Genomic DNA, 114935 nt, shown 5'->3' with positions numbered 1-114935 from the left:
GTCATAAGAATGGCAATAACAGATGCTATGAGAGTAGCTGAACGCATAACAAATCCATGATTTTTATTAAACTGTATGCTGAATTGTGAGTGATAACGTGTATTACGTTTATAGTGTAATGTAAGCCAGTTTCTTGTTTTTATCCAGTATAACCGTATTAAATATATCATCAATAAGGCAGGTTTCGGTGCTTTTCTTAAGTTTACGCAAGTTTACTTTGTTCATTTTTCTATTGATTTCAATTTTTGCATTTAGCGGTTGCTCCTTGCTGAGCGGGACACCCGAGGCTCCGGTCAAGGTCCAGACCAAGGGTTATTATAAAGTCGACAGTGTTCAGGTTGCAGGGCTTATCAATCGTTTACAGAATCAATCCGGTGCTGATTTTTCATGGCTTGATCTGCAAAAGGGAATTGAACGCAACATTAAATATCTTTCCCGCAGACCTGAGAACAGCGTGGCTGCCAAGTACGGACGTATGCAGATAACATGGGGAATGCTCAAGCGAACCAATGAGGAAATGCTTGAACTGCTGCCCCGGCTTGCGTCTTCACCGGAACTGCTGAATGAAAAATTCGTCTGGCATTCCATGGTTCCGCGTACCTTGCTGACCGGGTACTATGAGCCGTACCTTGAAGCATCGCTTACCCCGCATCCGGATTACCCTTATCCGCTGTACAGTATTCCGTCCGATCTCAAGACCCTTGATCTCGGTAAATTCCATCATCGCTGGAAAGGGCAGCAGTTGATTTACCGTCAGGATGGAGAAGACGTCCTTCCCTATCATGACCGTGAAGATATTGATTTTGAAGGGGCGTTGCAGGGCAGGGGATTTGAGATTGCATGGGTTAAGGATCTGGTGGATGTGTTCATCCTGCAGATTCAGGGGTCCGGACGTCTTGTCCTGCCTGATGGTAATGTCAAACACGTCCTTTATGCCGGGAAAAACGGGCTGAAGTATGTTTCTCTTGGTAAAGTGCTCATTCAGCGCGGTCTGCTGCCCAAAGAGGGCATGAGCATGCAGAAGATCAAGGCTTTTCTGGCCGCCAATCCGCAGCTGGTGGAAGAGTTGCTGACCACCAACCCCAGCTATGTTTTTTTCAGGCTGGATGATGAAGGGCCGTTCGGTTCCATGGGGGCACCGCTGACTCCCATGGCCAGTGTTGCGGTAGACAGCAAGGTTCTGCCCCTCGGTTCTCTTGCTCTTTTGACCACCCGCCTTCCGCAGCAGGGTAAGAAGCAAAAGGCTCCTTTTGCCAGAATGGTTATGGCACAGGACCGCGGCGGAGCTATCAAGGGCACCAGAGTGGACCTGTTTTGCGGTTCCGGGCCTGATGCTGAGTATCTGGCCGGGCATCTTACCTCATGGTCCCACATTTATCTCCCCATCAGCCGTGCTTTGCTGGAAGAAATGGAAGACGCGAAAACTGAACAATAGTATGCAGGTCCGTTTAGTCCATATTTTTCACAATTGCTTTGTGCTTGAAGCCGGAGATACCAGCTATGTTTTTGATATCCCGGCAGAACGGTTCAGGAGCAAAAAGGTGCTGGCCGCCTTACAGGAAGCTGTCGCAGGTCGCAATGTTGTTGTCTTCTTTTCGCACAGCCATACAGATCATTTCGCACCTGATTACCGGGAGGTCTGTTCCGCTGCGAATTCTTTGCAGGCAGTAATTTCGGATGATATTGAGGAAATGCATCCCGATCTTGATTTCGGGAATGCGCTTATTGTGGAGCCGGATGAGAAGTACGAACTTAACGGCCTTTCAATCGAAACCCTGATGTCCAATGATCTTGGTGTCGCTTTTCTTTTCCGTACAGTAGAAGGCTTGAAAGTCTATAACGGCGGTGATCTGGCCTGCTGGGACTGGGAAACGGCTTCACAACCGGAATTGGATTTTACCCGTTCATTTTTCCGGGAAGCTGTGGCAAGGGTGAAGGGTTACGGTCCGCATGTCGTATTTTCAAATGTGGACAGGAGGCTGGAAAGTCTGGCTGGGGGGCCGCAACTGGCGCAGGCCGTCAACCCGCAGGTATTCGTTCCGACCCATGTTTTCGGGCGCGCCCAATGGCTGAAAGTAATTCACGAAACACTGGGGATTGTCGAGGAAAATTGTTTTACCTACCGCCGCACTGGTGATTCAGAGAATTATGATATTTTGATCTAAACGGCAGACATAAAAGAAACCCGGAAGTATAAGCCTCCGGGTTTTTTAGTAGAGAAATATTTACGGTTGCTTTAACCGCAGCCGTTGCAGCCTTTGCACGGCTCTTTGTAACCGCCCATTCCTTTGGGGATGCCGTTGGGGCGTACATTGCCCATGGATAGCAGTTTTTCGCAATCTTTCTGGCCGCATTCTGGGCAATCCGCTTTAGCGTCTTTTCCGGGCATAACCAGTTCATCAAATTCTTTATTGCATTTGGGGCATTTAAATTCGTAAATGGGCATTTTGCTGACTCCTTATATATGTACGGGGAGCATGGCTCCGTTCAGAGTTGTTCCTGAAGTCAGGGGTAAGAGAAAAAGTCGTATTTTTCAAGTGAAATCTAAATGCTCCGTGAGAGCAGGGTTCCGCCGCCCATCATGCCCAGCTGTGAGAAAAAGCCGCCCAGCTGACCGTGTACCTGACCGGCCTGCTTGTCCTGCTGTTCTTGAATTGCGGCTGCTTTATCCAGCAGGGCGTTGATGTTCTTGGTTATTTTAGCCAGATCATCCTGTTCACTATCAGTCAGAGTAGTTGTCTTGGCTTTGTCTTTTAGGGCATCGGCCTGTTCATCAAGTTTGTAATAAAGATTTTTTTCGGCACTGCTTAAGCCGTGGGTAACGATGCTGCCTGCAATCTTTTCCATTTCGGTGATAAGTGCGTCAGCACGTTTGGTCTCTTCTTCAGTGAGTTCCTTTTTGGTGGTGCCCATGATTTCATCTATCTGCTTGTTCAGTTCATCGGCTTTGGCCTGCTCTTCTTTGCTCAAAGTTTTGGGGCCGGTTATGCCGAAAAGTTCCTTAAGCTCTTTCTGAATGGATGCTTCTTTTTTCTTCTCCGCAGCACTCAGGACCCTGCCTTCTGGATAGTACATTTTCTTCAGTTCCCACTTCAGGCTTTCGGCCCTCTGCAGGTCTGCGCCTTCAGGTTCTTTGGTGGGCACGATTTCGTACAGCTCATCCAGTTTGGTCTGGAGTTCGTCTACCTGTTTCTTTTCTTCTGCAGTGAGCTTTTTGGCTTCACCGTCAAGTCCGTAGAGTTTGTCCAGTTCCGCCTTCAGTTCTTTGAATCTCTTTTCCTGATCTTCAAGGACTGACGAATCATTGACACCATAAATATTGTTAAGCTGGGAGTAGTATCCGTTGACCTGCTGCTGCTCATCGGAGGAGAGTCCGAAGCTCATGGTGGCAAACTGCATCTGCAGCTGTCTGCGAATCTGGTTTGGGCTTAGACTGCTGGAAATATTAGGAGTTTTCGCGCTCTGGGTGTTGTTTGCGATGTTGGAGAAATAGCTCCCGGCTGTGCTTGATCCGCTTAAAACTGAGCTGGTGTACATGTCAGGCTCCTGAGAATATTATTAGGAAAAGTTTTCCTTTAGATTTAGTTTTCTTAAGAGAAGCAAATATTATGCCTGAATATGATTTTACGGATCAGAGCGAGTCAGTAAGTGGCTGGGTAAAGACGTTTTTTTGCTCTGCTGAAATTAAAGTTCATGTTTTTGATTCAACACGGTTGCACAAGCTGGATATTTGTGAGAATCACGGAGTGTTTACAGGGAGGATGGATCAAAAAAATTTTTAAAAATGTTTAAATTCTTGATTTGAAATCGTCCTTGAAGTATAGTCCTTTTTCGTTATAAACACGATCATTTAGGAGGAAAAAAATGAGCGCAGCAACTGAAAAAGTGCATCAGATGGAAGATTACCAGCAGAACGAAGATGTGCTGGCTGAGGACGTCACAGCAGGCGTCACCGAAACTGCACAGAAAGACATGGGTAAAGTAGCAATTATCATCTCTTTCATGGCAGTAGTTCTTCTTGTTGTATTTTTCTACGGCCTGAATCAGAATCTGACCAGCCTTACCGCTGAAGTTAAAGATCTGCAGACCGTACGCGGTGAAGTGGAAGCCCTGAATACTCAGATGACCGTTGTAGACGGCAGACTGGTAGAACTCGAAAAGCTCCCCACTAAAACCAGACATATTATTATGGACGGCATTATTGAAGAAATGAACCAGAAAGCAGCTTACGTTGGCGCACAGCTCAGCGAAGAAGAGCAGGCAAAACTTGCCAAGGTTCAGGAGCTCCTCAAGGACGTACAGTCCGGCCTCCAGAAATAATAGCTTTGAGCGATCAAAGTTTTCGGGCGCAGCGGGTATTACCTGCTGCGCCTTTCTGTTTTAACTGTCTGATTTTTTAAAAGTAGATTTTCATTTTCCGGATTATCGCAGCCAGTCTGTGCTCATAGGTATGCTCCGCCAGAACTCTCTTTAATCCCGCGCGGGCTGTTTCTTTTCGTCCTTCACTATTCTCCAGCCATTCAGAAACTCTTTCTTTTATTTCTCCGAGTCCCTGATAACAGGCGACTTCTTTCTCCGGCTCGAAAAGTTCTTCCAGTTCCGGGCAGTATCGGGTCAGGAGAAAAGAACCGCAGGCGGGGACATCGAAAACTCGCTGGTTCATGGCTGCAGAGGATTGCAGGCTGGGGGAATTGAAATTAACGGCTGAGTCGCGGTAGAAAGCCGGTAGTTCCTGCTCATAGTCCAATCGACTCCACCATGAAAATTTTTTGTTTTTACCTGTTAATACCTGCTTCCAATATGAATCGCCGACAATGACCGGGCTGAAATCCAGAAGCTCTGAAACCGATTGGATTCTTTGTTGTCTTGTTCCTTCCAGCTGAATCAAACGGTAGAACATATTTTGGCTGTGGACGGGGAGTTCGGCATGGATTTGACGTGTTTCAGCATTCATTTCTTCGCAGAGATGCTTTCTAGCTACGTCCGGTGTTGTTGCGTATATTTTCCCAAGTTTACGGTATTCCCGCAGCAGGGGGGCCGGGAATCGCGCTGCCCGGAGCAGGTCCGCTATTTTATTTGCCCATGATGAGCCAACAAAGGAAACCGCATGTTTTGGAGTTGCGGCCGGGGGCTGGGGGCGAAAGATTGTAGGGTCGGTAGCGAGAGGCAGGTAATGCGCTTCACGAATTCCTTTGGCCTTGAAAAAAGGAATTGATTGTGGATCCCAGCAGAAGACGGAAAGCAGTGCATCCGGGGCAACATCATTTTGCATGAACATTTCTGGACGGTCCACAAACCAGCTGGCGAAAGGGACTCCGCAACGCCCCAGCAGGGCCAGCACCTGTCCGTCCCCGTCAAGGCCGCTGTGGTTGATGCTGAGGATGAAATGGGGTCTGAATGCTGCAATTTGATCAAATAAATTTTTCAGGAATTCGGTATTCTGTGCGAACTCTACGGTGCAGAAATCAACCCTGCATTTCTGCATGGCCCGCAGCAGTTCCGGAATGATGAAATAATCCTGACTGATCAGCAATATGCGCGGCATGCTTCCTTTGATGAATGGAATCTTGAACATAGTCAGCTGATTATCCCTAAGCGGAGCTGATGTCCACTATTTCACTTTTTCCCCTACCCGTGTAGTGAACACGTTTTCCAGCGGAACATCCCGGTCATAGCAGGTCAGTCCGCAACGCAGGCAGCGTGAAGTTTCATAACGAAGCTCTTCTTCACTGAGGCAACCTTCCACTTCTTTGAAGGTGGTTGTGCGGTCTTTTCCGGTGCAGTTATGGGGCATTTCAGTGCGCCCTTTCTTTTTACAGCCGTCCACATCTTTGAACAGGGTGTAAGGGATAGGTTCACGCAGTAGATTGTCTGCCAGCGGGATATCGCCTGTGGTCAGCAGGTAATGGATTGAGCGCGCTGCGCGTCGTCCTGCTCCCACAGCAGAGATGACAAGATCAGGACCGGATACTGCATCGCCCCCGGCAAATACTTTGGGGATGGAGGTCTGCAATGTGTTCGGGCTGGCCTCAATTGTACGCCAGCGGGTGAAACCGATGCTGCATTGCTCTTCGCCATCGGTATAGAAGCAGGAAAGCTGGGGCTTCTGTCCGATGGCGGAAATGACTGTATCCACAGGGTAGCGGATTTCTGAACCTTCTATCGGTTCAGGGCGGCGGCGACCTGATTCATCCGGATCGCCGAGCTCCATTTTTATGCATTCCAGATGGGTGGCACAGCCCTGATCATCAAGAATGACTTTGGTGGGGGCAGCCAGAAATACAAATTTGATGCCTTCATCAGCTGCAGCTTCAATTTCTTCGGTGTTGGCAGGCATTTCAGTGCGGGTTCGGCGATAGAGCAAAGTAACGTCACAGCCGAGTCGAACGCAGGTACGGGAGGCATCGATGGCAGTGTTGCCTCCGCCGACAACAATGACTTTCTGTCCGATTTGCGGAATTTGCCCCAGTCCGACTGCTGTGAGGAATTCCGTACCCGCAATAACTTCCTGTGCGTCTTCTCCGTCAATGTGCAAAGTGCCGCTGGCCCAAGCCCCGATACCCATAAAAAATGCTTCGAAACCTTCTTCTTCAAGGTCATTTATGGTGAAATCCGGTCCGAGCTTCTGTTCGGTGCGAACTTCCACGCCAAGATCAAGTATGCTTTGTATTTCCCAGGCAAGATCTTTTTTGGGAAGTCTGTATTCAGGAATTCCGTAACGCAGTTGTCCGCCAAGTTCGGGCATGGCTTCAATGATAGTCGGGCTGTGGCCGAGACGGCGCAGGTAGCAGGCGCAGGAAAGACCGGACGGACCTCCGCCGATGACTGCCACTTTGCGTCCTGTGTCTTTGGCGCAGGGGATGGGCAGTCGCAGGTTGTTTTTCATTTCCCAGTCGGCCACAAAACGTTTGATCATGTTGATGCCCACCGGTTCATCCACATGGGTGCGGCGGCAGATTGTTTCGCAGGGACGCGGGCAGACCCGGCCGCAGACCAGCAAAAGCGGGTTGCGTTCACGGATGATGTTTACCGCCCCGGCGTAATCGCCGTTGTTGGCGGCTTCGATGTAGCGGGGAATGTTAATATTGGCCGGGCATTTCTGCTGACAGGGAGCAAGGCAGTCGTTGGTTTCTTCCATGTGCAGCAATTTGGCAGTCATGGAAACAATGGAAAGCACCCCGCGCGGGCAGGCTTCCACACATTTACGGCAGGCCCGGCAGGCCAGCGGGTCCACCACGGGCAAACCTTCCGGTCCCATGTGGATAGCATCAAAGGGACAGACAGCAACACAGGTTCCAAGGCCGAGGCAGCCTTCAGGGCAGGTTTTGGCTCCGTTGTAGAGCAGGGCCTGAGCGCGGCAGTTGTTGGCTCCTTCATAATTGAAAAGTTCTTCGGCCCGTTCGCCTCCGGTACAGTCCCGGAAGGCCAGTTCCGGTTCCATGTCCAGTACTTCCAGCCCCATGACCGCACCTACAGCCTTGGCGGTTTCAATGCCGCCGATAACACAGACATTGGCCCCTGATTTGCCATCTACCACCGCATTGGCCGCGCCGTTACATCCGGCATAGCCGCAGCCGCCGCAGTTTACGCCGGGCAGCACGTCTTCAACCTGCGCAATACGCGGGTCTTCCTTTACGTGCAGGATTCTGGATGCCACAGCGAGTATGGTCGCAGCCGTGAATCCTAATCCCATTAATACGAGAAGCGAATTTAGGATCATAATTAAATCATCCCCTTAAATGCAAAAAATGCCAGTGACATTAAACCCGCCATGACCAGCGCGATGGGTGTTCCTTTCATTGAATTAGGCGTCCGCGACACTTCGATGCGTTCACGTATGGCTGAGAGAACGATCAGGGCCAGCATGAATCCCATGCCGGAAGCGAAGGAAAAGGCCACGGTTTTGATGAAGGTGAATTCCTCCCGCTGGCAGATGATGGCGATACCCATGACCGCGCAGTTGGTGGTAATCAGCGGCAGGAAGATGCCCAGACTTTTATAGAGCGGCGGCACGGCCTTTTTGAGGAACATCTCCACAAACTGGACCAGCGAGGCAATGACGAGGATGAATGTGAGGGTCTGCAGATATTGCAAGCCCAGCGGATCAAGCAGGTATTCCTGCACAGCCCATGTGATTGAGGCGGCCATGGTGGCAACGAAAACCACCGCGCTGCCCATGCCGATGGCCACGGAAATTTTTTTGGAAGTGCCGATGAACGGACAGTTGCCGAGATATTGGGCCAGCACAATGTTGTTGACGAATATGGCCGAGATGAAGAGCAGGAAGTATTCTTTCATGACTTACCCCTAGCGGCTGCAAATGCCGCAGGACCTGCATTCGTGGCTGGGGTTGTCAAGTACGGCCTGTCCTTTTCGTCGTGCCTGCCAGCTGGTGAAAATATTCATGGCCGAGAGCATGAGTCCGAGACAGACAAAGGCTCCGGGGGCTTCGATCATAAAGGTGAAGGGCTTGTAGTTTGCGGGCATGATCTGGCTGCCGAAGAGAGTGCCGTAACCGAGCAGTTCGCGCAGTCCGCCGAGCAGGGTCAGTGAAACGGTGAAGCCGATACCCATGCCCAGACCGTCCGCAGCTGCAAGCAGGACAGGATTTTTTGAGGCGAAAGCTTCAGCCCGACCGAGAATGATGCAGTTTACAACAATGAGCGGCACGAAGATGCCGAGCTGCTGGTAAAGGGGGTAGGCAAAGGCTTGCATGAGCAGTTCCACAGAGACAACCAGCGAGGCGGCGATGACAATGAAACAGGCGATACGCACCTTGGGCGGGATGATCTTGCGGAAGATGGAAACAAGGATGTTGGACATGGTCAGCACAAAAATGACCGCCATGCCCATGCCCAGTCCGTTGTCAGCGGTTTTGGTTACCGCCAGCACCGGGCAGAGGCCGAGCACCACCTTGAAAGGCGGCAGGTCCTTCCAGAGTCCTTTAGAAAATTCATTCCATAATCTGCTCATCTTATGCCCCTGTTATGAATCGTTTTATGAGCCGTCTTTTGAACTGCCCGGCCATGCTTCTGCGATCTGCGGTTTCAGCTTTTGGAAAATGGAAACAGCCTGTTTTACCGCTTCAACTGAAGCTGTGGATGAAACGGTCGCCCCGGCAATGCCGTCGATATCGCCGCCCTTGGAATTCAGCTCCACTGCGGCGGCGAGATGATTTTCAAACTGACTGGTGAATCCGTGTCCGGCTACCTTCGAACCCACGCCGGGGGTTTCCTTCATGGTGGTGATGCCGATACCGGAAAGTTTTTTTCCATTTATATTGAATCCTACCATAACTCCCACGTCTCCGCCGTAACCTTTAGCAAAAGTTTCAAGGGCTACTCCGAAAACTTTTCCGTCCTTCATGGCCGGGAAGATTGTTACCTGCGTTTCAGTGCCGGGGAGGGTTAATTTTTTGCGGTCCTTTACCGGGGAATTATCAAATCCTTTGAGTACCTGATTAATTGCCGGACCCTGCACGTAGGTCAGCACCTGTTCTTCAATGCGCGATTCAGTCGCTTCCTTCAGGCTGGCGAGGGTCACGCTGAACATTCCGCAGATCAGGGTCAGCACGATGATCATTTTTATGGATTCTTTCATGACCGGGTCCTTAGGTGAATGCTGGTTGTGCCTCCGAAAGGTGCAGGGCGGATTTTATCGATGAGCGGGGTCATCAGGTTGGCCAGCAGAATGGCAAAGGGAACTCCGTCCGGATAGATTCCGTAGGTCCGGATGATGATGACCATTACTCCGGCTGTTAAGCCGTAAATGAGCATGGGGATGTGTCCCGCAGGGGATGAAGGGCCGTCCGTTGCCAGAAAGAAAGCCCCGAAAAGAGTGGAACCGCAGAGCAGATGATACTGCGGTGCTGCGTATTCAAGGGGATCGATGAAATAGTAGACTGCTGCTGTTGCTGCCGCCCCGGCAATGAAAGCCAGCGGAATGTCCGGCCTGATGACTCTACGGGCAAGCAGGTAGATTCCGCCCAGCAGGACTGCTCCGGTCTGTGCTGCGCCGCATCCGCCGAGCTGGAAACCGAGCAGCAGGGATTTGAGCGAATATTCATCCAGAGTTTCCGGGCCGAAATTTTTAAGCTGACTTAAGGGATAGGTCAGTTCCGAAGCGAGCATGGTCATATCAAAATTCATGAGGTCCGGCCACGAAACAGCGAGGATGGCCCAGCCCACCAGCGGCACGCAGAGCTGGTTTGCGCCCAGTCCTCCAAAAATTATGCGGCCCATGAAAATTGAAATTGCGCTGCCTGCCGCCACCAGCCACCATGGGGAGGCCGGAGGAATCAGGAGGCCGAAAAGCAGCCCGTAAAGCAGGGCAGTGTAGTTGTCCGCTTCGATCTCCCGTTTCATTAAATACAGGCAGATGGTTTCGGTGATCACGGCAGTAAAGCAGGAAAGGGCCAGCACCCGCACCGCCAGCATCTGGTAATGATAGACCGCAAAAGCCGCAGCCGGAAGCAGGGCAATGATTGTTTCCAGTGCGTCCTGTTTGAAGGTACGTCCGCAATGGGCATGGGGCGGAATGGAGACGGTCAGGATTGGTGATCCGTTTAATGGCTTCATTTCTGCTCCCGAAGATCTTCAATTATCGGTTGGGCGGCCAGCTCCTTTTTCGCCAGCCGGATGTATTGCAGCAGGGGCCGCCGGGCTTTACACCAATAGCCGCAAAGTCCGCATTCAAAACAGGAGGCAATGTTGTATGCCAGACAGTTTTCATAGAGTCCGAACTCCGCATGACGTGAGATCATGTTCGGCATCAGCCGGGCAGGGCAGCGGATAACGCATTCACCGCAGCCCACGCAGGGATTGTCTGTAAAAGTCGGATTGCTGCTTGAATTAATAACCGTAACGGCCTGCGTGTCCGGGCGTACTCCGTGTTTCAGGTTGTAGACGGCTTCTCCGGTCAGCGGACCGCCGAGAATTACCCGGTCATGCTCTGCAGGGCGGAAACCGGCCAGTTTCAAAAGTACTCCTGCCGGAGTTCCCACCGGGGTGAGAAAGGGGGTGTTGCCCACTTTTACAATAACAAGGGTAACCGGCTGGCGTCCATGCACAGTCCTGCCGATGCGGTAGAGGGTGGTTGCATCAATGATCGTTACTTCGGGTGGTAATTCCTTGCCTGTTACCGCTTTGGTGACCAGTTCAGGCAGACTGTTGGGGTAGACCGGATCAATCTCATGCCCGGTGCATCCGGGGATGGTCCAGTCCATCCCTGCCGGAACTGTAAGGGCGCAGGCTTTGGGTGAGAGGGCTTTTTTCAGGTAATTAAGCCCGGTCACCATGATATCGGTAAATTCTTCAATCAGGAAGCGGTGTCCGTCCATTCCCGCTTCGTGGGGCACGGCGTTAATTATCAGGGTGCAGCCCGGCTTGTAGCCGCGGATGTCTATGCCGTTCAGGCGTAAATTATCCAACATGGCAACGGGATTTGTTGCGGAAAAATCAGCGGGCAGGGCCACCCGGGTTCCTTCCTCCCTGATGGTGATGAAATCTTTTTTCAAGTCAATGACTGTACCGGAAACAGAACTGTGCAGGTCCGGTTTTCTGCCCGCAGGATCAGACGCTACAGGCTGGGCCTTGCTTACCTGATAATTGATCTGCACCAGAGGAACGAGGCCGGTGATTTCAAGGGAAATCTCCAGCGCGCTGCCCAGCTCCTGCTCCCATGTGTTTACTATGGGGCCGCGTTCTGAAGGGATAAGTGAAAAAAGAGGATTCATAATCGGGCTTCCCATTTTATTTTAAATGACATCTGCTGCATTCGCTTTCCTTGTATGGGCCGCGTTTCAGTTCTTTGTGGCAGTCCATGCACTGGTCATGGAAAGCACTGCTGCGGTTGAGCACCAAATCTTTGTCATTTTCCTGATGGCACTGGCCGCAGGCGGTGAAATCACCGGAATAATCTTTCATGTTCTGCATTTTATGGCAGGGAGTACATCCTTTCAACCCTTCCTCGAACATTTCATCGTGACAGCTGATACAGCGGTCATGGGCTGCATCGCGCACGCTGGGTACATCTGCTGTTCCCGCGTTGGTATGGCAGTTGCCGCATTTTTGCGGTTCTTTTTCAATGTCACTGTCATGATGGCAGGTCTGGCAATCTTCATCTGCATATTCTTCATGGGCAGCGTGGTCGAAGTTGAGTTTTCCCAGCTCGGCATGGTGGCATTGTGCGCAATAGCTGGTGTCCGGGAAGGACCGGATGTGATCGCGCACGTAATCCTTGTCAAACGCTTCAGGGTGGCAGGAACCGCAGGGCAGGGGTTCCTGATCGCTGTTTTCGCGCTCATGGTGGCATTTATCGCAGGGGATTTCGTAGTCCCGGTGGTGACGGATGTGGGTGAATATTACTTTACCGCCGCTGTTTTTGAATAAAATACGGACCGGTATTTTTTCTTTTTTTTCGGGAGAAAAATATCCGGCAACAGCCAGCCCGAAAAGAATGACAAGTACTATAATGATGGGAAGAAATTTTTTGCTCACCGGGGTAGTCCTTGTTTTGTTAAATAATTTAACTGTATATTATATACTGAACAAGGGTGGAATTGTCCAGTCCTAAAAAAGGACTGGTTTAAACATGGGTTTTCATAAACTCCTTAAATCTGTGACATAATAGACACATGTGCCTGATAAGTATCGCCCTTGAAACGGGTTCGTTATTCCCGTTTTGATGAAAAATAAATTATCAGGAGAAAGTGATGAGATTTTCCAACAAACTCAGAGTATTGGTGGCCCTTATGGTCTGTGCCATGGTTATGGCTGCAGCACCTGCATTCGCTAAGGGTAAAAAAGTCCGCGTCTACAAAGGTAAACCTGCCAAGTACGTATTCCTCTTCATTGGTGACGGTATGGGGCTGCCCCAGAAAAGTGCCACCGAAGCATTCACCGGCGAACAGCTGATCATGAACACCTTCCCCGCACAGGGAATGACTACCACATCTGCTGCTAACAGATTCATCATCGGTTCCGCTGCTGCTGCAACCGCAATTGCCAGTGGTCAGCAGACCAATATCGGCATGCTCGGCATGGCTCCCAGCCAGAAGCACGTCAAGTCCATTGCTGAAATGGCTAAAGCTGACGGTATGAAAGTAGGTATTGTTTCCAGCGTATCCATCGACCACGCTACCCCCGCTGCTTTCTACGCACACGTTCCCACCCGCGGCCAGTACTACGACATCGACGTTGCACTTGCCGAAAGTAACTTTGATTTCTTCGGTGGCGGCGGTCTCAAAGACATCAGCAACAAGAAGAAAAACTCCAAGAACTTTAAAGGTAATGTTCTCGATCTGATCAAAAATGCCGGCTACAAAGTTGTAACCGACAAAGAAGCTTTCAACGCAATCAAGCCCGGTGACGGCAAAGTTATCGCATGGAACGCATGGCTGCAGGATTCCAAAGCAATGCCTTACGCCATGGACATGACTGAAAAAGACATCACCCTTCCTGAATTCACCGCCAAGGCAATCGAAATGCTCGACAATCCTGAAGGTTTCTTCCTCATGGTTGAAGGCGGTAAAATTGACTGGGCCTGTCACGCTAACGACGCTGCTGCTTTCATTTACAACACCGTTGCTTTTGACAACTCCATCAAGGAAGCTGTTGAGTTTGCTAAAAAGCACCCCAAAGAAACCCTTATCGTTGTAACCGGTGACCACGAGTGCGGTGGGCTGACTCTCGGTTTCGCAGGTACCAAATACGGCTCCTACTTCGACGCTCTTCAGCCCCAGACCATTTCCTTCCAGCAGTTCTCCGACCAGATCGTGAAACTCTGGAAAGAAGAACACAAAGGCAAAGCAAGCTTTGAAGATTTTCAGCCCACCATCACTCACTACTTCGGTCTTGAATTCGAAGGTGATGCCAAGAAGAACCCTCTCGTTGTAAAGGATTACCAGCTTGCCATGCTCAAGGACGCTTACGAGCGCACCATGAAAGGCGAGAAGAAGTTCAAGGATCCTGAACTCTACAATCTTTACGGCGGATACGATCCTCTGACCGTGACCATCACCCACGTGCTGAACAACAATGCCGGTCTTGGCTGGACTTCTTACAAGCACACTGCTGTTCCCGTTGCCACCTCCGCCATGGGCGTCGGTTCCTCTTCTTTCAACGGTTACTACCACAACACTGACATCGCTTACAAAATCATGGCCATTATGGGCATGACTCCCAAAGTGCATGCCGGCATCAATAACGCTGAGCTTGCTGCCAAATAGCTGACTCATCGTACTTTAACTGTTCGGGGCGGAGCATCGTAACGATGCTCCGCCTTTAGCTTATCCAGCAAATATCGGAATCAAAATTTCAACCACCAGAGATCATGCCCGGATTATTGAAAAACAGAGAGTTCATACTTGTCGCGGTCTTCGCAGTGCTTAGCAGCATTCTTTATTTTATCCCTACAGAATTTGACCAGCGGGTTGCTGAAAATGCCGAGCGGTGCCGGGCGGAGGTGGTTTCGGTGGATAACGCTGATATTGATCAGTTCGGCATAGTCAAAACCGGACCGCAGTCCGTGACCATGAAAATTCTTGATGGTCGATTTAAAGGTCAGATCCTGCAAGGCACCAACGAACTTCTCGGACAGATGGACAAGGATAAATTCTTTGTGCCCGGAGATGAGGCTCTGGCGGTGGTCACCTATGATGCGGAAGGTAAGCCCATGTTTGCCGTGCCGCAGGATCATTACCGTATTGATCTTGAACTGACCATGCTGCTGCTTTTTTCTTTTCTGCTGCTTGTTTTCGGGGGCTGGACCGGGGCCAAGGCTCTATTTTCTTTCATGTTTACCGCACTGGTGCTTTGGAAACTGCTGGTTCCGGCTTTGCTGGAAGGTCGTGATCCGGTCTGGATTACTCTTGCTGTAGTCGCCGGGCTTTGTGCGGTTATTATTTTCATGGTTGCCGGGTTGAACCGTAAGGGTGTGGTGGCTTTTCTGGGATCATTTCTGGGCGTATTCACCAGCTGTCTGCTGGCTATTTATTTTACCGGGAAACTGCATCTGCACGGGGCGGTGATGCCTTTTGCCGAGACTCTGCTTTATTCAGGGTTCGGGCATCTGGATCTGACCCGCATTTACATTGCCGCAGTTTTTCTGGCCTGCTCCGGTGCGGTCATGGACCTTGCCATGGATGTTGCGGCCAGCATGGATGAAGTTGTTCGGGCCAACCCGGAAATTACCCATATGCAGGCCCTTGCATCCGGCATCCGGGTGGGCAGGGCGGTTGTGGGGACCATGACCACCACGTTGCTGCTGGCTTATTCCGGCGGGTTTATCACCCTGCTCATGGCCTTTATGGCGCAGGGGATTCCACTGATCAATACTTTTAACTTTGTCTATGTTTCCGCTGAGATTCTAAAGACTCTGGTGGGCAGTTTCGGTCTGGTTACCGTGGCCCCGTTTACCGCTCTGGCCGGGGCTTTTGTTTTTATCAGGAAAAACAAATAGTTCAATTGCACATACTTGTCGGATACGGTTTTGTTATGCTAATTTCCCTTTACTCTGATATTTTAGGTGGAGGGAAATTTTTTTGAAGTTACGTTTGATCTGTATTTGTCTGATTCTGTTTTGCGTGAGTGGCTGTGTTGCGTCCAAGGCGCGTAAAGTAAAAGCACCCGAAACCATGCTTTCCCTGCCGGAAGCCCGGAAACGGATTGTCGCTTATCATGAAAGCGGTAAGTATGATGAAGATACGGCACACGTTGCCGAATCCGTATCAGACGCCGCGATTAAGGCTATCAAAAATAAGGTCAAATATCCTGCGGTGGTCATGGTGGTGGAGGATGTGCTGCTTTCCACTTATGAAGCGCGTAGCAAGCAGGGTTTTGCTGATAATCCCGCTGCGGTTACAGATTTAGAATCACATGTGATATTAAGTTCCCTTCCCGCTGTAAAATCGTCAATTGTGTTGTTTGATTTTTTGCAGGAGCGTAATATTCCTGTTTTTCTGGTTTCCTATCGTCCGGAAGGGTTCCGGGTTCCGGTGATGGAAAATCTTTCCAAGGTCGGCTTTTCCGGTTGGAAAAAAATATTTATGAAACCGCTTAATTATCCTGATAATTCGAATTTCAGCGAAGAAGTTCGTAGAGGCTTGCAGCGCACAGGCTACAACATCATCGCCACCATCGGAGTATTACCGGAAGATATTTCAGGCGAGTTTGCCGGGAAAGCGGTACTATATCCCAACTATATTTATTCCAAGCGTTAAATGAAAACCGGGCTGCCCATAAAAAGAACAGCCCGGTTTTTTACTAATAGGGATTCCAAAGGGGCTTAGCTCCTTTGGCCGCCGGAGGCGAAATCTTTAAATTAAAAGCGCGTAGCGCATCAAATCTTCTTTAATCAAGTCTTACGAACGTATTTAGCTGCGCTTAAACCTGCCACGCAGCCTTCTCCGACAGCTTTAGCCATCTGGAGCGGCGGTCCGCAGATATCTCCGGCGGCGAAGATACCGGGAACGTTGGTGCGCTGCTGCTTGTCAGTTTCAATGAATTTCATGGATTCATCCAGCTGGATACCCAGTTCGGCAGCAAGGGACATGACCCCTTTTGCGCCCAGTTCAATGAAAACCCCGGTTACATCAAGCTTGTCACCGTTCTTGAAAACGAGACCGTCTACACCGCTTCCGCCGGTGATCTGGTCGACTTCCACTCCTTCGTGGATGATGATGTTTTCGGCTTTTAGCTTTTCCATGAGTTCCGGCGCGAAGTTGAATTCATTGGACACAAGGTGGACTTTGGATGCGAGGTGCGAGAGATGCAGTGCTCCCCCTGCTGCAGCACTTTCACCGCCCACAATTGCGACTTCCTCGCCCCTGAAAAAGTTGCCGTCACATTCCACACAATAGCTTACGCCCTTGCCGAAAAGGTCTTTTTCGCCGGGGACCCCGAGTTTGTTGCGGGTGGTTCCGGTGCAGATGATGATCGCTTTGGTCTTGAATTCCTTGGTTTCGGAGGTAACGGTAAATCCGCCCCCGCCGAGGTCCATGAGGTCCGGGGTCTGGATTTTCAGCACATCTTCATTGAAGAATACTGCGCCGAAGCTTTCAGCCTGCTGTTGCCCGGTTCTCAGGATCTGTTCACCGGAAATTTCCAGCGTACAGCAGAAATTTTCAATATGTGCCCACCAGAGGCTGCTCTTGTCGTTTTTACCGAGGATAAGAACTTTGAGCCCTTTTCTTGCTGAGTGAATGGCGGCCTGCAAGCCTGCAGGTCCGGCTCCTAGAATGGTAATATCATAATTGGTTTCGGTCATTGGCAGCTGTCCGTTAGTGAATTGTTATGTTTAAAAGTCTACTTCGAAAGGTAAGTTGCAATTTACAAAAGACAAGAGTGCGTGAAACCTATTATTCCACAAAATCTATCAAGAGTTAAGCTGTTCCATTACCGGCTTGTAAAGGGCGTGTATTTGACCTGTGTCAGGAAGCTGTTCCATGATGGTGTCAACGTATCCCCGTTTGATCATTTCTTTTCGTGACCACTCAAAATTCAGGTCGTATGCCCAGCTTAAAAGGAGCAGGCGAAAATCATTCAGGCAGCGCATTTTCACATAGGAAACCTGTTTTCCCTGCCGGATTTCCTGCAGGATGGACTCGGTTATTTCTCCGGGCTTTTCGGTCAGTCCCATGAGTGTGGCTTCGTTTTCGGGCTTGACGTCTGTCATATGTGGGATGAGCACTTGGATGATGTCTATTTTGTCGGAGTCGCGGACTACTTCAGTGCATAATCTGAGATCGTCGGAGATGAAGCCGGGCAGTGAACTGCGGTTATGCAGTGCAATTGCTCCGAGGACGGTGTTGCGTTGTTTCCGGGGCAGGCAGTTAAGCAGTCTGTGCTTCAAAACCGTTCTGGCTCCAAGTGTACCGTGGTTACAGGAATCGATATCCCTGAATGTTCTGTACTTCCGGTACTGGGGAAACCTTCCGGTATCGTGGAACAGGGCTGCGATACGTGCAGTTTCATCCAGTTCTTCGGAAAGCGGCAATGAATCACAGATCCTGCAGCTGTTTTCAAAGACGTCAAAAGAGTGATCGAACTTCAACTGCAGGTCCGGTTTTTCGTTTTTACCCGCATTTTGCAAGTAGGGTGTGGCAAAATCGGTGAATATATTTTTGAACTGTTCCATGGATTAGAACAGGATTCTTTTTTTCTTGAATTTGTAATCAATTTCGGAAATTTTGCCGGATTTCAAATCTTCTTCAAGCTGAGCAAGGGCTTTTTCACGCATTTCCGCAGCCTCACGGTCGAGATCATGGTCACGGAATTTTCCATTGGGACCGAACAGTACACGCAGGAAAATAACGATTACGCCGAGGATTGCGGCTACGAAGGCCATTTTTGCCATTGAGGCCCAGAAGTCGCCGTAACCGGGGCCGAAAGGCCAGTGGTCCCAGTGGGGGTTGGCTTCATATTTACCGGATATAAATGAAAATACGGATGAAATTGTTTCTATCATGAATACTTCCTGTTTTGTTTTTTGTGAATAATTAACCCTCATTTCAACTCTCCGCAAGATAAACCGGAAGTTGGAATTTTATGTAAATAATTGCATGAAATATGTCAGTGTGTTCTAATGTCAGGTCATAAATCAGGTGCTTTATTTGAGGAGCTAGTATGAAAATTCTTATAGTTGAAGATGAACTGGCGAGCAGGAAATTTCTTACCTACGTCATGGCCGGCTATGGTGAATGCACTTCTGCTGTGAACGGTATTGAAGCGGTTGATGAATTTACCCGTGCGCTGGAATCCGGTGAGCGTTATGATCTGATATGTATGGATATAATGATGCCGGAAATGGATGGTCAGGAAGCCTTGAAAAGGATTCGCGGTATTGAAACCGATAATGGCATTGCTCCCCATCTGGAAACAAAAGTCCTTATGACCACCGCTTTGAAGGATCCCTCCAATGTGGTGGAGGCGTATTATAAAGGCGGAGCCTCCATTTACCTGACCAAGCCGCTTGATGGCGAAAAGATCGGTGAGGCAATGGTCGAGCTTGGTTTTTTGAAAAAAAAGAATGAATAGCTCCGATATTACTGGACAGGTTCGAGTAGCGTAATTATCTAAAGGACTGCGGCTTTAAGTCGCATTTTTTTTATAACCTAAGTAAATGAGGTATTAGATGAAACTACTCGGGTATTTGGTTCTTCCCCTCACTGTTGTCTGCCTGCTGGCTCTTTCAGTCGGAGATGCGGATGCGAAAAGAATGGGCGGCGGAAGATCATTCGGCAGCAAGCCATCTTTTTCTAAAAATTACAACAAGCCGACATCCTCTGCCACTTCCCAGAAGCAGGCAAGCGGTGCGAATAAGCAGCAGGGCGGTATAGCCCGTCCCGGTATGGGGCTTCTCGGTGGTCTGCTGGCCGGAACTTTTCTCGGCTCCATGCTGGGTGGATTCGGCGGTATGGGCGGCGGATTCTTCAACATCCTGATCATCGGTCTGCTTGTTTATCTTGGATTCAAGTTTTTCAAGTCCCGCAGTCGTGGGGCTGATAATATGTACCAGCAGGGCAATTACCAGCGCGGTCCGGACCGCTCCCAGCCCAATCAGAATATGAATAATGATCCTTATGCCCGCAGGGAACAGAATGCCCAGAATGCGTGGGATCACCTTTCTTCCAAACCTTCTTCTCAGCCTGCAGCAGATTCTGCTGCTCAGCAGGGCGGCCCGGTTGTGAACACTCCCGCCGGGTTTGATGAAGAAGAGTTTCTTGACGGTGCCAAGGCTGTTTATACCCGTCTGCAGAAATCATGGGACAGCCGTGACATGTCGGATATTGAGCAGTTCGCAACCGCCGGAGTTGTGGAAGAAATTAAACAGCAGGCCAAGGAAGATCCCGGTCCGTCCCAGACTGACGTGCTGATGGTCAATGCAAGGCTGCTGGAAGTAAAAGAAGAAGGCGGCATGTCCAATGCAACTGTCTACTACGATGTACTGCTTCGTGAGGATCCTTCCCAGTCTCAGCCTTCTCAGGTGCGCGAGGTCTGGCACTTTGTTAAGCCCGTTGGTTCCGATGGAATGTGGAAGCTGGACGGCATTCAGCAGCTTGAAGAATAATTTTAAATAATAGTCGTTCGGTGGCGAATTTCTTTGCCTGCGGCTGTACAAATTGATAATATATAAGGGTATCGCTTTGAAGGGCGGTACCCTTTTTTACGTTAATTCAGCTGGGTAATTTGAAAAAATATTGGTCGGGGGATGTATGGTTGTCAGAATTGTTGAGAAAATTGAAGCAGATCTGGAAGGCTTGATTCTCGGCTTTATGGAAATTACCCGGAGAGAAATCAAGGAGTTGAGTATTGCTCTTGAGTCAGGAGATATGACCACTGCAGCCCGTCTCGGCCATAATATCAAAGGCTCGGCATTGAATTACGGCTTTTTGCAGCTGGGTGGCATCGGGCGTAGGATAGAGTCATGCGCAGCTCAAAACGATCTGATTCAAGTACGTGCAGAATTTAACGCGCTCAAGGATTATGTTGAGCGCGTAGAAGTTGAGTTCGTCTAATTTTCTGATTTACCAGAGGAATCTGTCCAGTTCCAATTTGAACGTCTTGGGGTGGATGCATTCCACAATTTCCAGATTATTTCCCTGTGTTTCTTCTGACCGCTTGGAAAGGTCCACGAATTCTGGGTGAATAGCCCGGAATCTGCTGTTGAACACGATTTTTACCTGCGGCAGCAGCGGAGCTTTGGGGGTGTTGGTGACAACAACCCCGTAACGACCGTCGGATAACTTTACAAAGCAGCCTACCGGATAAATCCCCACACATTTAATGAAACTTTCCAGGTATCTGGGATGGAAGGCCGAATTTGCCATGGAATACAGGTGCTTGATGGCTGCGTTCGGAGTCATGGCCTCACGGTAAGGGCGGTCCGAGGTCATGGCATCATATGCATCACAGATTGATATGATGCGTGAAAATTGCGGAATGTCATTGCCCGCAAGACCATCCGGGTAGCCTGTTCCATCATATTTTTCGTGATGTGCTTGAACAGATTTGATTATTGTCGCAGGGGTGTTCTGCTTTTCAAGGTACCGGCTGCCTTTCAGGGAGTGTTCCTTGATCTGCTGAAATTCTTCTCTGGAAAGTTTACCCTTTTTTTGAAGTATTTTTTGAGGAATCCAGAGTTGCCCCACGTTCATCAGCATGGCGGTCATTGAAAGTTCTTCTATCAGGTCGCGGGAAAGCCCCATGTAGCGTCCAAGGATAGCACTTAAGATTGTGGTATTCAGACTGTGGGTGAGTAGATATCTGTCCGTGCGGGCGAGAACGGTAAGGCTGGCTGCAGCACTGTTATTCCTGTCGATGGAATCGATAAGCGGGGTGATGTCTTTTTTGTATTCGGCTATTTCAAGCTGACCCTGATCTGCAATTGTTTGAAATATTTTTTGTACACAGTTCAGGGCGTTGCTGTAGGCTTCGCGTGCGAAGAGGATTTCTTCAGAATAAGTGCTCTGGGGGAAGCTGTTTGGGGCGGCACTTTTCTCCGAATCAATCAGGACTTCGCTGATGTTAAGCTGAAGTATGGCGGAGATGTCTGCTTTTGATGCGATTGCTTTGTTGGAAAGCTCAGCGGGAAGGCTGGTGAAGCCGTTGGCGGAACAGACAACAAACATTCCTTCCTGAAGATTGGTAGTCTTTATTTTTTCTAGCATATTTGGCGCGTTGTAGTTTTCGGGGTTTGGCGTTGACCCAACTTTCTTCAGTTTCAATTACACCTTATGTGGCACGCAGGGCAAGCGAAAAGTGCGTATGCCGCGCTACGCGGCTGTGGGGTGTTATCCCGTCACAATACGCACTCAAATGTTTCTTCAGGGCGACTCAATTCGCATAATTTATATGGTTTTGATCCTATTTCCACATACCCTCCGTCGAAGTTCTTCCCATCTTATTTAAATATAATCACGATTTTTCAACTGTCTATCACTGAAGGATAGTATTTGCTGTCAGTTATATATTTTGTGTTGATCAATTGTTTGTTGTCTTGATCAATTAATTGTTCAAAAAGTATTGACGCGTTGTTTTTGGTGAGTTATATATTGTTTAAAGTTAATTTGAACAACAAGTGAGCAAGGGGTATGTCGAGTCAGTTTTTAAGTTTGAGAGAGGTTGGAAGAAGGTTGGGTATCCCTCCTTCAACAGTGGTGTATTATAAGGATAAGTACTCGAAATTTTTGCCTTCATCGGGAGATGATGGGCGCAGGCAGAAGTACTCTGTAGAAGCTGTGGAAATTTTCAGGAGGATACGCGAAATGTATGGAATGAATTGGTCAACTGAACAAATTGAAAATGAATTAAGCTTAAAATTCGGCGCATTGGTAGATACGATAAATAATGATCAACAATTGATCAATGAAGCCGGTCTTGAATCCAGTTCTGATATGCAGACCGTGATCAAAGGGCTTTCATCTGTCCTTGGGAAGGTTTCGGATCTTTTGTCCAATCAGGCTCTATTCCAGACTGAGTTGCGTGACTTGCGGGAAGAGCTTTCAACCTTGCGTACTGAGAAACGCAAGCTCTCTGCCGAAACCAATGAGCGTATCATGGATATGGCCATGGAAATCGGTCGATTGAAGCGTGATCGGGCGGAGTTGTTCAGACTTCTGCGTGCCGGTGACACCGGACCGGATGAGTCTTCTTTTCCTTCTTCCGGTTACCTTGCGAATCCTTTGGTTATTCGTAACTCAGAGGGAGAGTATCTTGGCGTAGCAGGAAAAGGGCGCAAGCATTTTTCTTTGGAAGACTTTGTAAAACTTCTGGAAAATAGTATAACTTCTCATAGAAGCGTTGACCTTGAGTGGAAGGAAAGCGGCGGGCAGTGGGTTTTGGTAATTGATGCCAGTGAAAGCGGTGCTGCGACACAGAAGAAAATTGTGCTGGTTACTGAAGAGAACGTAACTCCCAATAATAATACTGTTGTACGCATTGATAGTATGGAAATTAATGGCAAAGCTGTTCCTGGAGCACTTTTATTCAGTCTTTTTAAGCAGATACGTGAAAGTTTTGATCGTTAAATAGTTCTGTTGATTTTCTAGAAAAAGTCTTGATATATTTAGAAAATGTGGTTATTAAGTTGGTGTTATCAGTAGAGGAGTAGCCTTAGGAGGAAGATATGCCGCAGGTTGCAGCCAGAATTACGCACGATCACGAGCAGTGGCTAAAAAATTATTTCAAGACCAAAAGTGCCGGAGCAGAGTTTATTCTGCCTTGGGCTGTGGATATGTTTTTTAAATCCATGCGTTCTGTTGCGCAGGAATTAAACGTAGCAGAGCTTAAGACCGTGCTGGAATCGTATCAGGGTGTAAAAATCCTGCCGAATCAGTGCAAAGGGGCCTATCTGTTTTTGCAGGTTGAAGAAGCGTGCGAAAATGACAACATTCACAACAATCATGGTGTGAGTTGGCCTAATTTGGAAGCGAAGTTGAAACGGCTTTCTGATGTCCAGTCTTCGTCACTTATGATCTGGGCTGCTGCCTATTGGGTGAGCAAGGTCTGGAACGGGGTTAGCTTTGAAGAGTATATCAAGCTGACTTGCGGGTAAGGGCTTATTTTATTCTTTTTTTGCGGGCAAAGATTATTTTGACCCGTGGTTAGCTGCGTTGAAGGCTATTAAGCCTCTTTTCCCCAAGTCCCGTAGAAAAGAAGCGGCTGCGACCTCTGCTTCACGGGGCAGAACCTGATATTTTTCAGCAAATTTTGCCGCTATCTTGCGGACACTGTTTTTACCGTCAATCATATCCCAGACCAGCGTTCCCATTTCATCCAGTTCCAGTCTTTTAATGGGCGGGGAGCCGTCTTTCCACATTCCGAATCTTTTAGCTACGTCTGCAAAAAGGGGCTTGAGTCGCAACGGGTAAGAAAGCATTATCAGCCCGTTATCCATGCGGGTTTCAGTTATGTCCCGGTTCTTAACAGGTTTACAGGCCATGGCTTCGCCACGGGTCATTTCCGGGATAATCTGCTTTTTTTTACTGAACAATTTCATATTGTTTAAATATGTTTTTGGCCCGGTCTTCAGGAATGTGCTGACGGGACTTGACCATGACGGCCAGAATGCGGTTGCTCTCCTGAGTGTAGCGGATTTCGACCTGACCGTAGGGGCGGCGTTTGGGACTCAGTTTGGATAAAGCCAGAGCCGCAGTGGAGGGACCTTTTTCCTGCCCGAACATGCAGGTGGAGCCTTCACCGTATTCCAGTTCGGCAATTGAGAGGCCCATTTTTTTAATATCTTCGTCAAACAGTTTTTTGGAGAATTCCCCCAGCGTACAGTCTTTGAGGATCACATCCGCCGGGCTGAATCTGTACAGGGAAACAGTATCTGTTTGGTCGCTCAGGGTGATACTGAACCTTCCCGGCTTGAATTCAAATGATTCAATTTCCATGCTGCCGGGCATGGTTGCTTTCATATCATAAATTCGCCAGCACTGATCCCCATCGGGATTGCTGAATTTCAGGCTCTCAAAGAGCATGACCGCCGCACTGTCGATCTGTTCATCGTTTTTGCCGATGAATTGAACCAGCATGACTTTGCCGGCTTTTTTACAATAAAACATGACTCCGCGCCCGGTGGCGAGGTCGGACTGCCAGTAAAAAGCAGTGGTATTGTACTTTTTAAGTGGATTCTTCCATGAAGCGGGCAGTACTGTAGATTCTATCTTCAGACCGGAAGCGGATTCAATTTTTTTGGCCAACTGCCTGAAATAGGTCTTTTCTTTATAGGTTCTGCCTGCGTCATACCAGCGCAGCTCAATACAGGGGTGTTCCCCGTTATCAAGCTGAAGAAATCTTTTGTCTATCCCGCTGACTTCGAACTCAGGCGGCACGTCAAAGCTGATGCCGTCCCATGCTATATTCTTACGATCCATTATTAATCCTTATCTGAAAGCCTGCCCTATTCATGGGCAAAGGCATAAAATCACGCTAGCACTGCTAAACGGATAATTACTCCGGAGCAAAGTACCTAAACCATTTTTAACTCATCCGCAAAGCATTAATTGTTAACCCGGTCTGGGGTAAACGAGCTAGTTCTGATGTATTAATAGGCCATTTTCCCCAGTGATTTCAGGATTAATGTGCAGCCCATGGCAAACATTCCGGTCAAGCCCATGCCGCAGGAGAAGCCTGCCAGCAGGACCGGGGCATACTGCCTCCACATGGCACCGTATTTTTTCTGAAAAAAATAACGGCCGATCAATGCTCCGGCAACCTCCAGAATAAATCCGTGGGGCGTGCTTTGGCCAAGTCCCCTGACCACACCGTAGACCAGCAGAACAGGCAGACCTAATGCATTCAGTATGGCATAGAGCACAAGTCCCAGACTGATACCGCCCATGACCACCGGGCCGCTCAAGGCTTGAAAGAACAGGGAGTTACCTTCAAGGGTGGAGGTCTGCATGAGCAGGGTGTTCAGGGCCTGCAAGTGCCAGAGTTCCTGTGCGTACGGGTAGTTGGATGACGGAATGGGCGCAAGCTGCCAGATGAATTGCGAAAAGAGCAGGCTGGCGATCATGACCACCGGGAAAACAACAAGTTCCGCCTTGATGATACCCCGGATGGAAGTTCCGGTCAGTTCAATTTCGCGGAAATGGACTGTGGCTTCCCCGTAGTTGTGGATGGGGATCGGTGCGTACCAGATTTCAATACCCTGATAGCCGAAGAATTTTGCCCCGGCGATGAAGCTGGCCTCACGTACCAGCGGCAAACTTACAAATTGTCCGGCAATACCTTCCATTCGCGCGGTGATGTACGAGATCACCGGGGTGTAGATAAAGCCGTAGAGCAGGAAGAATATCCACGGGAAATTGGGTACCAGCAGCAGACTCATACCTACGTAAGCAAGGGTAGAGAAGACATAAATGGCAATGGAGACCCAGAAGTTGATATCCCCGCGGCCTTCCGGCGGCTCGAAAAGTTTACTCCATGATTCACGGCTTTTGGCGTGTTCGCCACGGAATGATTTGGCCACGTACCAGATACCGATAATACCGATGGCCAGACCCAGCCCGATGGAAAAACTCATATAAAAGTCAAAGTTGTTGGCAAAGACCGTTTCAACGGTTTCCATACCCGGATGCCAGCGGTGCAGGATGCCGTGCTCATAAAGTACCGGGTTGGCAACAATGGTGATGACAATCCCGATCAGTCCGCCGATAACAGCCCAGAAAGGCAGAACCATACCGATGAAGAACAGTCCGAGGTCAAACTGGATACCTGTTGCCACGGCGGGCAGAATTTTTTCCGTATACGGCGTAAGCTCCACCCACGGTATGGGGATTATCCTGATCGGTTCCGTAAAGAGTAACCCCGAAACCGCAGGCAGGAGCACGTAGACTGCCCCGAAAGCCAGTCCGATGACACCCCCTACCGAGAAGACCCGCCATTTCCAGCTGGCTTGTTTTTCTTCGGTGGATTCTGCCAGTGCCATGGTACCCAGCGCGCCGACCGGAGCCATGGGGAAGGGCAGTTTTTCCACGTCTGATGTGATGCGGTACAGGGCATAGCCCAGTCCGAAATGGTCTATTCGCTGGACAATCTGGGCACCCACCAGCAGCAGTATCGGTATGAGCCAGTCGCGGTGGAAGAAAGTTCGTTCAATGAGCGAATCCGATCCCGGCTGCGGGGCCACCCATGCGGGGATGAATTCGGTCAGTCCCAGCATGCGCGCTGCGTCCGACTGCACTAAATATTGTTGCCATAGCAAGCCTGAGAATGGCGAGGCCAGAGCCGCCCCGGCCATGTAGTAGAGCAGGAAAATTTCCTGCTGTTTCAGCTCGGTGTACGACCTTTTGGCGATTTCGGCGAAGAGAATAATTGTTACCCAGCGCGCGGCCGGGCCGATGCCCTGACCGATGACCAGCTGCAGGTACATACTGCCCGGCATCATCAAGAAGCCGATGAAGATGGCACCGACTACTGTTTTCCAGTCGAAGCCCTCTTCAAAATGGGTCGGGGTTTTCAGCAGGTCCCGATATTCTTGTAGCTCTTTATCGTTGTGCATATTGTATATCTCAGTATGTAGTTAACTTGCTTTTATTAGCCCGGCAGGACCTGATAACTCTGCCCTGCGTACAGTCCATACAAGGCCCATATGCCGCCCATTAAAAAATCTCCCATGATCAGGCCGAAGAACAGGTAGCGAACCCGTTTGAACAGCCCGACTCCGCCGTAGCGCAGGGTCAGCTGGTTGCATATCCAGCCGAGGAAAAAGCTGAACCAGAGAATCTTCATGGCTGAGCTGTAGGCGGTCAGGTATCCGATGGGATGCAGCGGCCACCACGGCAGTCTGTTGTATGCCAGCACCAGCGCGAACATGATCACCGCGCCCATGGTGGCGAAGGTGGTTACCCAGTGCGAGGCTGCGGCAGGTTCCTGAATGATGCGTACCACGTTGTCGTAGACGTTCATGGAAGTGCGGGTGGCCCAGTCCAGCTGCAGTTCGCGGATACCGTATTTGTAGCAGACCATAAGCATGGCCCCGAAGGATACGATTACACCCAGCAGCAGGATTACGGTTATGCCGATCAGGAAGAGCCGTTTGTTATCCAGCCATTCATTGACTTTGGAGCCGTGCACCAGTGAAGGCATCAGCGATTCACGCAGGTCCACGAAAAGTATTTTCTGGCACATGGCGGTGACCGCAATTCCAACCGATCCGAAAAATTTGGACCCGAAAATTGTGGTCACGCAGTCAAGTGGGGCGGCGGTCAGGGTAAAATAGGCGATACCGCCCTGACAAATTGCCTTGGAGGCCACCAGCGTGAAGACGAAAAAGGCCAGCAGGACCACTACCGCCACCAGCAGCGGGATGCCGAAGTATACGCACCATCCGGTGAGCAGCAGGCCGGATACAGCCAGTCCCCAGAAGGAGAAGCGCAGGGACATCCATTCCGCTTCACCGCGGGTGGACTGGGCTCCGAATGCTTCTTTGATGACCTGCTTGAGATGCTGGCGGGCCAGCCAGATGATAAAGATGAAAAATACCAGATAGGCCCCGATCATCTGGGTTTCTTCAGGCCGGGTCAGGGTCGGGCCGAAGGTTACTCCCAATGCGGAAGCAGGGATGTTCAGCCCGGCAATACTGAGGATTCCGTAAAAGAGTCCGCCGAGCAGGAAAAAGAACCAGAAGCTGAAAGAAATCTGGCGTGAAGCCAGAAAGGCGAAACCCACAAAAGCGGGGTAGAAGTAGATTTTCAGCTTGTAGAAGCCGGAGAAAAGCCCGGTTTTGGAAAAGTATTTCCCGGCTAGAATCAGGGTCGGCATTTCCGGCACCGAGGGGATGTAGAAATGCAGGCCGTTGATGGTGTGCAGGCAGATACAGAAGATCAGCCCGATGAGGAAGAATTTGTTGCCGAGGAACGAGCCGTACAAGCCCTGATCCATGGCTTCTTCCATGAAGCGGGGCAGCTGCAGCAGCGGAAAGTTGATGCGTTCGTTCTCCACCCACTGCCTGCTGAAGATGTTGGTCAGACAAAGCATCATGAAGTAGCAGAGCAGAATGAAGATGCCCCACCACATGAGCGGTGTGAGCCACGACGCCCACGGGATGGACTGGAATACTTCAAGGTTGTCCATGAACGGACCGCCCTTGATGCCGTTGTAGAGCTGCTCCACGGCCTTGGGGTCAGTGGGGTGCAGGGCTTCGGGCAGCAGCGGTTGGAGCACTTCCTTCCACCTGTTGCCGATGGTGGCGAAATGGAAGGGCGCGGTAAGATTGATAAAAAAAGTTCTTGCCAGTCCGGTGTAGGCAATACCGGAAACAATGACCATCAGGATCCACATGGTCATCAGGTCCAGCCCGGTCAGCAGCGGATGCGAGCGCAGCAGCTTGCGGTGCAGCGCGCAGATTGCGGTCAGCCAGGCCAGAATGAAGAACGGAGCCAGCGGAAAATGTCCTCCTGCCAGCGGCGTAGCGTTCAAGTAGGCATTATTGAAAGGGGTGAAGGCGCAGATGAGCAGCCCGAAAAGGGTACCCAGCAGAATCGCTCTTTTCCTTATTTTACCATGCATCTGTGGAATCCTTATATTTAAAGGTCAGCAAGTTTGTTGCTTGTATTCAGTCCGGTGAAACCGAAGGCCATCATTTCCGGAACCTTCTCGCGGAAGCTCTTCTGTTTTTCCGGATCAAGTGAACGCCAGACGAGGAATTGCTTTCTGATGGCGTTGATAAAGTCTTTGTTCAGCCGCTTCCATGCTCCTATTTCACCGGATTCACGGGTGATGAAAAGCACAGCCTCAAGGAATTGCGGATGTGCTTCAGAGGGACGGAAGCGCAGTTCCACCATCTGCTTGACCCCGAAGTCAAAGGGAGCCAGCCAGACCCGCACGTTGAAGCGGAAGCAGGTTATATGGTCCGGGCAGCCTTCCAGCAGGTCGCAGACCGATTCAGGCAGGTGCTCCTGACTGAAGTTTACTTCGATCTCCGAAGTGGAGAACAGTCCGTGGGAAACTTCGGTGTGTGATTCAAGATATTCAAGCATGAATCCGCCCGCGTCCTGCTGCTCTTTATGTTTGAGCAGGAAGGGCAGGGTGGCTTCGATGGTGTTGGTGTCGGTGTCAGGCATTTTCCATGAGCGGTTGACGTCCGGGATGGCGATGTTCGCCGCTACCTTGGAAGGATAGATGACCGAGATCAGAGTTACGGCAATGACCAGCAGCATGGCCGCTACGCCCGCCATGGACGAGTAGTTTGCGGTCATGCCCGCCCAGAGCGGGGTCCCGGCCAAGAGGCCGGATGCTGTCTGGGCGATCAGGTAACCCACCACCACGCTGATAACTGCAAAGGCGATGGCCTCGGCAATGAACAGGAAAGATACGTGGGTCGGGGCCATACCGATGGAAGTATAAACCGCGATTTCCTTTTTACGCTCATAAACACTGGTAATCATGGTGTTCAAAACGATGAGCGCGGAAATGATCAGCGGGATGAGGATGTTACCCATGCCCGAATAATTCATGGTGTCCGAGGACTGGCAGATGTATGTGCCGCTGCTATCGCAACTGAAGATAGGCAGTCCGTAACGGTCGATCATGCCGTTTACAGTTTCCTTGGAGAACTCACCGGATATCGGAGCGATAGCCAGAGCCTTGAGGTGTCCGCCCATGGCCATGAGGGTTTCGTAGGGGATGATGGCAGTTACATCGCCGGGAATGTGGGTGTAACGACCCTGAAAGGTGTCGATATCTTCGCCGGATTCAATGGCTTCGGCTTCAACTTCACTGAGCTCCTGCGCAGCGGCGGAAGGGAAGATGACCGGAGTCATGGGTTCGCCGTCAAGGTCGGTGTGTTCGGTGAATTTTTTGCCGTTGAAAATACCCGTCAGCAGGAAGGAACTGCCCCAGACGTCAACGACATCCCCGGCGGAAGCACCGAGGCGCGTTGCCATTTCCTGTGAGAGCAGAATCTGGTTGTTCTTGCCGGGTATCAGCCATTTGCCGCTGACCAGAATTTTATCAATTCCGCTGACATGCGGTTCCATGGAGCCGAGCCCCACCAGTCCTTTTACCTCTTCCTGCTTATTGCCGAAGCTGACCGGGGTGACAGCGGAAGTTGTTTTGTCCTTCAACTCCATCCAGCCGCGCGGGGCGACAATACCGTTTTCATCAAAGTCATTGCTGACAATGGACAGAGTTTCACGGGGCAGATCGTGCCAGCCGAGATTTTTCATGAATAAGCCGTGGTAGGGCTTGGCATCATTGAATTTAACGTAAGTATGTTCACGCAGTGATTTAACTGCGGTGAAGCTCATGATGGTGAAAGTCAGGATAGTCAGGGTCAAACAGGTCAGGAAGGTCCTGAGTTTGCGGCGGCGCAGGTTGCTGACCCCGATAACAAATGCGGAGGTGAAAGCCTTCCACTTGCTGATTTCCGAGGTCTGGGTCTTGTGTGCCCGTTGCTGGAGCAGAATCATTTCTTTTTCAAAGCGGAAGAAAATGATCAGCGAAACCATGACCGAAAGGCCGAGAATGAAGAAGGCCAGAATTACAACCATGGGGCTGTAGGTGAGCTCAAAAGCGGGGTGCACGGAATAAATGACCGCGATAACCGCCGAAAGCACGGCCAGAAAGCCGAGAATTCTTTTGTGGATATCAGCGAAGGAGAAGAGCAGCCTCTCCATGCAGTAGGCAAAGGGGATGAACAGGGCGATGTAAAAGAGAACGCCCACCAGCACATCCTTCTGGGTCTGGTCCACATCAAGGTAGACCTTGGAGGCCAGTGCCCATGCGTTGCGGGCATCGGTCATGAAATCGTCGTAGCGGCGTTCCTTCCATGCTGTTTCAGCATCGGCGAGGGCTTTGCTCCCTTTCTGTTCCAGATTCCTGATCTGCTGGTTGACGATGCCGTGGGCTTCAAGGTTTTGAATACGCGGATCAAGCAAGGTCCACATATCCCGCGCCGCACGGTAGTCGGTGGCCGGGATAATGGGCCATTGTTTGAGGTTGTATCCCTTGCCGGCCGGATCATCTGTTTTGGAATCAATGAGAATCATTTTTCGGTTCAGCACCGTATCCGAGAGAGTCATTTTCAGCGGTACATCCGGTTCGAGGAATACACTGGCAATGGTGGATGAACGGGTATCGATGCGGCTGTACCAGTAGTGCATGGGGGTGGCGTCGCGGGTGCCGTCCAGTACTTCCACTTTGGTCATGTAGCGGAAGGTGCGCGGGGTCAGCAGGTCGAAAAGGGTGGTCTGGCGGCAACCGAACATAACCAGCTTGGTTTCCATGTCCAGTCGGCGCATTTTTACCCTGTATGAGCTTTTCCCGGTCTGCTGTTTGTCGATGGCCCAGACAATTCTGCCGTCATCATTATATTTATAGCCTTCAATGATCAGTTTGGACTGGACCAGTTTTTTGGAGGCCACGCCCTTGTATTTGAAATCTCCTTCGGAGTCGGAAAGGGCGTAGAATCTGGTTTTACCCTGAAAAGCCATGAAGATGACTCCGGGAGCCGGCTGGTCCGCGAAAAGTTCACCCTGACGAATGAAGCGGGCCTTGCCGTTGACCATGGCGAATCCTTTGCGGGGCAGCTTGGAGGTCAGCGGGCCGGATGTGTCGGAAATTTTCCTGATCAGACCTTCAGCGAGTTCGGCCTGTTTGCCGATTTTATCCCAATTGACGTTTCCAACAGTATCAAAAGGTGTGCCCCAGTACTCGCGACCGTCGTTCACAGTGGCGAAGGTGAAGCAGAGCTTGCCGGACATGATGCCGATTTCACTGCTGAACTGCGGTTTATCGAGCAGCCATGTCTGCCACGGGCGGGTGCGGTCCGGGCGCAGGGTGTCTTTGTACATGCCTTCGGTCCCGGTCAGTTTTTCAACTTCCGGTACCGCGTCTTCAAGGATGTCGTTGATGCGCGAAAAGGTGCGTGAGAGGTTGACGCGCGGTCTGAGTTCATAGAACCAGCCCTGCCCGAAAGCCCCGACCCCTTCGCCATGGCTGGAAAGGTGCAGGGAGATGCCGCAGACCATTTCCTTGGAGCGTACAATCTTGCGCAGTTCACGGGCACTCTTGATGGCGGTCAGCTGTTGTTTGATGTCCCGTTTGGTTTTAAGGACTTTCTCTTTAACATGTGGAAAAAGATCTTGCACCGCCGCCATCTCTTCAGCAGGCAGGGTGGAGTAATCGGATTTCCATGAAATGCGGCGCAGCAGCTTGCGTCTGTTGTCAAGTTCAGTGATGGCGTTTTGATCAGCATTTTCCTGCAGCCGCAACTGCATGAGTTTTTTGCTGATTATATCCACCTCGTCCTTGATCTGGTTTTTCAGGGTTTCGTAAAGCAGGGAGAACAGTTGCGGATTTTCCGTTGCAAGCTCGGTTGCCAGCGGGTTGTCCAGCTCAAGACCGTCAAGAATTTTGGAAGCGTCATTTTTTTTCTTACGCAACTCCACCTTGATTTTTTTGAGCGTTTTGCTTTTACCGGAAACAGCAGTGGCGTATTCACGCATGCCGCGCAGGGACTGTCCGTGTCCGGTGGTTGCCAGCAGCAGTACCGAGCGTTTGGGCGGATTGGCGGCCATTTTTTTTCCGACCTCAAGAAGAGAGGCAATGGAAAGAGCTTCATCCGCACCGGGAGAATCGCCCATGACGTAGACTGAGCTGTCGTAAAAAGATTCAATTACAACCAGCTCTTCAGCCATTTTCGGATCACTGCCCTCGATAAGGCAGTATACGTTTTCCGCTTCAATCCTTTCCCATTTGCTTTGGGATTTAATATGTCCTGATTCGGCAACAAGCTTGCTTCCGATCCCGGAGTCAAACCCCAGTTCGGTGCGTGCATCTGCTGCACTCATATAGTAACGGGGAAAATCCAGCGGTGAGAGTTCCAGCTTTTCTTCGAAAAAACCTTTCAGGGTCGGGCCGTTATCAATATAGATAAGAGCCGATGCTCCTAGACTGGCCGCATTGAGCCAGTTTTTGCCGGAATCCATATCCATGAGCACAATGGAATCTTTGACCGGAAGACCGTTGAAATTATCAAGGTCTCCCTTGCCGACATAAATAACCGGACCGTCCAAACCCTCAACCGGAGTGCTTGGCGGGGATACGGCATTAAATTTAGCAGGTTTGATGTGGAGTTGTTTTCCGTTATCGATACTGAATACAGTATCCGATGTGTTCATGGCCGGAGCGAGGAAGAGGTGTTTCCCGGTCTTGAAATCACCGAGTTCCTCAAACTTCATTTCAATGTAGTCGGCAGCTCGTTTTGCGCCTTTGGAGCCGAAGGAACGGTCTCCGAAAGCGGAAAGTTCAGTGATGGTCTGTCGTATGGAATCAGTGGAACTGTATGCCCGTTCGACCATTCCTGAACTTAGGAACAGCAACGCGCTCAGCAGAAAGAATGCAATCCTGCCCCATTGATACTTACGTTTGTCAGCTTGATATGTGGACATTTACGGGTGCCTCCGGGGATCAGGCCATGCGGATGCAGCCCACGTCAATATTGAGCTGGTCACGGTCTTCGATTTTCTTGATCAGCCCGTCTTCGATCCAGACAACCCGGTCCGAGGCGTTGAGCATTTTATAGTCGTGTGTTGCGGTGATGATGGTCACCCCGCGTTCCTTGCTCAGCTCGTTCATGAGCTTGATGATTTCTTCCCCGGTGGAGAGGTCGAGGTTACCGGTGGGTTCGTCCGCGAGGATGATTGCCGGGTCATTGGCCAGCGAACGGGCAATGGCCACACGCTGCTGCTGTCCGCCGGAAAGTTCCTGCGGCTTGTGGTTGTAGCGTTTGTCCAGCCCCACCAGATCGAGCAGTTCAATGCCCTTGGCTACTGCGGCGTCATTATGTACTCCGGCGAAAATCATGGGCAGGGTGATGTTTTCCAGCGCGGTCATGACCTGGATGAGGTTGAAGGTCTGGAAAATGTAACCGATTTTGCGGTTACGCAGCCAGGCAAGTTCAAAGGCGTCCAGCTGGGCGATGTCCACTTCATCAATATAGACCTTGCCTTCGGAAGGCTTATCCAGTCCGCCGATCATGTTGAAGAGGGTGGATTTACCGGACCCGGAGGGGCCCATGATGGAAAGGTATTCCCCGGCATAAATTTCAAGGTCCACGCCTTTCAGGGCCTGAACGTCAGTGCTGCCGAGTTTGAAATTTCGTTTGACTCCGGATACCCGGACGATGGTGTGCTGGTCGGCCATAACTTTCGCCTTTTATCTTAATTTAAGTTGTTGTTCTTTTGAAAATTATTCGTCTCTAAAATTATTCTTCCGTGCGCATGGCTTCAATGGGCCGCATGCGGGCGGCAATGAATGCGGGGTAAAGTACGCCCAGCAGGGTCAGCCCGAATCCAACTCCTACAGAATAGAGCAATGAAAGACCTACCTCAGCAGGAGGCAGCATGGTCACGGCATCAAGCCCGAAACGGAGCATGCCCACAAGTACGGCGATGGCCGCTCCGAAGATGGCGCCGAGCAGTGCTCCGGTAGTGCCCTGCATGGATGCCTCAAGCAGAAAAAGACGCAGCACAAAGCTGTCCAGCGCGCCGAGGCATTTCATGGTGCCGATTTCCCGGAAACGTTCGGTTACCGCCATGAGCTGGGCATTGACGATCCCCACGGTGCAGACCAGCAGGGAAAGGATGACAATCCAGCGGTCTTTGGCACTGCCACCGGGAACATAGCCGGATTTATCGAGTGTTTTGACCAGTTCCGGATCGCCGGAATGATACAGACCACTTGAAATATCAGCCCCCACAAGAACATAGGCCAGAAAGGATACCGCCAGAATAAGGCTGGTTACAGTGACCATGTTGCGCAGGAATCTAGATTTCAGGCTTTTCAGGCTGATTTCAAAGGATTTTTTAAAGGGCAGGACCACCAAAGCTGCAATATCGGGTTGGTCATCCTGATTTTGAAATGGAATTTTCTTTTTTGACATGTTTTGCTCGGTAGATATGAACGTATCTGCAAGCCATGATTCGACCCCGTGAATCATGGAAGAATAATTAGCGAACAGCTATTTATAAATAACTGAAACGGGCTGAAATGCAAAGGGAAAATGCAAACTCTGCCGCTACTTCGCTTTTATAAATTTCTTTTTCGAAGGATATATAGTGAAATGCAGGCTTATTGCATTACAATGAGGTGAATTTGATTACAAAACGGTCATGAAAGTAATTCCCGGATATCTTTGACGTGAAGGCCGGGTGTTTCATTTATTTTACCGAGCAGGTAATGAAGGAAAAGCTGAGAGGTTTTGTTCATGCGCTGATGATGGAGCATGAATCCGGCACGGCCTGATTTGACTCCCTCAATCATTAAATCTTGCAGTGTTTTTAAGCCTTCAACAGGAGAAGTGGTTTTAACAGTATGCAGATCGATATTGACCGGGATGTCCGGCAGTTCTTGCGGAGGCTGCGGTTTGACATTGGTGCTGCGGGAAATGGCAGCAAAGCCCAGTTCAACAAGGGATTGCATTGTTTCGGCGGAACAGCGGTTCCACGGGGGAGTAAAGAGCGGGCTGAAATGATCGCCCAGCAGGTGGGACAGCTTCTCTTTGCCCCGGGCCAGTTCGCTTGAGATAACGCTTTTTTCGCGCGAAGGACCGAACTCGAATTTTTTGCGCTCTGTCTTATGATCCATATGCCGATAGCCATGCTGATGCAGACACCATAAATTGAGGTCGGGATCCAGCTCAGAAAATAAAGCATCCCGGCGTTGTTCGTTGAACCATGCGGGAACAACTGCGAGGGCCAGCGGGGTGTTGTGCTTCTTGAAAGCTTCGATCATTGCCGAGAACTGCCAGCCCGGATAACCGATATCATCAGCACGGAAAAATACATCACAACCCTGCTGCGGGATGTGGGTAACAAATTCATCCCACCAGATATCGAAGGATTCGGTGAGGGATGATATGTTATTTTTCCAGATTGCTGAGACAGGTCTGTGACCCATTATATTTTCCTTAATTTCCTGATTGATGCAGCAGAATTCTGCGCACCTTGCAGATTAATGGTGTGATCGGCTGTTGTGCGCTCGCGTTTCAGCAGGGATTGGATTATCGCAGACATGTCCGAATTTGAATCCAGAATTTCCAGCGGGATATATTTTGCCAGTTTTTCCGCACGGGTGCGCTGCTCGTGGTTGAATGCGAAGGGTAGTACCGCTGCCGGGATGTTTGAGGTCAGGATATCCATGCAGGTGTTGTATCCGGCCATGGAAATCATTGCATCACCGGCAGTGAGCAGGTCGGTGAAATCTGCTGCAAAACGTTGAATGGTGATGTTCTCATGTGTTTTCGCAGTGGCGCATAAAGCATCAAATTTCTCGGCATTCAGAAACGGCCCGGTCAGCATGAGTAATTTGCTTTCCGGTGCGTTCAGGCTGATGAAGGATTCAAGTACCGATTCCATAAGTGGGCCGCCCACTTTGCCGCCTCCTGCACTGGCAATGAGCAGCTTTTCGTCTTTGCTCACCCGCTGGTCGGTACGGATTGCATCGCGCACATTTTTAGCTGGCTTGCGGGCAGCGAAGCCTGTGTATTCGCAGGGAATTTCAATTTTATCGAAAGCTTGGAATGTTTCATTCAGCGCAGCGATCTTCGGGTCTGAGTGAATGAGCAGCAAATCGAAATATTTGTTCAGGTATTTTACAACCCGGGCTTCATGTTTGCCGCCGTCATCGCGTTCCACAAGAATGTCCCGCAGGGAGCATACAACCTTTACATCACCGAATCTGCCTTCACGGATTGCATCAAGTACGGGCAGCAGTTCAAAGCGGAAAGCCTTGCGTCCGAAAGGAAAAAGTTCGATCAGGAATACATCCGGTTTTTCTTCGGCAAAGATTTTGAGCAGGGTTGCGCTACGTTCTTTTTTTACCTCTTCAAGTTCACGGCCCGGATCAGTGGGCATCAGTCCGCCGAACTGTTCATTCATGCACAGACCGGGCAGCTGGCGGTATTCTACATTGTCCGGCAGCGGTTGATCCGGTCGTTCTCCCCCGGCCACGAAAATGATTTCTTCCCGGTCCAGCCCCCTGGCAATCTCAAGGGAACGGAAAAAATGGCCCATGCCCAGAACATGCTGGCAGTAGTGAATTATTTTCATAGTTTCTCATTCAACCTTTCAATGGAAAGTTCGCCGTTCCAGTTCAGCCAGTGCAGCCTGCGTTTTTTTATCCGTTTTTTCTTTTCAGGCATGAAATCGTGGTCGAGAAGTTTGTAGATGACGGTTTTCATGGTGCCTTCGTGGGCCACGGCCAGAATTTTGATTTCATCCTTATCTACATTACGGATGATTTCGGCAATGCCGTCTTCAAGGGCTTTGATGCTTCTTGCTGCACAATCAATGCGGTTTTCGCCTGCGTTGGGAGTGAAATTCCAGCCCCTGGCGACCTCTTTATCAAGTTTACCGGGAAATTTTTCATGCAGCTCTGCCGTGGTCAGCCCGGACCATTCTCCCCAGTCCTGTTCCCGTAATCCGGGCAGGTGCAGCATGGGCAGTTTAAGACCTTCGGTGATGATATTTGCGGTTTCGATTGTGCGGCCAAGGTCGCTGGTCAGTACAGCATCAAAGGTTTCAGGCTCAAGCACATTGCGCCATCCGGCTGCAAGTTCGCGTCCATACTCGGTCAGCGGAGAGTCAAAGTGCCCCTGAATGCGTCCCGCTTCATTCCATTCTGTCACTGAGTGGCGGATAAATGCAATTTTAACGGATTTCATCAATATCTCCGGCTGCTGATGCTGATCAGCTTTTGTTCAACTTCCTGAAGGTTTTTGTTCAGGTCGAAAGTGTCCTTAACGTGCTTTGGCCCGGCCTTTGACATTTGTCCACGCAGTTTGTCGTTATCAAGAAGCCTGTTCAGGTTCTCGGTCAGGGCTGCGATATCTCCTTCCTGAGAAAGAAGTCCGGTTTTTCCGGGGAGGACAGCTTCATTAGGCCCCTGAGTCGAATAGGCCACAATGGGCAGTCCTGCGCATTGTGCTTCCAGATAGACCATGCCCAGAGCTTCGTTGATGCCCGGATAGGCGAAAATATCAGCCGCGCTGTAATACTTGTAAAGGTCTTCCCGTCTGACCTGACCAAGGAAAATTATGCTGTCTCCGGCTTTTTCAGCAGCCAGCTTCTCCAGACGCAAACGGGCCTCGCCGTCCCCGGCAATAAGCAGCGCGGCATCCGGAGATTCAGCTGCCAGCGGCGCGAATGCATTGATCAGGTCAGTAATGCTCTTCGCCTTAACGTCCTCACGGAGCATGGCAGCACTTAAAATGACTTTCCTGCCGTTCAGCTTGTTTTTTATACGTATCTCTTCAGCACCCTGCGGGCAATAACTGAATTTGTCCGGTTCGATGCCCGCATAAGTGCGTGATAGTTTTTCGGACAAAACGATTCGTGCAAGGTTGTGGAAGTCTTTTTGCTTATTGGCAAAGACATGGTCCGCATGGAGCAGTCCATGTTTATTTGCCATGTAGCCCGGCCATGTCTTGTAGTTGCGGCGGTATTTTGTGGCGAATACACCTTGATAGATGACGTAGGGGATGCCCAGCTTTTCGGAGATATACGGTCCCAGCAGGTCCGGGGATTTGTAGTAGCTGTGGTAGGTTAGCCAGAGGTCTGGTTTGAATTGCTGTACCCGCTTCAGGGTACGTTTGAATTCAAAATATAATGCAGGCCATTTATATGGCTTATTTGTGATATGGCGCAGTCTGAATTTGCTGGCAATCAGCAGTTCGTGGCCCTGAGCTTTCAGAAAATCATGCAGCGTTTTTCCTATGATCAAATCCCCTGAAGGAAGAGGGTGATCAATAGGCTTATGGGGTGCGAAAAAGGCTATTCGCATCTGCGTGACTCCCTGTTTTTATACAGCAACGAGCTAAGATTTTAACCAGCGAAGCTTAATAAAAGTTTTAGGAGAGTCCAGAGAACCCTTTTTCAAAAGGGTTCTTTGGTCCCCGAAGGGCCGCCGGAGGCAGTCTTATGCCTTTATTCCGTATTGCTCATAAACATCCGCCAGCTTGTTAATCCAGTAGCGGTTGTCGAAAATTTCATGCACCCGTTCTTTTGCAGCCGGGATCAGGTTTTTGCGCAGTTCCTGGTCGGTGAGCATGCGCTCCATGGCATCGGCCATGGAATCGGAATTTCCGGGTTCAACCAGTAGCCCGGTCTTGTCGTTCTCGATGAGTTCCGGGATGCCGGAAACAGTGGTGGCAACAACAGGTACGGACATGGCCATGGATTCGGCCAGCACGTTGGGGATGCCGTCACGGTCACCGTTGGGCGCGATTTCGCAGCCGAGGACGAATAGGTCGGCCTTGCGGTAATGCTCCAGCACTTCTTCGTGGGGTTTGGCTCCCAGCCAGTTGCAGCGGCCGTTCAGCTCCAGTTTATCCAGCAGTTTTAAGGTCTCTTCACGTTCATCACCCTCTCCAATTATATTGTAATTGAAGTCTACGCCTTTTTCTTCAAGTCTTTTGAGGGCATTGAAGACTGTGGGCAGACCTTTCTTGGTGGTGAAGCGGGCCACGGTGAAAATTTCATACGGACCGGAACAGGTAAATTCCTTGTCGGAACTGAACAGGTTCAGGTCAATGCCGTGGTAGACCTTGTGGATTGGTTTGCCTTCCGGGGCGATGGACTGCAGGTAGTCGCAGTTGTATCCGGTACAGGTTACTGCGAATTTTGCTTCGGAAATCTTGGCGGTGATCTTTTCCGGCTTCTGGGTGTAGATGTCCTTGGCGTGGGCAGTAAAACTGAAGGGCAACCCGGACAAACGGCTGGCGTTTCTTGCCACTGAGCATGGGGAGTGGGCGAAATGGGCGTGGAAGTGGAAAATATCCGAGCCGGGCAGAATTTTTTCCACAATGTATTCACCCTGCAGCATGTGCTTGAATGATGCTTCGCTTCCGGTTTCGCGGTAGACATTCCAGATTTTGTCGATCCGGTCAGTGAATTCTTTATCCTCGCCGTAACGCGGGTCTTTGAGTCCGGCATCCATATCAGTGGAACCGAAAAGTTCTTCAAGGCAGCCTTCTATTGTGGAAGGCAGGTAAGATACCTCGGCCTTGATTTCAGAGATGGATTTGTGGGTGAAGCTCTCCCGCGGCTTACGCATGGAGATGATGTGAATCTTGACGCCTCTCTGTTCGAGGAGTCTGATTTCATTGGAAATAAATGTCTCGGAAATACGCGGGTAGCCCTTGAGAATCATCGCAAGGACGGGCTTTTTAATATCAGTCATCAGCAGTTGTCTTTAAAGTAGCCTACGCGGTCATGCATGACCTCAAGGCCGGTGAAGTTGAAGTTTTTAACGGCTTCCCGAATGGAGTGGGAGTTGTCCAGCAGATGATTGACCTTTTCCATGATTGTGTCAGGTCCGAGCTGGTGCCAGGGCAGAAAATCGGCCAGATTCTGTTTTTTCAGTACGTCGGCCCGGATGGTCTGCTCAAGGCGCGGGGTTTCGCGGGGAACGATCAGGCTGACCTGCTTGTGTGAAAGAATTTCGCAGATGGTGTTGTAACCGCCCATGCTGACCACAAGGTCGGCATTGCTGAACAGTTTTTCCATCCTTCTGTAAAAATGGTAAAAAGTTACCGAAAGATTCTTTGCCCTTTTGGAAAGATCAAGGCGTTGTTCCTTGGACATGAACGGGCCGGTAACCATTACAGTCCTGAAATGCTGCGGATTGTATTTTTCAAGTGCTTTCAGGTAGGCGTCCATCATAGGGTATCCGTCACCGCCGCCTCCGGCTGTTATGACTACCAGCTTTTTGCCGTTTTTCCTTTTTTCCGGGCAGGAGCGGCTGTGGATTTTACGGGGAATGTATCCGGTAAAAACCATTTTTTTGCTGATGGATTCGGGGATTTGGTATTCCTTGATGGGATCGTAATATTCCTGATGTCCGTAGACCCATATTTCCGAATAGAGGTTTTCCAGCACATCGTAGATGCCTTTGTCGGTCCAGTCCTGAATGGTGCTTTCTGAATCGTCCATGATGTCGCGCAGGCCGAGGATGGTCCGGGTCTGGCCGATCTGTTTCATCCACTCAAGGGTGGGCATGATCTCATGCTTCATTCCTTTGGGGGCCTTATCAACAATGAACAGGTCCGGGCGGAAGCTTTTTGCCGTGGCATCAATTATGGACTGGCGGATGGACATGGCATGAACAGGTTCGATTTTGATGGAGTGGGGCACATAGAGGTCGTTGGACCGCTTTATCATGCCGGGTACACGTACGAAATCGATTTGTTCGGGAAATTCAAAGCGGCCCACAATAGGGGAGCCGGTAAGGATGAGGATGTTAACCCCTCTGCATTTCAGTTGCGATGCAATAGCCATCGTACGACGGATGTGCCCAAGACCGTATGTGTCGTGGGAGTACATTAAGATGTTGTAAGTCTTGTCCATTTATCGTACCGATTCTCAGGGGTTAAACTCATCCGCCATTTACGGAATATTCTTGCATCGCTGTAGCCGTTGGCATATCTAGCGGAAAGGATAATAGATGTAAATCCTTATTCCCGGCGATTACATGCGTACTGATTTCTATTATTTTTTTTGACTGGAAGCAATCCCTTTTCTTAATTTTTATTGATATGGGAAATAGTTTTTATTCTTTTGAAATATTTGTCTTTTATTACTTTTAAGGTTGTTTGATGGATTCAAATTTAGATGTTTTGATTTATGCCCACGATGGCAGGGGGCTGGGGCATGTCAGCCGAAGTGTGGGAATTGGACTTGCCTTGCGCCGTCTGTATCCCGGTTTGTCAGTGCTGCTGGTTACCGGGTGTGCCGCAACTGCCGAACTTATCGGGGATGGTCTGTTGGATTGGATCAAGTTGCCGTCATATAAGACAAATGTGACTTCAGGTAAGTCGTCGGGTGTGAAAGGTGATTCCAATATTGATGACAAGCTGCTTGGTGAACTCCGGGCACGCAATATCCGGGATATTGTAGATGCATACAGGCCGAAGGTTTTTCTTGCCGACCATACCCCGCAGGGCAAGCATAAAGAATTGCTGCCTTCGCACACTGTCTCTCCGGAAACCGTCCGTGTTCTGGGTATCCGTGCTGTTGTGGGCGAGGTGGGCAAGGTTTGGTCTGAGCTTTCTGTGGATGTTTTTTCCGGCAGCTATTCCAATATTGTCTGGTATGGAGATTCAACCGTAGCCGGGAAATCAGAATTGGAACGACTGGAGTCCCATTACGGAGTAGCACCTCATGAAGCAGGTTATGTTTCGCGGTTGTCCGAATTACATTGTCTGGGAAATGGGGATGTTAAGAGGAATAAGCTGGCCGGGGTCATATCAATTCCGTGGTCCGGAGAAGGGACAGCTGTGCTTCTGGATAAGCTGGCACAGGCTCTCGGCAGGATTGATAAGGGTTACGGTGAGTGGAAAATTTATATGAACCTGCGCGAATCAGGTGCTGCTGCGGCTGTAAATGGATTCAGTGGGTTGGTGAATGTCCGCTTTGAGCAGGTCGGTCCGCAATTTCTGGATGATCTGCGTAATTCGCGTAGCGCGGTTATTTACGGAGGTTACAACAGTTTGACTGATGTAATGGTCTGCGGAGTGCCTTCGGTTGTGCTTTTGCGGGGCATGAAGGATGGTGAGCAGGAAGAGCATGCGGCTCTGCTGGCCCGTAAATCCTGCGCTGTTCAGGATGTGTTTTCCGATCAGGAAGTTAGCGTGGAAGAATTGCGGGAATCACTGACGAAGTGTTTGGCTGCGGAAGTGGATGGATGTTCCATAAATTTAAATGGTGCGGAAAATGCGGCCTGCTATCTGGCGGCATTGGCAGGAGTAGATGATGTTGACCGCCAGTCCTGAGTTGAGAGCAAAGTTGCGTGGCTTGACCAAGGAATTCTCCCGTCATGAAATGGGGCAGTGGGAGAAAATTCTGGCCCCACTGGACCGCAGTATGAGTATTCTCGAAGTCGGCTGCGGACGGGGTGAAAAGACGGACTTTCTGCGTGCGCAGGGGTTCAATAACATACTTAGTGTCGAGAAGAACGAATTTCAGGTCCGGGAATGCTGCAAGCGCGGTTTGAATGTGGTTACTCTTGATGAATTTGCGCAAAACCATAGTGCGGATAAGTTTGATTTCATCGTGCTTTCCCACATCATTGAGCATTTTGATTTCGAGGGGCTGGTTGATTTTATCGACGGCTATCTGAACCATCTCAAACCGGGGGGGCTGCTGCTTATTGCCACGCCTATGCTTCACCCTCATTTCTGGCTCGATCTGGATCACCGGAAGCCGTATTATCCGCAGGGCATAAAGAACTTTTACAGCGGTGCGGGGGAGCAGGTCGGTTTTACGTCCAAGTACCGTCTTAAACTTAAAGATATCCGTTTTCGCAGAAGCCCTTTCCGGATTAAGAATGACCGCAATCTTCTGTTGAAAAAGAATGATCTGCCCATGCTCGTCTTTAATTTGATAAGTGCGGCATTGTTTAAATGCAGTTTTGGACTGCTGGGATACAAAACTGCGTGGATCGGACTCTATGAATTGAAAATATAAAAAAGTGCTTGCGCATGGTTCGCAGTTGGACTATTGCTTTTTGAACGTTTTAAAAATTTTACGGTTTTTTTTAGAGAAGAACTGAAATGCTACTATCTACCCTTGACCATATGAACGTAATCGTCGCAACCGTCACCAACGTGGTGATGGTCGTGATTTCTGTCGTGGTCGTGCGAGGCTTAATTGAGCCGGAGGGAAGGTTGTAAGCAACAGTTTACATTCACAAAGTGTAGTTGTAACCCCCGCCGGCTCAGCCGGCGGGGGTTTTTTATTTTTATCAGGAAATTATGAGGGTGCGAAAATGGAAATCAGCGGTGCTAAATTGGTTGTTAAGCTCTTGGAACAACAGGGAATTGATATCATCTGCGGTATCCCCGGCGGTTCCAATCTGCCTATCTACGATGCTTTGCGGGACAGTCCCATCAAACATATCCTTGCCCGTCATGAGCAGGGCGCGGGGTTCATGGCTCAGGGCATGGCCCGGACCACCGGAAAGGCTGCGGTGTGCATGGGTACTTCCGGTCCCGGCGTAACCAACCTGCTTACAGCCATTGCCGATGCAAGGCTCGATTCCATTCCCGTGGTCGCCATTACCGGGCAGGTCACCAGCACCCTTATCGGCACTGATGCCTTTCAGGAGGTTGATACCTATGGACTGACCATTCCCATTACCAAGCATAATTTTTTGGTTCAGTCTGCGGCTGATCTTTTGGAAATAATTCCTGAAGCATTCAGGCTGGCGGAGTCCGGCAGGCCCGGTCCGGTTGTTGTGGACATCCCTAAGGATGTACAGAAGGAGATTATTGAAATCTCAGAGATGCCGACCCCGATCAATGAAGCTGTTGCCATGGAATGTGAGCAGGGCCAGCTTGATAAAGCTATTTCCATGATCAACAAATCCAAGCGGCCCATCATCTATGCCGGGGGCGGTGTTGTTGCCGCGGACGCATCTGCTGATCTGGTCAGGTTTGCGCGTAAGAATTCTATTCCGGTTGTTACCACTCTCATGGGGCTTGGGGCATTCCCGCATGGTGATCCCAATTATCTCGGCATGCTCGGTATGCACGGCTCCCGCTCAACCAACATGATTATGGAAGAGGCGGATCTGATCATCGCACTGGGCGTGCGTTTTGATGACCGGGCAGTCGGTAAGGCCTGCGAATTCTGCAAGCACGCAGACATTCTGCATATTGATATTGACCGTTCCGAGATAGGCAAGATCAAGTCTTCCAACCTCTCCATTGTAGGCGATGTAGGGCATGTTTTGCATGAGCTGGTTGAGAATGTTGAAACTTCCATCAGGATCGGCTGGAGTGCACGCCTTGCTTCCATCCGCATGATGTATCCTGAGTTGCGTCCCGATGAGCAGGATTCATTTCATCCCCTCAACCTGATCAGGATTATGGGCGAGACTTTGCCTGATGATGCCATCATCACCACCGATGTAGGGCAGCACCAGATGTGGGTTGCGCAGGGCTATCCTTTCCGCAAACCCCGGACCCTGCTTACTTCCGGCGGGCTGGGTACCATGGGTTTCGGTCTGCCTAACGCCATTGGAGCGGCTCTGGCCAAGCCTTCAAAGAAGGTTGTCTGCGTAAGTGGTGACGGATCTTTTCTGATGAATATTCAGGAGCTTGCCACTCTGGCTGAGCAGCGTTTGAATGTAAAAGTCCTGATTATGAACAACAACCGTCTGGGATTGGTCCGCCAGCAGCAGGAGTTGTTTTTTGAGGAGCGTTATTTTGCTTCAAGCTTTGAAAGTAACCCTGATTTTGCTTCCATTGCCAGAGGGTTCGGCATTGCATCCTTTGATCTCGGTGAGCAGGAAAATCCGGAACTCTTCCTGCGCAAAGTGTTGGGGCAGGACGGGCCGTGTGTAATCAATATTCCCATTAATTTTGAAAACAAGGTTCTTCCCATGGTTCCGCCGGAGTGCGCTAACCGGGAAATGATCGGGGGCTAGCCATGTGTAAGCATAATTTTGTTATTGATCTGCTGGTGCGTAACCATGCCGGGGTGATGAGTCAGATTACCGGACTTTTTTCCCGTCGTAATTTCAACCTTGAAGGGATTGTTTGCGGTCCTGTTGGAGATGGCGGGGAAAGCCGTATGATCCTCACTGTCGCTGATGACAGCAAGCTTGAACAGATTGTATTGCAGCTTGAAAAATTATATGATGTGCTGGATGTGAAACAGGTGGAAAATCATCCGTTGACTGAAGTTCTCAGTCAGCTTTAGCGATAGATAAACGGGGCAGGATTTAGATCCGGCCCCGTTTTTATTTGATAGCAATAACGTTTTCGCTGTTAATTATTTTCCAGTCTTTTGTTGCACGGCAATGAAATCCGCCTTGAGTGAGCAGCTGGGTGATTAACCCGTTTTCGCGCATGATTTTGATGCCCTTCTGCAGGGCTTCAAATATTCTTTTGCCGTCTGGGTGGCCTTTGGAGACAATGAAATGCCTGCTTTCCGTGAGGGCGATTTTTATGCCTTTAACCGGAACAAGGGTAATGCCGTCTCTCTGTACACTTAAGTCTTTTGAATTGTGAAAACCCAGTGGAACCCAGTCTGCGCGACCGGCATTGATCATTCTGAAAATGCAGTCCATGGTCGGGCCTTTCTCCATTTCTTTGATGCCCAGACCTGCCAAGGTATCACTTTCATTGGACCAATGTATTCCAACCAGCGGTTTGCCGGCTTTTTTCAGATCATCAAGGCTGCGTGAATTTAGAACTTTGTGGTTGCCTGGCAGGCAGAAGATCCCTTTTTCAAATTGACCGTCTTCCAGAACCGGGTCGCTGATATAAATTTTATCCTTGTACTTAGGGTGGTCAATGGCACTTTTGTTAAAGAGATGTGAGCTGACAACAGCATAGCCTTTAATGAGTTCGTCCTCTTCCCGTCTGACGTTCGGAGTTTCAAGAAAGTTGAGCTGGGGGTCTATCCCGCCGAGAATAAGCGCATTTTTCAGGATCATCAGGCTGGCTATACAACGGGTTCTTATTTCCGGGGGCAGTTGCTTGTCTGAAAGCGGGACTGTTCTGGCCGATTCCGGGAGATTGCCATATTTTGTGATTGCGTTTTTTGTAGTGACCACAGCAACCAGTTTTTTTTCTGCCGCGAAAACAGGAAAAGAGCAAAATGCTGTTAATAGTAAAGTAGCCACAATATATGTGGTTAAGATATTTAAATTCATTTATTTCGAAGTGTTGCCGTTTGGTTGACAAGCTTGAGAAAGGAAATCAAATTCGTTTAATGTTGCAATAACCTAACTGAGTTTGGTTTTGCACCAATATGGCCGGATAAGCAAGTGGTAAATGTAAAAATACAGCGAAGAATGTTTTTTTATATTGAAATAAAAGAATTTTTAGCAAATTTTAATTATGTCGTTTTTGGTATAATGCAAGAGGAGCTATCAATTCCCCAAAAGAATTTGCACGTTGTCCAGTGCCCAGAATTCAGTTTTTCGTCCGGTCAGGAAACCTTTGAATTGGATTTCAATGGAGCCTTCTTTGATTGCAGCTGCAGGAATTTTAACTGTCATGGGTTTTATCCAGTATGCACGCTCTTTGGGGCCGACTCTGACCCATCCGTCGTTACCCACTGGACGTGAGTCATTGTTATCAATGAGTGTGCAGGGAAATTCGGTCATATTTAAAAGTTCGGGACCGTCTACAGCCGAAACAATGAATTTATCTGCAAGTTTTCCTTCGTTGTCCCAGCTGCCCACGAAAACCATGTCGAATTCAAGCTTGAGGTCGGCATCAGTGGGTAATCCGCTCAGGGTCAGCACAGTTTTGGAGGGATAACGTTTGTTGCGGTCGTTAAAGAGTCCTAGTCGGCGGTTTTCTCCGACCATGAACGTTTTACGGGGGGACCAGTCATTGGAGGCTTTCTTTTTATTAAAGGAGTAGGCTTTTAATATTGTTGATTGTGCATAAGCAGGAGCTGTACAAAAAAGGGCGCAAGTGTAGATAGCCAAAAGAAAGATTACTTTTTTCATGAATTAATCCTCAATCCATTTTTCAAATGCAGGTGGAGTAGTAACGCAGGCAAAAAGCTGTTTCCACTCGCAGACTGCGGTCAGTTCAACGCCGCGCTGGATTATGGATACGGGTTTGTCTGCGGAAACTACAATTACTATCAGGTTATCGTGTTTGGCTGTGAAACGCAGGGCGGAATTGAAGCGTGCTCCTCTGGCCCGGTTTTCGCCGGAAACGGCTTTCCCGTCCAGCAGGCAGGCAAAGCCGTGCAGTTTCAAATCCTTACAGATGTGTACCGCTCCGTCCAGTTTTGTCAGGGAACGGGCCAGTCCGCGGATTTCCGGTTCACGCAGATCCAGCGGTTTTTCAAGTGGCTGCCCGGCTATTTCCACCGGTTCGTCGTTGAAGTCGAGTACCAGTGTGCAGCCGTGGCTGCGGTGGTTTGCGGTGGAGATCATCTGGATGACCAGTTGAAAAAGGGAATGGCGTGTATCTGCGCTCAGGTCCAGTTCCAGCAGGTATTCTTCCAGATGTACGAGGTTCGGTTTGTAGTTGGTGGAGGAAAATTTGGCGTCTGCAAAGCTGCAAACCGCTTCACTGCCCAGATAGACCAGCCCCCAGTCTCCTTTAAAAGTGGCGGAAATGGAATTGTTGGTCGGGGGCATGGCTGCAATGCCGACCACGTATCTGCCGTCGGAAACAAGTTTGCGGCTGGAGCTTTCCACAGATTGCAGTAATTTGCGCACATGTTTGTGGTTTTTCAGTGAGGGCCGTTCGCTTTCCGGGAATTTGGCCATGTACTTGATGGAATCCAGTTCCGAAGGTTCGATAAAAATCAGCTCACCGCGCGCCCATGCTCCTTCTTCGCGGGTTTTTGAGATTCCCAGTACCGCATCCAGAATGGGATAGACCCGCAGCTGTGTATCCCAGCCCATGATACGGTTACGCTGGTCCACAATATAATCGCGCACGGCGTGGGTGGAGTATTCGCGCAGCAGGTGGCCGGAGCTGTCGATGCGCAGGATATTCTGGGTGGCGAAATCCTGAGAGAGCAGCAGAGCCGCATATTCCATCCAGCTCTCAGTCGGGCCGATGGAACACATATCCGGGTGTTGTTCAGTGAACCAGCATTGATAGAAGATACTGCTGGAGCGGGCACTGCAGGTGATCAGTCCGGCAAGGGCAAGATCCTTGGAACGGACAACCTCGATGAGCCGGGTGTTGTCATCATGATTGGAGCCTTTTCGCCACTCCTGTGAATCAAGGAAATATTCTTTTAATTTAGGCTGATGTTCGCGTAGCAGGTCCTGAGGATCGTAAATGCGCAGCGGATCGCCCGGTTTAACCGCATAGATCAATGCTGTGCGGCTGTTGGAAGAAAAATGGGAAAGCCCGTCACGCAGTCCGTCCATGATGTGGAAGATGCACAGGTTGGCAAAGGATTCTGAGCTCATGTGGTAATCCGCTGTTGAGGTTCAGGTTAAGGCGTATGTTATATTAATTGCCCTCTGTTTCCAACAGGAATTACTTCATTTTTTTCTTCTTTGTGAAGCTTTTTCCTTTATCTTTACGGTTAAAATTTTTACCTGTGCCGGGTCTTTTGGTACCGCTTTGTTCGCGGTCGGGTTTTGATCTCTTTTTGCGGCCTTTGTTTTCTTTAGCGGCAGAATTGTTCTGCTGCTCTTTGAACGGCTTTTTCTTTCCGTGCTTTCCGCCCTGTTTCCCGGATTGTCTTCCTGCTCTGGGATCACGGCCCGGATCAGGTATGAGGATACGGTGCTGTTTCAGCCGTTGGGCGTCAGTCTTGGCTACGTAGATTTTGTTGCCGGCCGGATCGGTCTCACAATAAAACATGGCCGTGGCCACTGTGCCCGGTGTGGGGATAAAGCATTGCACCTGACGGGGTTTCCAGCCACGGGCGGCCAGCCATGAACCTAGCTGGCGCATGTCACTGTCCGTACAGCCGGGGAATGCGCTCATCAGATAGGGGATGACGTATTGTTCCTTGCCTGCTTTTTTTGATTCAGAGGCAAACATCTCCAGAAAACTTTCAAATATGGGCAGGTCAGGTTTGCGCATATGTTTAAGCACGGAAGGTGTGATGTGTTCCGGGGCCACCTTAAGCTGCCCGCCTACGAATTCCTTGAATATTTCCTTCAGGCTTTTTTTATTCTGTTGCCCGAGATCAAAACGCACGCCGCTTGCAACGCGCACATGTTTGATGCCGTCCATCTTCCGGGCATCGCGGTAAAGCTTGAGGTTGGCCTGCTGGTCATATTTAAAGTTGGGGCAGACCTTGGGAACGAGACAGCTTTTGCGTTTGCATTTGCCCCGTTCCAGTGAACAGTGCGCATTCCACATGTTTGCGCTGGGACCGCCTATATCGGAAACAGATCCCCGGAAATCAGGATGTTCCTGCATGCGTTTCAGTTCGTCCATGATTGATTTCCTGCTCCGGGAGCGGATATGCCGTCCCTGATGCATGGCAATGGAACAGAATGAACAGCCGCCGCCGCAGCCCCGGTGGGAGGTGATGCTGAATTCAATCATGTCCGCCGCAGGAATTCTTCCCTTATCTTTATAGATTGGGTGGGGCAACCGGGCATATGGTAGGCTGTAAAGCCAGTCCAGTTCTTCGGTGGAGAGATATTCCGAGGGCTGGGCAAGCACCACATGTCGTTTATCAACAGGCTGGATTGCCCATGAGTCCCCGAAATGGACTTGCTCTTCAAGAGCGAGGGTTGCATTCATGAGCTGTTGCGGATCATCAAGAATCGCCTGATGGGAGGGGAGTTCGATTCTTTCCGCCTCGTTTGGGATATCTTCAGGGGTTCCCATGAAGGCCGTGCCGGGGATTCCTTTCAATACAGCTGGAGCATATTCTTCAGCAGCAGAAAGTCGTAAGGCGGCATCAAGCATGGCCCGTTCTCCCATGCCGTAGACCAGCAGGTCGGCCTTGCTGTCCATGAGGATGGGCTTGCGGACTTTATCGGTCCAGAAGTCGTAATGGGAAATTCGGCGCAGGGAAGCCTCAATCCCCCCGATGATCACCGGGAGTCCCTTGAACGCTTTTTTGATCAGGTTGGTGTAGATTATACAGGCCCGGTTGGGGCGTGCTCCGGCTTTGCCTCCGGGGGTGTAGGCATCATCGCTTCTTTTTTTGCGGAAAGATGTGTAGTGGGCGACCATGGAATCAAGTGCCCCGGCGGAAACTCCGGCATAAAGGCGGGGACGTCCCAGCTCTGCCAGAGCTTTGGGGTCATTCCAGTCCGGCTGGCAGATGAGGGCGACCTTGAATCCATGTGAGGAAAGGACCCGGCCAAGCAGGGGAATACCGAAACTGGGGTGGTCTATGTAGCTGTCTCCGGAAACAAGAATGATGTCCGGCCTGTCCCAGCCCAGCTTGTCCATTTCCTTTCTGGTCATGGGCAGGAATTTCGGCTGCGGTTGTTTTTTAGCGATGATGCTTTTTGTCATGGGGCATACATATAGTTGAACCATGCTGCTGGCAAGGACAGACTACAGGTAGTTTTTGAACGTTTGCAGGTTGCTTATTTAAAGGGCAGTTTGATTATGAATCTGGTCCATTCTCCGGGCATGGATTCAACGTCCATAAAGCCGTTATGCTGGTCGTTGACGATGAAATATGAAACGGACAATCCCAGCCCTGTTCCTTTGCCCACTTCTTTGGTGGTGAAGAAGGGTTCGAAGATCCGTTGGCGGACTTCTTCGGGGATGCCGGGGCCGTTATCTGCGATTTCCACTACGGCCATGTTGTTTTCTTTGTATACTTTGCAGGTGAAGCATGAATCCGCCGCATTTTCTCCCATGGCCTCAGCTCCGTTGCGCACAATATTAAGGAATACCTGCTGAATTTCATTGCCTTCACATAAAACAGCAGGCATGCCTCCGGTGTACTCCCGCTTAATTCTTATTTTGCGGAAATCGAATTCTTTTTTCAGGTCGTAGTCGCTGGAAGCCAGTTCAATTGTTCTATCCAGTAAGTCCGCCAGATTTTGCGGAGTAAAATTTTGTTCGCTTTTTCGGCTGAAGGCGAGCATGTTACGCACTATTGTGGCGGCTCGCTCTCCTGCTTCACTTATACCGTCCAACATGCGTCCTATGCCGCGTTCATTCAGGTAGTTTCGCATGTGTTCTATGGATATGCCGCAGTCTTCTGCCGTGGCAAGATTGGGCTTGAGGTCTTCGTAAAGTCTTTTTCTGATATTACTGGCGTGCCCCATTATACCCGACAGTGGGTTATTGATCTCATGGGCCATGCCTGCGGCCAGTCCGCCTATAGACATCATTTTTTCCGATTGCAGCATCATACGTTCGAGGTTGACCCGGTTGGTCACATCGTCAATACGGATTACCGCACCATTTACCCCGTTAGCTATCAGAGGGTAGATGGTTACATCCTCACATGCTGTTGTGCTTCCGTCAGGTGTAGGGCGGTTGACGTAGCTTTGCTTGCGGCGGGTGTTAATGGCTGTGCGAATGCGGTACATCTGGGTAGAGAGGTCCGGCATGGCCTGCTCAATGTTTGTACCGATGGCTTCATGTTGTTTGATACCTGAGATGTTTTCCGCTTCTTTGTTCCATTGGGTTATTTGACCGTTGGGGTCCACGCCGATCAGGATTGAGGGCATGGAGTCAATAATGTTGACAAGATAGTTACGCAGGTTTTTGATTTCATTTTCCGCTTCCCTGCGTTGTTCTATTTCATAAAAATTGCGCATGGCTTTTGAGGCCGAATCTGAAAGGAAGGCCGCCAGGGCGATGTTGTATTTCAGGATTTCATCTACGCGTTGGCGTTTGAAGCGGGGAGCCTCATCAAGGGCATCAAGGTATTCTTTCCGGTCAAATCCGTATTGCTCAGCCTGTTTGATGAAGAACCCTCGGTCCGGTTCCTCGTCTTCGTAGAAGAATTGTCCCAGAAAGAAAGTCGCAATGTGTTGCTCCATGCACATGATGGGTACGCCGATGTCCCAGATACCGTTGGAGCATTTGTAGCCGTGGTGTTTGCCCTTTTTGATTTTGTCCGTGATTGCGGTGTCGTTGGCAATGCATTTGGCACATGTTTCAGGATGTGAACGGTGAAAATCAACGCATATTTTCTGCCATCCGGCCCCGGCATATACTTCTCCGGTGAAAGCATCGATGATCCCGGAAGGCATTCCTGTGGCCGCATAGCTGACATCAAGCATGTTTTGAAGTTCATCCAGTTCCACCAGATCTTTAAGCAACAGCCCGGACAACTTCTCTTTTATGGATTCGGATGTGCAGTTTTCCAAGAGTGATATTTTCATAATCTGCCTTACAGGTTCATTAGGGGGTTGCTGTAATCTCTAATTGGTTTGGGTCATTTTAAATAAACCATAGTGTTAAGTTTATGTCTATATTTCATATGAATTCATTTATAAATAATGCATCTGTTGACCGCGGGCGGGCCGATGGGTAAAATTCCGCAATAAATGAAAAACAATTGCCCAAGGAGGCATGATGAAACCGCTTCCATGCGTTTTGACCATTGCAGGTTCTGATTCCGGCGGAGGGGCCGGAATTCAGGCCGATCTGAAAGCCATATCCATGGCCGGGTGTTACGGGGCCAGTGCCATCACCGCGCTGACCGCCCAGAACACAACCGGGGTTACCGGGATTGAGGCTGTTTCCCCTGAGTTTGTATCCCTCCAGATTGAAACGGTTTGCAAAGATATCAAGGTCCGGGCCGCCAAGACCGGAATGCTTTTTTCCGCACCCATCATCCGGGCTGTGGGTGAGACTTTAAAGGATAAGGATTTTCCGCTGGTAATCGACCCTGTATGCGTGGCAACCAGCGGAGCCAAGCTGCTCAAGGATGATGCCGTGGAAGCCATGAAGGAAATTTTTCCCTTGGCAGACCTGCTGACCCCCAATGTGCCCGAAGCCGAGCTCTTCACAGGCATGGAAATCAAGAGCCGTGAGGATGTTTTCAAGGCCATAGAAATTCTGCTTGAAATGGGTCCCAAAGCCGTGCTCGTAAAAGGCGGACACTTTGATTCTGTGGCTGCTACAGACTGGCTGGGCATTAAAGGGCAACAGCCCATCCCGCTCATGCAGCAGCGCGTAAAAACAAAAAACAGCCACGGTACCGGGTGTACGCTTTCCGCCACCATCGCTTCCGGGCTGGCAAAAGGTTATGATATGGTAACCTCCGTGCGTAAGGCACAGGAGTACCTGAACCTCGCACTGCGGGCCGGGTTTGATCTAGGCGAAGGCAGCGGACCGCCCAACCATCTGGCACCCATGCTCATTGAAAAGATGAAGCAGGGTGTACTTTCGGAGCTTCATGAATTCGGCTTGCGTCTTGAGTGCATGAAGGGCTTAAATGAATTGATCCCGGAAGTGCGCATGAATGTGGCTGCGGCCTTGCCGTATGCCAGAGACATAGATGATGTTGCTGCGTTCAGCGGAAGGATATCCTGCACCCGCAAAGGCGAAGTTATGGTTTGCGGACATCCTGAATTCGGAGCTTCCACCCATATCGCCAAGGTGCTGCTCTGCGCCCGCAAGTCCAACTCGGAAATCGGATGTGCTGCCGGGCTGCGACTCAACGAACGGATTATGGCTTCGGTGACTGAGTGCGGGTTTGTGGAAGCATGGTTTGATCGTGCCGACGAGCCGGGCGAGATCCCCGGAACCGAGGAAAACACCTTGGAATGGGGCACCTGCAAGGCCATGTCCGAGCATCCGGAACCGGAAATGATCGACGTTGTCTGTGATTCAGGTGCAAAAGGAATCGAGCCGTGTCTGCGTTTGCTGGCAAAAGACTTTAGCGAGCTTGAAGCAAAGCTTAAAAAGCTGCTTGCGGCCATGTCAGGTTAGCCGGAAATGACCGTTTCCATGGAATTTTAGCGATTTTTGTTGACAAGCTGTAACACTGCTTATATTAACGCAACGGCTGCACGGGATATCGTCTTTTGTGGTTTAATCCACGAGGGACGGTATTTGAAAAATAGCCCATAATATTTGGTTGCGAGAGTGGCGGAATTGGTAGACGCACTAGATTTAGGATCTAGCGGCCTAGCCGTGAGAGTTCGAGTCTCTCCTTTCGCACCATTGCAAATATAAACACCCCCTCAGAGCATCATCCGCATAGATGTTTTGAGGGGGTGTTTTTGTGGAGTCATTATTGACATTTTGTATTCAGATGGATACATTTTGGCATGAATCAGTTTGATAGCACAGAAATCTTCGACAAGTGGATTACCAAGCTCAAAGACCGTACTGGAAAAGCCAATATTTTCCTACGAATTGACCGGGCTAAACGTGGTTTATTCGGTGATTGTAAGTCGGTAGGTAAAGAGGTCTTTGAGATGAGAATTTCTGTCGGACCCGGTTATCGTGTTTATTATACTCAGGTAGGAGATAGATTGTATTTCCTGCTGGCAGGCGGGGACAAATCCAGCCAAAAGCGAGACATCAAAAAGGCCCATGAATTGGCCGCAGAAATAAAAGAGGAGTAATCATGGTTAAGACAAAACCTTTTGATACATCCGAATATTTAGACAGCGAAGAAATGATTTCCGAATACCTGAGCGTTGCAGCTGCCACTGGTGATCCTGACGATCTGTTGATTGCCCTGTCCAATGTTGCCAAGGCCAGAGGCATGACTCAGCTTGCCAAGGATTCAGGACTTGGCAGGGAGAGTCTGTATAAAGCTTTAAGTCCCGGTTCTCAGCCTCGTTATAGCACGATCCTGAAAGTGCTGGGTGCGCTTGGAGTTTCTTTGCGGGTGGAGCCTAAGGATAGGGCAGTGTAGTAAATATTTCGTACCAACATTAATATAAACACCCCCTCAGAGCATCATCCGTATAGATGTTTTGAGGGGGTGTTTTTGTGGGGGGAGTAACTGCAGTTTGCTTCATTTGGCGCGGGATATTTCGGTGAGCATTATTGCTGTTTCTAATAAGTTGAAGCTTGAAAATATGCTTGCTTTATAGGGTATAATAGCTAATTATCTTGATGTAAGATGAAAATAAGGAAATTATGATGAGTATTCCAATTCCCGCTGCTGAAGTGATATTTAATGAAATAATCGGTAGTCTTAATGACTTGATGAACAACAACGAAATCGATGAAATAAGTCGAGCCAGACTGTTGCGTTCTCTCATTGATAAAGCTGCGGATTTGAAGCGTATAGATATTGCGAAAGGGCTTTCTGCCATGGGAAGTATTGCCAGTGTTCAAAATGATATAAAAGCTATGCACAGGTATCATAAGATGTCTTTGCAGCATAAGACAGATAGTCTGCTTTTATTTAATTATGCTACATCCATGGCAGTGTGCGGAGATTCTGAAGATGCTCTTTCGTATGCAAAGGTAGCATGTGATCTTGAGCCTTCTAATCCAGAAATGCTTGATTTTATCATAGGTCTCGCTTGTGAAGTTGGCGAGACTAAAACCTTTTTAAGGTATGCTTCTGAATGGGAGAAATTGAAAGAAAAGCCGCATGAACTTTATACCAAGTATCTGGCAGCAGTTAATGAAATTAATGAATTATCTGATTTCTGTTTAGTATCTTCAGAGTCATCTCTTGCTGAAGTTTGGGACTCACCGGAGGAGGATGAAGCATGGGCACACTTACAGTAGGTTCAATAGTTACGGTTCCTTTTCCATACACAGATTTGACTAATGCTAAAAAGCGTCCGGCGATTGTTCTCGCTATGCATGGACGTAATGATTACATTTTGTGCGCAGTGACTTCGCAAAACCATATACATCTTCCGAGAATTTCAATCCTTGAAAGCGATATTGATCAGGGATATTTAAAGAAGGATGAGAGTTTTGCTGTTTATTCCAAAATTCTAACCGCAAACCGGGATATTCTTAATCCGGTCGCGAAGCTAACGAGTAGTAAAATTAGTGAGATTCTTAATGCGGTAAGAGATTTATTTTAAGTATTGTGCTGTCTGTTAAATTCAGCCTCATCTGATAGCCGGAGGCTTTCTATTTATTTGTGCTGAACTGTTTAGATTTGTCGCTCCTCCTCACACCCGCCGCCTTATCATAACAACCGGAGCAATCAACCCAACCTCGTCAACAAGCTGCTGAATACAAAATTCCTTCTGCGGCTTATCTCCCTGCTTCCCAAGCCAGCCTTGTAAATAGACCCATTTTTCATCCTGCCCGTTGTAGATTTTCACCCCGGCCGATTCTTCCTGCTGCGCATCGCGGCGCATGACGAATACAGGCTCCCCGATGGAGGGCTGCAGGCGTGGATCGCAATAGACGATGTTGCCGGGCAGGATTCCTGCGGGAACCATTGAATCTCCGATGGTCAGGGCGGCGATGTAGTCCTTGTGAAATTCTGGTACAGAGCTGTTGATGGCGATGGGCATGGTCTGGGACCAGCCGTCAATGCCGCACTGGGCGAGGCCGATGAGATTTATGTTTTCTCCGGTGTTCAGCACATTGGGGTCGGCAGGACGCGCCGGAGCGGGGGATTCATCCATGAAAGGTTCGCCTTCCCCGGTGAGCAGCCAGTGTCCGTTGATGCAGAATTCTTCGCAGACTTTGCACAGAAAGGGGGCCTTGGGCGTGCCTTTGCCTTTCTGGTAATTATCGTGAGTGGTGGCCGAAACCCCGACCCGTCTACAGAACTCGTTGCGCTTGATACCCACAAGATTTTTAATGCTTAAAAAACGTTCAACAATATCGGACATGGGAAGTGTATCACTCTTTTTATAAAATAGTTCTTGAAATGGGTAAAAAGTTTGTCTATAAACCAAAAAAAGGAAATGAAGAAAACTTTTTACCTAGTTTTTAGCTTTTAAGTTTGTAAAAGCGGGTAAAAGTTATTTCAAATAATAAATAAGCACAAGCCGTATGGGCGGCGTAGTGACGAATTGTTTTTATGGAGAGGCTTTTATGACTGATAATCTTGATTTCAAAGGAGCATTGGCCCGGTTGGGGGAGGTTCTAATTTTTGATGCTAAAGTTACACAGGTGAAGCTGGCGGAGGTGCTTGGCATCAGGCAGTCTTCTATTTCAGATGCCAAACGCAGGAATTCCATCCCTTCAGACTGGCTGCTTAAAGCACTTGAGGTTGCCGGGGTTGATCCCAACTGGATTCGTACCGGGAGCGGGCCGAAATACCGGGTTCTCTCCGATGAACCTTCCGGTGCTTTGACCTATGTGGAAATTGAAAAACGGATCACCCGTGAGCTGCAGCGCGAACTCACCGTCAGCGAGCTTATGGAGGCCCTTACGGACAAATTGCCGGAAGGTTCCTCTTTGAGCATTGTCTACGGCAGATAGTCGTTGCGGACTTGTTTGATCTGGCCGGGGCTTGAGTTTTGTTTGATATTATGTATGGATACGGCCTATGAATCATTTAAAAAAATATGCGGATCAGGTTAAATATATTTCTGAGGAAATGAAGGCCGGACGGATGACCATGGCGCAGGGCGCGGTGCAATTGCAGACGGTTGCAACTCTGGCGGAGCAGGATGCTTTGGTTGCTGAAGCTGAAGATGAGCGGTATGCTGACAGGCTGCGTAAATTCGCGGAAATGATTTATGATGTGATTGATAAGATGAATCCGGAGCGGCGGGTTATTCAGTAGGTTCGGGCTGCCTCAATTGCTGCTTTGGTTAAGCTGGTCGGTTAAGTAAATTAAATTTTTTGAGAGAATAATCCCCCTGCTTTGACGGTTCAAGGCAGGGGATTTGTTTATTCTTTGGTCCGGTTGGAATCCATGATTACGGTCTGGTTGGTTGCGGTCCCGTTTTGGGCGGGGGGCTGGAATTTACTCATATGGATGGAGAGTGATATCCCAAGGATGATCAGGCCGGGCAGGGCGTATAGAATTTTTCTGGCCCCTTTGGCGTGGGCAACGATTACGCCTATGGAGGTCACGATGACTCCGATCTGGCCTAGAATATCCACCAGCATGAACGGTTTGCCTTCCGGCAGGGTTACTATGTAAACGATGATTGAAATTATGCAGTAGAGTAGAAAAAAGACTCCGAATCCGCTTTGGCCTTTCTTTTTCGCATAAATTGAAATTCCGATTATGGTCAGCAGGGTGATCCCTGCCAGTATGAGTGTCAGCATAAGCGATCTCTTTGTTTGAAGTTTGGTCTTGGTGAACCGCTATATTCTTTGCAACCGGGCTTAGCTGTCAAGTTGATTTGCATAGATTTTTTCAGCCATGTCGTGTGCTTTTTTGAACTCTTGAACACTCATTTGGGAGGCAATCTCTTTTTTGGCTTTTTTCGCTTTTGCCAGCCCGCCTTTTTCCGCCAGGGTGTACCATTCATAGGCTTTGGTCAGGTTCACAGGAACACCGTTACCTTTTTCATAAATTTTACCAAGGGCGTATTGTGAGTATTTGTTCTTCGCAGCTGCGGCTTTTCTGAAATATTGGATAGATATGCTGTAGTCCTTATTTACTCCATGGCCATAGTAGTATGACAAACCCAGATAATGATATGCTTCCGGTAGCTTGCGGTAAGCGGCCAGTTGGAAATAGCCCATGGCTTGTTTGTAATTTCTGCTGACCCCGGTTCCTTTGTAATACATTTCGCCGAGAGCCTGAATTGATCTGATATGCTTCTGCGCAGCAGCCTTGCGGAACCAAAGCAGGGCCATAGGGTAGTTTCGCGCGACCCCTTTGCCGCAATAATAGAGATAGCCGAGGTTGAACTGGGAGTCTGCCTTGTTACGCAGGGCTGCTTTTTTGAACCATTTAAAAGCTTTTTTGTAATTCTTATCCACACCTTTACCGTATGCGTACATTACTCCGAGCAGGTCTTGCGCATTGGCGTTTCCCTGCTTGGCTGATTTGAGAAGCCATTTGTGCGCCGGTTCATATTTTCCTTCTTTATAATAGATAAGCCCAAGGCTGTTCTGGGCTACAGTGTTTCCCTGTTCAGCGGCTTTTGTATACCAGTCCATGCATGCTTCAATATCGATCGGGGTTCCTCTTCCTTGTCTGTACATTTTTCCGAGCTGATATTGGGCGGCTGCGTTTCCGGTACGGGCTGATTTTTTAAACCATTTGAATGCTTGAATATTGTTGGGCATTACTCCCAGCCCGTTCAGGTAGATCCGGCCGAGGTGGTAGTTAGCCTCCGGTTCATTTTTTAACGATGCGAAGCGGAAGTATTTGATTGCCTGCAATTCGTCTTTTATGACTCCGTTTCCGTCGAGGTAAAGCTTGCCGAGTCCGGTGCAGGCTATGGGCAGTCCCTGCTTTGCTGCTTTTTCAATCCATTCAAAAGCTATCAGCGGATCCTGTTTTGTGCCGTAACCGTTGAGGATCATGTGTCCCAGATTATATTGCGCCTGAGCGTAATTGTTTTCCGCGGCCTGATAGTAATTATCCAGTGCGGTTTCATAATCTGCACTGTCGTAGGCTTTATTTCCATTAAGGAAAGGAGCGTAGGTATTGAGATAAAAATTGCCGCCCAGAACAGCGACGATTGCGCAGAGACTGAAGAGTATGAGAAAGCCGAGTCGTTTATTCATATTGCAAATCTAACGCTAGTGTTGTTCTTCGTAAATAGATTTGTTTCAAATGAAAATAATGATCTTTTTATGCAAAAAACGGAATAATTTAATCCGCAACACCAAAAACTCCGTATAATCAACGCCGAAAAAAAATATCTTGTGCACAATGGTCATGATGGTTAAATAGTAGCCCCTTTTTACGTTTTAGGTTGTTTTTGTTTTCTTTACTTGTTCAAAAAGGATTTATTGTGATTCAGACTGAGACTTTGCTTACTTTTGGTGTTTATCTGGTTTTCCTGCTGGCAGTTGGCTGGTATTTCTACAAGCGTACTTCAAATATTGAAGGCTACATTCTCGGCGGACGCGGTCTTGGCGGCTGGGTTACAGCTCTTTCCGCACAGGCCAGTGATATGTCCGGCTGGCTGCTTATGGGGTTGCCCGGTGCTGTCTATCTTGGCGGTATGACTGAGGCATGGATCGCCATCGGCCTTTTTATCGGTACTGCCCTGAACTGGATTTTTGTTTCCGCCCGTCTGCGCGCATACACCGAGATGACCGACACCCTTACAATTTCATCCTTTTTTGAAAAACGTTTTAACGATCCCACCAGCCTGCTGCGGGTCGGTTCTGCGGTCATTATTCTGATGTTTTTCACCATCTATTCCTCTTCCGGTCTGGTGGCTGCGGGTAAGCTCTTTGAGTCCATGTTCAACATTGATTATTCCGTGGCTGTTATTTCCGGGGCAATCGTTATTGTTGCTTACACCTTTCTTGGCGGATTCATGGCGGTCTGCTGGACCGACTTTTTTCAGGGCGGTCTGATGTTTTTCGCCATTGTCCTTGTTCCTATTTTGGGTACCATCGACAATGGTGGTATTTCCGTCATCGAAGCTGAAATGGCGGCCAAACATATTTCCACCAGTCTTTTTCACAACGGTGCAGGCGCGCCTCTTTCCATTCTCGCCGTTATTTCCACCATGGCCTGGGGGCTTGGTTATTTCGGACAGCCGCATATTCTGACCCGCTTTATGGGGATCAGTTCCATTAAAGAACTGCCCAAGGCTACCGCTGTCGCCCTGATCTGGGTTGTAATTTCCCTTGCCGGAGCAGTTGTGGTCGGTATGGTTGCCATTCCCATGTTTGACGGACTTCATGGCGGCGAACAGGAAAAGGTATTCATTTATATGATCACCAAGCTTTTCAATCCCTGGGTGGGCGGCGTGCTGCTGGCGGCTATCCTCTCTGCTATCATGTCCACCATTGACTCCCAGCTGTTGGTTTCATCCTCCGCGCTGACTGAGGATTTTTACAAAAAAATTCTGCGCCGCGAAGCATCTGATAAAGAACTCATGCTCGTGGGGCGTCTCTGTGTTCTGGTTATTTCCATCATTGCCATGAGCATGGCCCTGACTCCGGGCAATACCGTTCTCGGCCTTGTTTCCTATGCATGGGGCGGATTCGGTGCCGCTTTCGGTCCGGTAGTCCTGTTTTCTCTGTTCAGCAGAAAAACCACTTGGATTTCAGCACTTTCCGGCATGATTGTTGGTACACTCGTGCTCGTATTCTGGAAAGACGCCGGACTGGGCGCAACCATGTATGAAATCGTTCCCGGTTTTGTGGCCAACTTCCTGACCATCATGGCTGTGAATATGGTTGCCCCTCAAAAGGATGAGAAGATTCTGGCTGATTTTGATGAAATGGAAGCGATTCTTAAGAAATAAGAGCTTGTTGTTTAGCTTAGTTATGTTTATAAGGCTCTGCCCGCGTTACGGCAGGGCCTTTTTTTATTGTCTTAAAGTGTGTATGCAGGATCATGGTCTGCGTCCCGCGTGAAATATCGTTTTGATGGGCATATTTTGTCCGGTGAGGTTCGTATGTTGGATTTTGAACGTAAAAGTATTGTGCTGGTTACCTGTCCAAAGAATTTCAGTCCCTATCTCGCTGAAGAGATGGGGCGTCTGGGATTTAAAATCCGGGCCGAGCTTCCCGCCGGTGTGGAGACCAAGGCGTCATTGAATGATTGCATGCGTCTTAATCTCTGGGTGCGCTGCGGCCATAGGGTTATGTATCAGCTTAAGCGTTTTAAGGCCGATACCCCGGACCAGATGTATAATCAGGTGAAAGATATGGTCTGGGAAAATATTCTCGGGCCGGATGATTACCTGACCGTGACTTCGTCTGTACGTACTGAAACCGTCAACGACTCCCGCTTCGCCAATGTGAAGGTCAAAGATGCCATTGTGGACCGCATTCGCGAGAAGAGCGGCAGGCGTCCTTCTTCGGGGCCTGATATGTCCGGTATTGTTGTTTTTCTGCACTGGAGGGATGACGAATGTACTGTCTATCTTGATACGTCCGGTGTGCCTCTTTCCCGTCGCGGTTACCGCAAATTCCCGGCCAAGGCACCCTTGCAGGAAACTCTGGCTGCTACATTGATCCGGGCCGCAAAATGGTACGGGCGCGGCAATTTTGTTTCCCCCATGTGCGGTAGCGGAACTTTGGCCATTGAAGCCGCTCTGGTGGCTCTGAACGGTGCTCCGGGTTTGATGCGTGAGTATTTTTCTTTTATGAAACTGCCCGGCTATAATCCTGAATACTGGGATAATCTCTGCATTGATGCCGAGGATCGTGAGCGCGATTCCATCGAAGGTCGGATCATTGCCACTGATCTTGATCCTGAGGCTGTAGAGGCGGCAAAGAAAAACGCCCGTGCTGCCGGGGTGGAGCATCACATTGAATTTGATGTCTGTGATTTCCGTGAAACGCAGGTACCTGATGGCGGCGGGGTGGTCTTTATGAACCCTGAATACGGTGAGCGTCTGGGCAGCAGGACAAAGCTTGAGAAAATTTATGCCGCCATAGGTGATTTTTTCAAAAACAAATGTCAGGGATACAAGGGCTATATTTTTACCGGGAACCTCGATCTGGCTAAATTTATCGGTTTGAAGTCCTCGAAAAGAATCATCTTTTATAATGCCAAGATCGAATGCCGCCTGCTGGAATATGAAATTTTCAAGGGCAGCCGCAAAGCACGCTACTAATATTTTTCTTTTAATGTCTTGAAAATAATTTTTTTAACAGTTAATCCCTAGCGTGATAGCTGCGGTGAAATATTTCCGACAGCTCTTATCCATTGTCTTATTTATTATTTTGGGAAGTTAAGGAGAGTTTATATGCCCCGGATTCTCGTCGTAGATGATGATCCAATTTCACGTCAGGTCCTTAAAGCAATGCTGGAGAAAGAAGGGCACCTTGTCACCGAAGCCGAAGACGGAGTAAAGGCTGTTCAGGGGTACGACAGGAACTTGGTTGATCTGGTCATTACAGATATTTTTATGCCTGAGAAAGAAGGCGTGCAGACTGTCAGAGAGTTGATGAAAGAAAATCCGGACGTAAAGATTATCGCAGTGTCCGGCGGCAGTTCTTCTGCAAATTATGATTCACTTGATTGGATTAAGATGTTCGGTGTGAAGTATACCTTTACCAAGCCTTTTAACGCCAAAGCCATATTGGCAGCAGTGGATGATCTGCTTGGTGCGTAATTTTCTGATTACCTTAATTAGTTGCATATTCTCGAATCCTGCCGTATCCATGCTCCAAAATTAACAGGAAATGATTAATGGCAGATAAAGAAACGTTTCGGGTAAAGCTTGAATTTGATAATGTGGGGCTGGCCAGTGTGCTGTTCGGTGCCCAGAATTCCAATCTTGATCTCATTTCACGCCAGTCCGGAGTGAGGATTGAAAGCAGGGGCAATTCCCTGCAGCTTATTTCCGATAATGAAGAACTCATTGATCCGGTGGCGAAATCCTTTACCCAGCTTTACAGGGTGCTCAAGTCCGGCAAAGAGGTTTTTCCGCAGGATGTGGAAGCTGCTTACCGTATACTCTGCCGTGATCCGCAGGCCGACCTGATTAAAATCTTCCGAGATGAACTTTTTGCGGTTTCCCCGAAAAAGACCCTGACTCCGCGCACTCTGACCCAGCGGGCCTACTTTTCCGCCATTCGTGAGAACGACATGGTTTTCTCAGTCGGTCCTGCCGGAACCGGGAAGACCTATCTTGCTGTGGCCATGGCAGTTTACGCCCTGCAGCGCAAAGAGGTTAACCGGATTATCCTGACCCGCCCGGCAGTAGAGGCCGGGGAGAAGCTCGGTTTTCTGCCCGGTGATCTCGTGGACAAGGTCAATCCCTACATGCGTCCTCTCTATGATGCCCTGTACGATATGCTTGATATGGGCAAGGTGCAGGATATGATTGAGGAAAACATTATCGAAATCGCGCCGCTGGCTTTCATGCGCGGGCGGACGCTTTCCAATGCCTTTGTCATCCTCGATGAAGCCCAGAATACCACCCCGGAACAGATGAAGATGTTCATCACCCGTCTGGGATTCGGCTCCAAGGCAGTGGTTACCGGGGATATCACCCAGATCGATCTGCCTAACCGTGATCCTTCCGGTCTGGTGGATGCCATTAACATTTTGCATGATGTTCGCGGAATCAGCTTTATCAAGTTCGAGGATTCCGATGTTATCCGTCATCCGCTGGTAGCCCGTATCGTAAAAGCTTACGACCATTACGAGTGCAAGGGCGGAAAGTAGTGAGTGTGAACCTGAGCATAGAATGTATGCCGGATGCGAATTTCCCTCTTACAAAGCGGGAGTTGCATCGTATGGCGGATATGCTGCTTGAGGTTCTGGGGCTTGAAGGCTTTGACTTTGACCTTAAAATAGTCAATGATGCCGCCATTGCTGAAGTCAATGAAGAATTTCTGGGGTGCATAGGGCCGACCAACGTGCTCAGCTTCCCTTTTTCCGAGACACCGGATCTGGAAAAGAATAGTTTTTTAGGAGAGATAGTTTTGTCTGTGGATACCCTTGTCCGTGAAACCAGACTCTACGGCCAACAGCCGGAAGAGCACACTGTAAGGTTGCTTGCGCATGCAATGCTGCACCTTGCCGGGTATGATCACGGCCCTGAAATGTATTCACTCACCGACTCAGCTGTTGAATCCGTATCTCCTGAGGTTCGACTGCGAACCTTGGGTTGGCAGTAGCTTAAAAGCCAACCCGATCCCCTGCAGTATGGTCCCGGCCGGGGCCGTCCATATGCTGCGCATGAGTAAATCCCGTTTTTTGTCCTTTTTTCAGGCCATGATTATACATTTATGGTTTACAATGGCGGGTCTAACAGGCAATAATTCCCGATTGCTATTTTTTACTGTCAGTTAAGGCTCACCTCAAATATATCTGGAGTTTTACGATGATCAGACATCTTCTTAAAATCAATGATGTTCCCCGTTCAGAACTCGGCCAGCTCCTGCTGCGCGCAAAAGAACTGAAAGATAATAAAATCAGGAATAACGCCCTTGAAGGGAAGACCGTTATCATGATTTTTGAAAAAGCTTCCACCCGTACCCGCGTTTCTTTTGACGTAGCTATCGAGCAGCTCGGCGGCCATTCCATTTTCATGACCCCGGCTGAATCACAGCTCGGCAGAAGTGAACCGCTGGAAGATACTGCACAGGTTCTTTCCCGCTATGCTGATGCGCTCGTTGTCCGTACTTTCGGGCAGCAGAAGGTGCGCACCCTTGCGGAGCACGGTTCTGTTCCGGTTATCAATGCCCTGACTGACCGCTACCATCCCTGTCAGGTCCTGAGCGACATGCTGACCATTTACGAAAGAACTCCTGATCTTGAGAATGTCCACGTGGCATGGGTAGGTGACGGCAACAACATGGCTCATTCATGGATCAATGCCGCCATTTACTTCCCGTTCTACCTGACCCTCGCGTTCCCCAAAGGATACGAGCCGGATCACGATATTCTTTCCCGGGCATTGTCCATGGGCGCAAAGATCAATCTCAGCCATGATCCCGTCGAAGCAGTTAAAGGTGCTCACTATGTGAACACCGACGTCTTTGCTTCCATGGGACAGGAAGAAGAGCAGAAGAAGCGCGAAATGGCTTTTGCCACTTATCAGGTTAATGATAAGCTGCTTGAGCATGCCGACCCTGATTGCAAGGTGATGCACTGCCTGCCCGCACACCGTGGCGAGGAAGTCACTGCTGAAGTTCTTGATGGACCACGCTCAATCATTTTTGATCAGGCTGAAAACAGGCTGCACATGCAGAAAGCCATCCTCGAATGGGCGGTCAACGGTATCGAAGTGGACTACGATGCAGTAGAAAAGCTGCTCGGCCCCGTGCAGGCTGTCCCGCACATGCATACTATTGAATAGTTAAGAATGCCTCCGGCGGCCCTCCGGGGGCCAAAGAACCCTTTTGGAAAAGGGTTCTCTGGACTCTCCGAAAACTTTTATTAGGCTTCGCCGGAAGGGATTAAAGATAGATTTAATTAAAAGATAATTTAACGCTGAAAGCGGCGAAGCCAAACTAAAAGGTTTTGGGATTCTTAAACCCTTTTGCAAAAGGGTTTAAGCCGCCGGAGGCAAAGGATTTATAAAAAATGAGCAAAATTAATAAAGTAGTACTGGCATATTCCGGTGGTCTGGACACCTCCATCATCCTTAAATGGATCAAGCAGGAGTATGACTGCGAAGTGATCACCCTTACTGCTGACCTCGGTCAGGGTGAGGAGTTGGACGGTATTGAGGAAAAAGCCCTCAAGACCGGCGCAACCAAGGCTTTTGTTGAAGATCTGCGTGAAGAATTCGCACGCGATTTTATTTTTCCCGCATTCCGTGCCGGTGCCATCTATGAAGGCCGCTACCTGCTCGGTACTTCCATTGCACGTCCGCTCATCGCCAAGAGAATGGTTGAGATCGCGGAGATGGAAGGCGCGCAGGCTTTGGCTCACGGTGCTACCGGTAAAGGTAACGATCAGGTCCGTTTCGAGCTGGGCGGCATGGGCATGAACCCCAAGCTGAAGCACATTGCTCCGTGGCGTGAATGGGACCTCAAGTCCCGTACCGATCTCATGAAGTTTGCAGAAGCAAACGACATTGAGATTCCCACCACCCGTAAGAAACCCTGGTCCATGGATGCCAACATGCTGCACGTCAGCTTTGAAGGTGCCGAGCTTGAAGATCCGTGGAATGCTCCTTCCCCGGAATCTTACCGTTACTGCCGTCCCATCGAGGAAGCTCCGGACGAGCCTGAAATCATCACCATTGATTTCGAAAAGGGTGATCCCGTAGCAATCAACGGTACCAAGTACTCCCCGGCAGCTCTGGTTGAAAAACTTAACGAGCTGGGTGGCAAGCACGGTATCGGTCGCGTGGATATGGTTGAGAACCGTTTCGTGGGCATGAAATCCCGCGGCGTGTACGAAACCCCCGGCGGAACCATCATGCACGTTGCGCACCGCGACCTCGAAGGTCTGTGCATGGACCGCGAGGTAATGCACCTGCGCGACAGCCTGATCCCCAAGTACGCTGAAATGATCTACAACGGTTTCTGGTTCGCTCCTGAGCGTATCGCGCTGCAGGCCATGATCGACGAAACCCAGAAGACCGTTACCGGTACCGTAAGACTGAAGCTCTACAAGGGTAACGCAATTCCTGAAGGCCGTAAGTCTCCTTACTCCCTGTACCGTGAAGATCTCGCTACTTTCGAAGAAGACGAAGTATACGATCAGAAAGACGCTGAAGGATTCATCAAGCTGGTGGGCCTGCGTCTTAAGGGCAAGACTTCCTCCGGTTCCGAATGGATCAAAGAAGGCGACGTCGAAGACGTCGATTAGGGGGGAATATGGCAGATAATAAATTATGGGGCGGCCGGTTTGCTGCCAAGACAGCCCAGTCCGTAGAAGATTACACTGAATCCGTAAGCTACGACCAGAACCTGTACCGTGAAGACATTTCCGGCTCTCAGGCCCATGCCACAATGCTGGCCGAGCAGGGCGTGCTGACCGCTGAAGAGGCCGAAACTCTGGTCAAGGGCCTTGATCAGGTGCTGGAAGAGATCGAATCCGGCAAATTTGAATGGAAAAAGGAGATGGAAGATCTCCATATGAATATTGAAAGCAGGCTGACCGAGATTGTCGGACCTGTGGGCGGTAAACTGCATACCGGACGCAGCCGTAACGATCAGGTTGCTACTGACTTCCGTTTGCACGTGCTGCGTTCCCTTGAAGCATGGAAGACCGCGCTGGAAAAACTCATCGCATCTTTCACTGCCAAGGCTGACCAGAACAGGGAAGTGCTGCTGCCGGGTTATACCCATCTGCAGCCCGCACAGCCTGTGAGTCTTGCCCATCACATGCTGGCTTATGCATGGATGTTCAAGCGTGACCACAGCAGGGTAGTGGATTGCATCAACAGAGCAAATGTATGCCCGCTGGGTGCTGCCGCTCTGGCCGGAACCACCTATCCGCTCAAGCCGGAGACTTCCGCAAAACATCTCGGCATGACTGAGACTTTCCGCAACAGTCTTGATGCTGTTTCCGATCGTGACTTTGTCATGGAAGCCATGTTCACCGGAAGTCTGGTCATGACCCATTTGAGCCGCATCTGCGAAGAGCTGATCATCTGGGCCAACCCCTGCTTCGGTTTTATCAAGCTGCCTGATGAGTTTTCTACCGGGTCATCCATCATGCCCCAGAAGAAGAATCCGGACGTCTGTGAACTTATGCGCGGTAAAACCGGACGTGTTTTCGGTGATCTGATTTCCCTGCTGACCACCTGCAAAGGTCTGCCGCTGGCTTATAACCGCGACATGCAGGAAGACAAAGAGCCTTTTTTTGATTGCGATAAGACCGTACACGCCTCCGTGGTCATCATGGCTGATATGATGGATGCCATGGGCTTTAATCCTGAAAATATGGAAGCTGCCCTGAAAAAGGGCTTCCTGAATGCTACCGAACTGGCTGACTACCTCGTGGGCAAGGGCATCCCGTTCCGCGAAGCGCACCATATCACCGGTTCCGCTGTTGCCAAGGCCGAAGCAGAGAGCAGGGGACTTGAAGATATGAGCCTTGAAGAACTTCAGACTTTCTCCGATAAAATTGAAGAAGATGTCTTTGAAGTGCTTTCCTACGAAGCTGCTGTAAAACGCAGGGTTTCCCCCGGTAGTACCGGACCGGAGTCCGTTGACGCGCAGATCAGTGAATTGCAGGGGTGGCTGGCCAGTTAGAAATACTTATTGGCAGAAATGAAAAAGCTCCATCCGATGTCGGCTGGAGCTTTTATTTATTTGCTAAAGAAAGTTTATCCAAGAATTGTCATATCCAATTTGTTCTAATGTTTTTTCATAGTTGAGAGTGGGCGGATGCTTTAATTTAAATTTGATTGCTGATGCAGGAACAGGATGTATTATTGTAAATTGTGATCCATTGGGCTGCCATGTGAAGGTGTGTTTGTTAGATGAAAGATCGCGAGCAATAAAATTTCTATTTTTATTTATTTCCCATTTGAACTCGCGAGTTAGAACTCGATGTGTGTCGATTTCAAACAACGTAAATTCAAATGAGTCCATGTTGCGGATTAGTACAATTGTTCTTAAATTAGAAAATTTTTGATGTACGATATCTAGTCGTTCATTCCAGATGTTGAGAACACATTCCCCTGAGAGTTGTACGTTTTTAAATGGATTATCAATATCATACGAGTACGTTAGGTTGTTTCGACCTGATATAATTCTGACCGATTTTGTTGTATGCGGCTTTTTGCTCTGAACGGTTTTTACAGACCATGCTTCATTATTTTTTACAACATCAGCCAGACCTATCGGGCTTGCTAGGTGGGTGCCGCCAACAGCGTGAGCGAAAATTTCGCCCCAATCGTCTCCTGTTATGTTGCTCTTGCCTACTACTGCATTATAAATTAATTTCTTGCATATTTCCTGTGTGGTTTCTTTGGGGAAACAGCCCAGTGGGTATGACTGTTGGGATTGCTTTGATTTGGAGTCTCTCAGTTTTGGCCTTTGCATGGAGTACCTCTTCTAATACAGCTTGAATCATAGGAACGGGAACAGCGTTACCAGTTTGTTTTTTTGTCTGGTAGTCGGAACAAACTATTTTGAAATCTTCGGAAAAGCCTTGAAGTCTTAAAGTTTCGCGAGGAGTCAATCTTCTTTTTCCGTTTACAAGAAGATAATTGTATGATGCTCCTGCTCTCAAAGCACAAGAATATGGATAGCTTGTAATATTTCCGCTTTTATTTTCATGCCAAATGGCAAGATCAAATTGACTTTTGTGCTTTTGTTGGCGTTTGTTTTGAATATCAGCACTTGCATAAAATTTTTTGTCAACATCAGATTCAATGATTTGAGACAAAGATTTCATTGCGATTGTTTTTTTGGGCCATTCAAAATTTAATTGATTATTCAAAGTACCCACAATGATTGTGCGTTCTCTTTTTTGTGGTAGCCCGAAGTCAATAGCATTCAAGACCTTATGCCAGGTTTTGTAGCCCAGTCCTTCTAATACTCTGAGAATAGTTTTTAAAGTTTTACCTTTATTATGTGTTGATAATTGTTTGACATTTTCTAATATAATATATGATGTTTTTTTGGCTTTTAAAATTCTTACGATGTCAAAAAAGAGGGTCCCACGTGTGTCTGAAAAGCCTTTTTGCTGGCCTATGATGCTGAATGGCTGGCACGGAAATCCGGCAAACAGAAAATCATGTTCAGGAATTTCCTGCTCAGGTATTTGGGTGATGTCGCCTGCGGGATGGATATGATAATTATGGAAATATGCGTTTTGAGCGTATTTATCAATTTCGCTCGCGAAAACACATTCACCATTAAAATGTTTGGCAGCTTGGTGGAATCCACCTATTCCGGCAAAAAGATCAATAAATGTAAAACTCACTTTGCCTCCATATATTATTTATATATAATTTATGCCAGCAAAGCGGGCTTGGTCAAGATGTAGTAGGCTGGTAAAAAAAGAATGGCGGAAGTGTATAGGAGTCGAACCTACCGACGAGGGTTAACCCGTCCACTGGATTTGAAGTCCAGGCGCAACACCGGTTACGATACACTTCCGCTTCGAAGAAGAAATGGCTACCAATTTTGCTGGTAAAGGGCAAGTGCTAATAATATTTTTGTTTATGGCTTGCCTTTTCCCCAATTAGTCTTATTAATAACTGATCGATACTGAAGAAATAATGTAAATTCAGTCCGCTGCCTGCCGCATATTGACATGTTCCGGCCGGGCGGACGCATATCCAAGGAGATAGACTTTGAATAGTTTTGCCAAGAATCTCTTGGTCTGGGTAACCATCATGCTGGTGATGATTGTTTTGTTCAATCTTTTTAATCAGCCGCAGACTTCCCAGCTCAAACTTTCCTACACCGACTTTTTAAGCAGAGTCGATGAAGGAGAAGTCCTTCAAGTAAAGATTCAGGGGCAGAAAATCAGCGGGGTAATGGTCGGTGACAAACGTTTTGTCACTTACAATCCTGATGATCCGGCCCTTGTTCAGCATCTGCTGAAAAACAAAATCGAAGTTGTGGCCGAGCCTGAGGAAGAGGCTCCATGGTATATGACTCTGTTCATATCATGGTTTCCCATGCTGCTTCTGGTCGGGGTCTGGATCTTCTTCATGCGTCAGATGCAGGGAGGCGGTGGAGGCCGTGGCGGAGCCATGTCCTTCGGGCGTTCCAAAGCACGCATGATAAATGAGGAAACAGCCCGCGTAACATTTGAAGACGTTGCCGGAGTTGACGAAGCCAAGGATGAGCTTGCCGAAGTTGTCCAGTTCCTTAGTGAACCCAAAAAGTTTACCCGCCTCGGCGGACGCATTCCCAAGGGTGTACTGCTGGTGGGCCCCCCCGGTACCGGTAAAACCCTGCTTGCCCGCGCTGTTGCCGGGGAAGCAGGAGTTCCCTTCTTCTCCATTTCCGGTTCCGACTTTGTTGAAATGTTTGTCGGTGTCGGTGCTTCCCGTGTGCGTGATCTTTTCGCACAGGGTAAGAAGAATGCGCCCTGTCTTATCTTTATTGATGAAATTGACGCGGTGGGTCGCCAGCGTGGTGCTGGCCTCGGCGGCGGACACGATGAGCGTGAACAGACCTTGAACCAGCTGCTGGTTGAGATGGACGGTTTTGAGTCCAACGAAGGTGTCATCCTCATCGCCGCAACCAACAGACCTGATGTCCTCGACCCCGCGCTGCTGCGTCCCGGTCGTTTTGACCGTCAGGTTGTTGTGCCTACCCCGGATGTTCAGGGCCGTGCGCATATCCTCAAGGTTCATACCCGCAAGACTCCCCTTGCCGGTGAGATTGATCTTGATGTTATTGCCCGCGGAACCCCCGGTTTTTCCGGTGCGGACCTCGAAAACCTCGTTAACGAGGCCGCTCTGTACGCAGCGAAGAACAATCAGGACTACGTCAAGATGGCCGACTTTGAGGAGGCCAAAGACAAAGTCCTCATGGGCCGTGAACGCCGCAGCCTGATTCTTACTGATGAAGAGAAGAAGACCACCGCTTATCACGAAGCAGGTCACGCTCTCATCGCCAAGCTGCTGGAAAACTGCGACCCCGTACACAAAGTTACCATCATCCCCCGCGGGCGCGCTCTGGGTGTAACCCAGCAGCTGCCTGTGGATGACCGTCATAACTATAATAAAGAGTACCTCAAAGATACTCTGGTCATGCTGCTCGGCGGACGTGTGGCTGAAGAGCTGATCCTTGATCAGGTCACCACCGGAGCCAGCAACGACATTGAGCGCGCTACCAAGATGGCCCGTTCCATGGTCTGCCAGTGGGGTATGAGTGAGAAACTCGGTCCCATGACTTTCGGTGAAAGTCAGGATCAGGTTTTCCTCGGCAAGGAACTTGTGCAGCACAAGGACTTCAGTGAAGATACCTCTCGCCTCATCGATTCCGAGGTCAGAAGGATTATCGACACTGCTTACGAGACTGCAAACAAGCTCCTTTCTGAAAATGAAAAGGCTTTGCATGCTGTTTCCGAAGCTCTGCTTGAGCGTGAGACTATCGACGGTAACGACCTCGATACCCTCATGGCCGGTGGGACCCTTCCTCCCCTTGAGTCCGTAGCACCTTCCAATGCTGCGACAGCTTCAAGGGCTTACGGTTCTACTTCCAAGGCCGGATATACTCCTGTTGCCGAATCTGAAAAGGAAGATGATGCAGACAAGGGTGAATTCGCTTTTGAAGAGCAGCCTTCAGAACAGACTGAAGACAAGCCTGAAGCCAAAACTGAAGTGAAAGAAGAATTCAAGCTCTCCGAAGAATCGGCAGAGACTGAAGAAAAAGAAGATAAAAAGAGTTCCGAATAAGGATACAGGATTTATGTCCCGCGATTATTCATGGACCGTTAAGGGGGGCAGGGTGTTAGGCCCTGCCCCTTTTTTTATTGCCGGTATTGTCAATGTCACCCCCGATTCCTTTTATGACGGGGGCAAAAATTATGATCTGCAGCAGGCCGTTGAACATGGCCGCATGCTCGCTGCACAGGGTGCGGATATCCTTGATGTGGGCGGTGAGAGCACCAGGCCATTTGCCGATCCTGTCTCTCTGGAAGATGAACTTGCCCGCGTGGTTCCGGTGATCAAGGAACTCAGCCGTGAGCATGTGGTTTCTGTTGATACAGTCAAGAGCGGGGTGGCCCGTGCCGCAATCGAGGCCGGAGCAGCCATTGTGAATGATGTTTCCGCTTTTGCGCAGGACCCGGCTCTGTTGGAAGTTGTGGCTGATTTAAAACCCGGCTACGTGCTCATGCATAGTCAGGGAACCCCGGAAGAGATGCAATTGGCACCGAGTTATGATAGTGTCATAGAAGATATTTTGAGTTTTTTTGAAAAAAGTCTTGAAAAACTCATAAAAGCAGGCTTACCCGAAAGTCATATAGTGATTGATCCCGGTATAGGGTTCGGCAAGACTCTTGGGCACAATCTGGAGATTCTGCGCCGGATTGACCGTTTCATGGATCTGGGTTTTCCGGTTTACATGGGACTTTCAAACAAGTCTTTGTGGGGTAAACTGCTGGGGCTGGAACCCGATGAGCGGCAGAATGCCACTCAAGCAGCAACAGCTGTACTGGCAGCGCGCGGAGTTCCGATTCACCGGGTGCATGAAGTCGGCTTGACCAGCCAGACGTTGAAAATAGTGAAGGAGATCGGCGGGGATTTTTGATGTTTGAGTTTCTGGGCTTTCAAATTTCCTGGAAAGAGCTGCTGGACATCGGTCTGGTGGCGATTGTCTATTTTTATATTATCCTGCTGGTGCGCGGCACTCGTGCTGCTGCGGTTATCTGGGGACTTCTTCTGGTCCTGCTGGTTTACTACCTTTCTGATGTCTTCGGTCTTTATACCCTCAATTGGCTGCTGACCAATTTTCTTAGTTCCATCTTCCTTGTAATTATTGTCCTTTTTCAGAGGGATATCCGTAAAGGTCTGGCCCAGATGGGCGCAGGCCGTTTCTGGCGTAAGCAGGATTTTGAAATTGCGGTTATCGATGAAATCTGTGCCGCCATGGATTCCATGGCCCGCCAGAAGATCGGGGCATTGCTGGTCATCCAGAAAAACGTCCCGCTGGGTGATATTTTAGAAAAAGGGGTCGAGATCAATGGACAGGTCAGCAAGCAGCTGCTGATCAATATTTTCTGGCCGGATACCCCGCTGCATGACGGAGCGGTGGTTATCAAGTCCAACAAAGTGGTTGCGGCATCCTGTATTCTGCCGCTGGCGCAGGTCTCCACCAGACAGAGCGCCATCGGCACCCGGCACAGGGCGGCCTTGGGGATCAGTGAAGAAACCGATGCCATCGCCCTTGTTGTTTCTGAAGAACGCGGGACTATGTCTGCGGCCATCGGCGGCAAGTTGATTACCAAGCTTGATATTGTGCGTCTGAAAAGGGTTCTTAAAAACGTTTTGACATGATGAAAGTACAGCACTGGAAAATAGCCGCAACGGCCCTGATGATGGCCCTTTTGACCTGGTATCTGGTTACCGGGCGTGACCTTGTTGAGACGTGGGTGGAGTTTCCTTTGGAAATTATCAATCCCCCGCAAGGCATGATTATCCGCGATGGTATGATCAGCAAGGTTTCCGTGCGGCTGCGCGGCCCCAAAGGCTTGATCCGCAATCTTGATACCAAGAAAATGGCCTATTCCCTTGATACCGGACATCTGGTGGTCGGTAACAATCCTATTACCATTGTGCCGGAAAACCTCGGACTGGGCAGTGCCCTTGAGGTTGTGGAGATCAATCCTTCACATATCAATCTGGCCATGGATATGTTTGTGAAGAAGCGGGTCCGGGTATTGCCGGCATGGGAAGGTGATCTGCACCGCGATTATACCCTTAAGAAAAAATTCAGTGAACCGGATGAAGTAACCCTGCGCGGACCGGCTTCGGTGCTTAAAAAAATCAAACAGGTCAGAACCCAGCCGATTATGCTGGATACCGATTCTCCCGGATTCTGGCATGGGGAAGTTCCCCTGCAATTACCGGAGACTGTGGAGTCCAATCCGGGGCTGGTCAGTGTGAGTCTTGATTTTGCAGTGCGCTCCGGAAAGATGTGGGTCAAGGTGCCTCTTTATATTTTAGGGCCGGATGATATTGACTTTACCGCCAGTCAGAATTACGTCAGGCTGCTTGTGGAAGGGCCAAAGCCTTTCTTCAGGCAAAATGGATTCAGAGATGAGATTACTGCTTCAATTGATTTGAATACGGCTATCCCGGAAGGGAAGAATGTCATTCCTTTCGAAGTCAGCCTGCCTAAGGGCTGCACTGTGAAAAAGAGAAAGCCTGAAGCAATAACCGTAACTATATCAAGGCCGACGTCCCAAGCGCAATAATGAGCGGCCTGCTTATATTTTGGAGAGATGGATGACTAAACGTTTGTTCGGGACCGACGGTGTGCGCGGTCAGGTTAATATTCACCCCATGACCGCTGAAGTTGCCCTGCGTATGGGGCTTGCGGCCGGTTCTTATTTCAGAAACGGAAAACAGCAGCATAAAGTAATTATCGGTAAAGATACCCGCCTTTCCGGGTATATGCTTGAATCCGCACTTACTTCCGGGCTTTGTGCCATGGGTATGGATGTATTCCAGGTCGGCCCCATGCCGACTCCTGCGGTGTCTTTTCTGACCCGTAATATGCGTGCCGATCTCGGTATTGTCATTTCCGCCTCCCATAACCCGTTCATGGATAACGGTATTAAATTTTTTGATGCCAACGGCTACAAGCTTCCCGATGAAGCTGAAGATACAATTGCGGAAATGGTCATGTCTCCGGATACCCAGTGGGATTATCCGCAGGCAGAGAAAGTCGGGCGTGCCTTCAAGATTGAAGATGCCCGCGGACGCTACATTGTTTATCTCAAATACAGCTTCCCGCAGGATATGACTTTGAAAGGAGTCAAGCTTGTTCTCGATTGCGCCAATGGTGCTGCCTACAGCCTCGGCCATATGTTCGAAGAGCTGGGAGCGGAAGTTGTGCGTATCGGCGACAAGCCGGACGGGCTGAACATCAATGCCAAATGCGGATCCCTGTATCCCGAAGTTGTCGGACAGCGGGTAGTGGAGGAGCACGCCGATATCGGTCTCGCCCTTGACGGTGATGCTGACCGCCTCATTGTTGTTGATGAAAAGGGGCAGGTCCTTGACGGCGATGTCATCATGGCCATGTGCGCTGCCGATCTTATGGAACGCGGTAAACTCACTCATAATATGCTTGTTGCCACTGTAATGAGTAACATGGCCCTTGAAAATTTCATGAAAGAAAAGGGCGGACAATTGTTGCGTACCCCGGTGGGTGACCGTCACGTGGTGGAAGCCATGCGCCGTGAAGGAGCCATCCTCGGTGGTGAGCAGTCCGGCCATCTTATTTTTAAGGAATTCAGCACCACAGGCGACGGGTTGCTTGCAGCCTTGCAGTTATTGCGTATACTGTGTGTGAAGAACAGACCGCTTTCCGAACTTTCCGGACTGCTTGAGCTTTATCCGCAAAAATTACAGAACGTTCACGTTAAGCGGAAAAGACCTTTTGAGGAAGTTCCCGCTGTGCAGGAAGCCCTCAAACAGGTTGAGCAGGAATTGGCCGGAAAGGGACGTGTTCTGTTGCGTTATTCCGGAACTGAATCCGTAGCCAGAGTTATGGTTGAAGCAGAAGACAGTTCCAAAGTTGATCTTTATACTTCCGAGCTTGCAGGAGTTTTGGAAGAGCATTTACGCTGATAATTCGTTTGGTCGCTACAAAGCATTCAATATTTCAAGGAGATATGATCAATGGTCATCAAGAAAGTTATTATTCCGGTTGCTGGATGGGGTACAAGATCATTGCCTGCCACCAAAAACATTCCCAAGGAAATGCTGCCTATCTTTAAGAAGCCTGTTGTGCAGCATGTGGTGGAAGAGGCCATGTCCAGCGGACTGACTGATGTTGTTTTCATTAACAACCAGAATAAGAAAATTATTGAAGACCATTTCGATTACAACCTTTCCCTTGAAGATGTGCTTGAGCGCGGCGGCAAGACTGAGATTCTTGAAGAAGTAAGAAAAGTTGCGGAGATGGTTAACATCATTTCCGTGCGTCAGAAAAAGCAACTCGGCCTCGGACATGCTGTTCTCTGTGCCAAGGAAGTATGTAAAAACGATCCTTTTGCCGTAATGGTCGGCGATGACCTCATGTTCGGTCTGGAGCCGGGCATCAAGCAGCTTATTGATGCCGCACGCACCGAGAATATGGCGGTGGTCGGCGTAATCGAAGTACCCGAGAACAAGGTTAACCGTTACGGTATCATTCAGGGTGAAGAGTTCGCTCCGGGTATGTACCGGGTCCGTTCTCTGGTTGAAAAGCCCGCCATCGGCGAAGCTCCTTCCAGACTGGCAATCGTAGGTCGTTATGTTCTGCTGCCGGAAATCTTTGATCATCTGGAAAATCTTGAGCCGGGTGTGGGCGGAGAAATCCAGCTCACCGATGCCCTGCAGGGACTGGCGCAGGATAACAAGCTGCTGGCCGTGAAACTGCGCGGACAGAGGTTTGACGCCGGGGACTGGGTGGAGTATCTTACCGCAAATATTTACTTCGCCCTTCAGGATGAAGAATTGCGTGATGACGTTGTAGCCAGATTGCGGGAGCTTTTGTCTTGTTCGTAAAGAATTTATATACTTATGTAGTATTTTCAGTCCTTGCCGTGAGCCTGCTTTGCAGTGGCCCGGCAAGGGCTTTTTTTCCGTCTGACGAGGGAATTGATGAGACAATGTACCGGAAATACGGTGCGCTGACTTCCTATGAAGCGGAATTGACTTTTCCGTCAGAGCCGGGAACCACCCTTGTTATCAAACGCGGACATGATCACTGGCAGCAGACCTTTACCGAGACCGGGACCAATGCGACTGTCACGGCAAAATCCGTGGGGCAATATTTTAAGACCATTGCCCAGTGTCCGCCTGCGGCGGATATGCCTGTTTCCATGCTTCAATTCTGGGCACCGGATGATCCTGTCGCCGACTGGATGGAGATGGGCATGACCAATGCGACCAAAAGCTACGGATTCTTTGATGACATCCCGGCATTTGTTTTCGGTGCGGAGCAGGGTGATGATAACTCTCCCCAGATTTGGTTCAATAATGAGAATTTTGCACCGATAAGGATTGTGCTTGCTCCGCAGCGGGAAGTCCGTTTCGGCACATATTCCAAGTTCGCCGGATTCATGCTGCCCCATACCGGGATCATGAAAGTCGGTGAGGAAACCCTTGATTTCAATATCCAGTGGAAGAGCATCCGTAAAAAGATTGCTCCTGCGGAATTCGCTCCTGTAGCCATCAGTAAATCCAAGGGATGCGCAGTGCCGTCCGGTGAGGTTTTTGAGTTTCTAAAAAAATGTCTCAAACCGGGTAAAGAGCAGTAATGAGCACTCTCTGGCAGGCCTGTCTGGCCAGCCCGCCATATTCAATTTACACTTACGAAGCACCCGCCGACCTTCCCAAATTAATGGAAGGACAGCGGGTTCTCGTGCCTTTGGGCCGTTCCGTACGCGTGGCTTTTCTCATTGAGACAGTGGACATTCCTCCTGAGGGGGTCGAACTTAAATCCGTTATCTGGCCTCTTGAACGTGAGCCGCTTTTAAATTCCAATCATTTCAAATTATACCGCAACATCGGTGCCCGCCAGATGCAGCCCCTTGGCAAGGTGCTGGAAAATGTGGTGCCCAAACGTTTCCGCAGTGCCAAAATTTCCTTCAAGGTTGCGGATCGAGATTTCCCCGCCCGTCTGAAGGCTCTGGATATTGCCCGGATGCCTGTCGAGCGCAGGATGGAGCTGGTTAAAATTTACGATGAAGGGCGCATGAATGTCAGCCTGCCTGCTTCTATTGAAAAAGAGGAATACGTCAGCCTGACTTCCGATCCGCCATGGCCTGTGCGCCCCAACGCCGCACGTCAGTTGCAGATTCTGGAATTTATTTTTGAAAACGGACCCCGCGAAAAAGGATTCCTCAAAAACATCATGGGCGATTGGACCACCGGGGTGATCAAGAAGCTTCATTCCGATTCGCTGGTCAAGATCGGCCCTCCGCCCGAAGAAGAACGCAATCCCTCCGAGAAGTGTTCAGCTACCGGACCCAAGTGGGACTTCGTGCCGTCAGAGCAGCAGCAGGCAGCCATTGATGAACTGCTTACTGCGCTGGACGAACCCAAAAGCGCGGTCAAGCTGCTGCACGGAATCACCGGGAGCGGTAAAACTCTCGTTTACATGACTGCGGCCCGTAAATGCATGGAGCAGGGCAAGTCGGTAATAGTACTGGTGCCGGAAATTGCTCTTGCTTACGCCCTTTGGAACGGCATATGTCCTCTCTTTCCGGATGCCCGCAAATATCTCTATCACGGCTACCAGACCCCGGTGCGTAAGGAAGCCATCTTTCGTGCGTTGGCTGAGGATGACAGTCCGGCCCTGATTGTAGGAACCCGTTCGGCTCTTTTCCTCCCGGTGCGCAATCCCGGCCTGATTATCGTGGATGAAGAGCATGATGAATCATACAAGCAGGAGGAGCGTCTTCCTTATCAGGCCAAGGAAGTAGCTTACGTGCTGGCCCACATGACCGGAAGCCTGCTGGTGCTCGGTTCCGCAACCCCGGACATCAAGACCTTTCATGCCGCGCAGCAGGGTGCTTTTGATGTTATCGCCATGGAGAAGCGGGTCGGGAAATCCGTGCTTCCGGCGGTCAAGGTGGTCGATACCAGCTCCATCAAGAATCCGGAGCAGCCTTTTGCTCCCGAGACCGAAGCGCGCTTGAAAGAGGTGGTCGAGAAGGGCGAGCAGGCCGTGGTCATGCTTAACCGCCGTGGTTTTTCCCCACTCATCTACTGCACGGATTGCGAAGAGTCCCTCAAGTGTCCCCATTGCAATGTCAGCATGACCTATCATAAGGGGCGCGAGCGGGTGATCTGCCATTATTGCGGCAATGCCTATCATTTTCCTTTGCCCTGTGCCACATGCGGGGGCAGCAATCTCATGCCTCTGGGCGGGGGCACGGAGCGTCTGGAAGAGCAGGTCGCCAAGGCACTGCCGCCGGAAACGAAAATTTTACGCATGGACCGCGATTCCACTCGCAGGCAGGAGCGGCTTGATGAAATCCTGAAGAGCTTTGCCCGTGGTGATGCGCAGGTTTTGGTCGGTACCCAGATGCTTTCCAAGGGACACAATTTCCCCGGCGTGACGCTGGTGGTGGTTTCTGAGGGTGATCTGGGTCTCAATCTGCCCGATTACCGTTCCGCAGAACGTACTTTTCAGTTATTGGTGCAGGTTTCCGGGCGCGCCGGTCGCGGTGAGAAGCCGGGGGAAGTCATTATTCAGACCCGCAACCCGCAGAATCCCATCTGGGGTGCAGTCACTTCCGCCGACTACAAGACATTTTTCGAAAAGGAAATTGAGAAGCGCAAGCGGTTCCGCTATCCGCCATTCACCAAGTTAACCCTGATCCGCATCAGTCATCCCATGGGCTGGGAAGGGGAACAGCTTTGCCCGCCGTTTTTCAGCCATATTCGCGAAGCTGCAAAAGAGGCCGGGATTATGGCCATGGGACCTGTGCCCGCGCCACTGGCCCAGTTGCGCGGACGCAAGCGGTTTAATTGTTTATTGAAATCTGACGACTGGCTCAAAACCCGTGAGCTGTATGCAAAAATATTGCGCTGCAATCCAGACAAAAAACAGATCCGCATCACCATGGATTTAGATCCGGTGAATATGTTGTAGGAATGCCTCCGGCGGCTGGGGAAGGGGGACTTTTGGGAACAGTTCCCCTTCCCCAGACCCCATCCCCTCAAAACTTTTTAGTATGCTTTGCAAGTAGCGCGTTTAAACTGTCTTCGAATTGAGCTTTGCGAAAGTATTAAGATAGTTGCTACAACTCATTTTGGATTCCCGGAAATTTATCAAAAAGAACAGCAGCTCCGGTGTGATGGATGGTTTTATTCAGCTCCGGTGAAACATCGCTGATAGTGATTTTCTTGCCGGCTTCGCGGAATTTGCGGCTCAGGAAATTGAGGGCTTCAAGCCCTTTGAGGGATGCGTTGCGTGTTTCGGATAAATCCAGTGCCGGTGAGAAGTTGCGCTTAAGCATGCGGGTTCCGGTACGCAGCAGGTCCGGGATCAGTGCGGTGTCGAGCGTTCCCTGAATCTCTATTTTGGGCGGGATACTGCTTTCATCATGGCTGACAGAAGAGGGCAGGGCCAGCGCGGATTTGGCTTTCAGGTTTTCAAGGAAATTCATTTCTTCTCGCAAAAGCAGCAAAGGCGTGAAAATATTGTCCAGCTTGTCTTCGAATTTATTCTTGTCCACATCGTGCGGAATGCAGATTAGCACACAGTCATGCAACTGTTCGTAGATTTTGGGAATGCAGGAACGGATTGAATCAGCGCGGGCTGAGATGAGTACTATGTCAGGGCGCAGGTTATTGGCACTTCCGCAGATTGATTGCACGTCAATATCATCCAGCTCACCCGTGGTCTTAAAATGGGTGAACAAATCCCATGACAAGGGCACAAAACCATCCCGGACAAGTATATTCGTTTTGAGCGCGGTTTCGGAAATGTGCAACAGGCTGTATCCGTAATGGGCGCAGATGCGGGCAATCTGCTCCGGGAACTCAAAATATTCCAGCGGCATTTTTAGTTTGATTCCGGCCTTGTCCGCCATGCTTACCAGAGATGAATCCGCAGGAAGAATGAAGTCCGCCGTAAAAGGACAAAGGGATGGCGATTTTGCATAATCCAGCATCCACGGGAAAGAGGGCGCGAAGATCATGGTTTTTTCCTTCGCCCCGGCCCGTTCTCCCACGGTCAGCATCAGCTCATTGAAATCCATATTAAAAAACGGAATTCCAAAAGCGAGCTTTATACGATCAGGATTATCAAAAATTTCCACAAAGAATCCTTTTGAATTTAACCCGGCGAAGCCTAATAAAAGTTTTTGGGATTCTTAAACCCTTTTTTCAAAAAGGGTTTAAGCCGCCGGAGGCAAAATCATTTCATCAAAAAGCGCGAAGCGCATCAACTGTTCTCTTAAAACTCTTTTCCCCAGTTAATGCCTTTATCCCATTTGACTTTGCCTTGCACTTTCTTTTGTTTGCGCAGCAGGATGTATACTGCTCCGGCTCCGCCGTCCTTGGGCTGGGCAGTGCAGAAGGCCAGTACCACGCGGCGAAAAGGATCGCGGGTCAGCCATTCCTGAATTTCGCGTTTGAGTACAGAATGACCGCCGGGGGAATTCTTGCCTCGCCCGGTCACGGCCAGCACGCAACGCTGGCCCTGCAGGAATGATTCGCGGATGAAAAAGAGCAGGTTGTCGAAAGCCTGTTCGGAATTCATGCCGTGCAGGTCGATATGGGATTCGTGGCTGAAGGCACCTTGCTTCAGCTTTTGGAAAACCTTGGAATCTGTGCCGCGCACAAAGCCGAACATGAATTCATCGGAATATTCCAGTTCGAATTCGATCTTACCGGAAACGAGGCTGCTCAGGTATTCTTTGCCTTCGTCCTCTTCTGATTTTTTGGGAGCCGGGGTCGGTTTGGGTTTCTGGACTGCTACGGTAGAATTGTCCATGCGGTCCACGCCGACCATGGCATCCATGAAAGCCTGATCATCATCCACTTCAATTTCTTTCTCTTCTTCTTTGATAGGGGCGGGCTTTTTCTTTACTGCTTCCAGTGCTTTGCGTACCGCCTTGGGAACATGTTCTTCTTTTTTGTTATCTTTAAATTTCAAACCCTTAAGATCTGAAAGGGAATTAATTTTCTTTTTAGCCATAAAAGTCTCTCCTGAAAAAATGAGCTATCAAATTAGTCATAATCCGCATTGAAGTAAATCTTTGTGTGCAGGAAATTTGAGATTTTGAATTTTGCGGCTTGACTTTTCCGCAACCGTTACCATTTTTTCAGGGCACGTTTTGTTGAGCACAGGGCCGGATATTGTGAAATTAATCATTATTTACGCTGGACTTGGAATGTGAATTTTATTAGCTCTTCAAGGCGTACTTATTTCGACTAAATAACTCCATTTTTGGCTTTTCGCTTATAAAGTGAGGAATTTCAATGCTTAAGATAGAAGGCTTGCACGTCAATATCGGTGATAAAGAGGTCATCAAGGGCCTCAACTTACATATAAAAGAAGGGGAGACCTTTATCCTTTTCGGACCCAACGGTTCCGGTAAGACCTCCCTGCTCATGACCCTCATGGGCTTCAGCAATTATGAAGTTACCAAGGGTAAAATTACTTTCAAGGGTGAAGATATCACTTACGCCCCCATTTATGAGCGCGCCCGTCTCGGCATCGGCATGTCCTTTCAGCGTCCCCCGACCATTCACGGTTTGAAGACCCGTCATCTGGTAAAGATGTGCGGAAACGGTTCCGACGTTGATGTGGAAATGCTGGCCCAGCGTGTTAATATGACGAATTTTCTCGACCGTGATATCAACTCCGGTTTCTCCGGCGGTGAAATCAAGCGTTCCGAGCTGCTCCAGCTCATGGCCCAAAATCCCGGCCTGCTGCTTTTTGATGAGCCTGAATCCGGTGTTGACCTCGAAAACATGCACCTGATCGGTAAAATGGTCCGCACCCTGCTCGACGGCGAAATCAAGCCGAACATCGACCTTAGCATGAAAGAGCAGAAGATGAAAAAAGGCACCAATACCTGCGGCCTGATCATCACCCATACCGGGCACATTCTTGATTACATCAATGCTGACCGTGGACAGGTTCTTTTCAATGGACATCTCTGCTGTGAAGCCAGACCTCGCGACATTCTGGAGCATATCCGCAAGTACGGATACAAAGAATGCGTGAAATGCCTGAACTAGCAGAATAAATCCACGGAGAAATATCATGAGTAAAATTGATCTGAATGATTTTAAATTTGAAGGTCTGGAACACGCAGTAATCGAAGATCTCGCTTCAATCGAAGCTGAGGAAAAAGAACAGCTGATCATGGCCGGTGTGGATGTGGATTCCACTGATGTCAGTGCCACTTTCATGCAGGTGGATCACTCCAACGTGCACTGCGGTACCAATGATAAAGATGTTGAAGTAATGGATATCAAAAAGGCCCTTGAAAAATATGACGGCCTGCCCGACTATTACTTCAACCTTATTGATAAAGAAAAAGATGAGTTTACCCGCAACGCCGCAGCAAACCTGCACGGCGGTTATTTCGTGCGCACCAAGAAGGGTGCAAAGATCGAAAAGCCCGTGCAGTCCTGCCTGTTTCTCAAGGCGGAAAATTCCGGGCAGAACATCCACAACATCGTGGTTGTAGAAGAGAATTCCGAGCTGCACATCATAACCGGTTGTGCTGCTGCCCATGAGAAATTCTCCGGCGGACATTTCGGACTTTCTGAAATTTACGTTAAAAAGGGCGGCAAGCTTACTTTCACCATGGTTCATAACTGGGGTGAAAATACTGTTGTACGTCCCCGCACCATGGGTGTTGTTGAAGAGGGCGGAGCTCTCATCAACAACTACGTGCTCATGAAAAAGGTTAAGGACGTTCAATCCTACCCGACCATTTTCCTGAACGGTGAAGGCGCGGTTGCACGTTTCAACTCTGTTCTGGTGGCACCTGAAGGTTCCTACATCGATACCGGAACCCGCATTATCCAGAACGCACCCAACACCAAAGCCGAGACCATTTCCCGCACCATCACCACCGGCGGTACCATCATATCCCGTGGTCATATTCAGGGTAACCACGTTCCCGCACGTGGTCATATCGAGTGTCAGGGACTGATTCTCGGCGGCGGACGTATTCATGCTGTTCCCGAACTGGAAGGAACCGTGGAAGGTGTTGAGCTTTCCCACGAGGCCGCAGTCGGTAAGATCGCGCAGGAAGAGATCGAATATCTCATGGCTCGCGGTATGGATGAGGATGAAGCAACCTCGACCATCGTGCGCGGTTTCCTCAACGTGGACATCATGGGTCTGCCCGAGAAGCTGCAGAAGGAAATCGACAAGCAGATCGAAGAACTCGACGCCAGCGACGCTATGTAAGCTGTTTGACATATTAATGAAAAAAGTGTCCCTCTTTGCAGAGGGACATTTTTTTTTTGTGATAATTTAAAATAAGTAGTTATTAAATGCCGGGATATAAAGGTCATATTACGGGGTCCGTTGTAGCAGGGGCCTTGGTGCTTGTGGGATTGGTTCAGATCGGGTTGTATGTCATCGATCCGGAGCAGGTGGTTTCGTTGTTTGTGATTTGCGTGCTGGGCGCGCTTTTCCCGGATATTGATACGGATTCAAAGGGCAAGAGGATATTTTATTCCGCCATGCTTATTATGTCTTTATCTTTGATTTATCTGGAAAAATTTAAATGGGCTGCCTATCTGGGAGTTCTTGCCATGCTTCCCGGTGTCAGTGCCCACCGGGGCTGGACCCATACCTGGTGGGCCATGCTGCTGGTGCCCATGCCCATGTTGATCCTGCCTTATTATATTTATGGGCAGCCGTTCCCGCTTTTGCTGCCGTACTATGTGGCATTTGTGGTCGGATATTTTTCACATCTGATGCTGGATGGGGAATTTTAAAAAAAAGGAATTGAGTGTGGTGCTCAATTCCTTTTTTTATGAATACACGAAAGGCCGCATCTGAACCGATGTCCGGACGGGCTTTTCAGGAGGAGGGCGGGTTAATCGTCACTGTTCTCCAGAGCGTCCATCAGGCTGATGGTCAGCTTCAGGAAATCCGCTTCGGTGAGGATGCCGATCAGTCCGTTTTTATCGTTGACCACCGGGAAGCATCCGTACTTATGGTTAAGCAGTGTTTCTGCGGCTTCTTTAAGCGATGTATCTGCTGAAATGGTTTTAATGTCGGTGCGCATGATTTCGCCGACAGGAATACCGGAATCAATTTCACCCTGTGTGGCCGGGTCAATGTCGGCCAGCTGGGAGATTGTAGCCCTCAGGATATCCCTGTGGGTTACAAGTCCGATGAATTCCCGTTCATCGTTAACAATGGGGATATGTCTTATGCGTTGCAGGTCCATGAGCGACCTGGCCATTTTTAAATTATCAGATTCGCTAAGGGTGAACAGTTCCGTGGTCATGAGATCGTTGACTTTCAGCATGTGGTCCTCCTTTTGTCCTTACTATAATCTCTCTTTATGTCGCTTTTGTGTCAAGATGTATGTGGAAAAAACGGCTTTAAACGTCAATTTGGACCATTCAGGTTGACTTGACCGCTAAAATCTGATTTTCAACTGCAAACAATGAATTAATCCGGCTGTTATTATTTGCCCGGCAATTCATGGTTAAAATAATTTTCAGGCATTGCCATGGGCAAGCCTGCCGGGGGATAAGTGCGTATCGATCCGAAACGTTCCAGAAAGAAGATGGTGGAAGAGCAGATTGAAGCCCGTGGAGTGGCTGATAAAAATGTTCTGGACGCCATGCGTAAAGTTCAGCGGCACCTGTTCGTTCAGGATGCCCTTGCTTCCCGTGCTTATTCCGACAGTGCCCTGCCCATCGGTGAAGGGCAGACTATTTCTCAGCCGTACATCGTTGCAGTCATGTCCGAGTTGCTGCGTATAGAACCGGGGCACAAAGTTCTGGAAATCGGTACCGGGTCCGGCTATCAGGCCGCAGTGCTGGCCGAGATGGGCGCGGATGTCTTTTCCATAGAACGTATCCGCAAGCTTTTTGTCTCCGTGCGCAAGCTGCTTTTTGATCTGCGTTATTTCAATGTTCAGCTCAAATTGGATGATGGCACCATGGGCTGGCCGGAGAATGCACCCTATGACCGTATAATTGTTACTGCCGGTGGACCTGAGATTCCGCAATACCTCATTGACCAACTGGCTGATCCGGGTATCATGGTCATTCCCGTAGGCGGGCAGCGGCGTGTGCAGCGGCTCATGCTGGTAACTAAGACTGACGGTAAAATCGAAACCACCGACATGGGCGGCTGCGCCTTTGTTGATCTGGTGGGCAAGCAAGGCTGGTAGGTCGTTATGAATTTCATTCAAGCATGGAAAAATGGTCCGGGCCCTGAGTCTGCGCGTGATTATCTGGTACTTATTCTTAAAGGTATCTGCATGGGCGTGGCTGATATTATTCCCGGTGTTTCCGGCGGCACCATGGCTTTTATCACCGGAATTTATGATAACCTCATTGATTCCATTCGTTCTTTCAACGGCAGGTTCATCAAAAGTCTGCTCAAATTTGATCTGACCGGGGCAGTTGCTGAAGCGCATCTTAAATTTCTGCTGCCCCTGCTGTTCGGGATTGTTGTGGCTATGGTTTCCATGGCCCGTGTTATCCATACTTTGCTGGGCACCCATCCGGTGCAGGTCTGGTCTCTTTTCTTCGGGCTTATTGCCGCTTCAATCCTTGTTGTGGGCAGGCGGGTTGGTGAGATTTCTGCAAAGAATATTCTTTCGGGCATCTGTGGGGCCGTATTCAGTTATTTTCTGGTTGGTCTGATTCCCGTAACTACGCCCGACACTCTCTGGTTTGTTTTTATCTGCGCTTCAATTTCCATCTGCGCCATGATTCTGCCCGGTATCAGCGGAGCTTTTATCCTTCTGCTGCTGGGTAAATACGAATTTATCACCGGAGCCATCCGCAATCCCACAAATCTGGAAAACGGGGCCATTCTGCTGGCTTTTGTCTGCGGCTGCGCTTTCGGTATTTCTCTTTTTTCCCGTGTGCTGCATTTTCTGCTGGAAAAACACCACGCCATAACCGTTAGTCTCTTGACCGGATTCATGGCCGGGGCCATGCGTAAAATCTGGCCCTGGAAAGAGGTTCTTGATTCAGTGGTGATACGGGGTAAGGTCCACGTGCTGAGCGAGGCCAATGTGCTGCCTCCTGCTTATGACGGGGAATTTGCGAGTGCCGTGCTTTTGATGGTTGCCGGATTCGCAGCAGTGATTATCTTGGAATGGGTATCTTCAGCCAGAGACTAGCTGAAGTTGAACGGGGAGAAGTTCCCTGATTTTTTAATATACAACAAAGGCATTGATATGAGTTCATCGTGCAGTTCCTGTTCTTCTGCCCCGCAGAAGGGCGGCGACAAAAAGGCAAGTGCAGCCCAGGCTCTGCAGAATGAGTTGATTTCCTCAACTCTGCAGAAGATCAAATACAAAATTTTTGTAATGAGCGGCAAAGGCGGCGTAGGTAAAAGTTCCGTTGCGGTCAACATCGCAGCAGCCCTTGCTGACAAAGGGTTCAAGGTCGGTATCCTTGATGTTGACATTCATGGTCCTAGTGTTCCGCATCTGCTCGGAATTACCGGACAGCTTGATGTTGAGCGCGGAAACCTCGTTGTTCCCAAGAAGGTAAATGACAACCTGCATGTCGTTTCCATGGAATCCCTGCTCAAGGACCCGGATCAGGCTGTGCTCTGGCGCGGTCCCATGAAGACTTCCGCCATCCGTCAGTTTATTTCCGACGTTCAGTGGGGCGAGCTTGACTTTCTCGTAGTCGATTCCCCTCCGGGTACCGGTGATGAGCCCATGACCGTTTTGAAAACCATTCCCGAATCCCTTGCAGTGGTTGTGACCACCCCGCAGGAAGTTTCCCTTGCCGACGTACGTAAGGCTATCAACTTTCTGCAGTATGCCAAGGCCAACATCATGGGTGTGGTTGAAAACATGAGCGGGCTTGTCTGTCCTCATTGCCACGAAAATATCGACCTTTTCAAAAAGGGCGGCGGTGAAGAGCTTGCTGCAAAGTACAGCCTGCCTTTCCTCGGTGCGGTTCCCCTTGATCCCACCACCGTTGTTGCCGGTGATCTCGGCAAGCCTGTAGTTCTGCTTGAGGAAGATTCCCCGGCCAAGCTTGCTTTCCGCAAGGTGGCTGAAGAAATCGCCGAAGCCGCAGAAAGCAGCTTTGAGGTCGCTTCCAGCACCCATACCTAATAAAAAACGTCTTTTTTATGGCGTAAATCAACTGCCGGGTTGACATACTGTCTTCATCGGCACAGAATCATGCAGTTCCTGCGGGGGCCAATATGGTCCCCGCATTACGCAAAGGCTAATCAGGCTTCAGGGCAGCCGCTCTGACTAAATGAATTTCTCGACCCGGGACACTTTATGTTCAACCTTGCCAATTCCCTGACTCTTGGACGTATTCTTGCGGTACCTTTAATTGTAGTTCTTCTCTACTACCCGAACAAACTGACCATGTTTCTGGCGGCCTTTGTTTTCTTTCTGGCTTCGCTGACCGACTTTTTTGATGGATATGTTGCCCGGCGCAGCAATCAGGTAACCAATCTCGGTAAGTTTCTTGATCCTCTGGCGGATAAGCTTCTTATTTGCTCTACACTGATCATGCTCAGCTACATGGGGTATGTAAGTGGTTGGATTTCCGTTGTGATTGTTTGCCGAGAGCTTGCTGTTACCGGACTGAGAGCTATCGCTGTAGATATGGGGCTGGTGCTGGCTGCCGATAAATTCGGTAAGCTCAAGACCGTTACCCAGAGCTTTGCGCTCGGACCGCTGCTGCTGCATTATCCGTACTTCGGCATTGACATGCACGATCTGGGAATGTGGATTCTCTACGCGGCTGTGTTCCTGACCGTATTTTCCGGTGCTAATTATATGTACAATTTGCATAAAGTCTGGTTAACTAGCGAATAATAAAAATTTACTAGAAAAAGTTTACAGACAGGATTAACCATGAACGGCAATGATCGACATAATCTGGTGCTCAGACTCAATAATTGTCTTGAAACAATTATTGAGATGGAGCAGGAGCTTGAAAAGCTTGACTTAAACAGCAGGTTTGTTGAAGAACTTGAAGTGCTTAAAGGGTTCATGAGCAAAATGGAAAAAATCAGGGTGAGTGAGGCCGAAGTTGAAAGGATCGAAACCGCCACTGATAATTTTCTGCTTGAACTCAGAGTCCCGCTGGGACAGGTTGAGTCGCCCAGAAAAATGTTTACCCGTCTTCAGTAAGGACATGTTCAATGCTGCGGCGTAGAGTATTGCTGGGACTTCTGGTCATAATCAACCTTGTGCTTTTAATCCGTCTGGGACTTAGTGAACAGGGATTTTTCGGCTATCTTGAACTGGATGAAAAGGTGCAGGAGCTGGAGCATAAGATTGAAGCTGCAGACAACCGGACCCTTGAACTCAGCAGGGAAATACGCAGGCTTAAGACAGACCGCGCGTATCAGGAGAAAATCATCCGCAGCAGGATGAATTACGTCAAGGATAACGAAGTTTTGTACATTTTTCCTGAATCAGTAAAAGAAAATAAACAGGGAGCAGGTGCAGATGCAAAGCAAGATTGAGTGGTATCAGGAAGTTCTGGCTCTGGAGCCCAGCTCTAAAGTTTTTTTTCCCCTGGCCCGCCTTTATGTTGAAATGGGCAACCATGAAAAGGCTGTAACCACTCTTCGGATGGGGCTCGACCGTCATCCGGACTATCTTGAAGCCCGCCTGCTGCTGGTGGAGACTCTTGCTAAGCTGGGCCGCGAATCAGAGGCAAAAGCGGCAGTAGCTCCGCTGACCAGACTTTTTTCTTCCTACCCCTCATTCTGGCAGATGTGGGGTGCTTCTGTTTCCGAGGGCAACAGTGATGTTGCCGGGGCCATGGCCTTTCTCTTTTCCGCCCTTCACGGATCGCCCATGTCATGGTCTGATGTCATGGCCGAGGGTATTAAGCAGCTGACCGGGGTTGCGCTTGAAGGCGGAGAAAAAAATACCGAATCAGCAAAAGCAACTGACATTAATGAATCTGCAGGCGGTTTTCATCGCCCTGAACCTGAAAGCAGTGATCTGCTCGCTGATGAAATAACCGAAGCGGCGGCTCTTGTTGATTTTGACGGTGACAGCGGTGAAGATCTGACCAGTTCTGTTGTCATGGACAGTCTCAGGACCAAGACCATGGCTGAAGTGCTGGCTTCACAGGGGGACCTCGAGGGGGCTCTTGAGATCTACCGCGAACTGCTTTGCAAGGCTTCGGATGAGGAAAAAGAAGAGCTTATGTCCTTTATGGCCGATATCTCCAGCCGGATCAGCGAGACTCCGCTGGATGATGTTGCCGGGGACGATGCAAGTAAAGATCCGTATTTCAAGCATGCCAAGAGCAAGCTTATGAGTACCCTTGAACTTCTGGCTGAACGGTTGGAAGCAAGGGCAACCAGATAATTTCCCCTGTTTCGGCTTTATTTAAAGAGATAACTTAATAATATGCATAAGGATTCGTGCTGTGTATGCACGGAATCCGGGTATCAATTATGGAATTTAAAAATTCAGTGCGATCTGTCGCACTTTTTGCTTTTTTAGTGCTGCTGTTTTGTGTCAGCGGATGCGAATATGGCAGTAAGGTCTGGCATGATGCGCAGCAGACCGTTGACCCCAACCCAGAAATCAATTTGAAGCACGGCGGGATCGAAGATCCTGACGACAACAAGCTGGCTCTGCTTTTTACCCCTGTGGATGCTAAAATCCTTTCCCTTTGCGAGAATCTTTCCACAGTGGATTCCCATCCGGATGAAAACTGGTTCAAGCTTCTTTTTATGCGCTTTCCGTGGATCAGCGGAGTGCTGACTGTGGATGATGAAGCCAGTATTCTGGTTAAGCTTCCCGAAGCTGAGATCAAACCTTTCAAGCCGGGACCGCTCATTGAATATGAAGGGGACTGGAACGAGATCAACCTGAAGTCTTTTGTAAGTTATTCCGAGTTCGGCCCAGAGATGTATCTCGCTACTCCTTTTTTTAAGGATGCGGACTTTAAAGGGCTTGTTGTTGTTCATTTTGATCCCCGGATTTTGTTGAATTTCTGTCCTGATCCCAAGAAGCTGATCATCATGCAGCCGGACGGCGGCGGAGTATGGACCGGTTCCGAAGATCTGAACAGGGAAGCTCTCCTGAAGATTGACTGGGATGAATTGCTGGATGAACAGGTCAGGGGTGTGGTCAATGTTGACGGTCAGCGTTATGTCTGGCTGGCCCGTTATGTGGGTGATACACAGATAGTTTACCTGACTAAAGCTGTTTCCGAAGCTGATGATGACGATGGCATTCTCTTTTTCTAAAATGTAGGTCTTATCCGAAAAATCTGGTATAAAGCTTATTACTTTCTGAAAATCACGCAGCAGGGACATTCCGAAGGAGGATAAATGACCCAGCAGATTACTGTTACTGAGCACCTGTTACTGCACCAGAAGCAAATTCCCGGAGCCACCGGCCAGTTTACACATCTTTTCAACGAACTGGTTCTTTCGGCCAAAATTATTTCAAGGGAAGTGAACAAGGCTGGCTTGGTTGATGTTCTCGGTTTTACAGGTGAGGTCAATGTTCAGGGCGAGGAAGTAAAGAAGCTTGATGAATATGCCAACCGTATTCTGATTCACCGCATGGCCCGTTCCGGCGTTCTCTGTGCCATGGCCTCGGAAGAAAATGCGGACATAATCGAGATTCCCCACGGACTTCCGCAGGGAAACTACATTATCATTTTTGATCCTCTTGACGGTTCCTCAAACATTGATGTCAACGTCAATATCGGGACAATCTTTTCTATCTTCCGCCGCAAGAGCAAGCTGGGTACTCCGGTGCAGTCCACTGATGTCCTTCAGGCCGGCTGTGAGCAGGTGGCGGCCGGATATATTTTATACGGATCGTCCACCATGCTGGTCTTCACCACCGGAGACGGTGTGCACGGTTTTACCATGGACCCCGGTGTCGGTGAATTTCTCCTTTCCCATCCGAATATGAAAATACCGGATAGCGGTAATATTTATTCAGTAAATGAAGGGTACTGGCCCTTCTGGTCCGAGGCTACCAAAAAGGTCGTCGGTTATTTCAAGTCCAAGGACAATATTCACGGCAAGCCTTACAGTCTACGTTACATCGGTTCACTTGTGGCTGATTTTCACCGCAACCTTATTTACGGCGGTGTGTTCATGTATCCTGCGGATCACCGTGATCCGGATAAGCCGCGCGGCAAGTTGCGTCTTCTCTGTGAAGCCTCCCCCATGGCCATGCTTATAGAGCAGGCCGGCGGCAGGGCCACAGACGGAACCAAGCGTATTCTCGACATCGAACCGGACGACCTGCACCAGCGCGTTCCGTTGTTTATCGGCTCCCGCCACGAAGTGGAAACTATCAGTAAAATTTATAAGGAGCATGACGGATAATGCTCTGTCTCGGTATTGAAAGCTCCTGTGATGAAACAGGGCTTGCCCTTGTGCGTGACGGAAAACTTATTGCTGAAAAACTTGCCTCACAGGTGGATGTGCATGCCCTTTTCGGCGGCGTGGTTCCTGAAATTGCCTCCCGCGAACATCTGCGTGTGCTTCCTGCCCTGTTTCGTGAACTGCTCAAGGAACAGAATCTGACCGTTGATGATATTGATGTGGTTTCCGTGGCAAGAGGTCCGGGCTTGCAGGGCTGCCTGCTTATGGGGCTTAGTTTTGCCAAAGGACTGGTGCTTTCCAGTCGGGCCAAGCTTGTCGGTGTTAATCATCTCTGGGCACATCTTACTGCTGCCGGTCTGGAGCAGGAGTTGCAGTTCCCGTCTCTTGGTTTGCTTGTGTCCGGCGGACATACCCATATTTATCTCATTGAAAGCCCGCTGAAATTCACTCTGCTGGGTCGCACTTTGGATGACGCTGCTGGCGAGGCTTTTGACAAGACTGCCAAGTCCCTGAACCTTCCCTATCCCGGCGGTAAGCTGGTTGATGATCTCGGCAGACAGGGGGTAGTTGATAAAAAAACTTTTCCCGTCCCATACATAAATAATGACAATCTTGATTTCAGCTTCAGCGGCCTGAAAACAGCCGTGGCTAATTACGTGAACCAGCATTCTTATTTGCGCCTTGATGCGATGGGTATACCGGAAGAGGGCGATGAAGATCCGGCTCTTTCAGAAGAGCGCAAAAATATGCTGGCTTCCTTTAACTATACGGTCGGACGGAGTCTTGAAGTAAAAGTTGAAAGGGCTCTTGAGCGAAATCGCGGCGTTAAATCCCTGATTGTGGCCGGAGGTGTCGCCGCCAATTCGGTGGTCCGTTCGGTGATGGCCGATGTTGCGGATAAATTTTCCATCCCGCTGGTTTTGCCGTCCATGCATCTTTGCACTGATAACGGTGCCATGATTGCTTATGCCGGATATCTGATGGCCAGTGCCGGTTGCAGGCATGATCTGGACCTTGATGCCATCCCGCGCGGGCGGGTGGTGCCGTGCGATTGGATATGCGAAGGTTAAATATCGGAAGATGGTGTTGCCTTTGCCGTTAAGGGTGGGTATTATCAAAAGTAAGTGGTTAGCTGTTGTGTCTGTCTTGACACAGTGGAGAACCATAATTAGATTTCAAAATTGAATGACACTCACAAGAGAGTGTTCCGGAAGAAGACAATTTGATGTGCCTTTTTTTAGAAGGGCACAACACCAGAATACTGTAACAAGGAGAAAATCATGGCTCTGCAGGTAACCGATTCCAATTTCCAAGAAGAAGTTCTCAATAGTGATAAGCCTGTTCTGGTTGATTTCTGGGCTCCGTGGTGCGGACCCTGTCGTGCAATGGGCCCTGTGATTGATGAGCTGGCTGAAGAATTCTCCGGTCAGGTGAAAATCTGCAAGATGAATGTTGACGACAACCCTGCTTCTCCCGGCAAGTACGGCATCCGTGCTATTCCGACCCTCATCCTCTTTAAGGATGGTGAAGTTGTAGACCAGACCACTGGTGCAGTTTCCAAAAGCAGCATTAAGGAAATGATCAGCAGCAAGGCTCTGTAAATAATGAAGTCTTATGACGCCGTTGTAATCGGGGGCGGCCCTGCCGGAATGGCGGCCGCCCTTTATCTTGCGAGGGCAGGAGTTCATTTTCTTGCTGTCGAAAAGATGTCCCATGGCGGACAGATGCTCTTGACGGATGAGCTTGAAAATTTTCCCGGATTCCCTGACGGGATTAAGGGTTACGAGCTGGCCGACAGAATGGACAGGCATGTTAAAGACTACAAGTTTGACCATGTCTATGATGAAGTTCTGCAGGTTATTCCCGGAGACGAGTATCATGAAGTTGTGGTTGCCAGCGGTGATCATATTAAGACTCAGGTGGTTATCATAACCTCCGGTGTTACTTTCAGAAAATTAAAGGTTCCCAACGAAGAAAAATTGCTCGGCCGCGGGGTTTCATACTGTGCCCTGTGCGACGGCAACTTTTACCGTGATAAAGTTGTTGCCGTGATCGGCGGCGGAAATTCTGCGCTTGAGGAATCCATCTATCTTGCCAAGCTTGTAAAGAAGCTCTACCTTGTGCATCGCAGGGACGAATTCAGGGCCGATAAGGTTTATCAGGACAAGTGTCTGTCCAATCCGGTAATTGAACCGGTTATGAATTCTGTTGTTTCGAAAATTGTCGGTGATACGGAAGTGGTCGGTTTGGAGATCAAAGATGTAAGTGCCGGAGATTATTCCGTTCTTGATGTGGACGGAGTCTTTATTTTTGTCGGTTTTGACGCAGTGTGCAGCTTTTTTCCAAAAGAGCTGGCACTTGACCAGTATGGATTTATAAAAACAACCTGCGAAATGGAATCAAGTATTCCCGGAATATACGCAGCAGGCGACATCCGTTCGAAAAAATGCAGGCAGGTTGTCACGGCAGTGGGAGACGGTGCCACAGCAGCCACTGCCGCTTATGCGTATCTGGAACATAAATAATGCGAAATAAATTTTTCTCTTTTGTTTTAGCCTCTTTTCTTCTTATCAGTCTTTCCGGCTGTGGACTTGTAGACTATTATTTTCTTCCCAAACCTGAGGATACTGCGCAGGAGCTTTATGAAGCCGGTGTGGAGGCTATGAAGGAGAAGGAATATTATGATGCTGCTGAGTGTTTTTCCAAGCTTAAGGACCGTTATCCTTTCAGCCCTTATACTGTAAAAGCTGAAATCAGCCTTGGTGATGCATATTTTCTGGATAAAAAGTTTTTTGATGCTTCTGAAGCCTACAAGGAATTTTCCGCACTGCATCCCGGTAACGAGGAAATCCCTTATGTTCTGTTTCAGATCGGACTGAGTAACTTCAATCTGTTCAGCTCAATTGACCGACCCCAGAACAATATCAACGAAGCCCTTGAATATTTTTACAGGGTAGAGGAAGCTTATCCGGACAGTGAATACGCCAAAGCTTCAAAAGCCTACATTGTGAAATGCCGCCGTGCTCTGGCTGACCATGAACTGTATATTGCCGATTTTTTCTGGCGTTCGGAAAAATTCGGTTCCGCGTGGAAGCGTTACGCCTACGTGGTCCGTAATTTCAAGGATCTGCCCGAAGTGCGCAAATATGCCATGAAACAGGCCGAGATGTCTTATTACGAGTACCAGAAGACCCTTTCGCAGGAAGAACGCGAAAGGCTTCAGGGAAGCTGGAAAGAGCTTGTTGACTGGCTCTAGTCTTGCCGCACATATTGCAAAATCAGCCCGACAGACAAAAGTCTGCCGGGCTTTTATTTACACACCGCCGGAGGCATCTATTATGTTTCAATTTCCAGAATGGTTGCAGGAATATCAAGTAGAAGACGAAACTTTTGGCGCGGCTTATGAAGCGACCCTGCCGCCCCAGCGTGCGTGGCTGAAAAAGACCATCGCACAGGTGTACGGAGTAAATTCTCCGGACGCACCGCTTAAGACATGGGACGTGAATACATGGCGCGGCGGCTTTGAAACTGAAGTAACCAGTACGCCGTTGGAGTGGACCGTGCTTTTGCTGGACGCGAAATCCGTTTCCCCGGTACGTATTCTGGCCGCGCTGGTTCCGGCCCTTGCTGCCGGTGTGAAAAATGTGCTTGCGGTTTTTGGCGGAGAGGGCGAAATTTCGCAGGCTGTGCTGGCCGGATTTGAACTGGCAGGACAGGAGGACGTGGTCAAACTGCCGCAGAACAAGATCGAAGAACTGCTTGAGCATTTGATGTCTTCCGGCTCTGACGGTGCCATTGTTGACCTGCGTACTGATCTCATGCTGCTGCCGTACGGTCCCGGTGTGCGCTACTGGCGTGCCCCGGAAATTTCCAGTATATCCGTCTGTAAGGAAGAAGATTCCCCGGACATGGATGTGCTTGCTTTTGTTCATCCTGATGTTGATTTTGTTGAAGTGGATGAGGATTCCCTCGCTGAAGTTGAATCCGATGCAGCAGTAGTCCCTGCTGAGCTTGTGGGCGATGCCTTGCTGAATTTCAGCATTGTACTGACTCACGGTCAGGAAGGTTGCTGGCTATGGAATGGTTTTAACTGCTCCTTTTTCAAGCGGGAATGTGTAGCTCTTGCTGTTGCTGAATAAGCTATAGACCGGGAAGGTGACCTGTGAATGCTAAGCCTGATTTTTCTGTGAAAGGTATTGGAAAGATACGCAATATAGGAGTAATTGCCCATATTGACGCGGGTAAGACCACGGTTACCGAACGTATGCTTTATTTCTCTGGTCGCATCCACAGACTGGGGGAGGTGCATGAAGGCACCGCTACCATGGACTATATGCCCGAAGAGCAGGAGCGCGGAATTACGATTACATCCGCTGTAACTACCTGCTATTGGGATGATAAGACCGTCAATATCATTGATACCCCCGGACACGTTGACTTTACTATAGAAGTGGAACGCTCTCTGCGTGTTCTGGATGGCGCGGTGGGGGTTTTCTGTGCTGTGGGCGGGGTAGAGCCGCAGTCGGAAACTGTCTGGCGTCAGAGCGAGTCCTACAGGGTTCCCAAGCTTGTATTCATTAATAAAATGGATCGCTTGGGTGCTGATTTTGATGCGGTGCTCGAATCCATGTCCGATAAGCTGGGGATTAAAAGTCTGCCCGTGCAGGTCCCGGACGGGGCCGGGGATGAATTCAGCGCGGTTTATGATGTTATCCGCATGAAGAAGCTGGTCTTTGATCAGGACAGCAACGGTGAAGAATTTGACACTCTTGATCTGGACGCACAGGATGAGGACTTGGTCGCACCGTGGCGGGAACGCATGTGTGAAGTGCTTTCCGAAGTGGATGACGAATTCATGGAACGCTATCTGGAAGATGATATTGATCCCGCATATATTGATGAAGTTATCCGTAAGGCGACTCTTGAACTGAAGCTGGTTCCGGTCTTTGCCGGTTCGGCATTGAAAAATGTGGGCGTGCAGCCGCTGATGGACGGGGTCGGCAAATATCTGCCCAGTCCGCTTGAGGCTCCCAAGGTCAGCGGTATTAATCCTAAAACAGGCGTTGAACAGGTTGTTGAGCCTGTGGCGGGCGGTCCGTTTCAGGCTCTTGCATTTAAAGTGGTCATGGATTCCGGGCGTAAGATGGTGCTCATGCGTATTTATTCCGGCAAGATTGAGGCCGGGGATACGGTTACAAATTTCACGCAGGGGAAGGGTGAACGGATAGCCCGTCTTTTCAAAATGCACGCCGGCCGCAAGGAGCGGCTTGATGTTGCCGGGATAGGCGACATAGTGGGGGCTGCCGGGCTGAAGGACACCCGCACCGGGGATACCTTATCCACTGCAGACACACCGCTGGTACTGGAACAGATTGAGCTGTACAAGCCGGTTATTTCCATGGCCATTGAGCCGCGTAATGTGGAGGAATCCGATAAGCTTGATGAAGTGCTGGACAAGTATCTGCAGGAAGATCCGACACTTGCTTTGAAGACTGACGAAGATACCGGACAGATCATTCTTTCCGGTATGGGCGAACTGCATCTTGAAGTTGTGCTGGACCGCATGCGCCGTGAGTACAAGCTGGAACCGAGGTCCGGTAAACCGCAGGTTGTTTATCAGGAAGTGCCGGGCGGTAATGCCGAGGCCGAGGAAGAATTCGACAAGCTCCTCGGCGAAGATAAGCATTATGGCTATGTGCGTCTGGCGGTGGAACCCCAGGAGCGCGGAACGGGACGGGATATTGTTTTCGAGATTGATCCTGATGCATGGTCCTCGGATTGGATGGACGCGGTGGCCGAGGGCGTTGATGACGGTTTGCAGAGCGGCGTGATTAAAGGATTTCCGGTTCAGGATGTGAAAGTGCGCATCCTTGAGCTGCGTAAACGGGACGGTGAGTCATCCGTTCCCGGCTATCATATGGCTGCGGGAAAAGCACTTAAAGCCGCACTTAGCGCGTCCTCTCCCAAGCTTATGGAACCGATTATGGATGTAGAGGTTTCTGTTCCTGAAGAATTTGTGGGGGATGTGATCGGTCTTCTCGGAGCCAAGGGCGCGCGTATTGAAAATATGCTCGACCGTAACAGTCAGAAGATTGTTCAGGCTTTGTCTCCACTGCGGAATATGTTCGGTTTTTCAACCGATCTGAGATCGGCCACACAGGGAAGGGCCGGTTTTGCCATGAAATTCCATAGTTTTGATGTTCTGGATTAATCCGGGAACAATTGAAAATAATCAGCAAAGGGAAGTTGATGCAGAAAGATTACAGCAGGATGGAAAAGTTTAAGCGGCTTTTCAAATTATATTATCTCAAGGTGATGCGGATCAATGCCTCACCTCATAATATTGCCATGGGAGTGGCATGCGGTGTTTTCGGGGGGTGTTTTCCTGTTATTCCGGGATTGCCGCTGCAGACCGTAATCGCAGTGGTTATGGCCTTTATTACTCGCAGCAGCAAGATAGCAGCAGCAATTGCCACCTGGGTTTCCAACCCCTTTAATTGGTTGCTGTTTTACTATGTACAATTCAAGATCGGGACTTTTTTTCTGCCCATCGACATTGCCTTCGACCCTGCTGCGTGGCAGGTTTCAGATTTTATGGATATCGGCTGGCAGGGTGTGAGTATTCTTATTTTCGGTGGCGTTGTGCTCGGCATCCCTCTGTCGATTATTTCATATTTTATCGCCCTGTTTTTCGTGCGCCGCTACCGCAGGCGTAAGACTCTGAGGATGCTTGCCAGGCGTAAGAAGTTATAAGTGCTGTAAACATAAGGGTTAACAGTGATGCTTTGTCATCTGTTATCTATCAGAAACAGAAAAAACCATAAGGCTCTTTGATTGAAAAGAGCCTTTTTTTGTTTTTTTACGTGTATGATAATTATACTGCTTGATTGAAACTGATTAAATGTTTAAAAATAGAAGTGTTTATCAGCCTATTCAAATGACTTGGAGAATTCTTTATGTCCGATGATATGACCACTCAAGTTTTCAAGGAAGAAGCATACGAACTGCTGGGTGAACTTGAAACCTCATTGCTTGAGCTTGAGGATGTTCCTGATGATATGGATATAATCAACCGCGTTTTCAGGGCCTTGCATACAATTAAAGGGTCCGGGTCCATGTTCGGTTTTGAAGCTATTGCCGAATTTACCCACGAGGTTGAGACCGTGTTTGATATGGTCAGGAACGGGGAGCTTGCCATATCAAAACCCCTGCTGACCCTTTCTCTTTCTGCTCGCGATCATATTTATTCCATGCTTGAATCTCCTTCCGGTGAAGGTGACTTTGCTCTTGGCAACGGCATTCTGGATGGATTGAAGGATGTTGCTTCCGGCGCACTTGGCGGTGCGCCTGCTGAGGCTGCTGCCCCTGCAGAAGAACCGGAACCGGCAGAGGAACAGGCTGCGGAAGCTCCGGCTGCTGAAAAGCAGGTTGACGCAGAACCTGAAGATCAGCCTCTGCGGAGTCTTTTTCAAATTATTATCAAGGTTGCTGCGGGCAGTGAAGTCGATGAAGACAGCCTTGATTCTCTTTTGCAGGAACTGGGACGGCTGGGGGATATTCGTTCCAAGGTTCTTCATAAAGACGCTGAGCCATGGTGGGATGTTGTTTTTGAAAGTGATTCCGACTCCATGTCTATTGAGGAAATTTTCTTTTTTACCGACATTCCGGTTACAGTGAATGTTCGGGAAGTGGCCCGTGAAGATGTTGCCGACCATTTTGCTCCAGCTGATGAGATTGATGGAGAAGTCGAAGCCGGTCCGGTGAAGAAACTCGGTGAAATTCTGGTGGAAAGGGGGGATGTCCCTTCCGAAGCCATTGATGCTGTGCTGGCTGACCAGAAACCTCTGGGTGAGTTGCTCACTGAAAAAGGTGTGGTCAGCAAAGAGAAGGTGGACAGCGCACTGGCCGAACAGAATGCGACCAAGCAATTCAAGACGGCTTCAAAGAAAGCACGCAAAAAGGTTGATACCGCTTCATCCATAAGGGTTTCGGCGGAAAAACTTGATTATCTGGTGGACCTTGTAGGCGAGCTGGTTATTGTGCAGGCCCAGATCAGCCAGGTAGTCAGTTCAAAAGGCGATCCTTCATTGACCGCGCTTTCCGAGGAACTGGAGCGTCTTTCCGATGAACTCCGGGACAGCACTCTTGGAATCCGTATGCTGCCCATCGGCACTACTTTCAGTAAGTTTAGGCGGTTGGTACGAGACCTTTCTGAAGAATTGGGCAAGGAGATCGACCTGCATACCAATGGTGCAGAGACCGAACTGGATAAGACGGTTATTGAAAGGCTCGGCGATCCTCTTGTGCACCTGCTGCGCAACTCCATAGATCATGGAATTGAAGATCCGGAAACCCGTGCTTCAGAGGGCAAGGCTCGTCGGGGCACTATCACCCTTACCGCAGAACATTCCGGCGGCGATGTCATGATCCTCATTGAAGATGACGGAAAAGGCATGTCCAAGGAGGCCATCAAAGTTAAGGCCATTGAGAAAGGTCTTCTTTCAGCTGATCAGGACCTTACGGACAAAGAAATTTTCAACCTTATTTTCGAGCCCGGTTTTTCCACCGCCCAGAGCGTGACCAATGTTTCCGGGCGCGGGGTGGGGATGGACGTGGTTAAGCGGGCCATTGATTCTCTGCGCGGCAGTATCGACATTACCAGTGAACAAGGCAAAGGCACGATCATAACTATCAGGCTGCCCCTGACCCTTGCGATTATTGACGGATTGCAGGTCCGGGTCAGCGATGATTATTTTGTTATTCCGCTTTCACTTGTAGAGGAATGTGTTGAACTTACCGCCAAGGATGTGGAGGAAGCCAACGGGCAGCAGTTTGTAAACCTGCGCGGGGAAATTGTTCCTTACATCAGGATACGCGAGTGGTTTGAAGTTGAGGGTGAATCCCCTCCCATTGAGCAGATTGTAATTACCGGGCTTGAAGGCAGCAGGATCGGTGTTGTCGTTGATACTGTTATCGGTGAGCACCAGACTGTAATTAAGAGTCTGGGCCGTGTGTACAGAGATGTGGAAGGCATTTCCGGCGCAACTATCAAAGGTGACGGAACCCTTGCATTGATTCTTGATATTCCAAAACTTTTCCGGACAGTTCTGGCAGAAGTAAAGGCGGCAGGCTGATGGCTGCGAAGAAAGATAAGCAGGATAAGGGCCGGGGACCGCTGAATTTGAATCCCAAAATGTCAGATGCTGATTTCGGTAAATTCAGCAAGCTGATCAAAGAGGAATTCGGGATCAAGATGCCGCCTTCCAAGAAGACCATGCTGGAGGCCCGTCTTCAGAAAAGGTTGCGTGCTCTCGGTTTTGCCAGTCATTCCCAGTATTGCGATTTTTTGTTCAGCCCCGGTGGTTTTGAAAGGGAGCTGACCCAGCTCATTGACGTGGTTACCACCAATACTACGGATTTTTTCAGGGAACCGAAACATTTTGAGCTTATGCTCAGTACCATTTTACCAGATTTGACACAGCGTAATAGTCGGCCGGTCAAAGTCTGGTCTGCCGGATGTTCCAGCGGTGAAGAGCCTTACACTCTGTGCATGGTTATGAATGAGTTTGCGGAAAAGAATGCTAATTTCAAATATTCATTGCTGGCTACGGACATTTCCACTGATATTCTGCGCAAGGCCATGAACGCAGTTTATCCCATGAATAAAGTGGATGTGGTGCCTATGGCCTTGAAGAAAAAGTATCTGCTTAAAAGTAAGGATAAGGCTAAGCCGCTGGTCCGCATGAAACCTGAATTAAGGAATAAGGTTGATTTCAAACGTTTGAATTTTATGGAGCCTTTTCCTTTTAAGGATCAGAAAGATATAATTTTCTGTCGCAACGTTGTCATATATTTTGATAGGGCTACTCAGTACACCCTGTTTCAGAAATTCTGCTCAACTCTATCCAGAGGTGGTTACCTGTTTATTGGGCATTCAGAGAGTATTTCAGGAATGGAACTTCCGGTCAGGCAGATTGCTCCCACTGTTTATCAAAAGGTTTAGTTATGAAGAAGAAAACAAAGGTTTTGATTGTTGATGATTCTGCTTTGGTTCGTCAGGCATTGCAGCAGCTTTTTTCAACAGATGCGTCCATAGAAGTTGTTGGCAGTGCCGGAGATCCTTTTGCCGCTGCTGAGATTATGAAGCGGATTATCCCTGATGTGATCACTCTTGATATTGAGATGCCAAAGATGGACGGACTGACCTTTTTACGCAAGCTCATGACCCAGCATCCCATCCCGGTGGTGATTTGTTCCACGCTCACCGAGCAGGGGTCTGACGCATATATGAAGGCTATTGAGTACGGGGCAATTGATGTCATCACCAAACCCAAAGTCGGAACCAAGCAATTTTTTGAAGAATCAAGCATCCGTGTTTGTGATGTAGTTAAAGCCGCAGCCATGACCAAGCCGCGCAAGCTTTCCGCCCGGCCCATGACTGTGCAGCCCAAGCTTTCGGCTGATGCGGTTCTGCCTAAGTCCCGCCCCAAGACCACAACCCTGCAGACTACGGAAAAAGTAGTGCTGGTAGGTGCTTCCACCGGGGGAACCGAAGCAATTCAGAATTTTCTGCAGAGTATGCCCCTTGATTGTCCGGGTATAGCAATCGTGCAGCATATGCCGGAGAAATTCACAGCCGCATTTGCCTCAAGACTGAACGCAATCTGCCGTATTACCGTAAAAGAAGCTCGTGACGGGGACAGTATTTTGCGAGGACAGGCCCTGATTGCACCGGGCAACAAACATATGCTGCTCAAGCGTTCCGGTGCCCGTTATTATGTTGAAATTAAAGACGGGCCTCTGGTCAGTCGCCACAGACCCTCTGTGGACGTTCTTTTCCGTTCCGGTGCTTCCAGTGCCGGTAAAAATGCTGTTGCGGTGATTATGACCGGAATGGGCGATGACGGGGCCAAGGGCATGAAAGAAATGCACGATGTCGGAACGCATTGCATTGCGCAGGATGAAGCTTCCTGCGTTGTTTTCGGTATGCCGCAGGAAGCCATCAAGCTGGGTGGGGTGGATAAGATCATGCCGCTCAAGAATATTCCCGGAGCGGTGGTTAATTTCTGCAACCGCTAGGCTGATTACTGTTTTTCGCCTTTGTTATGCTTGTGGATTACTATCTCGATCTCTTCCGAGGTGACGAGACCTTCGGTCATGTTCTCGCTCAGGAATTCTGTGAATTTTTCGATTTTGTCCGCCTTGTCGATGATTTCGATGATTAACGGCAGGTCCTCGGAAAGTCTGAGAATGGACGTGGTACGTACCTGACTGTTGGCACCGTAACCCATCACCCCCCGGTAGACGGATGCTCCGGCAAGTCCCTGATTGCGGGCTTCCTCAACTATTACTTCATATAGGGGGCGGTGCTTGAGCCTGTTTTCTTCTCCGGTAAAGATTTTGAGTCTTACAGCCTTTTCGGTTAATGTCATATCAGGTACTCCGGTTAATACAGTTATTTGAAATCAGGAAACTATCAGTCTGCCCAGTGCCAGCCCGCCGATAATACAGAAAAAACCAAGAATGCTCTGTCCGCCGATATTCAGTCCGGTCATGACCCATTGGCCGGATTTGACCAGATTGGCGGATTCGAACATGTAGGTTGAGAAGGTGGTGAATGCGCCCATGAATCCGGTCAGGATTAACAGCCGCATTTCAGGCGGAAATCCGAGACGGTCTTCAAACATCCCGGTGACCAATCCGAAAAACAGGCAACCGAGCATATTTACGGCGAATGTCCCGGCCGGGAAAGCTGAATCAGCCATGCGCTGAACCACACCGGAAACAAGGTAGCGGCAGAGGCTTCCAGCTGCTCCGCCTGCCGCGACGTACAAGAATTTATGCATATTTAAGTCCTTCAGTGGCATTTATTTATTAATATTTTGTAGCACTTCAAGCTGAGAGAGAAAAGCAAAATGGCCCTTGAAACCGAATTGAAATATCTGAATGCAGATCACGACAAAGCTCGGAAGATCATGGCAGTGCAGGGTGGTAACCTACTGACCCGGCATTATGAACGCAACATTGTTCTAGATGATCCAGGACGTACCCTTTACAAGCGATCGGCCCTGCTGCGCGTTCGGCAGGCGGAAAAAACAACCATGACCGTCAAGCGAATCCCTTCCGGGCCTGTTTCGGGAAAAGCCAAGGTCTATATCGAGCATGAGACCGAGGTATCTAATTTTGATGAGACTGTAGCCGCCTTGCAGGTTCTGGGGTACGCGCCTGTTTTTCGTTATGAGAAAATCAGGGAAGAGTGGGCTTTTGCGGATTGTCATATTTGTCTGGATCAGTTGCCTTTTGGCCCGTTTATTGAAATTGAGGGAACAGAGGACGGAATTTTGGCCTGCGCGGATCTGCTCGGGTTGGAATCTGCTGATGCGTGCCGTAAAACCTATCATGAACTGAACCGGGACCATAGAATGAAAGCCGGACTGGACCCGGATGAAAATTTTGTTTTTACCCCTGAAGAAGTTAAAGTTCTGCTTTAAGGTACAGGTTTTATAGCCCAATAGGTTTTTTATAGCTTAAAAATAAACAAAACTTCCTCGACAGGTGGGGAAATTGTTCTTATTGTTAACTATAGTCAAACATAAAAATATTTGAAGTTAAAAAAATGGCTGAATATAAAGAAAATTTTGAGTCGGATGTACTGCTTGAGGATGAGCTTAAGGAACCGCGGAAGTTCCGGGTGCTGCTGCACAATGATGATTACACTTCCATGGAGTTTGTTGTAGCTATTCTCATGCAGGTTTTCAGGAAAACAGAAGAGGAATCCACGAAAATAATGCTTCAGGTCCATAACAAAGGGGTTGGGGTTTGTGGAGTTTACACGGCCGAAGTTGCTGAAACACGCGTTGAAATGGTCAAGCAGCTTGCACAGCAGGCAGGCTACCCGCTGAAATGCACAATCGAAGAGGTCTAGTATGCTCAGTAAGACATTGGAACAGGCATTGACTTCTGCGGTTAACGAAGTCAGGCTCAGAAATCACGAATTCCTCACTCTTGAACATCTGCTGTACGCGATTATTCAGGAGGAGTTGGGAGCGGACATCATCGCCGGGTGCGGTGCTGAGCTTCCCAAGCTTCGCAGCCAGCTGGAACGTTTTTTTGATGAGAATCTCGAACCCCTGCCCACCGGAGTGGATACTGAAGTTATCCAGACTCTGGGAGTAAGGCGCGTTTTGCAGCGTGCTATCTGGCAGAAGAAGGCCGCCGGGAAGGATGTGGTTGAGGTCGGCGATGTGATTGCCGCCATGTTTGAGGAAGAGGACTCCTACGCAGTCTACTTCCTGAAGACACACGACATCTCGCGCCTCGATATCCTTGAATATATTTCACACTCCATAAGCGAAAGCGGTGACTGGGCCGAAGGGCTGGATATAAGCCCCAATCCCCGGACCGGTGACGGCGGAGCTTCCCCTGAAGGCAAGCCTGCCGGAGGCAAGGACAAGGAATCTCCGCTGGAAGAATTTACCACCAACCTCACCGAGCGTGCGCGGGACGGCAAGATTGACCCGCTCATCGGGCGTGATAGCGAGGTTGAGCGTACCCTGCAGGTTCTTTCCCGCAGGCGCAAGAACAACCCCATTTTTGTAGGTGATCCCGGTGTGGGTAAGACCGCCATGGCCGAAGGTCTGGCTCTTGCCATTGCCAAGGGAAACATTCCTGCTTCCTTTGAAAATACCGATGTGTATGCTCTTGATATGGGGGCATTGCTGGCCGGAACCAAGTATCGCGGTGATTTTGAATCCCGTCTCAAGGGAGTGCTGGCCCAGCTCAAGAATAAGGAAGGGGCTATCCTCTTTGTGGATGAAATCCATACCATCGTCGGGGCCGGTGCGGTCAGTGGCGGTTCAATGGATGCGTCCAATATTCTTAAGCCGTTCCTCGGGTCCGGTGAAATCCGCTGTATCGGGGCCACCACCTACGAGGAATACAAGAACCATTTTGAAAAGGACCGTGCGCTTTCCCGCAGGTTCCAGAAGATCGATATCGGCGAACCTTCTGTGGAAGAAACCATAGAAATCCTCAAGGGGCTCAAGCCATATTACGAAGAGCATCACAATGTGAATTACGCTCCCTCGGCAATCAAGGCCGCTTCGGAGCTTTCCGCAAGGCATATCAATGAACGTTTCCTGCCGGACAAGGCCATCGACGTCATTGATGAAGCCGGGGCGTTCTATAATCTCAGCCAGCGCAAGCGCAAGGACAACCGCATTGTGGTTGCTGATGTGGAAAAGGTTATCTCCAAGATGGCCCGCATCCCCACACGCCGCATCACCATGTCCGACCGTTCCCGCTTGCAGGAATTGGATGTGAACCTGAAGGGTGTTGTCTTCGGGCAGGACGAGGCAGTGGACCTGATCACCAAGGCCATCCTCCGTTCCCGTGCAGGCATGAAGCAGGTCGGCAGGCCCACCGGGTCTTTCCTGCTTACCGGACCTACCGGAGTAGGTAAGACTGAACTTGCCCGCCAGCTGGCTTCCACCATGGGTGTACACTTCATGCGTTTTGACATGAGTGAGTACATGGAGAAGCATGCGGTGGCCCGCCTCATCGGTGCTCCTCCGGGCTATGTGGGATTTGATCAGGGCGGACTGCTCACCGAAGGCGTGCGCAAGAACCCGCATTGCGTAATTCTTTTCGACGAGATCGAAAAGGCCCACCCGGATGTATTCAACATCCTGCTGCAGGTAATGGACTACGCCACTCTGACCGACAACAACGGTCGTAAGGCTGATTTCAGGCACGTTGTCCTGCTCATGACCTCCAATGCCGGAGCGCGTGAAATGGCCAAGGGCGGAATCGGTTTCGGTGCCAGCGTGAAGGGCGGCGAAGACAAGGGGCGCGGACTCAAGGCGGTTGAAAAGATTTTCAGCCCTGAATTCCGCAACAGGCTGGACAGCATTGTACCGTTCAACTCCCTGCAGATTGATGTCATGGAGCTCATCGTTGACAAGTTCATCAAGGAACTCAACGGACAGCTGCTCGACAACCGCGTGACCATCGAGGTCAACAAGAAGTCACGCCGCTGGCTGGCTGAGCAGGGCCATGATCCGGCCTATGGCGCAAGGCCCATGGCCCGCCTGATCCAGACTTCCATCAAGGATGAAATTGCTGACGAGATTCTCTTCGGCAAGCTGGTCAAGGGCGGAACCGTACAGGTTTCCACCAAGGGCAAGGGCGAGGATGAGAAGCTCAGCTTCAAGTTTAAGCCTGTCGGCAAGTAGCCGATAGTTGCTTAATTCATAAATTAAATTCAAAGGGGAGGCTTCCGTTGGGAGCTTCCCTTTTTTTGCTGATTAGTAAAATTGCCTTCCAATATAATAATCTAAACTCTATTGCCAAATCATAATAATCAGTTATTATAAAGTATAGGCGGAAAACCAAAGGATTATTATGGTTGTTTACAGATTGATTGAAGACCCCATTTTTCCCCACCCGGATGAGGCGGAACCGGACGGTCTGCTGGCGGTCGGTGGAGACTTAAGCCCGGAACGGCTGTTATCAGCTTATGCCTCGGGTATTTTCCCGTGGTATGATGAGCGTTCGCCCATTCTGTGGTGGTCTCTTGATCCGCGCCTGATACTTAATTTCGACAAGCTGCATGTTTCCCGCCGGGTCCGGCGCAAGGTCAGGAAAAGGGAATATACGGTCACCCTCGACCATGCGTTCGAGGCCGTGATCTCCAATTGTGCCCGCAAATTCCGCCCCGGTCAGGCCGGCACGTGGATTCTGCCCGAAATGATCGATGCATACGTGAAGCTGCACAAGCTCGGTTTCGCGCACAGCGTGGAAGTCTGGAACAGCCACGGCAATCTTGCCGGAGGGCTTTATGGAATTTCACTGGGTAAGGTCTTTTCCGGGGAGTCCATGTTTTTCCTTGAGCCGGATGCCTCAAAGGTCGGATTTTCCTATCTCGTACACTGGCTGCAGAACCGCGAATTTCATTTCATTGATTGCCAGCAGCCCACAGACCATCTCAAATCCCTTGGGGCCGAAGAGGTCAGCCGGGATCACTTTCTGGAAAAGCTCGATGAGGCGCTTGAATTCCCTGCCCTGCGCGGACGATGGGAATTCATGGAAGGGGAGTATGATCTGATAACGGAAATTTTGAGCTAGAAATGATAAAGCGGAGGATTCAGGTGAATCCTCCGCTTTTTCATTGGTTCTGGAATCTTTTGCGTCTTACCGAATTTCTTTTACTCGTTCGGTCAATGTATCTGAAATCCATGCATTAAGGCTTTTGCCGGAGATAGCTGCGGCTGACGCGGCTTCTCTGTGGAGTTCTGGTTTTAAGCGTAAATGAATTTTACCGGAATATGGTTTTTCCGGTTCTTCGTCTTCTTCACGGCAGAAATCAAGGTAGTCTTCAACGGATTCAGCCAGAGCTGTTTTCAGTTCGTCTATGGAACGGCCTTGGAAGGTGATTACATCTTTGAGGTTGATAACCTCGCCGTGAAAAATGTCAGCTTCGGGATCGTAGTCGAATTTCCCCAGATAGCCTTTGTACTGAATTGTGTTCATGGCTTTACTCCTGCCGCTTCAAGAAAGCGGCGAACAGATTTTACCGCACCTTTGTCTGTAGTTGGTTCCGGGTGTGGTCTATGGAAGATTGCCCTTACGCCGTTTAGTTTAATACGAACTCGTGATCCTCTTCCTTCAGATTTGGTTGCACCAAGTGCGACCAGCAACGCCTCAATGTCTGTCCAAGTAATCGACGGACTGATCGGGTTTTTAAAGACAGCTTCAAGTGTTTTGCGTTGCTTCTTGTTCATAAGAGTATGGTATTACTTTGTGGTATTATGTCAAGATGGTTTTGTTTGCAAAAAGTAAAGCGGAGGATTCGGGATGAATCCTCCGCTTTTAAATTTGGATAAAATATTGATGCGCTATTACAGAGTCAAAACTATTAAAAGTTTTTTTGGTCCCTGAAGGACCGCCGGATGCATTCCTAATTATCATCCCCCTCACGTGTCTCAACCAGCGGACGGTGCGCGCCGAGGTTATAGAGGCCGCGCAGGGCGAAGGGCAGGTCGAAGTGGGGTACTTTTTCGAACTTGATCAGCCCGATGTCTTTGCCCTCGGTGATGGAGGAAAGGGGCGGCAGACCTGCGGGTACGGGAAATTCCATGGGGGTGGAGAAGATGGATTCCAGCCTTGAGGAGTAATGTTCCTTGAGGTAATCAACTACCTGATCGCGTTCTTCCATGGTGAAGGATTCCAGCACGATTTTGCGGTCTTTTTCTTCATTGGGAACGGCATCGAGTGCTGCGGGTGCTCCGAACAGGCCGTCCCATTTGATTTCAGCCGCGTCGGCTTCGTCCCATTCAGGGCGGAAAAGATGTACTTCTACATCACGGCGACCTTTGAAGCTTTTGATGACCATGGATACAGCGTAACCGCGGGGGCTGGGGATTTCTCCGTTTTCAATCTGGATTATAGGAATCATTGCTACCTCGCAAAATGAATGTTTTAATGAGCTTGTCAGCTTGTTAATCAATTCTACATAACTATTTTAATATAACAGCACAAGTCGGGAACCTACCATAATGGCGAACAATTTTGAGCTTGTCAGTGATTATACTCTTAAGGGCGACCAGCCCGAAGCGGTGAAGCAACTGGTTGAAAATATCAGGCACGGTGTGCAGGACCAGATTCTGCTTGGAGCTACCGGTACTGGTAAAACATTTGCCATGGCCAATGTGGTCAAAGAGCTGAACCGCCCGACACTGGTCATGGCACCCAACAAGACTCTTGCCGCCCAGCTTTTCAATGAATTCAAGGCCCTGTTTCCTAATAACGCTGTGGAGTATTTCGTCAGTTATTACGATTACTACCAGCCGGAAGCCTACCTGCCGCATTCCGATACCTACATTGAAAAAGATTCGTCCATTAATGATGACATTGATAAACTGCGCCACTCCGCCACCCACGCCCTGCTGACCCGGCGTGATGTGCTCATTGTGGCTTCCGTTTCCTGTATTTACGGTCTCGGTTCACCGGAATTCTACGCCAAGATGATCATCCCGGTGGAAGAAGGGCAGGAGCTTTCTATGGAAGCACTCATGGATAAGCTGGTGGAAGTGCAGTACGAGCGCAACGATTACGACTTCCATCGCGGAACTTTTCGGGTGCGCGGAGATGTCATCGAAATCATCCCGGCCTATGCCCGCGAGCAGGCTTTGCGCATTGAATTTTTCGGTGATGAGATCGACTCCATCCTTGAAACCGACCCTTTGACCGGGGAAGTCACCGGACGCAGGCGCAAGACCGTTATCTATCCGGCCAGTCACTTTGTTTCGGATCAGGATAACCTTGAACGCGCGCGGGAAGACATCCGCAATGAACTCACCGATACCCTGATAAGCTATAAGAATGACAACAAGCTCATCGAGGCCCAGCGCATTGAGCAGCGCACCATGTATGATCTGGAGATGATCGAAGAGATTGGTTACTGCAACGGCATTGAGAACTACTCCCGCCATCTGGATGGGCGCAAGGAAGGCGATCCTCCGGCAACTCTGATTCATTATTTTCCGGACGATTTTCTGCTCTTTATGGATGAATCCCATATTGCCGTGCCGCAGGTGGGAGCCATGTACAACGGTGACCGTTCGCGCAAAACCACTTTGGTCAATTTCGGATTCAGGCTGCCTTCCGCGCTTGATAACCGACCGTTATGTTTTGAGGAGTTTCTCGACAAAATCGGGCAGACCGTCTATGTTTCCGCAACTCCGGGGCCATGGGAGATGGAGCGAGCGCAAGGTCTTGTAGTGGAGCAGATCATCCGTCCCACCGGGTTGCTTGATCCCGAAATCGAAGTTCGTCCGGTCAAAGGGCAGATGGATGATCTGCTGGCCGAATGCAAGGAACGCGAGAAGCGCGGCGAGCGGGTGCTGATCACCACCCTGACCAAGCGCATGGCCGAAGACCTGACCGACTATTTTAATCAGATGGGTGTGGAAGCCAAGTATCTGCACTCCGACATTGATACCATGGAACGAATGGCGATCATCCAGTCTTTACGGGCCGGGGAATTCGTTGCGCTGGTAGGTATCAACCTGCTGCGCGAAGGTCTCGATATTCCGGAAGTCTCCCTTGTGGCCATTCTTGATGCGGACAAGGAAGGCTTTTTGCGTTCCACCCGTTCCCTGATCCAGACCTTTGGACGCGCGGCCCGAAACTCCGAAGGGCGGGTCATTCTGTACGCCGACAACGTGACCCGATCCATGCGCACTGCCATGGACGAAACCAGCCGCCGTCGTGCCAAACAGATGGAGTACAACGAGACTCACGGCATTGTTCCACGGACCATTGCTAAATCACTGGATAATATGCTGGGAACATTGTACTCTGATAACTGGTCGGGCGGTGAGGTCAAGATTGCGGCTGAAGATGTGGCCGAGTATGGACTTGATCCCGCAAAAATGGAAAAAGAAGTTCGTAAGCTTGAAAAAGATATGCGCAAGTACGCGGCAGAACTTGAATTTGAAAAGGCTGCCGAACTGCGTGACCGCATTCAGAGCTTGCGGGAGAAGATTCTTAGTCTCGGATAACAGTGTCGTTTAACAATCAACCTGGGCTGTCAGGAATGAAATCCAAATCCATATTCGTAAAGCTGCTTCGTTTGAGACGGGAGTTCGGAATGTTCTGGGGTTTAATCGCCGGTTTCATTTACATGACTCTTGTTTTCATCGGCGGTATTATCGGTTACATGTGGCTGGAGGGTTGGAGTTTACTGAACAGCTTTTACATGGTTGTTATCACTCTTTCCACTGTAGGTTTTATGGAAGTGCTGCCTCTGTCCGATCAGGGCAGGCTGTTTACATCCATTCTTATTCTCGGTGGTGTGGGTGGTTTTGCATATTTGATCGGTGCTTTTTCCCAACTGCTGGTGGAAGGGCGGTTGCAGGCAATTCTAGGGAGACGCAGAATGCAGAATACAATCGGTAAATTGAAAGGGCACATAATTGTCTGCGGATATGGACGTATCGGTCAAATTGTGACCAAAGAAGTTCTGGATGAAGGTTTGGATATTGTTGTTATCGAGAATAATCCTGAGCTTGTATCCCAGATGGAAGCAGCCGGGATCGCCTGCATTGAAGGTGATGCCACCAATGATGAAATTCTCAGCATGGCCGGGTTGTCCAATGCCGGTACGCTGATTGCCGCTATGTCCGATGAGGCTGCCAACGTCTACGTGACCCTGATTGCCCGTCAGTCCAATATAAACGTGAATATTGTTGCCCGCGGCAATAACACGACCAGTATTTCACGGCTCGAATTTGCCGGGGCGGACCGGGTGGTACTGCCGCATACAATCGGTGGCGTAAGCATGGCCCAATCTGTACTGCGGCCTACTGTGACCAGTTTCATGGATATTACCATGCGCAGCGAAATTGATTTGCAAATGGAAGAGCTTTTCGTTAGCGATTCTTCCGAGCTGGTCGGGCTGGATCTGATCGAATCCAAGATTCGTCCCCGGTTTAACCTGATCATTATCGCCATCCGGAAAGGCAACGGCGAAATGGTTTTTAACCCCGGTCCAAAAGAAGTCATCGAAGCAGGTGATACCCTGCTCACAGTCGGCAAAATCTCCGACCTTTCTGCTATCAGCGAAATTTTGTAATGCCTCCGGCGGCTGGGGAAGGGAAACTTTTGCAAAAGTTTCCCTTCCCCAGACCCCATCCCTTCAAAATCTTTTATTATGCTTCGCAAGTAGCGCGTTATTGCGTTCTTCGAATTAAAAATGGCGAAGCCCTGATGAAAGTTTTTGAAGAGTCCAGAGAAACTTTTTTCAAAAAGTTTCTCTGGACCTCGGAGAGCCGCCGGAGCAACGGTGGCAAAAGTCAAGCTACGCAGGCTGCTCAGACCAATATTGGTCGTTAGCAATTAGGGCATTCAAAATGCCAAGTAACTTTCTCATTGATGCGACCATCGCAACTTTATGAGCTTTGCCAGCG

At 49.5% G+C, this 114935-nt stretch carries 110 protein-coding genes, 2 tRNA genes and 2 pseudogenes (1 of these 114 running past the window's edge); 67 read left to right on the top strand and 47 right to left on the bottom strand.

Annotation, left to right across the window (positions count from 1 at the left end; genetic code table 11):
- Positions 1–47, bottom strand: the 5' end (the start) of a protein-coding gene (locus FMR86_RS11765) for a bifunctional UDP-sugar hydrolase/5'-nucleotidase (RefSeq protein ID WP_163351598.1). It extends 1582 nt beyond the left edge of the window; 47 of the gene's 1629 nt are visible here — the first part of the coding sequence; its start codon is at positions 45–47; its stop codon lies beyond the left edge, outside the window.
- Positions 48–265: 218 nt separating this feature from the next.
- Here FMR86_RS11765 and FMR86_RS11760 point away from each other — a divergent pair, with 218 nt between their 5' ends.
- Positions 266–1435 (top strand): murein transglycosylase A, encoded by a 1170-nt coding sequence (locus FMR86_RS11760; RefSeq protein ID WP_239057225.1) that lies wholly within the window; start codon positions 266–268, stop codon positions 1433–1435.
- Between the two features lies 1 nt (position 1436).
- The gene (locus tag FMR86_RS11755) at positions 1437–2165 is read left to right on the top strand and encodes an MBL fold metallo-hydrolase (RefSeq protein ID WP_163351597.1); all 729 of its coding nucleotides are present in this window, start codon (positions 1437–1439) and stop codon (positions 2163–2165) included.
- 71 nt (positions 2166–2236) lie between these two features.
- Here FMR86_RS11755 and FMR86_RS11750 read toward each other — a convergent pair whose 3' ends face one another.
- Positions 2237–2446, bottom strand: coding sequence for a zinc ribbon domain-containing protein (locus FMR86_RS11750; RefSeq protein ID WP_163351596.1), 210 nt, complete (start codon positions 2444–2446; stop codon positions 2237–2239).
- Positions 2447–2544: 98 nt separating this feature from the next.
- A complete protein-coding gene (locus FMR86_RS11745; protein WP_163351595.1) occupies positions 2545–3537 on the bottom strand; it encodes a hypothetical protein in 993 nt (330 codons plus the stop codon).
- Between the two features lie 327 nt (positions 3538–3864).
- On the opposite strand from FMR86_RS11745, the gene FMR86_RS11740 reads away from it, so the two are divergent.
- Positions 3865–4320, top strand: a complete 456-nt coding sequence (locus FMR86_RS11740; RefSeq protein WP_163351594.1) for a hypothetical protein — start codon at positions 3865–3867, stop codon at positions 4318–4320.
- A 76-nt stretch (positions 4321–4396) separates the two neighbouring features.
- On the opposite strand, the gene FMR86_RS11735 is transcribed toward FMR86_RS11740, so the two are convergent.
- The 8 genes from FMR86_RS11735 to FMR86_RS11700 are packed head-to-tail and all read right to left on the bottom strand — an operon-like array spanning position 4397 to position 12497.
- Entirely contained in the window at positions 4397–5575 is a 1179-nt protein-coding gene (locus FMR86_RS11735) for a glycosyltransferase (protein WP_163351593.1), read from the bottom strand.
- A gap of 36 nt (positions 5576–5611) precedes the next feature.
- Positions 5612–7720, bottom strand: coding sequence for an FAD-dependent oxidoreductase (locus tag FMR86_RS11730; RefSeq protein WP_163351592.1), 2109 nt, complete (start codon positions 7718–7720; stop codon positions 5612–5614).
- A 2-nt stretch (positions 7721–7722) separates the two neighbouring features.
- A complete protein-coding gene (locus FMR86_RS11725; protein ID WP_163351591.1) occupies positions 7723–8298 on the bottom strand; it encodes an electron transport complex protein RnfA in 576 nt (191 codons plus the stop codon).
- A gap of 9 nt (positions 8299–8307) precedes the next feature.
- Entirely contained in the window at positions 8308–8973 is a 666-nt protein-coding gene (gene rsxE / locus FMR86_RS11720; protein ID WP_163351590.1) for an electron transport complex subunit RsxE, read from the bottom strand.
- 24 nt (positions 8974–8997) lie between these two features.
- A complete protein-coding gene (gene rnfG, locus FMR86_RS11715) occupies positions 8998–9600 on the bottom strand; it encodes an RnfABCDGE type electron transport complex subunit G (RefSeq protein ID WP_163351589.1) in 603 nt (200 codons plus the stop codon).
- Positions 9597–10577, bottom strand: a complete 981-nt coding sequence (locus FMR86_RS11710) for an RnfABCDGE type electron transport complex subunit D (RefSeq protein WP_163351588.1) — start codon at positions 10575–10577, stop codon at positions 9597–9599. Before FMR86_RS11710 ends, rnfG begins: the two co-directional genes overlap by 4 nt.
- Positions 10574–11734, bottom strand: coding sequence for an electron transporter RnfC (locus FMR86_RS11705; protein ID WP_163351587.1), 1161 nt, complete (start codon positions 11732–11734; stop codon positions 10574–10576). Before FMR86_RS11705 ends, FMR86_RS11710 begins: the two co-directional genes overlap by 4 nt.
- A 16-nt stretch (positions 11735–11750) precedes the next feature.
- Complete coding sequence (locus tag FMR86_RS11700; RefSeq protein ID WP_163351586.1) at positions 11751–12497, bottom strand: cytochrome c3 family protein; 747 nt, start codon at positions 12495–12497, stop codon at positions 11751–11753.
- 215 nt (positions 12498–12712) lie between these two features.
- Between FMR86_RS11700 and FMR86_RS11695 the strand changes: the two genes are divergently transcribed.
- The 3 genes from FMR86_RS11695 (at position 12713) to FMR86_RS11685 (ending at position 16219) form a co-directional block, all read left to right on the top strand.
- Entirely contained in the window at positions 12713–14227 is a 1515-nt protein-coding gene (locus FMR86_RS11695; protein WP_163351585.1) for an alkaline phosphatase, read from the top strand.
- 104 nt (positions 14228–14331) lie between these two features.
- Positions 14332–15459: a YibE/F family protein gene (locus FMR86_RS11690; protein WP_163351584.1), complete on the top strand. Its 1128-nt coding sequence runs from the start codon at positions 14332–14334 to the stop codon at positions 15457–15459.
- 82 nt (positions 15460–15541) lie between these two features.
- Positions 15542–16219: an HAD family acid phosphatase gene (locus tag FMR86_RS11685; protein ID WP_163351583.1), complete on the top strand. Its 678-nt coding sequence runs from the start codon at positions 15542–15544 to the stop codon at positions 16217–16219.
- Between the two features lie 134 nt (positions 16220–16353).
- Here the strand turns inward: FMR86_RS11685 and FMR86_RS11680 are convergent, their stop codons facing one another.
- The 3 genes from FMR86_RS11680 to FMR86_RS11670 form a co-directional block, all read right to left on the bottom strand.
- Complete coding sequence (locus FMR86_RS11680) at positions 16354–17265, bottom strand: NAD(P)/FAD-dependent oxidoreductase (protein ID WP_163351582.1); 912 nt, start codon at positions 17263–17265, stop codon at positions 16354–16356.
- Between the two features lie 108 nt (positions 17266–17373).
- Positions 17374–18135, bottom strand: coding sequence for an HD domain-containing protein (locus FMR86_RS11675; protein ID WP_163351581.1), 762 nt, complete (start codon positions 18133–18135; stop codon positions 17374–17376).
- 3 nt (positions 18136–18138) lie between these two features.
- Positions 18139–18465, bottom strand: coding sequence for an SHOCT domain-containing protein (locus FMR86_RS11670; RefSeq protein WP_163351580.1), 327 nt, complete (start codon positions 18463–18465; stop codon positions 18139–18141).
- Between the two features lie 158 nt (positions 18466–18623).
- Here FMR86_RS11670 and FMR86_RS11665 point away from each other — a divergent pair, with 158 nt between their 5' ends.
- From FMR86_RS11665 to FMR86_RS11655, 3 genes are all read left to right on the top strand, one after another.
- Entirely contained in the window at positions 18624–19034 is a 411-nt protein-coding gene (locus FMR86_RS11665; protein ID WP_163351579.1) for a response regulator, read from the top strand.
- 97 nt (positions 19035–19131) lie between these two features.
- Positions 19132–20067, top strand: coding sequence for a Tim44 domain-containing protein (locus FMR86_RS11660; RefSeq protein WP_163351578.1), 936 nt, complete (start codon positions 19132–19134; stop codon positions 20065–20067).
- Positions 20068–20212: 145 nt separating this feature from the next.
- Positions 20213–20515: an Hpt domain-containing protein gene (locus FMR86_RS11655; RefSeq protein ID WP_163351577.1), complete on the top strand. Its 303-nt coding sequence runs from the start codon at positions 20213–20215 to the stop codon at positions 20513–20515.
- Between the two features lie 9 nt (positions 20516–20524).
- Here FMR86_RS11655 and FMR86_RS11650 read toward each other — a convergent pair whose 3' ends face one another.
- The gene (locus FMR86_RS11650) at positions 20525–21667 is read right to left on the bottom strand and encodes an HD-GYP domain-containing protein (protein WP_163351576.1); all 1143 of its coding nucleotides are present in this window, start codon (positions 21665–21667) and stop codon (positions 20525–20527) included.
- 423 nt (positions 21668–22090) lie between these two features.
- Here FMR86_RS11650 and FMR86_RS11645 point away from each other — a divergent pair, with 423 nt between their 5' ends.
- Entirely contained in the window at positions 22091–23026 is a 936-nt protein-coding gene (locus FMR86_RS11645) for a MerR family transcriptional regulator (RefSeq protein WP_163351575.1), read from the top strand.
- Positions 23027–23124: 98 nt separating this feature from the next.
- Complete coding sequence (locus FMR86_RS11640; protein ID WP_163351574.1) at positions 23125–23553, top strand: hypothetical protein; 429 nt, start codon at positions 23125–23127, stop codon at positions 23551–23553.
- Positions 23554–23586: 33 nt separating this feature from the next.
- Here FMR86_RS11640 and FMR86_RS11635 read toward each other — a convergent pair whose 3' ends face one another.
- The 13 genes from FMR86_RS11635 to FMR86_RS11575 all read right to left on the bottom strand — a co-directional run bounded on the left by FMR86_RS11635 (position 23587) and on the right by FMR86_RS11575 (position 41857).
- Positions 23587–23997 (bottom strand): PqqD family protein, encoded by a 411-nt coding sequence (locus tag FMR86_RS11635; RefSeq protein WP_163351573.1) that lies wholly within the window; start codon positions 23995–23997, stop codon positions 23587–23589.
- On the bottom strand, positions 23981–24877 hold the full coding sequence (locus FMR86_RS11630) for a hypothetical protein (RefSeq protein WP_163351572.1): 897 nt from the start codon (positions 24875–24877) through the stop codon (positions 23981–23983). The genes FMR86_RS11635 and FMR86_RS11630 overlap by 17 nt, the downstream gene beginning before the upstream one ends.
- Positions 24878–25047: 170 nt before the next feature.
- Entirely contained in the window at positions 25048–27009 is a 1962-nt protein-coding gene (locus tag FMR86_RS11625) for a peptide transporter (protein WP_163351571.1), read from the bottom strand.
- Between the two features lie 35 nt (positions 27010–27044).
- The gene (locus FMR86_RS11620) at positions 27045–29018 is read right to left on the bottom strand and encodes a DUF6785 family protein (protein WP_163351570.1); all 1974 of its coding nucleotides are present in this window, start codon (positions 29016–29018) and stop codon (positions 27045–27047) included.
- A 17-nt stretch (positions 29019–29035) separates the two neighbouring features.
- Entirely contained in the window at positions 29036–33901 is a 4866-nt protein-coding gene (locus FMR86_RS11615; RefSeq protein ID WP_163351569.1) for an FtsX-like permease family protein, read from the bottom strand.
- A 19-nt stretch (positions 33902–33920) separates the two neighbouring features.
- Positions 33921–34655 carry an ABC transporter ATP-binding protein gene (locus FMR86_RS11610; RefSeq protein WP_163351568.1) on the bottom strand — a complete coding sequence of 245 codons (735 nt, stop codon included), beginning with the start codon at positions 34653–34655 and terminating at the stop codon, positions 33921–33923.
- A 61-nt stretch (positions 34656–34716) separates the two neighbouring features.
- A complete protein-coding gene (locus tag FMR86_RS11605; RefSeq protein ID WP_163351567.1) occupies positions 34717–35394 on the bottom strand; it encodes an ABC transporter permease in 678 nt (225 codons plus the stop codon).
- A 227-nt stretch (positions 35395–35621) separates the two neighbouring features.
- Complete coding sequence (locus FMR86_RS11600) at positions 35622–36410, bottom strand: polysaccharide deacetylase family protein (protein WP_163351566.1); 789 nt, start codon at positions 36408–36410, stop codon at positions 35622–35624.
- Positions 36410–37561, bottom strand: coding sequence for a glycosyltransferase family protein (locus tag FMR86_RS11595; protein ID WP_163351565.1), 1152 nt, complete (start codon positions 37559–37561; stop codon positions 36410–36412). The genes FMR86_RS11600 and FMR86_RS11595 overlap by 1 nt, the downstream gene beginning before the upstream one ends.
- The gene (locus FMR86_RS11590) at positions 37558–38175 is read right to left on the bottom strand and encodes a histidine phosphatase family protein (protein ID WP_163351564.1); all 618 of its coding nucleotides are present in this window, start codon (positions 38173–38175) and stop codon (positions 37558–37560) included. Before FMR86_RS11590 ends, FMR86_RS11595 begins: the two co-directional genes overlap by 4 nt.
- Positions 38175–39293, bottom strand: coding sequence for a glycosyltransferase family 4 protein (locus FMR86_RS11585; protein WP_163351563.1), 1119 nt, complete (start codon positions 39291–39293; stop codon positions 38175–38177). Before FMR86_RS11585 ends, FMR86_RS11590 begins: the two co-directional genes overlap by 1 nt.
- Positions 39294–39428: 135 nt before the next feature.
- Positions 39429–40691 (bottom strand): glycosyltransferase family 4 protein, encoded by a 1263-nt coding sequence (locus tag FMR86_RS11580; RefSeq protein ID WP_163351562.1) that lies wholly within the window; start codon positions 40689–40691, stop codon positions 39429–39431.
- Positions 40691–41857, bottom strand: coding sequence for a glycosyltransferase family protein (locus FMR86_RS11575; protein WP_163351561.1), 1167 nt, complete (start codon positions 41855–41857; stop codon positions 40691–40693). The genes FMR86_RS11580 and FMR86_RS11575 overlap by 1 nt, the downstream gene beginning before the upstream one ends.
- A 248-nt stretch (positions 41858–42105) precedes the next feature.
- Here FMR86_RS11575 and FMR86_RS11570 point away from each other — a divergent pair, with 248 nt between their 5' ends.
- The 4 genes from FMR86_RS11570 (at position 42106) to ilvN (ending at position 46213) form a co-directional block, all read left to right on the top strand.
- The gene (locus FMR86_RS11570; RefSeq protein WP_163351560.1) at positions 42106–43281 is read left to right on the top strand and encodes a hypothetical protein; all 1176 of its coding nucleotides are present in this window, start codon (positions 42106–42108) and stop codon (positions 43279–43281) included.
- Positions 43262–43975 carry a bifunctional 2-polyprenyl-6-hydroxyphenol methylase/3-demethylubiquinol 3-O-methyltransferase UbiG gene (locus tag FMR86_RS11565; protein WP_163351559.1) on the top strand — a complete coding sequence of 238 codons (714 nt, stop codon included), beginning with the start codon at positions 43262–43264 and terminating at the stop codon, positions 43973–43975. Before FMR86_RS11570 ends, FMR86_RS11565 begins: the two co-directional genes overlap by 20 nt.
- 301 nt (positions 43976–44276) lie before the next feature.
- Complete coding sequence (gene ilvB, locus FMR86_RS11560; RefSeq protein ID WP_163351558.1) at positions 44277–45938, top strand: biosynthetic-type acetolactate synthase large subunit; 1662 nt, start codon at positions 44277–44279, stop codon at positions 45936–45938.
- A gap of 2 nt (positions 45939–45940) precedes the next feature.
- Positions 45941–46213 carry an acetolactate synthase small subunit gene (gene ilvN / locus FMR86_RS11555; protein ID WP_163351557.1) on the top strand — a complete coding sequence of 91 codons (273 nt, stop codon included), beginning with the start codon at positions 45941–45943 and terminating at the stop codon, positions 46211–46213.
- A gap of 40 nt (positions 46214–46253) precedes the next feature.
- Here ilvN and FMR86_RS11550 read toward each other — a convergent pair whose 3' ends face one another.
- The 5 genes from FMR86_RS11550 to FMR86_RS11530 form a co-directional block, all read right to left on the bottom strand.
- Entirely contained in the window at positions 46254–47072 is an 819-nt protein-coding gene (locus FMR86_RS11550) for a hypothetical protein (protein ID WP_163351556.1), read from the bottom strand.
- A 318-nt stretch (positions 47073–47390) separates the two neighbouring features.
- Positions 47391–47978: a hypothetical protein gene (locus FMR86_RS11545; RefSeq protein ID WP_163351555.1), complete on the bottom strand. Its 588-nt coding sequence runs from the start codon at positions 47976–47978 to the stop codon at positions 47391–47393.
- Between the two features lie 3 nt (positions 47979–47981).
- A complete protein-coding gene (locus FMR86_RS11540) occupies positions 47982–49412 on the bottom strand; it encodes a DNA integrity scanning protein DisA nucleotide-binding domain protein (RefSeq protein ID WP_163351554.1) in 1431 nt (476 codons plus the stop codon).
- Between the two features lie 70 nt (positions 49413–49482).
- A complete protein-coding gene (locus tag FMR86_RS11535) occupies positions 49483–51435 on the bottom strand; it encodes a YgiQ family radical SAM protein (protein ID WP_163351553.1) in 1953 nt (650 codons plus the stop codon).
- Between the two features lie 74 nt (positions 51436–51509).
- A complete protein-coding gene (locus FMR86_RS11530) occupies positions 51510–53270 on the bottom strand; it encodes a PocR ligand-binding domain-containing protein (protein WP_163351552.1) in 1761 nt (586 codons plus the stop codon).
- Positions 53271–53463: 193 nt separating this feature from the next.
- On the opposite strand from FMR86_RS11530, the gene thiD reads away from it, so the two are divergent.
- The 6 genes from thiD to FMR86_RS11500 all read left to right on the top strand — a co-directional run bounded on the left by thiD (position 53464) and on the right by FMR86_RS11500 (position 56900).
- Complete coding sequence (gene thiD / locus FMR86_RS11525) at positions 53464–54825, top strand: bifunctional hydroxymethylpyrimidine kinase/phosphomethylpyrimidine kinase (protein ID WP_163351551.1); 1362 nt, start codon at positions 53464–53466, stop codon at positions 54823–54825.
- A 150-nt stretch (positions 54826–54975) separates the two neighbouring features.
- Positions 54976–55059 (top strand) — tRNA-Leu (locus FMR86_RS11520).
- 107 nt (positions 55060–55166) lie between these two features.
- A complete protein-coding gene (locus FMR86_RS11515) occupies positions 55167–55466 on the top strand; it encodes a type II toxin-antitoxin system RelE/ParE family toxin (RefSeq protein ID WP_163351550.1) in 300 nt (99 codons plus the stop codon).
- Between the two features lie 2 nt (positions 55467–55468).
- Positions 55469–55762: an addiction module antidote protein gene (locus FMR86_RS11510; RefSeq protein ID WP_163351549.1), complete on the top strand. Its 294-nt coding sequence runs from the start codon at positions 55469–55471 to the stop codon at positions 55760–55762.
- A gap of 230 nt (positions 55763–55992) precedes the next feature.
- A complete protein-coding gene (locus FMR86_RS11505) occupies positions 55993–56592 on the top strand; it encodes a hypothetical protein (protein ID WP_163351548.1) in 600 nt (199 codons plus the stop codon).
- On the top strand, positions 56574–56900 hold the full coding sequence (locus FMR86_RS11500) for a type II toxin-antitoxin system PemK/MazF family toxin (protein ID WP_163351547.1): 327 nt from the start codon (positions 56574–56576) through the stop codon (positions 56898–56900). Before FMR86_RS11505 ends, FMR86_RS11500 begins: the two co-directional genes overlap by 19 nt.
- Positions 56901–56990: 90 nt before the next feature.
- Here FMR86_RS11500 and FMR86_RS11495 read toward each other — a convergent pair whose 3' ends face one another.
- Positions 56991–57665, bottom strand: a complete 675-nt coding sequence (locus FMR86_RS11495; RefSeq protein WP_163351546.1) for a hypothetical protein — start codon at positions 57663–57665, stop codon at positions 56991–56993.
- Positions 57666–57900: 235 nt separating this feature from the next.
- Here FMR86_RS11495 and FMR86_RS20750 point away from each other — a divergent pair.
- Positions 57901–58098, top strand: a pseudogene (locus FMR86_RS20750) (helix-turn-helix domain-containing protein); the annotation flags it as partial.
- A gap of 229 nt (positions 58099–58327) precedes the next feature.
- Positions 58328–58567 (top strand): hypothetical protein, encoded by a 240-nt coding sequence (locus tag FMR86_RS11485; protein ID WP_163351455.1) that lies wholly within the window; start codon positions 58328–58330, stop codon positions 58565–58567.
- 107 nt (positions 58568–58674) lie between these two features.
- Here the strand turns inward: FMR86_RS11485 and FMR86_RS11480 are convergent, their stop codons facing one another.
- The gene (locus tag FMR86_RS11480) at positions 58675–59058 is read right to left on the bottom strand and encodes a hypothetical protein (RefSeq protein ID WP_163351544.1); all 384 of its coding nucleotides are present in this window, start codon (positions 59056–59058) and stop codon (positions 58675–58677) included.
- 60 nt (positions 59059–59118) lie between these two features.
- A complete protein-coding gene (locus tag FMR86_RS11475) occupies positions 59119–60474 on the bottom strand; it encodes a tetratricopeptide repeat protein (RefSeq protein ID WP_163351543.1) in 1356 nt (451 codons plus the stop codon).
- A 230-nt stretch (positions 60475–60704) separates the two neighbouring features.
- Between FMR86_RS11475 and putP the strand changes: the two genes are divergently transcribed.
- The 8 genes from putP to argH all read left to right on the top strand — a co-directional run bounded on the left by putP (position 60705) and on the right by argH (position 69549).
- Positions 60705–62177, top strand: coding sequence for a sodium/proline symporter PutP (gene putP, locus FMR86_RS11470; protein ID WP_163351542.1), 1473 nt, complete (start codon positions 60705–60707; stop codon positions 62175–62177).
- A 153-nt stretch (positions 62178–62330) separates the two neighbouring features.
- Positions 62331–63497 (top strand): class I SAM-dependent RNA methyltransferase, encoded by a 1167-nt coding sequence (locus FMR86_RS11465; protein ID WP_163351541.1) that lies wholly within the window; start codon positions 62331–62333, stop codon positions 63495–63497.
- A 132-nt stretch (positions 63498–63629) separates the two neighbouring features.
- Entirely contained in the window at positions 63630–63998 is a 369-nt protein-coding gene (locus FMR86_RS11460; RefSeq protein ID WP_163351540.1) for a response regulator, read from the top strand.
- Between the two features lie 77 nt (positions 63999–64075).
- Positions 64076–65056: a PhoH family protein gene (locus FMR86_RS11455; protein WP_163351539.1), complete on the top strand. Its 981-nt coding sequence runs from the start codon at positions 64076–64078 to the stop codon at positions 65054–65056.
- Complete coding sequence (gene ybeY, locus FMR86_RS11450) at positions 65056–65511, top strand: rRNA maturation RNase YbeY (RefSeq protein WP_163351538.1); 456 nt, start codon at positions 65056–65058, stop codon at positions 65509–65511. The genes FMR86_RS11455 and ybeY overlap by 1 nt, the downstream gene beginning before the upstream one ends.
- Before the next feature lie 206 nt (positions 65512–65717).
- The gene (gene argF, locus FMR86_RS11445; protein WP_163351537.1) at positions 65718–66695 is read left to right on the top strand and encodes an ornithine carbamoyltransferase; all 978 of its coding nucleotides are present in this window, start codon (positions 65718–65720) and stop codon (positions 66693–66695) included.
- A 227-nt stretch (positions 66696–66922) separates the two neighbouring features.
- The gene (locus FMR86_RS11440; protein ID WP_163351536.1) at positions 66923–68158 is read left to right on the top strand and encodes an argininosuccinate synthase; all 1236 of its coding nucleotides are present in this window, start codon (positions 66923–66925) and stop codon (positions 68156–68158) included.
- An 8-nt stretch (positions 68159–68166) separates the two neighbouring features.
- Positions 68167–69549: an argininosuccinate lyase gene (argH, locus tag FMR86_RS11435; RefSeq protein WP_163351535.1), complete on the top strand. Its 1383-nt coding sequence runs from the start codon at positions 68167–68169 to the stop codon at positions 69547–69549.
- 682 nt (positions 69550–70231) lie between these two features.
- On the opposite strand, the gene FMR86_RS11430 is transcribed toward argH, so the two are convergent.
- Both FMR86_RS11430 and FMR86_RS11425 read right to left on the bottom strand, forming a co-directional pair.
- Positions 70232–71230: a DNA (cytosine-5-)-methyltransferase gene (locus FMR86_RS11430; RefSeq protein ID WP_163351534.1), complete on the bottom strand. Its 999-nt coding sequence runs from the start codon at positions 71228–71230 to the stop codon at positions 70232–70234.
- An 82-nt stretch (positions 71231–71312) separates the two neighbouring features.
- Positions 71313–71406 (bottom strand) — tRNA-Sec (locus FMR86_RS11425).
- A 197-nt stretch (positions 71407–71603) separates the two neighbouring features.
- Here FMR86_RS11425 and ftsH point away from each other — a divergent pair.
- From ftsH to priA, 8 genes are read left to right on the top strand one after another with little or no spacing between them, the layout of a single operon-like run.
- Positions 71604–73664: an ATP-dependent zinc metalloprotease FtsH gene (ftsH, locus tag FMR86_RS11420; protein WP_163351533.1), complete on the top strand. Its 2061-nt coding sequence runs from the start codon at positions 71604–71606 to the stop codon at positions 73662–73664.
- A gap of 13 nt (positions 73665–73677) precedes the next feature.
- The gene (gene folP / locus FMR86_RS11415) at positions 73678–74520 is read left to right on the top strand and encodes a dihydropteroate synthase (protein WP_163351532.1); all 843 of its coding nucleotides are present in this window, start codon (positions 73678–73680) and stop codon (positions 74518–74520) included.
- Positions 74520–75266, top strand: a complete 747-nt coding sequence (gene cdaA, locus FMR86_RS11410; RefSeq protein ID WP_163351531.1) for a diadenylate cyclase CdaA — start codon at positions 74520–74522, stop codon at positions 75264–75266. Before folP ends, cdaA begins: the two co-directional genes overlap by 1 nt.
- Positions 75263–76186, top strand: a complete 924-nt coding sequence (locus tag FMR86_RS11405; RefSeq protein ID WP_239057223.1) for a CdaR family protein — start codon at positions 75263–75265, stop codon at positions 76184–76186. The genes cdaA and FMR86_RS11405 overlap by 4 nt, the downstream gene beginning before the upstream one ends.
- 31 nt (positions 76187–76217) lie before the next feature.
- On the top strand, positions 76218–77567 hold the full coding sequence (glmM, locus tag FMR86_RS11400; protein WP_163351530.1) for a phosphoglucosamine mutase: 1350 nt from the start codon (positions 76218–76220) through the stop codon (positions 77565–77567).
- Between the two features lie 51 nt (positions 77568–77618).
- Entirely contained in the window at positions 77619–78488 is an 870-nt protein-coding gene (gene galU, locus FMR86_RS11395; protein ID WP_163351529.1) for a UTP--glucose-1-phosphate uridylyltransferase GalU, read from the top strand.
- Entirely contained in the window at positions 78479–79243 is a 765-nt protein-coding gene (locus FMR86_RS11390) for a hypothetical protein (RefSeq protein WP_163351528.1), read from the top strand. The genes galU and FMR86_RS11390 overlap by 10 nt, the downstream gene beginning before the upstream one ends.
- Positions 79243–81585: a primosomal protein N' gene (gene priA / locus FMR86_RS11385; protein ID WP_163351527.1), complete on the top strand. Its 2343-nt coding sequence runs from the start codon at positions 79243–79245 to the stop codon at positions 81583–81585. Before FMR86_RS11390 ends, priA begins: the two co-directional genes overlap by 1 nt.
- 148 nt (positions 81586–81733) lie before the next feature.
- Here priA and FMR86_RS11380 read toward each other — a convergent pair whose 3' ends face one another.
- Entirely contained in the window at positions 81734–82756 is a 1023-nt protein-coding gene (locus tag FMR86_RS11380) for an anti-sigma factor antagonist (RefSeq protein ID WP_163351526.1), read from the bottom strand.
- 137 nt (positions 82757–82893) lie between these two features.
- Positions 82894–83637 carry a Smr/MutS family protein gene (locus FMR86_RS11375; RefSeq protein WP_163351524.1) on the bottom strand — a complete coding sequence of 248 codons (744 nt, stop codon included), beginning with the start codon at positions 83635–83637 and terminating at the stop codon, positions 82894–82896.
- Positions 83638–83921: 284 nt separating this feature from the next.
- On the opposite strand from FMR86_RS11375, the gene FMR86_RS11370 reads away from it, so the two are divergent.
- The 3 genes from FMR86_RS11370 to FMR86_RS11360 all read left to right on the top strand — a co-directional run bounded on the left by FMR86_RS11370 (position 83922) and on the right by FMR86_RS11360 (position 86408).
- Positions 83922–84686, top strand: a complete 765-nt coding sequence (locus FMR86_RS11370) for an ABC transporter ATP-binding protein (RefSeq protein WP_163351522.1) — start codon at positions 83922–83924, stop codon at positions 84684–84686.
- A 25-nt stretch (positions 84687–84711) separates the two neighbouring features.
- On the top strand, positions 84712–85872 hold the full coding sequence (locus FMR86_RS11365) for a SufD family Fe-S cluster assembly protein (protein ID WP_163351520.1): 1161 nt from the start codon (positions 84712–84714) through the stop codon (positions 85870–85872).
- A gap of 86 nt (positions 85873–85958) precedes the next feature.
- The gene (locus FMR86_RS11360) at positions 85959–86408 is read left to right on the top strand and encodes a metal-dependent hydrolase (RefSeq protein ID WP_163351518.1); all 450 of its coding nucleotides are present in this window, start codon (positions 85959–85961) and stop codon (positions 86406–86408) included.
- A gap of 101 nt (positions 86409–86509) precedes the next feature.
- Here the strand turns inward: FMR86_RS11360 and FMR86_RS11355 are convergent, their stop codons facing one another.
- Positions 86510–86947, bottom strand: coding sequence for a CBS domain-containing protein (locus FMR86_RS11355; protein WP_163351516.1), 438 nt, complete (start codon positions 86945–86947; stop codon positions 86510–86512).
- A 231-nt stretch (positions 86948–87178) separates the two neighbouring features.
- Here FMR86_RS11355 and FMR86_RS11350 point away from each other — a divergent pair, with 231 nt between their 5' ends.
- From FMR86_RS11350 to FMR86_RS11260, 19 genes are all read left to right on the top strand, one after another.
- On the top strand, positions 87179–87823 hold the full coding sequence (locus FMR86_RS11350) for a protein-L-isoaspartate(D-aspartate) O-methyltransferase (RefSeq protein ID WP_163351514.1): 645 nt from the start codon (positions 87179–87181) through the stop codon (positions 87821–87823).
- A gap of 6 nt (positions 87824–87829) precedes the next feature.
- Positions 87830–88786, top strand: a complete 957-nt coding sequence (locus FMR86_RS11345; protein WP_163351512.1) for a DUF368 domain-containing protein — start codon at positions 87830–87832, stop codon at positions 88784–88786.
- 57 nt (positions 88787–88843) lie between these two features.
- Positions 88844–89740, top strand: a complete 897-nt coding sequence (locus tag FMR86_RS11340; RefSeq protein ID WP_163351510.1) for an Mrp/NBP35 family ATP-binding protein — start codon at positions 88844–88846, stop codon at positions 89738–89740.
- 174 nt (positions 89741–89914) lie between these two features.
- On the top strand, positions 89915–90460 hold the full coding sequence (pgsA, locus tag FMR86_RS11335) for a CDP-diacylglycerol--glycerol-3-phosphate 3-phosphatidyltransferase (protein ID WP_163351508.1): 546 nt from the start codon (positions 89915–89917) through the stop codon (positions 90458–90460).
- 39 nt (positions 90461–90499) lie between these two features.
- The gene (locus FMR86_RS11330) at positions 90500–90778 is read left to right on the top strand and encodes a hypothetical protein (RefSeq protein WP_163351506.1); all 279 of its coding nucleotides are present in this window, start codon (positions 90500–90502) and stop codon (positions 90776–90778) included.
- A gap of 11 nt (positions 90779–90789) precedes the next feature.
- Positions 90790–91116, top strand: a complete 327-nt coding sequence (locus tag FMR86_RS11325) for a septum formation initiator family protein (protein ID WP_163351504.1) — start codon at positions 90790–90792, stop codon at positions 91114–91116.
- Positions 91100–91975: a tetratricopeptide repeat protein gene (locus tag FMR86_RS11320; protein WP_163351502.1), complete on the top strand. Its 876-nt coding sequence runs from the start codon at positions 91100–91102 to the stop codon at positions 91973–91975. The genes FMR86_RS11325 and FMR86_RS11320 overlap by 17 nt, the downstream gene beginning before the upstream one ends.
- An 89-nt stretch (positions 91976–92064) precedes the next feature.
- On the top strand, positions 92065–92865 hold the full coding sequence (locus FMR86_RS11315; protein ID WP_163351500.1) for a hypothetical protein: 801 nt from the start codon (positions 92065–92067) through the stop codon (positions 92863–92865).
- An 84-nt stretch (positions 92866–92949) separates the two neighbouring features.
- Positions 92950–93966, top strand: a complete 1017-nt coding sequence (gene fbp / locus FMR86_RS11310; protein WP_163351498.1) for a class 1 fructose-bisphosphatase — start codon at positions 92950–92952, stop codon at positions 93964–93966.
- Complete coding sequence (gene tsaD, locus FMR86_RS11305) at positions 93966–95036, top strand: tRNA (adenosine(37)-N6)-threonylcarbamoyltransferase complex transferase subunit TsaD (protein WP_163351496.1); 1071 nt, start codon at positions 93966–93968, stop codon at positions 95034–95036. Before fbp ends, tsaD begins: the two co-directional genes overlap by 1 nt.
- A 210-nt stretch (positions 95037–95246) precedes the next feature.
- The gene (gene trxA / locus FMR86_RS11300) at positions 95247–95567 is read left to right on the top strand and encodes a thioredoxin (protein WP_136672129.1); all 321 of its coding nucleotides are present in this window, start codon (positions 95247–95249) and stop codon (positions 95565–95567) included.
- 3 nt (positions 95568–95570) lie between these two features.
- Positions 95571–96491: a thioredoxin-disulfide reductase gene (trxB, locus tag FMR86_RS11295; protein WP_163351494.1), complete on the top strand. Its 921-nt coding sequence runs from the start codon at positions 95571–95573 to the stop codon at positions 96489–96491.
- Complete coding sequence (locus FMR86_RS11290) at positions 96491–97222, top strand: outer membrane protein assembly factor BamD (protein WP_163351492.1); 732 nt, start codon at positions 96491–96493, stop codon at positions 97220–97222. Before trxB ends, FMR86_RS11290 begins: the two co-directional genes overlap by 1 nt.
- 82 nt (positions 97223–97304) lie before the next feature.
- A complete protein-coding gene (locus tag FMR86_RS11285) occupies positions 97305–98105 on the top strand; it encodes a histidinol dehydrogenase (RefSeq protein WP_163351489.1) in 801 nt (266 codons plus the stop codon).
- Positions 98106–98128: 23 nt separating this feature from the next.
- A complete protein-coding gene (gene fusA, locus FMR86_RS11280) occupies positions 98129–100177 on the top strand; it encodes an elongation factor G (RefSeq protein ID WP_163351487.1) in 2049 nt (682 codons plus the stop codon).
- 38 nt (positions 100178–100215) lie between these two features.
- Complete coding sequence (locus FMR86_RS11275; protein WP_163351485.1) at positions 100216–100719, top strand: DUF2062 domain-containing protein; 504 nt, start codon at positions 100216–100218, stop codon at positions 100717–100719.
- A gap of 203 nt (positions 100720–100922) precedes the next feature.
- Positions 100923–103100, top strand: a complete 2178-nt coding sequence (locus tag FMR86_RS11270; RefSeq protein WP_163351483.1) for a chemotaxis protein CheA — start codon at positions 100923–100925, stop codon at positions 103098–103100.
- Positions 103100–103969, top strand: a complete 870-nt coding sequence (locus tag FMR86_RS11265) for a CheR family methyltransferase (protein WP_163351481.1) — start codon at positions 103100–103102, stop codon at positions 103967–103969. The genes FMR86_RS11270 and FMR86_RS11265 overlap by 1 nt, the downstream gene beginning before the upstream one ends.
- Positions 103970–103971: 2 nt before the next feature.
- Complete coding sequence (locus tag FMR86_RS11260; RefSeq protein WP_163351479.1) at positions 103972–105045, top strand: chemotaxis response regulator protein-glutamate methylesterase; 1074 nt, start codon at positions 103972–103974, stop codon at positions 105043–105045.
- Positions 105046–105050: 5 nt separating this feature from the next.
- On the opposite strand, the gene FMR86_RS11255 is transcribed toward FMR86_RS11260, so the two are convergent.
- The gene (locus FMR86_RS11255) at positions 105051–105398 is read right to left on the bottom strand and encodes a DUF190 domain-containing protein (protein ID WP_163351477.1); all 348 of its coding nucleotides are present in this window, start codon (positions 105396–105398) and stop codon (positions 105051–105053) included.
- A gap of 33 nt (positions 105399–105431) precedes the next feature.
- On the bottom strand, positions 105432–105812 hold the full coding sequence (crcB, locus tag FMR86_RS11250; RefSeq protein WP_163351475.1) for a fluoride efflux transporter CrcB: 381 nt from the start codon (positions 105810–105812) through the stop codon (positions 105432–105434).
- Between the two features lie 69 nt (positions 105813–105881).
- Here crcB and FMR86_RS11245 point away from each other — a divergent pair, with 69 nt between their 5' ends.
- From FMR86_RS11245 to aat, 4 genes are all read left to right on the top strand, one after another.
- The gene (locus FMR86_RS11245; RefSeq protein WP_163351473.1) at positions 105882–106457 is read left to right on the top strand and encodes a class IV adenylate cyclase; all 576 of its coding nucleotides are present in this window, start codon (positions 105882–105884) and stop codon (positions 106455–106457) included.
- A 125-nt stretch (positions 106458–106582) separates the two neighbouring features.
- The gene (gene clpS / locus FMR86_RS11240) at positions 106583–106891 is read left to right on the top strand and encodes an ATP-dependent Clp protease adapter ClpS (RefSeq protein ID WP_163351471.1); all 309 of its coding nucleotides are present in this window, start codon (positions 106583–106585) and stop codon (positions 106889–106891) included.
- A 1-nt stretch (position 106892) separates the two neighbouring features.
- Positions 106893–109199, top strand: coding sequence for an ATP-dependent Clp protease ATP-binding subunit ClpA (clpA, locus tag FMR86_RS11235; RefSeq protein ID WP_163351469.1), 2307 nt, complete (start codon positions 106893–106895; stop codon positions 109197–109199).
- 169 nt (positions 109200–109368) lie between these two features.
- Positions 109369–110091 carry a leucyl/phenylalanyl-tRNA--protein transferase gene (gene aat / locus FMR86_RS11230; protein WP_163351467.1) on the top strand — a complete coding sequence of 241 codons (723 nt, stop codon included), beginning with the start codon at positions 109369–109371 and terminating at the stop codon, positions 110089–110091.
- A 66-nt stretch (positions 110092–110157) separates the two neighbouring features.
- Here aat and FMR86_RS11225 read toward each other — a convergent pair whose 3' ends face one another.
- The 3 genes from FMR86_RS11225 to FMR86_RS11215 form a co-directional block, all read right to left on the bottom strand.
- Positions 110158–110496 (bottom strand): type II toxin-antitoxin system HicB family antitoxin, encoded by a 339-nt coding sequence (locus FMR86_RS11225; protein ID WP_163351465.1) that lies wholly within the window; start codon positions 110494–110496, stop codon positions 110158–110160.
- Positions 110493–110747, bottom strand: a complete 255-nt coding sequence (locus tag FMR86_RS11220; protein ID WP_163351463.1) for a type II toxin-antitoxin system HicA family toxin — start codon at positions 110745–110747, stop codon at positions 110493–110495. The genes FMR86_RS11225 and FMR86_RS11220 overlap by 4 nt, the downstream gene beginning before the upstream one ends.
- Positions 110748–110923: 176 nt before the next feature.
- Positions 110924–111421, bottom strand: coding sequence for a hypothetical protein (locus FMR86_RS11215; protein ID WP_163351461.1), 498 nt, complete (start codon positions 111419–111421; stop codon positions 110924–110926).
- Between the two features lie 100 nt (positions 111422–111521).
- Here FMR86_RS11215 and uvrB point away from each other — a divergent pair, with 100 nt between their 5' ends.
- Both uvrB and FMR86_RS11205 read left to right on the top strand, forming a co-directional pair.
- Complete coding sequence (gene uvrB, locus FMR86_RS11210; RefSeq protein ID WP_163351459.1) at positions 111522–113528, top strand: excinuclease ABC subunit UvrB; 2007 nt, start codon at positions 111522–111524, stop codon at positions 113526–113528.
- A gap of 35 nt (positions 113529–113563) precedes the next feature.
- Positions 113564–114601, top strand: coding sequence for a potassium channel protein (locus tag FMR86_RS11205; RefSeq protein WP_163351457.1), 1038 nt, complete (start codon positions 113564–113566; stop codon positions 114599–114601).
- A gap of 225 nt (positions 114602–114826) precedes the next feature.
- Here the strand turns inward: FMR86_RS11205 and FMR86_RS20835 are convergent.
- A pseudogene (locus FMR86_RS20835) lies at positions 114827–114935 on the bottom strand (IS110 family transposase); the annotation flags it as partial.

The organism is Desulfovibrio sp. JC010 (genome assembly GCF_010470675.1).
Taxonomy (GTDB): domain Bacteria; phylum Desulfobacterota; class Desulfovibrionia; order Desulfovibrionales; family Desulfovibrionaceae; genus Maridesulfovibrio.
This window is presented reverse-complemented; position numbering and strand designations above follow the sequence as displayed.

Bases quoted from the DNA above. Each gene is read 5' to 3' on its own strand.
- FMR86_RS11355 (WP_163351516.1), bottom strand. From the start codon at position 86,947: ATGCTGAAAGTCAACGATCTCATGACCACGGAACTGTTCACCCTTAGC.
- FMR86_RS11225 (WP_163351465.1), bottom strand. From the start codon at position 110,496: ATGAACACAATTCAGTACAAAGGCTATCTGGGGAAATTCGACTACGAT.
- folP (WP_163351532.1), top strand. From the start codon at position 73,678: ATGTCCCGCGATTATTCATGGACCGTTAAGGGGGGCAGGGTGTTAGGC.
- glmM (WP_163351530.1), top strand. From the start codon at position 76,218: ATGACTAAACGTTTGTTCGGGACCGACGGTGTGCGCGGTCAGGTTAAT.
- trxB (WP_163351494.1), top strand. From the start codon at position 95,571: ATGAAGTCTTATGACGCCGTTGTAATCGGGGGCGGCCCTGCCGGAATG.
- ilvB (WP_163351558.1), top strand. From the start codon at position 44,277: ATGGAAATCAGCGGTGCTAAATTGGTTGTTAAGCTCTTGGAACAACAG.
- FMR86_RS11330 (WP_163351506.1), top strand. From the start codon at position 90,500: ATGAACGGCAATGATCGACATAATCTGGTGCTCAGACTCAATAATTGT.
- FMR86_RS11460 (WP_163351540.1), top strand. From the start codon at position 63,630: ATGCCCCGGATTCTCGTCGTAGATGATGATCCAATTTCACGTCAGGTC.
- FMR86_RS11680 (WP_163351582.1), bottom strand. From the start codon at position 17,265: ATGACCGAAACCAATTATGATATTACCATTCTAGGAGCCGGACCTGCA.
- FMR86_RS11345 (WP_163351512.1), top strand. From the start codon at position 87,830: ATGAATTTCATTCAAGCATGGAAAAATGGTCCGGGCCCTGAGTCTGCG.
- trxA (WP_136672129.1), top strand. From the start codon at position 95,247: ATGGCTCTGCAGGTAACCGATTCCAATTTCCAAGAAGAAGTTCTCAAT.
- FMR86_RS11270 (WP_163351483.1), top strand. From the start codon at position 100,923: ATGTCCGATGATATGACCACTCAAGTTTTCAAGGAAGAAGCATACGAA.
- FMR86_RS11465 (WP_163351541.1), top strand. From the start codon at position 62,331: ATGTTGGATTTTGAACGTAAAAGTATTGTGCTGGTTACCTGTCCAAAG.
- FMR86_RS11670 (WP_163351580.1), bottom strand. From the start codon at position 18,465: ATGATAGAAACAATTTCATCCGTATTTTCATTTATATCCGGTAAATAT.
- FMR86_RS11265 (WP_163351481.1), top strand. From the start codon at position 103,100: ATGGCTGCGAAGAAAGATAAGCAGGATAAGGGCCGGGGACCGCTGAAT.
- FMR86_RS11285 (WP_163351489.1), top strand. From the start codon at position 97,305: ATGTTTCAATTTCCAGAATGGTTGCAGGAATATCAAGTAGAAGACGAA.
- FMR86_RS11475 (WP_163351543.1), bottom strand. From the start codon at position 60,474: ATGAATAAACGACTCGGCTTTCTCATACTCTTCAGTCTCTGCGCAATC.
- FMR86_RS11635 (WP_163351573.1), bottom strand. From the start codon at position 23,997: ATGAAATTGTTCAGTAAAAAAAAGCAGATTATCCCGGAAATGACCCGT.
- FMR86_RS11320 (WP_163351502.1), top strand. From the start codon at position 91,100: ATGCAAAGCAAGATTGAGTGGTATCAGGAAGTTCTGGCTCTGGAGCCC.
- FMR86_RS11745 (WP_163351595.1), bottom strand. From the start codon at position 3,537: ATGTACACCAGCTCAGTTTTAAGCGGATCAAGCACAGCCGGGAGCTAT.
- ilvN (WP_163351557.1), top strand. From the start codon at position 45,941: ATGTGTAAGCATAATTTTGTTATTGATCTGCTGGTGCGTAACCATGCC.
- FMR86_RS11405 (WP_239057223.1), top strand. From the start codon at position 75,263: ATGATGAAAGTACAGCACTGGAAAATAGCCGCAACGGCCCTGATGATG.
- FMR86_RS11340 (WP_163351510.1), top strand. From the start codon at position 88,844: ATGAGTTCATCGTGCAGTTCCTGTTCTTCTGCCCCGCAGAAGGGCGGC.
- cdaA (WP_163351531.1), top strand. From the start codon at position 74,520: ATGTTTGAGTTTCTGGGCTTTCAAATTTCCTGGAAAGAGCTGCTGGAC.
- FMR86_RS11365 (WP_163351520.1), top strand. From the start codon at position 84,712: ATGAGTAAAATTGATCTGAATGATTTTAAATTTGAAGGTCTGGAACAC.
- FMR86_RS11505 (WP_163351548.1), top strand. From the start codon at position 55,993: ATGAGTATTCCAATTCCCGCTGCTGAAGTGATATTTAATGAAATAATC.
- thiD (WP_163351551.1), top strand. From the start codon at position 53,464: ATGAAACCGCTTCCATGCGTTTTGACCATTGCAGGTTCTGATTCCGGC.
- FMR86_RS11275 (WP_163351485.1), top strand. From the start codon at position 100,216: ATGCAGAAAGATTACAGCAGGATGGAAAAGTTTAAGCGGCTTTTCAAA.
- FMR86_RS11610 (WP_163351568.1), bottom strand. From the start codon at position 34,655: ATGGCCGACCAGCACACCATCGTCCGGGTATCCGGAGTCAAACGAAAT.
- FMR86_RS11205 (WP_163351457.1), top strand. From the start codon at position 113,564: ATGAAATCCAAATCCATATTCGTAAAGCTGCTTCGTTTGAGACGGGAG.
- galU (WP_163351529.1), top strand. From the start codon at position 77,619: ATGGTCATCAAGAAAGTTATTATTCCGGTTGCTGGATGGGGTACAAGA.
- aat (WP_163351467.1), top strand. From the start codon at position 109,369: ATGGTTGTTTACAGATTGATTGAAGACCCCATTTTTCCCCACCCGGAT.
- FMR86_RS11570 (WP_163351560.1), top strand. From the start codon at position 42,106: ATGGATTCAAATTTAGATGTTTTGATTTATGCCCACGATGGCAGGGGG.
- FMR86_RS11695 (WP_163351585.1), top strand. From the start codon at position 12,713: ATGAGATTTTCCAACAAACTCAGAGTATTGGTGGCCCTTATGGTCTGT.
- FMR86_RS11620 (WP_163351570.1), bottom strand. From the start codon at position 29,018: ATGCATGGTAAAATAAGGAAAAGAGCGATTCTGCTGGGTACCCTTTTC.
- clpA (WP_163351469.1), top strand. From the start codon at position 106,893: ATGCTCAGTAAGACATTGGAACAGGCATTGACTTCTGCGGTTAACGAA.
- FMR86_RS11360 (WP_163351518.1), top strand. From the start codon at position 85,959: ATGCCGGGATATAAAGGTCATATTACGGGGTCCGTTGTAGCAGGGGCC.
- clpS (WP_163351471.1), top strand. From the start codon at position 106,583: ATGGCTGAATATAAAGAAAATTTTGAGTCGGATGTACTGCTTGAGGAT.
- FMR86_RS11540 (WP_163351554.1), bottom strand. From the start codon at position 49,412: ATGAGCTCAGAATCCTTTGCCAACCTGTGCATCTTCCACATCATGGAC.
- FMR86_RS11580 (WP_163351562.1), bottom strand. From the start codon at position 40,691: ATGACTGATATTAAAAAGCCCGTCCTTGCGATGATTCTCAAGGGCTAC.
- FMR86_RS11625 (WP_163351571.1), bottom strand. From the start codon at position 27,009: ATGCACAACGATAAAGAGCTACAAGAATATCGGGACCTGCTGAAAACC.
- FMR86_RS11440 (WP_163351536.1), top strand. From the start codon at position 66,923: ATGAGCAAAATTAATAAAGTAGTACTGGCATATTCCGGTGGTCTGGAC.
- FMR86_RS11595 (WP_163351565.1), bottom strand. From the start codon at position 37,561: ATGAAAATAATTCACTACTGCCAGCATGTTCTGGGCATGGGCCATTTT.
- FMR86_RS11375 (WP_163351524.1), bottom strand. From the start codon at position 83,637: ATGGCTAAAAAGAAAATTAATTCCCTTTCAGATCTTAAGGGTTTGAAA.
- rsxE (WP_163351590.1), bottom strand. From the start codon at position 8,973: ATGAGCAGATTATGGAATGAATTTTCTAAAGGACTCTGGAAGGACCTG.
- FMR86_RS11245 (WP_163351473.1), top strand. From the start codon at position 105,882: ATGGCCCTTGAAACCGAATTGAAATATCTGAATGCAGATCACGACAAA.
- FMR86_RS11585 (WP_163351563.1), bottom strand. From the start codon at position 39,293: ATGCGAATAGCCTTTTTCGCACCCCATAAGCCTATTGATCACCCTCTT.
- FMR86_RS11675 (WP_163351581.1), bottom strand. From the start codon at position 18,135: ATGGAACAGTTCAAAAATATATTCACCGATTTTGCCACACCCTACTTG.
- FMR86_RS11565 (WP_163351559.1), top strand. From the start codon at position 43,262: ATGTTGACCGCCAGTCCTGAGTTGAGAGCAAAGTTGCGTGGCTTGACC.
- FMR86_RS11455 (WP_163351539.1), top strand. From the start codon at position 64,076: ATGGCAGATAAAGAAACGTTTCGGGTAAAGCTTGAATTTGATAATGTG.
- FMR86_RS11545 (WP_163351555.1), bottom strand. From the start codon at position 47,978: ATGAAAAAAGTAATCTTTCTTTTGGCTATCTACACTTGCGCCCTTTTT.
- FMR86_RS11730 (WP_163351592.1), bottom strand. From the start codon at position 7,720: ATGATCCTAAATTCGCTTCTCGTATTAATGGGATTAGGATTCACGGCT.
- FMR86_RS11740 (WP_163351594.1), top strand. From the start codon at position 3,865: ATGAGCGCAGCAACTGAAAAAGTGCATCAGATGGAAGATTACCAGCAG.
- FMR86_RS11655 (WP_163351577.1), top strand. From the start codon at position 20,213: ATGGTTGTCAGAATTGTTGAGAAAATTGAAGCAGATCTGGAAGGCTTG.
- FMR86_RS11535 (WP_163351553.1), bottom strand. From the start codon at position 51,435: ATGACAAAAAGCATCATCGCTAAAAAACAACCGCAGCCGAAATTCCTG.
- FMR86_RS11650 (WP_163351576.1), bottom strand. From the start codon at position 21,667: ATGCTAGAAAAAATAAAGACTACCAATCTTCAGGAAGGAATGTTTGTT.
- FMR86_RS11495 (WP_163351546.1), bottom strand. From the start codon at position 57,665: ATGTCCGATATTGTTGAACGTTTTTTAAGCATTAAAAATCTTGTGGGT.
- pgsA (WP_163351508.1), top strand. From the start codon at position 89,915: ATGTTCAACCTTGCCAATTCCCTGACTCTTGGACGTATTCTTGCGGTA.
- crcB (WP_163351475.1), bottom strand. From the start codon at position 105,812: ATGCATAAATTCTTGTACGTCGCGGCAGGCGGAGCAGCTGGAAGCCTC.
- rnfG (WP_163351589.1), bottom strand. From the start codon at position 9,600: ATGAAAGAATCCATAAAAATGATCATCGTGCTGACCCTGATCTGCGGA.
- FMR86_RS11530 (WP_163351552.1), bottom strand. From the start codon at position 53,270: ATGAAAATATCACTCTTGGAAAACTGCACATCCGAATCCATAAAAGAG.
- argF (WP_163351537.1), top strand. From the start codon at position 65,718: ATGATCAGACATCTTCTTAAAATCAATGATGTTCCCCGTTCAGAACTC.
- FMR86_RS11645 (WP_163351575.1), top strand. From the start codon at position 22,091: ATGTCGAGTCAGTTTTTAAGTTTGAGAGAGGTTGGAAGAAGGTTGGGT.
- FMR86_RS11480 (WP_163351544.1), bottom strand. From the start codon at position 59,058: ATGCTGACACTCATACTGGCAGGGATCACCCTGCTGACCATAATCGGA.
- uvrB (WP_163351459.1), top strand. From the start codon at position 111,522: ATGGCGAACAATTTTGAGCTTGTCAGTGATTATACTCTTAAGGGCGAC.
- FMR86_RS11290 (WP_163351492.1), top strand. From the start codon at position 96,491: ATGCGAAATAAATTTTTCTCTTTTGTTTTAGCCTCTTTTCTTCTTATC.
- argH (WP_163351535.1), top strand. From the start codon at position 68,167: ATGGCAGATAATAAATTATGGGGCGGCCGGTTTGCTGCCAAGACAGCC.
- FMR86_RS11370 (WP_163351522.1), top strand. From the start codon at position 83,922: ATGCTTAAGATAGAAGGCTTGCACGTCAATATCGGTGATAAAGAGGTC.
- FMR86_RS11615 (WP_163351569.1), bottom strand. From the start codon at position 33,901: ATGTCCACATATCAAGCTGACAAACGTAAGTATCAATGGGGCAGGATT.
- FMR86_RS11575 (WP_163351561.1), bottom strand. From the start codon at position 41,857: ATGGACAAGACTTACAACATCTTAATGTACTCCCACGACACATACGGT.
- FMR86_RS11750 (WP_163351596.1), bottom strand. From the start codon at position 2,446: ATGCCCATTTACGAATTTAAATGCCCCAAATGCAATAAAGAATTTGAT.
- FMR86_RS11660 (WP_163351578.1), top strand. From the start codon at position 19,132: ATGAAACTACTCGGGTATTTGGTTCTTCCCCTCACTGTTGTCTGCCTG.
- FMR86_RS11630 (WP_163351572.1), bottom strand. From the start codon at position 24,877: ATGGATCGTAAGAATATAGCATGGGACGGCATCAGCTTTGACGTGCCG.
- FMR86_RS11705 (WP_163351587.1), bottom strand. From the start codon at position 11,734: ATGAATCCTCTTTTTTCACTTATCCCTTCAGAACGCGGCCCCATAGTA.
- FMR86_RS11315 (WP_163351500.1), top strand. From the start codon at position 92,065: ATGGAATTTAAAAATTCAGTGCGATCTGTCGCACTTTTTGCTTTTTTA.
- tsaD (WP_163351496.1), top strand. From the start codon at position 93,966: ATGCTCTGTCTCGGTATTGAAAGCTCCTGTGATGAAACAGGGCTTGCC.
- FMR86_RS11690 (WP_163351584.1), top strand. From the start codon at position 14,332: ATGCCCGGATTATTGAAAAACAGAGAGTTCATACTTGTCGCGGTCTTC.
- FMR86_RS11605 (WP_163351567.1), bottom strand. From the start codon at position 35,394: ATGTCAAAAAAGAAAATTCCATTTCAAAATCAGGATGACCAACCCGAT.
- FMR86_RS11590 (WP_163351564.1), bottom strand. From the start codon at position 38,175: ATGAAATCCGTTAAAATTGCATTTATCCGCCACTCAGTGACAGAATGG.
- FMR86_RS11515 (WP_163351550.1), top strand. From the start codon at position 55,167: ATGAATCAGTTTGATAGCACAGAAATCTTCGACAAGTGGATTACCAAG.
- FMR86_RS11220 (WP_163351463.1), bottom strand. From the start codon at position 110,747: ATGAACAAGAAGCAACGCAAAACACTTGAAGCTGTCTTTAAAAACCCG.
- FMR86_RS11710 (WP_163351588.1), bottom strand. From the start codon at position 10,577: ATGAAGCCATTAAACGGATCACCAATCCTGACCGTCTCCATTCCGCCC.
- FMR86_RS11325 (WP_163351504.1), top strand. From the start codon at position 90,790: ATGCTGCGGCGTAGAGTATTGCTGGGACTTCTGGTCATAATCAACCTT.
- FMR86_RS11510 (WP_163351549.1), top strand. From the start codon at position 55,469: ATGGTTAAGACAAAACCTTTTGATACATCCGAATATTTAGACAGCGAA.
- FMR86_RS11735 (WP_163351593.1), bottom strand. From the start codon at position 5,575: ATGTTCAAGATTCCATTCATCAAAGGAAGCATGCCGCGCATATTGCTG.
- FMR86_RS11215 (WP_163351461.1), bottom strand. From the start codon at position 111,421: ATGATTCCTATAATCCAGATTGAAAACGGAGAAATCCCCAGCCCCCGC.
- FMR86_RS11260 (WP_163351479.1), top strand. From the start codon at position 103,972: ATGAAGAAGAAAACAAAGGTTTTGATTGTTGATGATTCTGCTTTGGTT.
- FMR86_RS11485 (WP_163351455.1), top strand. From the start codon at position 58,328: ATGAATCATTTAAAAAAATATGCGGATCAGGTTAAATATATTTCTGAG.
- FMR86_RS11640 (WP_163351574.1), top strand. From the start codon at position 23,125: ATGCCGCAGGTTGCAGCCAGAATTACGCACGATCACGAGCAGTGGCTA.
- FMR86_RS11500 (WP_163351547.1), top strand. From the start codon at position 56,574: ATGGGCACACTTACAGTAGGTTCAATAGTTACGGTTCCTTTTCCATAC.
- FMR86_RS11255 (WP_163351477.1), bottom strand. From the start codon at position 105,398: ATGACATTAACCGAAAAGGCTGTAAGACTCAAAATCTTTACCGGAGAA.
- fbp (WP_163351498.1), top strand. From the start codon at position 92,950: ATGACCCAGCAGATTACTGTTACTGAGCACCTGTTACTGCACCAGAAG.
- FMR86_RS11600 (WP_163351566.1), bottom strand. From the start codon at position 36,410: ATGGGTCACAGACCTGTCTCAGCAATCTGGAAAAATAACATATCATCC.
- FMR86_RS11725 (WP_163351591.1), bottom strand. From the start codon at position 8,298: ATGAAAGAATACTTCCTGCTCTTCATCTCGGCCATATTCGTCAACAAC.
- FMR86_RS11665 (WP_163351579.1), top strand. From the start codon at position 18,624: ATGAAAATTCTTATAGTTGAAGATGAACTGGCGAGCAGGAAATTTCTT.
- priA (WP_163351527.1), top strand. From the start codon at position 79,243: ATGAGCACTCTCTGGCAGGCCTGTCTGGCCAGCCCGCCATATTCAATT.
- FMR86_RS11755 (WP_163351597.1), top strand. From the start codon at position 1,437: ATGCAGGTCCGTTTAGTCCATATTTTTCACAATTGCTTTGTGCTTGAA.